The 111091-nt window shown below is 65.5% G+C and carries 111 protein-coding genes and 1 tRNA gene (1 of these 112 cut by a window edge); 47 read left to right on the forward strand and 65 right to left on the reverse strand.

Annotated elements, in window-relative coordinates; all coding sequences use genetic code 11:
• Positions 1-193: 193 nt before the first annotated feature.
• From deoA to ACT6QU_RS06910, 6 genes are all read right to left on the reverse strand, one after another.
• On the reverse strand, positions 194-1513 hold the full coding sequence (gene deoA, locus ACT6QU_RS06885; RefSeq protein ID WP_444565919.1) for a thymidine phosphorylase: 1320 nt from the start codon (positions 1511-1513) through the stop codon (positions 194-196).
• A gap of 169 nt (positions 1514-1682) precedes the next feature.
• Complete coding sequence (locus ACT6QU_RS06890) at positions 1683-2489, reverse strand: purine-nucleoside phosphorylase (protein ID WP_444565920.1); 807 nt, start codon at positions 2487-2489, stop codon at positions 1683-1685.
• Positions 2486-2878, reverse strand: coding sequence for a cytidine deaminase (gene cdd / locus ACT6QU_RS06895; protein ID WP_444565921.1), 393 nt, complete (start codon positions 2876-2878; stop codon positions 2486-2488). The genes ACT6QU_RS06890 and cdd overlap by 4 nt, the downstream gene beginning before the upstream one ends.
• Complete coding sequence (locus ACT6QU_RS06900) at positions 2878-3852, reverse strand: ABC transporter permease (protein WP_444565922.1); 975 nt, start codon at positions 3850-3852, stop codon at positions 2878-2880. The genes cdd and ACT6QU_RS06900 overlap by 1 nt, the downstream gene beginning before the upstream one ends.
• A 1-nt stretch (position 3853) precedes the next feature.
• Complete coding sequence (locus ACT6QU_RS06905; protein ID WP_444565923.1) at positions 3854-4993, reverse strand: ABC transporter permease; 1140 nt, start codon at positions 4991-4993, stop codon at positions 3854-3856.
• Positions 4990-6522, reverse strand: a complete 1533-nt coding sequence (locus ACT6QU_RS06910; RefSeq protein ID WP_444565924.1) for an ABC transporter ATP-binding protein — start codon at positions 6520-6522, stop codon at positions 4990-4992. The genes ACT6QU_RS06905 and ACT6QU_RS06910 overlap by 4 nt, the downstream gene beginning before the upstream one ends.
• A 126-nt stretch (positions 6523-6648) precedes the next feature.
• On the opposite strand from ACT6QU_RS06910, the gene ACT6QU_RS06915 reads away from it, so the two are divergent.
• From ACT6QU_RS06915 to ACT6QU_RS06955, 9 genes are all read left to right on the forward strand, one after another.
• Positions 6649-7818 carry an iron-containing alcohol dehydrogenase gene (locus tag ACT6QU_RS06915; RefSeq protein WP_444565925.1) on the forward strand — a complete coding sequence of 390 codons (1170 nt, stop codon included), beginning with the start codon at positions 6649-6651 and terminating at the stop codon, positions 7816-7818.
• Positions 7819-8008: 190 nt separating this feature from the next.
• Complete coding sequence (locus tag ACT6QU_RS06920; RefSeq protein ID WP_444563454.1) at positions 8009-8494, forward strand: TRAP transporter small permease; 486 nt, start codon at positions 8009-8011, stop codon at positions 8492-8494.
• A complete protein-coding gene (locus ACT6QU_RS06925; protein WP_444563455.1) occupies positions 8487-9824 on the forward strand; it encodes a TRAP transporter large permease in 1338 nt (445 codons plus the stop codon). Before ACT6QU_RS06920 ends, ACT6QU_RS06925 begins: the two co-directional genes overlap by 8 nt.
• A 368-nt stretch (positions 9825-10192) precedes the next feature.
• Complete coding sequence (ilvD, locus tag ACT6QU_RS06930) at positions 10193-12037, forward strand: dihydroxy-acid dehydratase (RefSeq protein WP_444836866.1); 1845 nt, start codon at positions 10193-10195, stop codon at positions 12035-12037.
• 150 nt (positions 12038-12187) lie between these two features.
• Complete coding sequence (locus ACT6QU_RS06935) at positions 12188-13177, forward strand: TRAP transporter substrate-binding protein (protein WP_444563457.1); 990 nt, start codon at positions 12188-12190, stop codon at positions 13175-13177.
• Between the two features lie 63 nt (positions 13178-13240).
• Positions 13241-13753: a TRAP transporter small permease gene (locus tag ACT6QU_RS06940; RefSeq protein WP_444563458.1), complete on the forward strand. Its 513-nt coding sequence runs from the start codon at positions 13241-13243 to the stop codon at positions 13751-13753.
• 6 nt (positions 13754-13759) lie between these two features.
• Positions 13760-15043: a TRAP transporter large permease gene (locus ACT6QU_RS06945; protein WP_444563459.1), complete on the forward strand. Its 1284-nt coding sequence runs from the start codon at positions 13760-13762 to the stop codon at positions 15041-15043.
• Positions 15044-15134: 91 nt separating this feature from the next.
• Positions 15135-15377: a DUF982 domain-containing protein gene (locus ACT6QU_RS06950; protein ID WP_444563460.1), complete on the forward strand. Its 243-nt coding sequence runs from the start codon at positions 15135-15137 to the stop codon at positions 15375-15377.
• A 260-nt stretch (positions 15378-15637) separates the two neighbouring features.
• The gene (locus ACT6QU_RS06955) at positions 15638-15955 is read left to right on the forward strand and encodes a hypothetical protein (RefSeq protein WP_444563461.1); all 318 of its coding nucleotides are present in this window, start codon (positions 15638-15640) and stop codon (positions 15953-15955) included.
• 97 nt (positions 15956-16052) lie between these two features.
• On the opposite strand, the gene ACT6QU_RS06960 is transcribed toward ACT6QU_RS06955, so the two are convergent.
• The 5 genes from ACT6QU_RS06960 to ACT6QU_RS06980 form a co-directional block, all read right to left on the reverse strand.
• Positions 16053-16475 carry a metallopeptidase family protein gene (locus ACT6QU_RS06960; RefSeq protein ID WP_444563462.1) on the reverse strand — a complete coding sequence of 141 codons (423 nt, stop codon included), beginning with the start codon at positions 16473-16475 and terminating at the stop codon, positions 16053-16055.
• Positions 16476-16524: 49 nt separating this feature from the next.
• Entirely contained in the window at positions 16525-16737 is a 213-nt protein-coding gene (locus ACT6QU_RS06965) for a Trm112 family protein (RefSeq protein ID WP_444563463.1), read from the reverse strand.
• Complete coding sequence (locus ACT6QU_RS06970) at positions 16734-17405, reverse strand: LON peptidase substrate-binding domain-containing protein (RefSeq protein ID WP_024588257.1); 672 nt, start codon at positions 17403-17405, stop codon at positions 16734-16736. Before ACT6QU_RS06970 ends, ACT6QU_RS06965 begins: the two co-directional genes overlap by 4 nt.
• A gap of 96 nt (positions 17406-17501) precedes the next feature.
• Positions 17502-18458, reverse strand: coding sequence for a thioredoxin (trxA, locus tag ACT6QU_RS06975; RefSeq protein WP_444563464.1), 957 nt, complete (start codon positions 18456-18458; stop codon positions 17502-17504).
• A gap of 44 nt (positions 18459-18502) precedes the next feature.
• Positions 18503-19012, reverse strand: a complete 510-nt coding sequence (locus ACT6QU_RS06980) for a prolyl-tRNA synthetase associated domain-containing protein (protein ID WP_444563465.1) — start codon at positions 19010-19012, stop codon at positions 18503-18505.
• Positions 19013-19153: 141 nt separating this feature from the next.
• On the opposite strand from ACT6QU_RS06980, the gene ACT6QU_RS06985 reads away from it, so the two are divergent.
• A tRNA-Gly gene (locus ACT6QU_RS06985) sits at positions 19154-19228 on the forward strand.
• A 53-nt stretch (positions 19229-19281) separates the two neighbouring features.
• On the opposite strand, the gene ACT6QU_RS06990 is transcribed toward ACT6QU_RS06985, so the two are convergent.
• The 14 genes from ACT6QU_RS06990 to ACT6QU_RS07055 form a co-directional block, all read right to left on the reverse strand.
• Entirely contained in the window at positions 19282-19632 is a 351-nt protein-coding gene (locus ACT6QU_RS06990) for a winged helix-turn-helix domain-containing protein (RefSeq protein WP_444563466.1), read from the reverse strand.
• Between the two features lie 3 nt (positions 19633-19635).
• Entirely contained in the window at positions 19636-20712 is a 1077-nt protein-coding gene (gene modC, locus ACT6QU_RS06995) for a molybdenum ABC transporter ATP-binding protein (RefSeq protein ID WP_444563467.1), read from the reverse strand.
• Positions 20709-21410 carry a molybdate ABC transporter permease subunit gene (gene modB, locus ACT6QU_RS07000; protein ID WP_444563468.1) on the reverse strand — a complete coding sequence of 234 codons (702 nt, stop codon included), beginning with the start codon at positions 21408-21410 and terminating at the stop codon, positions 20709-20711. Before modB ends, modC begins: the two co-directional genes overlap by 4 nt.
• A 6-nt stretch (positions 21411-21416) precedes the next feature.
• Positions 21417-22181, reverse strand: a complete 765-nt coding sequence (gene modA, locus ACT6QU_RS07005; RefSeq protein ID WP_444563469.1) for a molybdate ABC transporter substrate-binding protein — start codon at positions 22179-22181, stop codon at positions 21417-21419.
• Between the two features lie 106 nt (positions 22182-22287).
• On the reverse strand, positions 22288-23727 hold the full coding sequence (locus tag ACT6QU_RS07010) for a sulfate adenylyltransferase subunit 1 (RefSeq protein WP_444563470.1): 1440 nt from the start codon (positions 23725-23727) through the stop codon (positions 22288-22290).
• A 2-nt stretch (positions 23728-23729) separates the two neighbouring features.
• Positions 23730-24683: a sulfate adenylyltransferase subunit CysD gene (gene cysD, locus ACT6QU_RS07015; RefSeq protein WP_444563471.1), complete on the reverse strand. Its 954-nt coding sequence runs from the start codon at positions 24681-24683 to the stop codon at positions 23730-23732.
• A complete protein-coding gene (locus tag ACT6QU_RS07020) occupies positions 24680-25450 on the reverse strand; it encodes a phosphoadenylyl-sulfate reductase (RefSeq protein WP_444563472.1) in 771 nt (256 codons plus the stop codon). Before ACT6QU_RS07020 ends, cysD begins: the two co-directional genes overlap by 4 nt.
• A 111-nt stretch (positions 25451-25561) precedes the next feature.
• Entirely contained in the window at positions 25562-26602 is a 1041-nt protein-coding gene (locus ACT6QU_RS07025) for a sulfate/molybdate ABC transporter ATP-binding protein (RefSeq protein ID WP_444563473.1), read from the reverse strand.
• A 14-nt stretch (positions 26603-26616) separates the two neighbouring features.
• Positions 26617-27507 (reverse strand): sulfate ABC transporter permease subunit CysW, encoded by an 891-nt coding sequence (cysW, locus tag ACT6QU_RS07030; protein WP_051375922.1) that lies wholly within the window; start codon positions 27505-27507, stop codon positions 26617-26619.
• Positions 27497-28360, reverse strand: a complete 864-nt coding sequence (gene cysT, locus ACT6QU_RS07035) for a sulfate ABC transporter permease subunit CysT (protein WP_444836574.1) — start codon at positions 28358-28360, stop codon at positions 27497-27499. Before cysT ends, cysW begins: the two co-directional genes overlap by 11 nt.
• A 3-nt stretch (positions 28361-28363) precedes the next feature.
• Positions 28364-29383, reverse strand: coding sequence for a sulfate ABC transporter substrate-binding protein (locus ACT6QU_RS07040; protein WP_444563475.1), 1020 nt, complete (start codon positions 29381-29383; stop codon positions 28364-28366).
• A 136-nt stretch (positions 29384-29519) separates the two neighbouring features.
• Positions 29520-30818, reverse strand: a complete 1299-nt coding sequence (locus ACT6QU_RS07045) for an MmgE/PrpD family protein (RefSeq protein ID WP_444563476.1) — start codon at positions 30816-30818, stop codon at positions 29520-29522.
• A 3-nt stretch (positions 30819-30821) separates the two neighbouring features.
• Entirely contained in the window at positions 30822-31655 is an 834-nt protein-coding gene (locus ACT6QU_RS07050) for an FAS1-like dehydratase domain-containing protein (RefSeq protein ID WP_444563477.1), read from the reverse strand.
• A gap of 8 nt (positions 31656-31663) precedes the next feature.
• Positions 31664-32836 (reverse strand): acyl-CoA dehydrogenase family protein, encoded by a 1173-nt coding sequence (locus ACT6QU_RS07055; protein WP_444563478.1) that lies wholly within the window; start codon positions 32834-32836, stop codon positions 31664-31666.
• A gap of 108 nt (positions 32837-32944) precedes the next feature.
• On the opposite strand from ACT6QU_RS07055, the gene ACT6QU_RS07060 reads away from it, so the two are divergent.
• Positions 32945-33910: a LysR substrate-binding domain-containing protein gene (locus ACT6QU_RS07060; protein WP_444563479.1), complete on the forward strand. Its 966-nt coding sequence runs from the start codon at positions 32945-32947 to the stop codon at positions 33908-33910.
• Here the strand turns inward: ACT6QU_RS07060 and ACT6QU_RS07065 are convergent.
• On the reverse strand, positions 33905-35047 hold the full coding sequence (locus ACT6QU_RS07065; RefSeq protein WP_444563480.1) for a CaiB/BaiF CoA transferase family protein: 1143 nt from the start codon (positions 35045-35047) through the stop codon (positions 33905-33907). The two genes, ACT6QU_RS07060 and ACT6QU_RS07065, sit on opposite strands and share 6 nt — an antisense overlap.
• A gap of 142 nt (positions 35048-35189) precedes the next feature.
• Between ACT6QU_RS07065 and ACT6QU_RS07070 the strand changes: the two genes are divergently transcribed.
• The 5 genes from ACT6QU_RS07070 (at position 35190) to ACT6QU_RS07090 (ending at position 40823) form a co-directional block, all read left to right on the forward strand.
• Positions 35190-35978, forward strand: a complete 789-nt coding sequence (locus ACT6QU_RS07070) for an SDR family NAD(P)-dependent oxidoreductase (RefSeq protein ID WP_444563481.1) — start codon at positions 35190-35192, stop codon at positions 35976-35978.
• 64 nt (positions 35979-36042) lie between these two features.
• Positions 36043-37641 carry a class I adenylate-forming enzyme family protein gene (locus ACT6QU_RS07075; RefSeq protein ID WP_444563482.1) on the forward strand — a complete coding sequence of 533 codons (1599 nt, stop codon included), beginning with the start codon at positions 36043-36045 and terminating at the stop codon, positions 37639-37641.
• 181 nt (positions 37642-37822) lie between these two features.
• Positions 37823-38911 (forward strand): hypothetical protein, encoded by a 1089-nt coding sequence (locus ACT6QU_RS07080; RefSeq protein ID WP_444563483.1) that lies wholly within the window; start codon positions 37823-37825, stop codon positions 38909-38911.
• Between the two features lie 58 nt (positions 38912-38969).
• Positions 38970-40274, forward strand: coding sequence for a TRAP transporter large permease subunit (locus ACT6QU_RS07085; protein ID WP_444563484.1), 1305 nt, complete (start codon positions 38970-38972; stop codon positions 40272-40274).
• 9 nt (positions 40275-40283) lie between these two features.
• Entirely contained in the window at positions 40284-40823 is a 540-nt protein-coding gene (locus ACT6QU_RS07090) for a TRAP transporter small permease (protein WP_444563485.1), read from the forward strand.
• Here ACT6QU_RS07090 and ACT6QU_RS07095 read toward each other — a convergent pair.
• From ACT6QU_RS07095 to ACT6QU_RS07135, 9 genes are all read right to left on the reverse strand, one after another.
• A complete protein-coding gene (locus ACT6QU_RS07095) occupies positions 40813-41547 on the reverse strand; it encodes a FadR/GntR family transcriptional regulator (RefSeq protein WP_444563486.1) in 735 nt (244 codons plus the stop codon). The genes ACT6QU_RS07090 and ACT6QU_RS07095 overlap by 11 nt on opposite strands.
• A 128-nt stretch (positions 41548-41675) precedes the next feature.
• Positions 41676-42734: a cyclase family protein gene (locus tag ACT6QU_RS07100; protein WP_444563487.1), complete on the reverse strand. Its 1059-nt coding sequence runs from the start codon at positions 42732-42734 to the stop codon at positions 41676-41678.
• 112 nt (positions 42735-42846) lie between these two features.
• The gene (locus ACT6QU_RS07105) at positions 42847-43593 is read right to left on the reverse strand and encodes a glucose 1-dehydrogenase (RefSeq protein ID WP_024588232.1); all 747 of its coding nucleotides are present in this window, start codon (positions 43591-43593) and stop codon (positions 42847-42849) included.
• A 62-nt stretch (positions 43594-43655) separates the two neighbouring features.
• Positions 43656-45134 carry an aldehyde dehydrogenase family protein gene (locus tag ACT6QU_RS07110; protein WP_444563488.1) on the reverse strand — a complete coding sequence of 493 codons (1479 nt, stop codon included), beginning with the start codon at positions 45132-45134 and terminating at the stop codon, positions 43656-43658.
• The gene (locus ACT6QU_RS07115) at positions 45134-45808 is read right to left on the reverse strand and encodes an ABC transporter ATP-binding protein (protein ID WP_444563489.1); all 675 of its coding nucleotides are present in this window, start codon (positions 45806-45808) and stop codon (positions 45134-45136) included. The genes ACT6QU_RS07110 and ACT6QU_RS07115 overlap by 1 nt, the downstream gene beginning before the upstream one ends.
• A gap of 2 nt (positions 45809-45810) precedes the next feature.
• Entirely contained in the window at positions 45811-46551 is a 741-nt protein-coding gene (locus ACT6QU_RS07120; protein WP_444563490.1) for an ABC transporter ATP-binding protein, read from the reverse strand.
• Positions 46548-47540, reverse strand: coding sequence for a branched-chain amino acid ABC transporter permease (locus ACT6QU_RS07125; RefSeq protein ID WP_444563491.1), 993 nt, complete (start codon positions 47538-47540; stop codon positions 46548-46550). The genes ACT6QU_RS07120 and ACT6QU_RS07125 overlap by 4 nt, the downstream gene beginning before the upstream one ends.
• Positions 47540-48445, reverse strand: coding sequence for a branched-chain amino acid ABC transporter permease (locus ACT6QU_RS07130; RefSeq protein ID WP_024588227.1), 906 nt, complete (start codon positions 48443-48445; stop codon positions 47540-47542). Before ACT6QU_RS07130 ends, ACT6QU_RS07125 begins: the two co-directional genes overlap by 1 nt.
• A gap of 93 nt (positions 48446-48538) precedes the next feature.
• Positions 48539-49843, reverse strand: coding sequence for an ABC transporter substrate-binding protein (locus ACT6QU_RS07135; RefSeq protein WP_444563492.1), 1305 nt, complete (start codon positions 49841-49843; stop codon positions 48539-48541).
• Between the two features lie 234 nt (positions 49844-50077).
• Between ACT6QU_RS07135 and ACT6QU_RS07140 the strand changes: the two genes are divergently transcribed.
• Positions 50078-51229 carry a zinc-dependent alcohol dehydrogenase family protein gene (locus ACT6QU_RS07140; protein ID WP_444563493.1) on the forward strand — a complete coding sequence of 384 codons (1152 nt, stop codon included), beginning with the start codon at positions 50078-50080 and terminating at the stop codon, positions 51227-51229.
• 21 nt (positions 51230-51250) lie between these two features.
• Here the strand turns inward: ACT6QU_RS07140 and ACT6QU_RS07145 are convergent, their stop codons facing one another.
• Both ACT6QU_RS07145 and ACT6QU_RS07150 read right to left on the reverse strand, forming a co-directional pair.
• Positions 51251-52384 (reverse strand): acyl-CoA dehydrogenase family protein, encoded by a 1134-nt coding sequence (locus ACT6QU_RS07145; protein WP_444563494.1) that lies wholly within the window; start codon positions 52382-52384, stop codon positions 51251-51253.
• A gap of 10 nt (positions 52385-52394) precedes the next feature.
• Complete coding sequence (locus tag ACT6QU_RS07150; RefSeq protein ID WP_444563495.1) at positions 52395-53186, reverse strand: enoyl-CoA hydratase-related protein; 792 nt, start codon at positions 53184-53186, stop codon at positions 52395-52397.
• 153 nt (positions 53187-53339) lie between these two features.
• Between ACT6QU_RS07150 and holA the strand changes: the two genes are divergently transcribed.
• Positions 53340-54374, forward strand: a complete 1035-nt coding sequence (gene holA / locus ACT6QU_RS07155) for a DNA polymerase III subunit delta (RefSeq protein ID WP_444563496.1) — start codon at positions 53340-53342, stop codon at positions 54372-54374.
• 28 nt (positions 54375-54402) lie between these two features.
• Here holA and ACT6QU_RS07160 read toward each other — a convergent pair whose 3' ends face one another.
• The 8 genes from ACT6QU_RS07160 to hemE form a co-directional block, all read right to left on the reverse strand.
• Positions 54403-55281, reverse strand: coding sequence for a ParB/RepB/Spo0J family partition protein (locus ACT6QU_RS07160; RefSeq protein ID WP_444563497.1), 879 nt, complete (start codon positions 55279-55281; stop codon positions 54403-54405).
• Between the two features lie 12 nt (positions 55282-55293).
• Positions 55294-56094 (reverse strand): ParA family protein, encoded by an 801-nt coding sequence (locus ACT6QU_RS07165; RefSeq protein ID WP_444563498.1) that lies wholly within the window; start codon positions 56092-56094, stop codon positions 55294-55296.
• A gap of 2 nt (positions 56095-56096) precedes the next feature.
• Positions 56097-56726, reverse strand: a complete 630-nt coding sequence (gene rsmG, locus ACT6QU_RS07170) for a 16S rRNA (guanine(527)-N(7))-methyltransferase RsmG (protein ID WP_444563499.1) — start codon at positions 56724-56726, stop codon at positions 56097-56099.
• Entirely contained in the window at positions 56723-58597 is a 1875-nt protein-coding gene (mnmG, locus tag ACT6QU_RS07175) for a tRNA uridine-5-carboxymethylaminomethyl(34) synthesis enzyme MnmG (protein WP_444563500.1), read from the reverse strand. Before mnmG ends, rsmG begins: the two co-directional genes overlap by 4 nt.
• 5 nt (positions 58598-58602) lie before the next feature.
• Positions 58603-59898 (reverse strand): tRNA uridine-5-carboxymethylaminomethyl(34) synthesis GTPase MnmE, encoded by a 1296-nt coding sequence (gene mnmE, locus ACT6QU_RS07180; protein WP_444563501.1) that lies wholly within the window; start codon positions 59896-59898, stop codon positions 58603-58605.
• 77 nt (positions 59899-59975) lie between these two features.
• On the reverse strand, positions 59976-61241 hold the full coding sequence (gene rho / locus ACT6QU_RS07185; protein ID WP_024588216.1) for a transcription termination factor Rho: 1266 nt from the start codon (positions 61239-61241) through the stop codon (positions 59976-59978).
• Between the two features lie 154 nt (positions 61242-61395).
• A complete protein-coding gene (gene hemJ, locus ACT6QU_RS07190; protein WP_444563502.1) occupies positions 61396-61923 on the reverse strand; it encodes a protoporphyrinogen oxidase HemJ in 528 nt (175 codons plus the stop codon).
• Positions 61920-62951 (reverse strand): uroporphyrinogen decarboxylase, encoded by a 1032-nt coding sequence (hemE, locus tag ACT6QU_RS07195; RefSeq protein ID WP_444563503.1) that lies wholly within the window; start codon positions 62949-62951, stop codon positions 61920-61922. The genes hemJ and hemE overlap by 4 nt, the downstream gene beginning before the upstream one ends.
• 370 nt (positions 62952-63321) lie before the next feature.
• Between hemE and ACT6QU_RS07200 the strand changes: the two genes are divergently transcribed.
• Genes ACT6QU_RS07200 through dnaQ form a run of 5 tightly spaced genes read left to right on the forward strand, consistent with a single transcriptional unit; the run spans position 63322 to position 66927 of the window.
• A complete protein-coding gene (locus ACT6QU_RS07200) occupies positions 63322-64188 on the forward strand; it encodes a pyruvate, water dikinase regulatory protein (RefSeq protein ID WP_444563504.1) in 867 nt (288 codons plus the stop codon).
• Complete coding sequence (locus ACT6QU_RS07205) at positions 64185-64784, forward strand: Maf-like protein (RefSeq protein WP_444563505.1); 600 nt, start codon at positions 64185-64187, stop codon at positions 64782-64784. The genes ACT6QU_RS07200 and ACT6QU_RS07205 overlap by 4 nt, the downstream gene beginning before the upstream one ends.
• Entirely contained in the window at positions 64777-65613 is an 837-nt protein-coding gene (locus tag ACT6QU_RS07210) for a shikimate dehydrogenase (RefSeq protein WP_444563506.1), read from the forward strand. Before ACT6QU_RS07205 ends, ACT6QU_RS07210 begins: the two co-directional genes overlap by 8 nt.
• Positions 65610-66209 (forward strand): dephospho-CoA kinase, encoded by a 600-nt coding sequence (gene coaE, locus ACT6QU_RS07215; protein WP_444563507.1) that lies wholly within the window; start codon positions 65610-65612, stop codon positions 66207-66209. Before ACT6QU_RS07210 ends, coaE begins: the two co-directional genes overlap by 4 nt.
• Positions 66202-66927, forward strand: coding sequence for a DNA polymerase III subunit epsilon (gene dnaQ / locus ACT6QU_RS07220; protein ID WP_444563508.1), 726 nt, complete (start codon positions 66202-66204; stop codon positions 66925-66927). The genes coaE and dnaQ overlap by 8 nt, the downstream gene beginning before the upstream one ends.
• 55 nt (positions 66928-66982) lie before the next feature.
• Here the strand turns inward: dnaQ and secB are convergent, their stop codons facing one another.
• On the reverse strand, positions 66983-67513 hold the full coding sequence (gene secB, locus ACT6QU_RS07225; RefSeq protein WP_024588208.1) for a protein-export chaperone SecB: 531 nt from the start codon (positions 67511-67513) through the stop codon (positions 66983-66985).
• 96 nt (positions 67514-67609) lie between these two features.
• Complete coding sequence (locus tag ACT6QU_RS07230; RefSeq protein ID WP_444563509.1) at positions 67610-68116, reverse strand: FxsA family protein; 507 nt, start codon at positions 68114-68116, stop codon at positions 67610-67612.
• Positions 68117-68372: 256 nt separating this feature from the next.
• Between ACT6QU_RS07230 and ACT6QU_RS07235 the strand changes: the two genes are divergently transcribed.
• From ACT6QU_RS07235 to ACT6QU_RS07250, 4 genes are read left to right on the forward strand one after another with little or no spacing between them, the layout of a single operon-like run.
• Complete coding sequence (locus tag ACT6QU_RS07235) at positions 68373-69071, forward strand: Tim44/TimA family putative adaptor protein (protein WP_024588206.1); 699 nt, start codon at positions 68373-68375, stop codon at positions 69069-69071.
• A 16-nt stretch (positions 69072-69087) separates the two neighbouring features.
• Positions 69088-70137 (forward strand): murein transglycosylase A, encoded by a 1050-nt coding sequence (gene mltA, locus ACT6QU_RS07240; protein ID WP_444563510.1) that lies wholly within the window; start codon positions 69088-69090, stop codon positions 70135-70137.
• Positions 70134-70685, forward strand: a complete 552-nt coding sequence (locus ACT6QU_RS07245; protein WP_444563511.1) for a Smr/MutS family protein — start codon at positions 70134-70136, stop codon at positions 70683-70685. The genes mltA and ACT6QU_RS07245 overlap by 4 nt, the downstream gene beginning before the upstream one ends.
• On the forward strand, positions 70682-71086 hold the full coding sequence (locus ACT6QU_RS07250) for a helix-turn-helix domain-containing protein (RefSeq protein ID WP_444563512.1): 405 nt from the start codon (positions 70682-70684) through the stop codon (positions 71084-71086). Before ACT6QU_RS07245 ends, ACT6QU_RS07250 begins: the two co-directional genes overlap by 4 nt.
• Here ACT6QU_RS07250 and ACT6QU_RS07255 read toward each other — a convergent pair.
• The 4 genes from ACT6QU_RS07255 to hslV all read right to left on the reverse strand — a co-directional run bounded on the left by ACT6QU_RS07255 (position 71035) and on the right by hslV (position 74466).
• Positions 71035-71997, reverse strand: a complete 963-nt coding sequence (locus ACT6QU_RS07255) for a DUF1402 family protein (protein WP_444563513.1) — start codon at positions 71995-71997, stop codon at positions 71035-71037. The genes ACT6QU_RS07250 and ACT6QU_RS07255 overlap by 52 nt on opposite strands.
• A gap of 120 nt (positions 71998-72117) precedes the next feature.
• Positions 72118-73416 carry an ATP-dependent protease ATPase subunit HslU gene (hslU, locus tag ACT6QU_RS07260; protein WP_444563514.1) on the reverse strand — a complete coding sequence of 433 codons (1299 nt, stop codon included), beginning with the start codon at positions 73414-73416 and terminating at the stop codon, positions 72118-72120.
• The gene (locus tag ACT6QU_RS07265) at positions 73413-73928 is read right to left on the reverse strand and encodes a GNAT family N-acetyltransferase (protein WP_444563515.1); all 516 of its coding nucleotides are present in this window, start codon (positions 73926-73928) and stop codon (positions 73413-73415) included. The genes hslU and ACT6QU_RS07265 overlap by 4 nt, the downstream gene beginning before the upstream one ends.
• Positions 73918-74466, reverse strand: a complete 549-nt coding sequence (gene hslV / locus ACT6QU_RS07270) for an ATP-dependent protease subunit HslV (RefSeq protein WP_444563516.1) — start codon at positions 74464-74466, stop codon at positions 73918-73920. The genes ACT6QU_RS07265 and hslV overlap by 11 nt, the downstream gene beginning before the upstream one ends.
• Before the next feature lie 141 nt (positions 74467-74607).
• Between hslV and hisB the strand changes: the two genes are divergently transcribed.
• Genes hisB through coaA form a run of 7 tightly spaced genes read left to right on the forward strand, consistent with a single transcriptional unit; the run spans position 74608 to position 79230 of the window.
• Entirely contained in the window at positions 74608-75219 is a 612-nt protein-coding gene (gene hisB, locus ACT6QU_RS07275; protein WP_444563517.1) for an imidazoleglycerol-phosphate dehydratase HisB, read from the forward strand.
• 4 nt (positions 75220-75223) lie between these two features.
• Entirely contained in the window at positions 75224-75700 is a 477-nt protein-coding gene (locus ACT6QU_RS07280) for a DUF2628 domain-containing protein (protein WP_444563518.1), read from the forward strand.
• On the forward strand, positions 75700-76350 hold the full coding sequence (gene hisH / locus ACT6QU_RS07285; RefSeq protein ID WP_444563519.1) for an imidazole glycerol phosphate synthase subunit HisH: 651 nt from the start codon (positions 75700-75702) through the stop codon (positions 76348-76350). The genes ACT6QU_RS07280 and hisH overlap by 1 nt, the downstream gene beginning before the upstream one ends.
• Positions 76347-77114 carry a 1-(5-phosphoribosyl)-5-[(5-phosphoribosylamino)methylideneamino]imidazole-4-carboxamide isomerase gene (gene hisA, locus ACT6QU_RS07290; RefSeq protein ID WP_444563520.1) on the forward strand — a complete coding sequence of 256 codons (768 nt, stop codon included), beginning with the start codon at positions 76347-76349 and terminating at the stop codon, positions 77112-77114. Before hisH ends, hisA begins: the two co-directional genes overlap by 4 nt.
• Positions 77111-77896, forward strand: coding sequence for an imidazole glycerol phosphate synthase subunit HisF (gene hisF, locus ACT6QU_RS07295; RefSeq protein WP_024588193.1), 786 nt, complete (start codon positions 77111-77113; stop codon positions 77894-77896). The genes hisA and hisF overlap by 4 nt, the downstream gene beginning before the upstream one ends.
• A 15-nt stretch (positions 77897-77911) precedes the next feature.
• Positions 77912-78232, forward strand: a complete 321-nt coding sequence (locus ACT6QU_RS07300) for a phosphoribosyl-ATP diphosphatase (RefSeq protein ID WP_444563521.1) — start codon at positions 77912-77914, stop codon at positions 78230-78232.
• Positions 78233-78270: 38 nt separating this feature from the next.
• Positions 78271-79230: a type I pantothenate kinase gene (coaA, locus tag ACT6QU_RS07305; RefSeq protein ID WP_444563567.1), complete on the forward strand. Its 960-nt coding sequence runs from the start codon at positions 78271-78273 to the stop codon at positions 79228-79230.
• Between the two features lie 46 nt (positions 79231-79276).
• Here the strand turns inward: coaA and ACT6QU_RS07310 are convergent, their stop codons facing one another.
• The 4 genes from ACT6QU_RS07310 to ACT6QU_RS07325 form a co-directional block, all read right to left on the reverse strand.
• Positions 79277-79897, reverse strand: coding sequence for an alpha-ketoglutarate-dependent dioxygenase AlkB family protein (locus ACT6QU_RS07310; protein WP_444563522.1), 621 nt, complete (start codon positions 79895-79897; stop codon positions 79277-79279).
• A complete protein-coding gene (gene arfB / locus ACT6QU_RS07315) occupies positions 79897-80334 on the reverse strand; it encodes an alternative ribosome rescue aminoacyl-tRNA hydrolase ArfB (protein WP_444563523.1) in 438 nt (145 codons plus the stop codon). Before arfB ends, ACT6QU_RS07310 begins: the two co-directional genes overlap by 1 nt.
• A complete protein-coding gene (locus tag ACT6QU_RS07320; RefSeq protein WP_444563524.1) occupies positions 80331-80999 on the reverse strand; it encodes a nitroreductase family protein in 669 nt (222 codons plus the stop codon). Before ACT6QU_RS07320 ends, arfB begins: the two co-directional genes overlap by 4 nt.
• Positions 81000-81090: 91 nt before the next feature.
• Positions 81091-82701: a phosphoenolpyruvate carboxykinase gene (locus ACT6QU_RS07325; protein WP_444563525.1), complete on the reverse strand. Its 1611-nt coding sequence runs from the start codon at positions 82699-82701 to the stop codon at positions 81091-81093.
• A gap of 346 nt (positions 82702-83047) precedes the next feature.
• On the opposite strand from ACT6QU_RS07325, the gene ACT6QU_RS07330 reads away from it, so the two are divergent.
• The 11 genes from ACT6QU_RS07330 to addA all read left to right on the forward strand — a co-directional run bounded on the left by ACT6QU_RS07330 (position 83048) and on the right by addA (position 100029).
• Positions 83048-83749: a response regulator transcription factor gene (locus ACT6QU_RS07330; protein WP_152529658.1), complete on the forward strand. Its 702-nt coding sequence runs from the start codon at positions 83048-83050 to the stop codon at positions 83747-83749.
• Positions 83750-83778: 29 nt separating this feature from the next.
• Complete coding sequence (locus ACT6QU_RS07335) at positions 83779-85560, forward strand: sensor histidine kinase (protein ID WP_024588184.1); 1782 nt, start codon at positions 83779-83781, stop codon at positions 85558-85560.
• A 4-nt stretch (positions 85561-85564) separates the two neighbouring features.
• Positions 85565-85993, forward strand: coding sequence for an HPr kinase/phosphorylase (locus tag ACT6QU_RS07340; RefSeq protein WP_444563526.1), 429 nt, complete (start codon positions 85565-85567; stop codon positions 85991-85993).
• A gap of 263 nt (positions 85994-86256) precedes the next feature.
• Complete coding sequence (locus ACT6QU_RS07345) at positions 86257-86658, forward strand: PTS sugar transporter subunit IIA (RefSeq protein ID WP_024588182.1); 402 nt, start codon at positions 86257-86259, stop codon at positions 86656-86658.
• Complete coding sequence (locus tag ACT6QU_RS07350; protein WP_444563527.1) at positions 86655-86948, forward strand: HPr family phosphocarrier protein; 294 nt, start codon at positions 86655-86657, stop codon at positions 86946-86948. The genes ACT6QU_RS07345 and ACT6QU_RS07350 overlap by 4 nt, the downstream gene beginning before the upstream one ends.
• 144 nt (positions 86949-87092) lie before the next feature.
• Complete coding sequence (gene ahcY / locus ACT6QU_RS07355) at positions 87093-88490, forward strand: adenosylhomocysteinase (RefSeq protein ID WP_444563528.1); 1398 nt, start codon at positions 87093-87095, stop codon at positions 88488-88490.
• A gap of 190 nt (positions 88491-88680) precedes the next feature.
• Positions 88681-91179 carry a PAS-domain containing protein gene (locus ACT6QU_RS07360; RefSeq protein ID WP_444563529.1) on the forward strand — a complete coding sequence of 833 codons (2499 nt, stop codon included), beginning with the start codon at positions 88681-88683 and terminating at the stop codon, positions 91177-91179.
• A 6-nt stretch (positions 91180-91185) separates the two neighbouring features.
• Positions 91186-92676, forward strand: a complete 1491-nt coding sequence (gene tsaE, locus ACT6QU_RS07365) for a tRNA (adenosine(37)-N6)-threonylcarbamoyltransferase complex ATPase subunit type 1 TsaE (protein WP_444563530.1) — start codon at positions 91186-91188, stop codon at positions 92674-92676.
• The gene (locus ACT6QU_RS07370) at positions 92673-93401 is read left to right on the forward strand and encodes a nucleotidyltransferase family protein (RefSeq protein WP_444563531.1); all 729 of its coding nucleotides are present in this window, start codon (positions 92673-92675) and stop codon (positions 93399-93401) included. The genes tsaE and ACT6QU_RS07370 overlap by 4 nt, the downstream gene beginning before the upstream one ends.
• Positions 93398-96505 carry a double-strand break repair protein AddB gene (gene addB / locus ACT6QU_RS07375; RefSeq protein WP_444563532.1) on the forward strand — a complete coding sequence of 1036 codons (3108 nt, stop codon included), beginning with the start codon at positions 93398-93400 and terminating at the stop codon, positions 96503-96505. The genes ACT6QU_RS07370 and addB overlap by 4 nt, the downstream gene beginning before the upstream one ends.
• Positions 96502-100029 carry a double-strand break repair helicase AddA gene (gene addA / locus ACT6QU_RS07380; RefSeq protein WP_444563533.1) on the forward strand — a complete coding sequence of 1176 codons (3528 nt, stop codon included), beginning with the start codon at positions 96502-96504 and terminating at the stop codon, positions 100027-100029. Before addB ends, addA begins: the two co-directional genes overlap by 4 nt.
• Here the strand turns inward: addA and ACT6QU_RS07385 are convergent.
• The 4 genes from ACT6QU_RS07385 to ACT6QU_RS07400 are packed head-to-tail and all read right to left on the reverse strand — an operon-like array spanning position 100026 to position 103929.
• Positions 100026-100850 carry a RibD family protein gene (locus ACT6QU_RS07385; protein WP_444563534.1) on the reverse strand — a complete coding sequence of 275 codons (825 nt, stop codon included), beginning with the start codon at positions 100848-100850 and terminating at the stop codon, positions 100026-100028. The genes addA and ACT6QU_RS07385 overlap by 4 nt on opposite strands.
• A complete protein-coding gene (locus tag ACT6QU_RS07390; RefSeq protein ID WP_444563535.1) occupies positions 100837-102465 on the reverse strand; it encodes a sulfatase in 1629 nt (542 codons plus the stop codon). The genes ACT6QU_RS07385 and ACT6QU_RS07390 overlap by 14 nt, the downstream gene beginning before the upstream one ends.
• Positions 102443-103186: an FkbM family methyltransferase gene (locus tag ACT6QU_RS07395; protein ID WP_444563536.1), complete on the reverse strand. Its 744-nt coding sequence runs from the start codon at positions 103184-103186 to the stop codon at positions 102443-102445. The genes ACT6QU_RS07390 and ACT6QU_RS07395 overlap by 23 nt, the downstream gene beginning before the upstream one ends.
• Complete coding sequence (locus tag ACT6QU_RS07400) at positions 103183-103929, reverse strand: CDP-alcohol phosphatidyltransferase family protein (protein ID WP_444563537.1); 747 nt, start codon at positions 103927-103929, stop codon at positions 103183-103185. Before ACT6QU_RS07400 ends, ACT6QU_RS07395 begins: the two co-directional genes overlap by 4 nt.
• A 126-nt stretch (positions 103930-104055) precedes the next feature.
• Here ACT6QU_RS07400 and ACT6QU_RS07405 point away from each other — a divergent pair, with 126 nt between their 5' ends.
• Positions 104056-104601: a cytochrome b gene (locus tag ACT6QU_RS07405; RefSeq protein WP_444563538.1), complete on the forward strand. Its 546-nt coding sequence runs from the start codon at positions 104056-104058 to the stop codon at positions 104599-104601.
• Here ACT6QU_RS07405 and ACT6QU_RS07410 read toward each other — a convergent pair.
• The 5 genes from ACT6QU_RS07410 to ACT6QU_RS07430 all read right to left on the reverse strand — a co-directional run bounded on the left by ACT6QU_RS07410 (position 104573) and on the right by ACT6QU_RS07430 (position 109038).
• Entirely contained in the window at positions 104573-105799 is a 1227-nt protein-coding gene (locus tag ACT6QU_RS07410; RefSeq protein WP_444563539.1) for an NAD(P)/FAD-dependent oxidoreductase, read from the reverse strand. The genes ACT6QU_RS07405 and ACT6QU_RS07410 overlap by 29 nt on opposite strands.
• A gap of 73 nt (positions 105800-105872) precedes the next feature.
• Positions 105873-106634: a class I SAM-dependent methyltransferase gene (locus tag ACT6QU_RS07415; protein ID WP_444563540.1), complete on the reverse strand. Its 762-nt coding sequence runs from the start codon at positions 106632-106634 to the stop codon at positions 105873-105875.
• Entirely contained in the window at positions 106631-107677 is a 1047-nt protein-coding gene (locus ACT6QU_RS07420) for a glycosyltransferase family 4 protein (RefSeq protein ID WP_444563541.1), read from the reverse strand. Before ACT6QU_RS07420 ends, ACT6QU_RS07415 begins: the two co-directional genes overlap by 4 nt.
• A complete protein-coding gene (locus ACT6QU_RS07425; protein ID WP_444563542.1) occupies positions 107674-108069 on the reverse strand; it encodes a 6-pyruvoyl trahydropterin synthase family protein in 396 nt (131 codons plus the stop codon). The genes ACT6QU_RS07420 and ACT6QU_RS07425 overlap by 4 nt, the downstream gene beginning before the upstream one ends.
• The gene (locus ACT6QU_RS07430) at positions 108070-109038 is read right to left on the reverse strand and encodes a zinc-dependent alcohol dehydrogenase (protein ID WP_444563543.1); all 969 of its coding nucleotides are present in this window, start codon (positions 109036-109038) and stop codon (positions 108070-108072) included.
• Between the two features lie 191 nt (positions 109039-109229).
• On the opposite strand from ACT6QU_RS07430, the gene ACT6QU_RS07435 reads away from it, so the two are divergent.
• Positions 109230-110507 (forward strand): polyhydroxyalkanoate depolymerase, encoded by a 1278-nt coding sequence (locus ACT6QU_RS07435; RefSeq protein ID WP_444563544.1) that lies wholly within the window; start codon positions 109230-109232, stop codon positions 110505-110507.
• On the opposite strand, the gene ACT6QU_RS07440 is transcribed toward ACT6QU_RS07435, so the two are convergent.
• Positions 110508-111091 carry the 3' portion of an undecaprenyl-diphosphate phosphatase gene (locus ACT6QU_RS07440; protein WP_444563545.1) on the reverse strand. 223 nt of this gene lie beyond the right edge of the window, so 584 of the gene's 807 nt are visible here — the last part of the coding sequence; its start codon lies beyond the right edge, outside the window; the stop codon is at positions 110508-110510.

The raw sequence follows: 111091 nt of genomic DNA on the forward strand, positions 1-111091 counted from the left end.
AAACGCGCCCTCAAGCTCGCCTGAGGCAGCCGGACAACGCTCCCCCCATCGCCAAACCGCGGCCAAATCAATCGCCAATCCACGCCGCCGCACACCTGCGACCGCATCAAAGCAAGCGCGTCGGGAATTTCGCAACGATCCCCACAAGGGGAGGGATAAAGGGTGGGGGTAGCCTCGCGCTGACGGGACCGCTTTACGTCCGTATCGCGATGCGTTGCAGGACCGTATCCCGCATGGCGGAACGTTCAGCCGATATCCGGATCGACCGGCGCAGCGTCTCGGCTGCCTGTTCCGCCTCGAATTCGCTGCGGCCATGGACGAGGCCGAGCATCGCGCCCTTTTCCACTCGCTCGCCCGGCGTGACGATCCGCGTAATGCCGACGGTCGGGTCGACCTTGTCTTCCGCGCGTCGGCGCCCGCCGCCCAGTTCCACGACGGCAAGGCCGATATCGCGCGTGGCGATGTCCGCGATGAAGCCCGCCTCCCCGGCCAGGACCGGGCGTTCGACGGCAGCTTTCGGCAAATAGCCGTCCATCTTTTCGACGAAATCGGCCGGCCCGCCGAGTTCGTTCACCATGCGGCCGAAGCGCTCGGCCGCCGCACCCGATGCCAGCGCGTCCTGCGCCCGCGCCGTCGCTTCCTGCGGCGTCGATGCGATGCCGGACGACATCAACATTTCCGCCGCAAGCGCCAGCGTGACATCCTCAAGACGCCGGTCGCGATGCGCGCCGGTAAGGAATTCGACGGCGTTGCGCACCTCGACAGCATTGCCGGCCGCCGAGGCCAGCGGGGCGTTCATGTCGGTGATGAGCGCGGTCGTCGGCAGGCCGGCGCCGTTCGCCACCTCGACGAGGCTGGTCGCGAGTTCCGAGGCCCTGTCCAGCGAGGCCATGAAGGCGCCGTTGCCGCATTTGACGTCGAGCACCAGCGATTTCAGCCCGGCGGCGAGCTTCTTCGACAGGATCGAGGCGGTGATGAGCGGGACGGACTCGACCGTCGCGGTAATGTCGCGGATCGCGTAGAAGCGCTTGTCGGCGGGCGCGAGGTCCGCGGTCTGGCCGATGATCGCGCAGCCGGCCGCCTTGACGGTCCGGCGAAACAGCGCCTCATCCGGCTGCGAGCGGTAGCCGGGGATCGCATCCATCTTGTCGAGCGTGCCGCCGGTGTGGCCGAGACCGCGTCCGGAAATCATCGGGACATAGGCGCCGCACGCCGCCACAATGGGGGCCAGCATTAGCGAGACATTGTCGCCGACACCGCCGGTCGAATGTTTGTCGGTGACCGGGCCGGGCAGGTCCGACCAGTCGAGCACGTGGCCGGAATCGCGCATGGCGAGCGTCAACGAAACGGCCTCGTCGCGTGACATGCCGTTAAGATAGGTCGCCATGGCGAATGCGGCGACCTGGCCTTCGGTGAAGGTGTCTTTGGAGAGACCGTCGACGAAGGCGGAGATTTCGGCCGCGGAGAGTGCGATGCCGTCGCGTTTTTTGCGGATGATTTCCTGGGGGAGCATTCGTCAGGGCGCCAATCTCATAGGGATGCGCTCCGTCGCGCCCCCCTCTGTCCTGCCGGACATCTCCCCCGCATGGGGGGAGACTACGCGGTGTCGATGACGAGCATGATCTCCCCCCTCGCGGGGGAGATGGGCGGCAGCCCAGAGGGGGGCGCGAAGGATCGCGAGGCTACCCATCCAACGCCTCATCCGCAAACATCGCCTTGAAGATCGCCGCCAAGCGCTTGCCGCCCAAGGGCGCCATGTCTTTCGTTTCCTGATGCGACAATTCCCCGCCCGTCATGCCGGCGGCGAGGTTCGTCACCACCGAGCACGCCGCGACGCGAAGCCCCAAGAACCGCGCGAGGATGACTTCCGGCACGGTCGACATGCCCACCGCATCGGCGCCGAAGACGCGCGCCATGCGGATTTCGGCCGGTGTCTCGAAAGAGGGGCCGGAGAACCACATGTAGACGCCCTTGTGGAGTTCCGTCCCGGTCGTCTTCGCGGCGCGCTCGATCGCGGCGCGCAGGCCCGGATCGTAGGCTTCCGTCAGGCCGACGAAGCGGCGGTCGGTCTGTTCACCGAAGAGCGGATTGGTGCCGGAGAAGTTGATGTGGTCGGTGATCATCATCACCGAGCCGGGCGGCATCTCCTCGCGCAGCGAACCGGCCGCATTGGTAAGCAGCAGCCGGTCGATGCCGATGGCGGCCAGCGTTTCCAGGACGGGGCGCATGGCGGCGGCGTTGCCGTGCTCGTAATAGTGCGCGCGGCCGGCGAGCATCAACACCGGACGGCCGGAAAGGTCGCCGGCGACGATCTGGCCGGCATGGCCGGTGACGCCGCTCTGCGGAAAGCCGGGCAATTCGCCATAAGGGATGCGCACGGCGTTCTCGACCTCGTCGACGAGGCCGCCAAGGCCGGACCCGAGGACGAGCGCGATCTTCGGCGCGCGGCCGGCGAGACGTTCTTTCAGGCGGGCAGCGGCTTCGGTCATTTCAGCGTGTCTCCCTTGAAGCCGAAAGGCAGGATTTCGGCCATGGTGACCGTCTCGACGATGCCGTTCTGGTCGCAAAGATGCAGCTTGGTGTCCGGATCGGCGAACTCGGCGAGCCGCTGGCGGCAGCCGCCGCAGGGCGTGATGCGATCCATCTTTTCGGCGACAACGGCGATTTCAGCCAGCTTGCCGCCGCCGGCCATGACGTAATGCCCGAGCGCCGTCGTCTCGGCGCACCAGCCTTCTGGATAGGACGCGACCTCGATGTTCGCGCCGGTGAAGACGCGGCCATCGGTCGTCAGAAGCGCCGCGCCAACCGGGAATTTCGAATAGGGCGCATAGGCGTGCGCCATCGCCTCGCGGGCGGCGACGAAGAGGTCCTTCGACATCACCGCTCCTTCACATAAGGCACACCGCCGGCGCGCGGTGGGATGGCCTTGCCGATGAAGCCGGCGAGGAGGATGACGGTGAGCACATAGGGCAGCGCCTGCATGAACTGCGTCGGCACCGGCCCGATGATCGGCAGGGGCGAGCCCTGGAGGCGGATCGAGACGGCGTCGAGGAAGCCGAAGAGCAGGCAGGCGAACATCGCAGGCACCGGCTTCCATTTGGCGAAGATGAGCGCGGCGAGCGCGATATAGCCGCGGCCGGCCGTCATGTCCTTCACGAACCCCGCGCCAAGGCCCATCGAAAGATAGGCGCCGGCAAAGCCGCACAGGATGCCGGTGCAGATGACCGCGCGATAGCGCAGCCACGTGACCGAGATGCCGGCGGTGTCCACGGCGGCCGGGTTTTCGCCGACCGCACGCAGGCGAAGGCCGAAGCGCGTGCGGAACAGGACCCACCAGGTAAAGGCGACGGTGGCGAAGGCCAGGTAGACGAGCATCGAATGGCCCGAGATCAGCTCGTAATAGATATAGCCGACCACCGGGACTTCTCTCAGTTCCTGCGCAAAGGGCAGATGAACGCCGGTGAAGCGCGTTTCGGCGGAGAGCGACGGCGTGCGCCCGCCCTGCGCGAACCAGGCTTGGCCGAGAATGACGGTGGTGCCGGCGGCGATGAAGTTTATGGCGACGCCCGAGACGATCTGGTTGCCGCGATTGGTGATCGAGGCGAAGCCGTGGACGAGCGCCAGCGCGACCGAGACCATGACCGCGAAGCAAAGGCCGATCCAGGCCGACCCATAGACGGCGGCAGCGGCCGCACCGGCGAAGGCCGCCGCCAGCATCTTTCCCTCGAGGCCGATGTCGAACACGCCGGCGCGCTCGGAATAGAGCCCTGCAAGGCAGGCGAACATCAGCGGGATCGACAGGCGGACGGTGGAATCCAGGATCTGGATCAGGACGACGAAGGCTTGATCCATCTCAGGCTCCCTTCTGGCCGGCGGCTTCGCCGGCGCCCGAGCGCGGCGAGATCGAGGCGAACAGCGCCTGCAGGGACGGGCGGAACATGTGCTCCAGCGCCCCGGCGAAGAGGATCACCAGGCCTTGGATGATGATGATCATGTCGCGGCTGATCGAGGGCATCATGAAAGCGATTTCCGCGCCGCCCTGATAGAGCACGCCGAAGAGGATCGCGGCCGGGATGATGCCCGCAGGGTGCGAGCGGCCCATAAGCGCCACCGCGATGCCGACGAAGCCGGCGCCGGTGACGAAATCGAGCTGCAGCCGGTTGGCGTCGCCCATCACGGGATTCAGCGCCATCATGCCGGCGAGCGCGCCGGAAATCAGCATGGTGACGAGCACGATCCGCGTCTCGCCGATGCCGGCATAACGCGCCGCCTTGGGGCTGAAGCCTTGCGTGCGGATCTCGTAGCCGAGCTTGGTGCGCCAGATCAGGAGCCAGACGAGGAAGGCGGCGAGCAACGCCAGAAGGAAGGAGATGTTGAGCGGCGAGGAACGCACCGAGGCACCGAACCAGTCGAAGACGAAGTTCAGCTTCGGCAGTTGCCCGCCATCGAGGAAGGTGCGGGTCTGCGGCGACATCGAGCCGGCCGGTTTCAGGACGGTCGTCAGGAGATAGACCATCAGGCTGGCGGCGATGAAATTGAACATGATCGTCGTGATGACGATGTGCGAGCCGCGCTTGGCCTGCAGATAGGCGGGGATGAACGCCCAGAGCGCGCCGAGGCACGCCGCGCCGAGGATCGCCAGCGGGAAGTTGATCCACCAGGGCAGGATGCCGTCGAGCGACAGGCAGACGAGCGCGACGCCCAGCCCGCCGACATAGGCCTGCCCCTCGCCGCCGATGTTGAACAGCCCGCCATGGAAGGCGACCGCGACTGCGAGGCCGGTGAAGATGAAGCTGGTCGCATAATAGAGCGTGTAGGCGATGTTCTGCCCGCGCCCGAACGCGCCCTCGATCAGATAGGTGAACGCCTCGACCGGGCTTTCGCCGACCAGAAGCACCACGAGGCCCGCCACCGCAAAGGCGACGACGACGTTGATCAGTGGGATCAGCCCGTAATCGGCCCAGGCGGGCAATTTCGCATAAGGTACGCTCATTCGGCGGCCTCCTTGCCGTCGATGCCGGCCATCAGGAGGCCGAGTTCGCCTTCGGTCGCTTCGCCGGAGCGTTCGCCGACCACGCGGCCGTCGAACATCACCAGTATGCGGTCGGAGAGCGAGCGGATTTCGTCGAGCTCGACCGAGACGAGCAGGACCGCCCTGCCCTGGTCGCGCATGTCGATCAGCCGCCTGTGGATGAATTCGATCGCGCCGACGTCGACGCCGCGCGTCGGCTGGCCGATGATCAGAACGCCGGGGTCTTTTTCCATCTCGCGCGCCAGCACGATCTTCTGCTGGTTGCCGCCGGAGAAATTCGCCGTCTTCAGCCGCTCGTTGCCGGGGCGGATGTCATATTGCCCGATCTTTTTCTTCGCATCGGCGCGGATCGCCTCGATGTTGAGGAATGGGCCGTTCAGATATTCGGGCCGGTCGTGATAGCCGAGGATCGAATTCTCGTATTCCTCGAAGGGCAGGACGAGGCCGACATAGTGTCGATCCTCGGGCACATGGGCGAGGCCGCGGTCGCGCAGTTCGCCCGGATCGGCCACGCCGGTGACGTCGATCGGCTTGCCGTCGAGCATGACGGTGCCGGAGACGGCCGGGCGGATGCCGGAAATCGTCTCCAGAAGCTGCGACTGGCCGTTGCCGGCGACGCCTGCAATGCCGACGATCTCGCCGCCACGCACGTCGAAGGAGACGTTGTCGACGACCTTGACCCCGCGCGAATCCACGACGGTCAAATTGCGGACCGAAAGCTTGACGTCGCTGGGCCGGGCGTCGCCCTTTTCGACGCGCAGGAGGACGCGGCGGCCGACCATCAGTTCGGCCAGTTCCTCGACCGTCGTCTCGGCGGTCTTGCGCGTCGCGACGATCTGGCCCTGGCGCATGACCGAGACATTGTCGGTGATCGCCTTGATCTCGCGCAGCTTGTGCGTGATCAGCACCACCGTCTTACCCTCGGCGCGGAGCTGGGCGAGGATGCGGAAAAGGTGGTCGGCCTCGGCCGGCGTCAGCACGCCGGTCGGCTCGTCGAGAATGAGGATATCGGCGCCGCGGTAGAGCGCCTTCAGGATTTCGACACGCTGCTGCAGGCCGACGGGCAGGTCCTCGATGATCGCATCGGGATCGACGTCGAGGCCGTATTCCTTCTCCAGCCGCTTCAGTTCCGAGCGGGCCTTGGAAATGGAGGAATTGAGCAGCGCCTCGCCTTCGGCGCCGAGGATGATGTTTTCGAGCACCGTGAAATTCTGAACCAGCATGAAATGCTGGTGCACCATGCCGATGCCGAGCGCGATGGCGTGGTTGGAACTGGTGATCGCCACCGGCTTGCCGCCGACGCGGATTTCGCCGGAATCGGCCTGGTAGAAGCCGTAGAGGATCGACATCAGCGTCGATTTCCCGGCTCCGTTCTCGCCGACGATACCGTGAATGGTGCCGGCCTTGATGTTGAGGTCGATATCCTTGTTGGCATGAACAGGGCCGAAGCTCTTGTTGATGCCGACAAGTTCGATCGCAGCTTCGGACATGCAGGATTTCCGTCTGGACGCCTTGGTCAAACCTCGGAATTAGCATGAGCGCATCCGGCCTGCAAATGCGGGCAGTTGACGCTTTGTCACTCGACAAGCGCCGGACCGCTTGGCACTTTCGCGCCCATGACAGCAACACCCCTCTCCCCCTTCACGTTCAACACCACCGCATCGATCGTGTTCGAGCCCGGCAGTGCCGCGCGGCTCGGCGAGATCGCCGGCAAGCGCGTCGGCAGCCGCGTGCTGTTCGTCACCGATCCGGGTCTCCTCAAGATCGGTCTCGCTGACGCCGCCATCGCCTCGCTGAAAGCGGCCGCTGTGGAGGTCACGGTGTTTGGCGAGGTCGAGGCAGACCCGTCGCGCGCGACCTTGATGAAGGCTGTGGAGGCCGGCCGGGGCGCGAGCGGGGTGGTCGGCTTCGGCGGCGGCTCGTCGCTCGACGTCGCGAAGCTGGCCGCGCTGCTGCTCGGCTCGGGCGAAGACCTCAATGATGCCTGGGGCGTGGCGCAGGCCAAGGGGCCGCGGCTGCCGCTGGTCCTGATCCCGACAACTGCAGGGACGGGATCGGAGGTGACGCCGGTCTCCATCATCACGGTCGGCGAAGAGGAAAAGCGCGGCGTTTCAAGTGCGCTCATCCTGCCCGACATCGCGATCCTCGACGCGGACCTGACGCTCGGCCTGCCGCCGGCAATCACCGCCGCGACCGGCATCGACGCCATGGTCCATGCGATCGAGGCTTATGCCTCGAAGAGCGCCAACAACAATCCGCTGTCGAAGATGCTTGCGCGTGAAGCCCTGCGCCTCCTCGGCGCCAATATCGAAAAGGTGATCGCCAACGGGCAGGACCGCGACGCGCGCGGAGCGATGCTGCTCGGCTCGATGCTCGCCGGCCAGGCCTTCGCCAATTCGCCCGTCGCCGCCGTCCACGCGCTTGCCTATCCGATCGGCGGCACGTTCCACATTCCGCACGGCCTGTCGAACGCGCTCGTCCTGCCGCACGTCCTGCGCTTCAACGCGCCGGATGCGGCGCATCTTTACGCCGAGATCGCAGGCGACTGCTTTCCTGCGCTGAACGGCGAAGAAGGCGTCCAGGGGCGCTGCGCGGCCTTCATCGAGGAACTGGCGGAACTGTCGAAGCGCGTCGGGCTGCAGACTCGCTTGCGCGATGTGGGGATCGGCGAGGATGCGCTCGCTAAAATGGCGGCGGATGCGATGAAGCAGCAGCGCCTGCTGGTGAACAATCCGCGCAGCGTTTCGGAAGCTGATGCTCTGGCTATCTACCGGGCAGCGTGGTGAGGGGAATGGCGGAAATGACTGCGGGACAGCGCCCCCCTCTGCCCTGCCGGGCATCTCCCCCGCATGGGGGGAGATCACGCGGTGCCGTCGACGAGACTAATCTCCCCCCTCGCGGGGGAGATGCCCGGCAGGGCAGAGGGGGGCGCCATGGAGCGCCTCCATTTCCGACCCGCGAAACGAAAGCGAGCGCATGAATTTCATCCTGCGTGACTTGGAGAAGATCGTCTGCGTGGCGATCTTCGCGGCCATGACGGCCCTCGGCTTCGTCAACGTCGTCGTGCGTTACCTGACGAGCTATTCGCTGGCCTCGTCCGAGGAACTCCTGACCAATGGCTTCCTGCTCCTGACCGTCTTCGGCGCAGCGATCGCCGCGCGCACCGGCGATCACCTGGCCGTCACGCTTCTCTACGATCTTGTTCCCGCGCCGGTCCGCAAGGCCATCCTGCTGCTTGCCACGGTTCTTTCGGCGCTGCTTCTGGCGCTTTCGGCCTGGTTCTGCTGGCAGCTCGTCACCAACCAGATGTCGAGTGGCATCCGCTCCTACGCGTTGCAGATTCCGGCATGGTACTACAGCGTCGCCCTGCCCTTCGGCTTCGCCCTGATCCTGATCCGCTACCTGCAATATGCGCGCGACGCCTTTGCCGGGCGTGCGGAACCGGAGGCAGCCAATGGCTGAGATGATAGGTATCGACATGGGCCCGGGCACGCAGATGCTGCTCGTCTTCGTCGTGCTTCTGTTTCTGAAGGTTCCGGTCGCCTTCGCGCTCGGCCTGTCCTCGATCTATGCGATGTGGGTGCTGGGCTTCGGGCTCGACCTCGTCGGCGACCTGATCGCCACCGGCATCGCCAAGTTCTCGCTTCTCGCCATCCCCTTCTTCATCCTCGCCGGCACGCTGATGGGCGCGCTCGGCATCGCCGAGCGGATGATCCGCTTCTTCCGGGTGCTGATCGGCGGCCTGCCGGGCGGCATGGGCGTGGTGGGAACCGTCGTCTGCCTGTTCTGGGGCGCGGTCTCGGGTTCGGGCCCAGCATCCGTCGCGGCGATCGGCCCGCTGATCATCAAGGGCATGCACGAGGACGGCTATTCGCGCTCCTTCGCCGCCGGTCTCGTCTGCACCGGCGCAGCGCTGTCGATCGTCATCCCGCCCTCGATCGGCCTCGTCATCTACGGCGTCATCGCCGAGACCTCGATCTCGCAGCTTTTCATCGCCGCGATCATCCCCGGCCTCTTCCTCGGCGTGCTGATGCTGGCGACGCTGCCCTTCGCGAAGAAATCGTCGCCCGCGGGGGGCAGCCCGAGCGTCGAGGCGCTCATGCCGATGCCCGACGCCGGCCTGCCCTATGGAAAGCGCCTGTGGCGGTCCTTCATCGATTCCTTCTGGGGTCTGGTGACGCCGGTCGTCATCCTCGGCGGCATCTATTCGGGCGCCTTCACGCCGACCGAAGCGGCGATCGTCGCGACGGTCTATGCGATCCTCGTCGGCGGCCTTGCCTATCGCACGCTCTCGGTCGCCAAGCTCTACGAGGCGACCGTCGCGGCAAGTGCGTCGTCGGCCGTCGTCATGCTCGTCGTCGCCTACGCCAGCCTCTTCGGTTGGGTCGTCACGGTGGACGATTTGGTCGGCCAGTATTCGAGCGCGCTGCTGGGCCTTTCCGACAATCAATGGGTGATCCTCGCCGTCATCATGCTGATCCTGCTGATCGCCGGCATGTTCATGGACGCGATCACCATCATGTTCATCGCGCTGCCGATCTTCCTGCCGGTGTCGCGCGAACTCGGCTGGGACCCGGTCTGGTTCGGCGTGCTGGTGATGGTGAACCTCGCCATCGGCCTCTTCACCCCGCCGGTCGGCATCAATCTCTATGTCGCGGCCAACATCACCAAGCTGCCGCTGGAGCGGATCGCCTATGGTGCACTGCCGTTCCTTGTGACCTGCTCGATCGGCCTTGCGATCATCGCGGCCTTTCCGCAGATGTCGCAGTTCCTCGTCAATGTCCTAAGGTAATGAGCGTTTCCAATGGGTTGTAGGGCAGGCCAGAATGACGCAGGCACAATTGCATGGCTGCCATGCAATTTGTTGCATTGCACCATCCTGGCGGTGCTCCTATCTTCGGATTGTCAACGGCCAACCTCCTCCCTGGCCCGAGACAATGACTGCGGTGCACCTCCTCCCGCACCGCACGAAATCAGGCCCGTCGGATCTCCTCCCCCGACGGGCCTTCTTTTTTGCCGAAATTCCAGTCATGGCCGGCCGCTCTTCGGGGTGGCTCTCGCGCGCGTTCGCCTTTATGAACGGCGCCGACGCAAGATTGTGACCGTGCGCAGCCCTCGCAGCGATATTTCGTTGCCCGGTCGCGCGATGAGGAGATTCTGATGCCCCCCTACCGTTCCAGAACCACCACCCATGGCCGCAACATGGCCGGCGCGCGCGGCCTGTGGCGCGCGACGGGCATGAAGGATTCCGATTTCGGTAAGCCGATCATCGCGGTGGTAAACTCTTTCACGCCGTTCGTGCCGGGCCACGTCCACCTGAAGGATCTCGGCCAGCTCGTCGCGCGCGAGATCGAGGCGGCCGGCGGCGTCGCCAAGGAGTTCAACACCATCGCCGTCGACGACGGCATCGCGATGGGCCATGACGGCATGCTCTATTCGCTGCCGAGCCGCGAGATCATCGCCGATTCGGTCGAGTACATGGTCAACGCGCATTGCGCCGACGCCATGGTCTGCATCTCCAATTGCGACAAGATCACCCCCGGTATGCTGATGGCCTCGCTGCGCCTCAACATCCCGACCATCTTCGTTTCCGGCGGGCCGATGGAGGCCGGCAAGGTGAAGCTGTCGGACGGCAAGATCCACGCGCTCGACCTCGTCGATGCGATGGTCGCTGCCGCCGACGCCACGATGTCGGACGAGGACGTGGCCGTCATCGAGCGCTCCGCCTGCCCGACCTGCGGCTCGTGCTCGGGCATGTTCACCGCCAATTCGATGAACTGCCTGACCGAGGCGCTCGGCCTGTCGCTGCCCGGCAACGGCTCGACGCTCGCCACCCATGCCGACCGCAAGCGGCTGTTCCTCGAGGCCGGCCAGCGCATCGTCGGCCTCGCCAAGCGCTATTACGAGAGCGACGACGCGACCGCGGTGCCGCGCAACATCGCCTCGAAAGGCGCGTTCGAGAACGCGATGGCGCTCGACATCGCCATGGGCGGATCGACCAATACGGTGCTGCACATCCTCGCCGCCGCGCATGAGGGCGAGATCGACTTCACCATGGACGACATCGACCGGCTGTCGCGCAAGGTGCCGTGCCTGTCGAAGGTCGCGCCGGCGAAGTCGGACGTCCATATGGAAGACGTTCATCGCGCCGGCGGCATCATGGCGATCCTCGGCGAACTCGACCGCGCGGGGCTGATCCACCGCGACCTGCCGACCGTTCACGAGCCCACGCTCGGCGATGCGATCGACCGCTGGGACATCGCAGTGACCGACAATCCGGCCGCGCTCGAGCTTTTCTCGGCCGCGCCCGGCGGGGTGCCGACGCAGGTTGCGTTCAGCCAGAGCGCCCGTTGGAACGAACTCGACCTCGACCGTGAAAAGGGCGTCATCCGCGACGCGCAGCACCCGTTCTCCAAGGATGGTGGCCTCGCGGTGCTGAAGGGCAACGTCGCGCTCGACGGCTGCATCGTGAAGACCGCCGGCGTCGACGAATCGATCCTGAAATTCTCCGGGCCGGCGCGCGTCTTCGAAAGCCAGGACGACACCGTCAACGCGATCCTGACGAACAAGATCAATCCCGGTGACGTGGTGGTGATCCGCTATGAGGGACCGCGCGGCGGGCCGGGCATGCAGGAAATGCTCTACCCGACCAGCTATCTGAAGTCGAAGGGCCTCGGAAAGGCCTGTGCGCTCCTCACCGACGGCCGCTTTTCGGGCGGAACGTCGGGTCTGTCGATCGGCCACGTCTCGCCGGAAGCGGCCGAGGGCGGCACGATCGGGCTGGTGCGCGAGGGCGATCGGATCGAGATCGACATCCCGAACCGCACCATCCACCTTGTCGTCGACGATGCCGAACTGGAAGCGCGCCGCAAGGCGCAGGCCGCGGCCGGGTGGAAGCCGGCTGAGAAGCGCAAGCGCAACGTGACCCCGGCGCTGAAGGCTTACGCCGCCTTTGCGACGAGCGCCGCGAAAGGCGCGGTGCGGCAGGTGCCGGAGATCGACTGAACCAGCGCCGTGGCGGGCGACTTTCCTTTTGAAAGCCCGCCCGCCAGACGCTAGACGAAAAGCCCATGCCGGCGGGAGGATTTCGCACGGCACCGATTTCAAGGAACGACGCAGCCCGGAAGGCTGCGCCATCAACAGGGAGGACTACGCATGAACCTGACCAGGACCCGCCTCGCCGGGCTGACCGCGCTTCTGGCCGGCTCGCTTCTCGCCGGCTCGGCGCTGGCGCAGACCGAAGTGAAGCTCGGCTACGCGCTCGCCGTCGATTCGCATTACGGCGTCGCCGCCAACAAGTGGCAGGAAGTCGTCGAGGCCGGCACGGACGGCCGCTACACCTTCACCCATTTCCCCTCATCCGGCCTTGGCGGCGAGCGTGAAGTGCTCGAAGGCCTGCAGATCGGCACCGTCGAGGCGACGATCGTCTCCTCGGGCACGCTGTCGAACTTCGTGCCGGAAGCCGGCGTCTTCGACATTCCCTTCCTGTTCCGCAACCTCGAACATGCCCGCGCCGTGATGGATGGCGAGGTCGGCGACGAGCTTTTGACCAAGTTCGCCGATGCCGGCATGATCGCAATCGCCTGGGGCGAACAGGGCTTCCGCCACATCACCAACAATCGCGGCGCGATCGACGGCCCGGACGACATGGCCGGCCTGAAGCTGCGCACGATGGAAAACCCGGTCCACATCACCGCCTTCGAGACGCTGGGCGCGGCGCCGACCCCGATGGCCTGGCCCGAAGTGATCGGCGCGCTGCAGCAGGGCACGATCGACGGACAGGAAAACCCGCTCTCGGTCATCACCTCCGCCAAGCTTTCGGAAGTGCAAAAGCACCTGACGCTGTCCGGCCACGTCTATTCGCCGGCCATGCTGCTCGTCTCGCCGGATCTGTGGAACGCCATGTCGGACGAGGACAAGGCCGTCTTCACCGATGGCGCGACCCAGGCCGTCGCTGCGATGCGCGGCTTCGTCGACGAGGTCGAGGCGAGCGGCGTCGAGGAACTGCGTGCCGCGGGAATGGAAGTCGGCGAACTCTCCGACGAGCAGAAGGCGCAGTTCCAGGAAGCGCTGGCGACCGCCTATGAGCAGTATTACGGCCAGTACGACCGCGCCCTGATCGAAAAGATCACCGCGGTCGAATAAAGCCCGTGCATCGACCGGGCCGGCTCCGGCCGGCCCGGCTTTCACCCTTGTAGGGATGCGCCCATGCGGACCGCCGAAAAGATCTTCGTCGAAGCGAACAAATGGGCGCTCGTCCTGATCCTCGCCGCCATGTCGGCCATCGTCTTCGCCAACGTCACGCTGCGCTACACGACCAATTTCTCGATCGTCTGGGCCGAGGAGGTCGCGCGCTATCTGATGGTGTGTATGACGTTTCTCGGCGCGGGCCTGGCGCTGCGCACCGGCGGCCTCGTCGCAATCACCAATCTGCATGACGCCATGCCCGACAAGCCGCAGCGTGCGCTGCGTGCCATCATCGTCGCCGGCCTCCTGGTCTTTTTCGCGGTGATGATCTGGGTCGGCTATTCCTATGCGCTGCGCATGCGCTTTCAGATGACGCCTGCGACCCGCATCCCCTTCTCGGCCATCTATGCGGCAATGCCGATCGGCTTCGCGCTGATGACGATTCATCTCCTGCTCATCGCCCGCCGCTTCGTCGGCGACAACGCCTTCGACCGCATCGCCGGCGTCGACGAAAACTCGGCTGCCGGTGGCTGACGCATCATGACCACGATCCTCTTCTCCTCTTTCCTGATCCTCCTCGTCATCGGCTTTCCGATCGCCTTCGTGCTGGCGATCTCCGCCTTCCTGGCCGTCGCCTTCGGCTCGAACTATCCGATGCTCGTCATCGTCAAGGAGATGTTCTCGGGGCTCGATTCCTTCCCGCTGATGGCGGTGCCGTTCTTCGTGCTGGCGGCAGAGCTGATGACAGGCGGCGCGATGACGATGGTGCTGCTGCGCTTCGCGGCACAGTTCGTCGGCCATCTGCGCGGCGGGCTCGGCTACGCCAACGTCATGTCGTCGGCGATGTTCTCGGGCATTTCGGGCTCGGCGCTCGCCGACGCCGCCGGACCCGGCGCGATGATGACGCGGATGATGGAACGGAGCGGCTACGACAAGGCATATGCCGGCGCGCTGACCGCATCCTCCGCCGTCATGGGGCCGATCATCCCGCCATCGATCATCATGATCATCTACGCGCTGCAGGTGCAGGAAGTGTCGGTGGGCGGGCTCTTCGTTGCTGGCATCGTGCCCGGCCTCATCATCGCACTGGCACTGTGCGGGACCAATTTCCTCGTCAGCCGCAGGCGCGGCTACAAGAGCGACGAGCCGCGCCCGCCGGTGCGCGACATGATCCGCACGACCATCCACGCCATCCCCGCCCTGCTCCTGATCGTGATCATCATCGGCGGTATCCGCTTCGGCGTCTTCACGCCGACGGAGGCGTCCGTCGTCGCGGTGTTCTATGCGCTTTTGTGCGGCATGTTCGTCTACCGCACGCTGAAGATCCGCGCCTTGCCTGAGATCATCCTGCGCGCCGCGCTGGTCAGCGTGTCGGTCCTGCTGATCCTCGCGGCCGCGCGCGCATTTGCCTGGGTACTGATCATCCAGAGCGTGCCTCAGACGCTCGCCGCCGCCATCATCGCGATGGAACTGTCGCCGATCGTCTTCCTGCTCGCCGTCAACGTGCTGCTGCTCGCCTTCGGCCTGTTCATGGACCCGCTGCCGGGCGTCATGGTGCTGGTGCCGATCCTGGCGCCGATCGCGACGACGCTCGGCATCGACCCGACCCATTTCGCCATCGTCGTGATTCTCAACCTGACGATCGGCCTGATCACGCCGCCCGTGGGGAGCCTCCTTTTCGTCGTCTCATCGGCGGTCGACCTGAAGGTCAGCCGGCTGGTACGGGAGATGCCGCCCTTTCTCGCGACGCATCTGATCGTGCTCCTGCTGATCACATTCATCCCGGCTCTCTCGACCTGGGCGCCGCGCGTGAGCGGATTTTGATCGCCGTCACCATTTCGCCATCTTGACGGGAACTTAATTTCACGGAAAGCATTACAACGACATAAAGCGTGAAATGGCGCGAGGAGGCTTCATGACCGCGACGAACGTCCAGTTTCCCGAACCCGTCGTGCTGCGAACCGGCGACCGCGTGCTCGAAATCCGCGATGCCATGCAGGCGGCACAGACGCTCGCCGAGGCGTGGCCGGCGACGCGGGGCAAATGGTATCATGCCGCCAATCGCGCCTGCCGCAGCGCGGTCAGGGGCGAGACATCGCCGCAGCTTGCGCGCAACATGTTCGCCCAGGCAGTCGACGAATCGCGCCTCGGCGCCTGATTGAAGCGGATGACAGATTGCCGCGGATGATTTTGCATGGCTTCCATGCAATTTTTTCGATTGCCGAAATAAATGACCGATCCTAGATAAGGGAGGTCGACGGATCGACCTCCTCCCCGATCCCGAGACGTCGGCGACGCACCTCCTCCCGCGTCGCCTGGAAATCGGCCCGCCGGACCTCCTCCCCCGGCGGGCCTTTTTTGTGCGCGGCCCGCGGCGCGGCTTACGCCCTCTTAAGGGTCTGCCGACATAATCGCGGCATGGCACGACGCAGAAAATCGAAGTCCGGGAAATGGATCGTCACCGGCGCGCTCACGGCAGCGCTGGCGGGCGGGGCCTATCTCTGGCTCGGCGACGACGCGGCGCGACGGTTGCACGATGCGGCGCAAAAGCCACCGGCGAAGATCGAGCGGCCGGTGGAGAAGAAGGCGGTGCGACCGCCGGCGAAGGTTCAGCGTGCGGCGCTGCCGAAAGCTTCCGTCAGACAAGGGCCGAAGCCGGTGGCGCCGGTCTCTATGCCCGTCGACCGGCCACGCAAGACTGCCGTCCCGAGGCCATCCCTGGCCGTCGGGAACTAGCGCGGCGGGCATTCTGGCGAATGCCGCGATGCCGCCCTAGTATTCTTTTCCAGCCGCATTTGTGCGACGCCGGACGATACCGTCCGGCTGCAAAATGCTAGTCCGCGTTTTCCTCGATCTTTTCCATATCGTCGTCCGACAGGCCGAAATGATGGCCGATCTCATGGATCAGGACATGGCTGACGATGTCGCCCAGCGTTTCCTCATTCTCCGACCAGTAATCGAGAATGGCGCGGCGGTAGAGGGTGATGCGGTTCGGGCCTTCGCCCGATTGCGGGTTCCAGCGCTCGGCGATGCCCTTGCCCTCGAACAGGCCGAGCAGGTCGAACGGCGTTTCGAGCGCCAGATCGTCCATGGTCTCGTCGGTCGGAAATTCCGCGATGAGAATGACGATCTCGCCCGTCAGTTGCCTGAAGGTTTCCGGAAGGTGTGCGTAGGTTTCCAGCGCCAGCAGTTCGAACTCTTCCAGCGAGGGGGAGAGCTGATCGTGCCAGGCGCGCGTTTTGTAGATGCGGCCCATGCAGCGCCATATAGACCTTTTGCAGGCCGATTTCGACCCCCGCCGGAAATCAGCGCCGTTCGTCGTCCTCGAGCGTCCGCGCCTCCGACGGCAGCATGACCGCGATGCCGTCGCGGATCGGATAGGCAAGCCGCGCATGGCGCGAGACGAGCTCCTGTCGCGCCTCGTCATATTCGAGGCCGCCCTTGGTCAACGGGCAGACCAGAAGCTCCAGCAGCTTCGGATCGGTGAGGCGGCTGCGGACGGGGGGATGGGTCGTCACTGGAGGCTCCCGCCGCCCAGATCCCCGTCGCGCGCGAGCGCCATCTCGGTGATCGCGATCAGCGTCTCGGCGCGGGTCTTGAGGTCCGGCGCTTCGAGCAGCGCCTGCTTTTCCGCCGCGCCATAAGGCGCCATCATCGACAGCGCGTTGACCAGCGAACGGTTTTCGGCCCGCCGGATCGAATCCCAATCCGCCTCGAGGTCGTTCGCCTGCAGATAGGCCTGGAATGCGCGCAGCAGCGCGGGACGGTCGAGTTCGCTCGTGTCCGACGCCTCGTCGAGATCGGCGACGAAGGGCAGGATGCGGCACTGGCGGTAGGCGGTCTTGACATGCGCCTCGTGGTCGAGCCGAAAGCGGCAGACGCCCTGGAGCGAGATCAGGTAGCGGCCGTCCCCCGTCTCGGCGAAGGATGTCAGCCGGCCAAGGCAGCCGACTTCGCAAAGCTGCGGTTCGCCATCCTCGCGCAGGCTTCCGTCGAGCGCGGGCTGGATCATGCCGACGAGGCGGCTCTTCGACAGGATCGCGTCGATCATCGCCAGATAGCGCGGCTCGAAGATGTTGAGCGGCATGCGCCCGCCCGGCAGGAGCAGTGCGCCGGCGAGCGGAAACACCGGCACCATCTCCGGTATGTCCCTCGCGCTGCGATAACGTGCGTTTCCCGCCTGCACGGCTGCTCCCTCATTGGCCCGGGCCGGTTCCACTCGGCCGGTTCCGCTTCCACGATTTATGTGGTGCAGCGGCGGTGAACCTCAAGGGCCGGTGGATCAGGAGAAGAGCACGGAGGAGAGCTTGCGCCGCGCGGCAAGCGTCGCCGGGTCGGTCATGCCCCAGGCCTCGAAGAACTTGAGGAGCTGCGCCCGCGCGCCGTCCTCACGCCATTCGCGGTCCGCCTTGACGATGGCGAGCAGCGAATCGGTCGCCGCCGCCCGGTCACCGCGCGCGTTCTGGATCAAAGCGAGGTCGAAACGCGCCTCGTGATCGGCGGGATCGGCGGCGAGCCGGCGTTCGAGCGCTTCAGGGTCGCCGAGCCCGGCGACCTGCTCGTCGAGGTCGAGCCGGGCCTTGATGGCGAGCATGTCGGCATGGCCGGCCTTGTCGGCGGGAACCTGTTCGAGCACCGACAGCGCATCGTCCTTCTGGCCGGCGTCGAGGAGAAGCGTCGCGAGCGCGGCGCTGGCCTGCGGATGGCCGGGCTCCTCGGCGAGAACGGCCGAATAGATGCCGACCGCGCCCTGCAGATCGCCCGCCGCGCGTGCCTCGCCGGCCGCCGCCAGCGCGTCCTCGATCGCCGCGCCGGCATTGCCCGGGCCGGCCACCTTGTCGATGAACTCGACGATCTTGCTTTCCGGCACCGCGCCCATGAAGCCGTCGACCGGCTGGCCGTCCTTGAAGGCGATGACGGCGGGGATCGACTGGATGCCGAGCTGGCCGGCGATCGACGGGTGATCGTCGATGTTCATCTTGACGAGCTTGACCCGTCCTTTGGCTGCCGCAACGACCTTTTCGAGCGCCGGCTGGAGCTGCTTGCAAGGCCCGCACCATGGCGCCCAGAAATCGACGAGAACGGGCTGCTTGCGCGATTCCTGCACGACGTCGGTACCGAAGCTTGCGGTCGTCGTGTCCTTGATCAACCCGTCGGCCGGCGCGGCTTGGGAGCCGACGAGGCCGGCGCCCCCTTCCATGGAGGCGGCGAAGGCGGGCTGGGCGGGATCGCGGTGCATGGGAACTGTCCTTTCAAGATAAGCGGGCGCGGCGCGGCGTGTCGTCAATGTGGCGAAACGGCCGAAACATTCAAGATCAACGGCTCATGTCCGGTGGCGCGCAGGAATTTGACGAGGTCGTCGGCGCGGATCGAGGTGGTGGCGGTATTGACCAGCGGATGGGCGTTGATCGTCTCATGCGCCATCAGCGCGGCATCGAGAACGAAGGTGACGTTCCCGCCCGCATCGTTGATCGCGCCGAAGGCCGTCACCGCGCCGGGAATGACGCCGAGATACTCCATCAGCTTCTCCGGCTTGCCGAACGAGACGCGCGACGACGCGCCGATGACGTGGTGGACCTGCTTCAGGTCGACCTCGGCGGTCTCTTCGACCGTCAGGAGAAAGAACCGGTCCTTCTTGTCCTTGAGGAAGAGGTTCTTGGTGTGCCCGCCCGCGATCTGCCCGCGCAGCGACTGCGATTCATCGACGGTGAAGAGCGGGGGATGCTCGACGGTCTCGACCGAAATGCCGAGTTCGGCAAGCATGTTGAAGAGATCGTCCTGTGTCTTCGGCATGGGAGCTCGCAAGGGGAGTTCGAGATGCGTCCTCATAGTCGGCGAGGCTCCGTTGCGAAAGCTGGTTCGGCGATATTTCCCTGTTGCAATCACAATCGAGTTCGGCCATATAAGCCCCGTTCCCGGCGATGCTGGGTGCGAGCGGGTGTAGCTCAGGGGTAGAGCACAACCTTGCCAAGGTTGGGGTCGAGCGTTCGAATCGCTTCACCCGCTCCAATTATCTCCACCGAAAAGCCGCGGCTCGTCCGCGGCTTTCGTGTTTTTCGGCCTCAGTTTTCATCGATTTCCCGCGCGAGTGCGTCGAGATGCGCCTGCGCGGCGCTCGATGCTGCGCGCTCGACGGCGCGGTAGCGGGTGACGAGGGCGAAGCCGAGCGGCGTGAGTTCGGCGCCGCCGCCGCCGGAGCCGCCCTTTTGCGCGAGGATGACCGGCCGTCCGAAGAGCTGCGTCAGTTCCTCGACCAGCGACCACGCCTGGCGATAGGACATTTTCATCTCGCGCGCGCCGGCCGAGATCGAGCCCGTGGCCGCGATGTGCTCCAGAAGCGCGATCTTCCCCGGCCCGATCCGGCCTTTCGGCGGCAGGTCGATGCGCAGGCTGAGGCGCGGCGGTTCCAGCATGGCTCAGCTCTCCTTCAGGCGAACGGTCTTGACGATGGCGTGGACGGCCATGCCCTCGGCCAGATCGAGCCGGACTGCCGAATGACGGGTGATGCGGGCGGTGAGACGGTCGCCATTGCAATCGAGATCGACCAGAAGGTCATGCGCATGCGCCGGCCGCAATCCGGTGACGCGGCCCGCAAAGACGTTGAGTGCGCTGATGCCTTCAGGCGGCTGAGTGGCGAGGAGGATGTCGGACGCACGCACGAAGATCGGCACCTTGTCGCCGGGCATGTGGGTGGAGGGCGGCAGGTGCCACAGGCCCGCTGGCGAGCGGAAGAGCGACAGGCCGATGGCGGCGTCGAAACGGTCGAAATCAAGCACCAGGCGCGAGCCGCCTTCGTCTCCGACCGATCCCGGGAGAAGGTCGAGCCCGGCGAGGATATCGCGCGCCGGGCCTGTCGCACTGACACGGCCCCGATCGAGCACGACGATGTCGGTGGCGAGCCGGGCCACCTCGGCGACGGAATGGCTGACATAGACGATCGGCACGCGCGCCTCATCGCGCAGGCGCTCGATGAAAGGCAAGATTTCCGCCTTGCGGGCGTCGTCGAGCGAGGCGAGCGGCTCGTCCATCAGGATCAGGCGCGGACTGGCGATGAGCGCGCGTCCGATGGCGACGCGCTGCTTCTCCCCGCCGGAAAGCCTGGCCGGCTTGCGGTCGAGGAGGTGCGCGATGCCGAGAAGGTCGACCGTTTCTGAAAAGTCTCCGTAGCGCTCGGCCTGCGGCACGAAGCGACGGCCATAGATGAGGTTCTGGCATACGGTGAGGTGCGGGAAGAGGCGGGCGTCCTGGAAGACGTAGCCGATGCGGCGCTTGTGCGGCGGCAGGAACGTGCCCCTTGCGGTGTCGACCAGGACGCGGTCATCCGTCGATATCCGGCCCGAATCGGGCCGCACCAGCCCGCCGATCATGTTGACGACGGACGTCTTGCCCGACCCGGACGGGCCGAAGAGCGCGGTCAAGCCGCCGGCCGAGCGGAACGCGATGTCGAGCGCGAAATCGCTCATCTTGTGGCGCAGGGCGACGTCGAGGCTCATGCGCCCTGCATCCGGCACGACACGCGGCGCGCCAGGATTTCGCTGGCGACGAGCGCGGACATGGCGACGGCGATGGCGATGAGCGTCAGGCGCATTGCGCCCGTGCCGCCGCCGGGCACCTGCGTGAAGGTGTAGATGGCGGACGGCAAAGTCTGCGTCTGGCCGGGAATGTTGGAGACGAAGGTGATGGTCGCGCCGAACTCGCCCATCGCCTTGGCGAAGGCGAGGATGGTGCCGGCGATGATGCCGGGCAGCGCGAGCGGCAGGGTGATCGTGGCGAAGACGAAGGCCGGATGGGCGCCGAGCGTGCCGGCCGCCTGTTCGAGCTTCGGGTCCACCGCCTCGATGGAGAGCCGGATCGCCCGCACCATCAGCGGGAACGCCATGATGGCGCCGGCGAGCGCGGCGCCGGTCCAGCGAAACGAGAAGACGAGGCCGAACACCGTTTCGAAGAACTGGCCGAGCGGCCCGCGACGGCCGAATGCGAGCAGCAGGAGATAGCCGGTGACGACGGGCGGCAGGATCAGCGGCAGGTGGACGAGACCGTTAAGCAGCGCCTTGCCTGGAAAGGACCAGCGCGCGAGCGCATAGGCGACGAGGATGCCGAAGGGCAGGCTGGCGACCGTCGCCCAACTGGCGACCCAGATCGAAAGCCGCACAGCGGTCCATTCGGCAGGTGAAAGCTGCAGCCACTCCATTCCCGTTCAGTCGCCGGCAAGGACGGTGAAGCCCTGTTCCTCGAAGATCGCGCGGGCTGCGTCCCCTTGCAGATAGTCGAGGAAGGCGGCGGCGTCGGGATTGGCGCTGTCGGCCGTCAGCGCGGCGGGATAGATGATCGGTCCGTGGCTGTCTTCGGGAAAGGTGCCGACGACACGCACGCCGGGCTCGGCGGTCGCATCGGTCTGGTAGACGATGCCGAGCGGCGCCTCGCCGAGCGCGACGAACTGGAGCGCGGCCCGAACGTTCTCGGCCTGCGCGACCTTGTCGGCCACAGCGTCCCAGACGCCGAGCGCTTCAAGTGCCGCCTTGCCGTAGCGACCGGCGGGCACGGCGTCGATATTGGCCATGGCAAGTCGTCCATCGCCGAGCGCGCCGGAAAGGTCGAAGCCGGGCTCGATGGAAAGCTCGACCGAGGAGTCTGCCGGTGCGACGAGGACGATGCGGTTGCCGAGAAGGCGGCGCTCGCTTGCCGTGTCGATCAGGTCGCGATCGGTAAGATAGGCCATCCAGTCGAGATCGGCGGAGATGAACAGATCGGCTGGCGCACCTTCTTCGATCTGCCTGGCGAGCGCGGAACTGCCGGCATAGGAAACCGTGGCTTGCCTGCCCTCTTCCTGCGACCAGGACTCATTGATCGCGTCGAGTGCGGTCTTGAGACTGGCGGCGGCAAAGACCGTGACCGGCTCCTGCGCGCGCGCCGGCAGGGCGACACACAGGGAAATCGCAATGGTCGCAAGAAATCTGCGCATCTGAAACCTCCCACCGCAATAGCGATGGTTTCAGATGAACATAACGTATCGCTTCGTGCAAGGCGTGGAAGAAGCCGAGGGCGACAGTCGATATGTCCGGACTGCCTCAGCGGTCCGGAATGATCTCGATTTCCGAGCGCCGCGCCTTGACGGCCGGCAAGCCGAGGATGAATTCCGCGAGATCGTGCGGCAGTGACAGCGTGACGTGTTCCTTGCCGTCGCTTTCAGTCTCGGCGAGATCGGCGATCATGCCACCGGCGACCGTGTTGTTGGTCTTCGGGCTGATCAGGATGAAGGCGCCGGTGTCGCGGCAATCGGAAAAGCGGTCGAAGATCGCATCTTCCGCAAAGTGCAGGCGGACCCGGCCAATGGCATTGACGGGCAGCGTGGTCGATTTCGTCCAGCGCCCGGCGCCGAGATCGTAAGCCTCATCGATGGACACGCGGACGCGCTTCATCCGGCCGGCAGCCTTGAGCCAGAGGCGCGCGCCATCCTTCAGGCCGTCCGTTTGCAGCGTGACCAATGTCGCCGTGAAATCGCGTCCGGTGAGCGGCGTGGCATCGGCTGCCGTGAGCACGTCGCCGCGCGCGGCGTCGACCTTCCGGTCGAAGACGAGGGTGACGGCAGCGCCGGCTTCGGCGCGCTCCACGTCTCCGTCGAAGGTGACGATGCGGGCAACCGAGACCGTCTGACCCGACGGCGCGACCACGACGCTGTCGCCGACGGCGACGGAGCCGGCCGCGACCGTGCCCTGATAGCCGCGAAAGGTTTCGCCGGGGCGCGAGACACGCTGGATCGGCATGCGGAAGGACAGGCCCGAAAGCTGCGCCGTCGGGGCCGTCTCCAGAGCTTCGATCAATGTCGGGCCGGAATACCAGCCGAGATTTTCACGCGCCGGCGTGACGATGTTCTCGCCCTTGAGCGCGGAAAGGGGGATTGCGGTGATCGCCATCTCGCCGAGCCGGGCGGCATAGGCGCGGAATTCGAGTTCGATATCGTTGAAGACCGCCCGGTCGTAGCCGACGAGGTCGATCTTGTTGACCGCGAGCACGACCTGCCGGATGCCCATGAGATGGACGATGGCGGCATGGCGGCGCGTCTGTTCGAGAAGGCCGGCGCGCGCGTCGACAAGAAGCACGGCGAGGTCTGCCGTCGAGGCACCGGTCGCCATGTTGCGCGTATACTGCTCATGGCCGGGCGTGTCCGCGACGATGAAGGCGCGGCGCGGTGTCTGGAAATAGCGGTAGGCGACGTCGATCGTGATGCCCTGTTCCTGCTCGGCCTTGAGCCCGTCAAGGAGCAGGCCGAAATCGGGCAGTGACAGATCGTTCTGCTTCGACCCCTTGGCGATCAGCGCCGCGCGGTGATCCTCCGCGACGGATTTCGTGTCCCACAGCAGGCGGCCGATCAGCGTCGACTTGCCGTCGTCGACGCTGCCGCAAACGAGAAAGCGCAGACGGCGGCCGTCTTCATGATCGGCTGCGACGGGCTCGCCGTCACGCTCGAATTCGGGTTCGAGCGGCAGGATTTCAGCGTCGAGGCTCATGGTCAGAAATATCCTTCGAGCTTCTTCTTTTCCATCGATCCCGCCTCGTCGCGGTCGATTGCGCGGCCCTGGCGCTCGGAAACGGTTGCGGTGGTGATCTCGTCGATGATGTCGTCGATGGTCTCGGCTTCGGAGAAGATGCCGCCGGAAAGCGCGAAGCAGCCAAGGGTGCGGAAGCGGATCGAGCCTTCCTGGCGCACCTCGCCAGGCCAGAGCTCCAGCCGCTCGTCCTTGGCGAGAATGATCATGCCGTCGCGCAGCACGAAGGGCCGGCGCTTGGCGAAATAGAGATCGACGATCGGGATTTCCTCGGCCTTGATGTACTGCCAGACGTCGAGCTCGGTCCAGTTGGAGAGCGGGAAGACGCGCACGCTCTCACCGCGCGCGATGCGGCCATTGTAGAGGTTCCACAATTCGGGTCGCTGGTTGCGCGCGTCCCAGCGATGATCGGGCGAGCGGAAGGAGAAGATGCGCTCCTTGGAGCGCGAGGCGTCCTCGTCGCGCCGCGCACCGCCGAAGGCTGCGTCGTAACGGCCGGCATCCAGCGCCTGGCGCAGCGCCTCGGTCTTCATGACGTCGGTGAAGTAGGATGAGCCGTGCTTGAACGGGCTCAACCCCTCGGCCGCACCGCGCGGATTGGTATGGACGTTGAGGTCGAGACCGAGGTCGCGCGCGGTCTGGTCGCGAAAGGCGATCATCTGCGAGAACTTCCAGCCGGTATCGACATGGAGCAGCGGAAAGGGGGTCGGTTCGGGCCAGAAGGCCTTGCGCGCGACATGCAGCAGGACGGACGAATCCTTGCCGACCGAATAGAGCATCACCGGCCGCTCGAACTCCGCCGCGACCTCACGGAAGATGTGGATCGCTTCGTTCTCAAGGGCCTGGAGATGCGGCGAAAGGCGGCTGGAGTGGCTGTTGTCGTCGGTGGTCTGGAGGCGGGCTGCTGCTGCGGTCATGTTGCGGGCACTTGCACTTTCCGGGAGGAGATCGGGGTGATCGGCGAGGCGGCGTCCTTGACGTGGAGCCCGCATTCGCGGGTCTGGTCCTGTTCCCACCACCATCGCCCGGCGCGTTCGGGCTCGCCGGGCTTGATCGCGCGGGTGCACGGCTCGCAGCCGATCGAAGGATAGCCGCGCGCGTGGAGCGGGTTGAGGGGGACGTCGTGGCGCGCCGCATAGGCATTGATCGCGTCAAATGTCAGGTCGGCGAGCGGATTGACCTTGAGAAGGCCGCGCTGCGCGTCCCATTCGGCGAGCGGCGTTTCGGCGCGCGCGCCGGACTGCCCGCGCCGCACGCCGGTGATCCAGATTTCAGCCCTGTCGAGTGCCAGCGAAAGCGGGCGCAGCTTGCGAATGTCACAGCAGGCGTGCCGCGCCTCGACGCTGTCGTAGAAGCCGTTGAGGCCGTAGCGCGCGGTGTAGGTCTCGATGTCGATGGGCGCCGGGCGATAGCGCTCGATAGCAAGGGCGAAGCGGCGCTCGGTCTCATCGATCAGCGTACGCGTTTCGTCGAACAGGCGGCCGGTGTCGAGCGTGACGATCTCGATAGAGCCCGCCGTGCCGGAACGCGCGATGGCCGCCGTGATGATTTGGTCCTCGATACCGAGCGAGGTCGTGAAGACCTTGCGGCCGGCAAAGCGCGCCACGCGTTGAAGCCTCGCTTCCAGATCGAGGGAGCTGAGTTCGTCGGCGAGGGCGGCAATGGCGGCAGGTGCGTGCGTCATGCCTGCAAAGATGCGGGATCGGGCCGCGCCGCGACAGGAAACGGGCTCTCATTTTGCCGCGGATGCGAGCAAATTCGAACCCGTTTCGCCGCCAGCGCGCAATTGCCGGCCTCAATGGGCGGGGAAGAGCTTCCACGCGCGCGGCCGGAACGCGATGCGCGTGCCCTCCGCGACCGGGCTGTCGGCCGGCAGTTCGATCTCGACCCGGTGGCCGGGGCCGCCGACGGCAAGCTCGATGCGCCGGCGCGCCTCGACCCGGCGCGTGGCGGTGACGGTGCCGGCGATGCAGCCGCCGCAGCCTTCCAGCACGTCGATGTCATGCGGGCGGAAATAGAGCTCAGCCGGACCGGCGGGCGCGTTGTGCGCCTCAAGGCCGATGGTCCGGTCCTCCAGCCACACCTGCCCGTCCTCGACGCGAACCGGAAGTCGGCTCGATTCGCCGATAAAGCCGTAGACGAAGGGCGAGTTCGGCGTGTCGTAGATGTCGTCGGCCGAGCCGACCTGCTCGATCCGGCCGCGGCTCATGACGACGACGCGGTCGGCAAGTTCCAGCGCCTCCTCCTGGTCGTGCGTGACGAAGACGGTGGTGTGGCCGGTGCGGTCGTGGATCTCGCGCAGCCAGCGGCGCAGATCGCGGCGCACCTGCGCGTCGAGGGCGCCGAAGGGCTCGTCGAGGAGCAGCACCTTCGGCTCGATGGCGAGCGCGCGGGCGAGCGCGACGCGCTGGCGCTGGCCGCCGGAAAGCTGGTTGGGGAAGCGCTTTTCGAGGCCCGAAAGCTGGACGAGGTCGAGCAGTTCGAGCGCGCGGCGGTGGATTTCCGATTTCGGCGGACGGGTGGCAGCGGGCCGCACCTTCAGCCCGAAACCGATATTGTCGAGGACGTTCATGTGCCGGAAGAGCGCGTAATGCTGGAAGACGAAGCCGACATTGCGCTCCTGCACGCTCTTGCGCGACGCGTCCTCGTCGCCGAAATGGATCGCCCCGCCGGTCGGAAAGTCGAGCCCGGCGATGAGGCGCAGGAGCGTCGTCTTGCCGGACCCCGAAGGTCCCAGAAGCGCGATCAGTTCGCCGGAGCGGATGTCGAGCGAGACGTTGTCGAGCGCGTGAAAGCCCGAGAAGGTCTTGTCGATGGAGTTGACGCGAAGTTCCATTGAGGGATTCCCGATTAATGTCCGCGCAGGCCGTCGCCGCGACCGTAGACGCGTTCGAGAACGGCCTTGAGGACGAGCGTGACGAGGGCGAGGACGGCAAGGAGCGAGGCGACCGCGAAGGCGGCGACGAAATTGTACTCGTTGTAGAGGATCTCGACCTGCAGCGGCATGGTGACGGTCTCGCCGCGCAGCCGGCCGGAGACGACCGACACGGCGCCGAACTCGCCCATGGCGCGGGCGTTGCAGAGGAGAACGCCGTAGAGCAGGCCCCATTTGATGTTGGGCAGCGTGACCAGCCGGAACGCCTGCCAGCCCGACGCGCCGAGCGAGATCGCCGCCTCCTCGTCGCCGGTGCCCTGGTCCTGCATCAGCGGGATCAGTTCGCGGGCGATGAACGGGAAGGTGACGAAGATCGTCGCCAGCACCACGCCGGGAACGGCGAAGAGGATCTGCAGCCCGTAGGAGTTGAGGAGCGGGCCGAAATAGCTCTGCGCATTGAAGAGCAGCACGTAGACGAGGCCGGCGATCACCGGCGAGACCGAGAAGGGCAGGTCGATAAGCGTGATCAGGAACGCCTTGCCCTTGAACTCGAACTTGGCGATCGCCCATGCGGCCGCGACGCCGAAGACCAGGTTGGCCGGCACGGCGATGGCCGCGACGAGCAGCGTCAGCCTGATCGCGGCGAGCGCATCCGGCTCGACGATGGAGGCGAGCGCCACCTGCCAGCCGCGCCGCAGCGCCTCGGCGAAGACGGCGACGAGCGGCATGAAGAGAACCAGCGCCAGAAAGGCGACGGCGATCGAGATCAGCACCCATTTCGCCGCCGGGCTCTCGCCGGTCGGATCGCGAAAGGGCGTCTCGGGTGTAGCTGCGAACGAGCCCTGCAAGGCCAGACTATCCGCCATAACCGAACCTCCTGCGGCTCCAGGCCTGAATGAGATTGATGGTGAGGAGCACCACGAAGGCGAGCACCAGCATGATCGCGCCGATGGCGGTCGCGGCCGGATAGTTGAACTCTTCCAGCCGGATGACGATCAGAAGCGGTGCGATCTCCGAGACGAACGGGATGTTGCCCGCGATGAACAGCACCGAGCCGTATTCGCCGACGGCGCGGCCGAAGGCGAGGGCGAAGCCGGTGAGGATCGCCGGCAGGAGGCCGGGAAGGATGACCCGCCACACGGTCTGGAAGCGGTTGGCGCCGAGGGTCGCTGCGGCTTCCTCGACCTCGCGGCTGATCTCCTCCATCACCGGCTGGACGGTGTGCACGACGAAGGGCAGGCCGATGAAGATCAGCGCGATCACGATGCCGGTGGGCGTGTAGGCGATGCGGATGTCGTATGGCTGAAGCCACTGCCCGACCCAGCCATTCGGCGCGTAGATGGCGGTGAGCGCGATGCCCGCCACCGCCGTCGGCAGCGCAAAGGGCAGGTCGACCGCCGCATCGATCAGCCGCCGGCCGGGGAAACGGTAGCGCACCAGCACCCAGGCGACGATGACGCCGAAGACGACATTGACGCTTGCCGCAAAGCCCGACGTCCAGAACGAGGTTCGCAGCGCGGCGACGACGCGCGGGTCGGTCGCCAGTCGCCAGAACTCGGTCCAGCCGAGCGACGCCGATTTCCAGCCCAGCCCCGCGAGCGGGATCAGGATCAGGAGCGAGAGATAGAAGATGGTGAAACCGAATGTGAGCCCGAATCCCGGGATCACGCTCGGCTCCTTCCAGCGCCAGCGCGCCGGCGCTGAAAGCACCGCACTCATCGATCAGCGACCCGGCAGGTAGATCTGGTCGAAGACGCCGCCGTCGCCGAAGAAGCGCGGCTGCGCCTCCCGCCATCCGCCGAGATCGTCGATGGTGACGAGTTCGAGATCGGGGAAGCGTTCCAGTTCGGCCGGTTCCACCACGTCCGGTTTTGCCGGGCGGTAGAAGTTGCGGGCGGCGATGTTCTGGCCGACATCCGAATAGAGATATTCGAGATAGGCGGTCGCGACCTCGCGCGTGCCCTTGGCGTCGACATTGGCGTCGACCACCGCTACCGGCGGCTCGGCGAGGATCGAGAGCGACGGGACGACGATGTCGAACTGGTCGGGCCCGAGCTCCTCGATGGCGAGGAAAGCCTCGTTCTCCCAAGCGAGCAGCACGTCGCCGATGCCGCGCTGGACGAAGGTCGTGGTGGAGCCCCGCGCGGCGCCGTCGAGGACAGGTACGTGCTTGAAGAGTTCGGTGACGTATTCGGTCGCCTTCGCTTCGTCGCCGCCATGTTCCTTGAGCGCCCAGGCCCAGGCGGCGAGGAAGTTCCAGCGCGCGCCGCCCGAGGATTTCGGGTTGGGCGTGATGACCTCGACACCCTCGCCGACGAGATCGCCCCAATCGGTCAGGTTCTTCGGATTGCCCTTGCGCACCAGGAAAACGATGGTCGAGGTGTAGGGCGCGTTGTTGTTGTCGAGCGTGCCGCGCCAGTCTTCGCGGATCTTGCCGGTATTCGACACGATGGCGTCGATATCGGCTTCGAGCGCCAGTGTGACGACATCCGCCTCGAGCCCGTCGATGACGGTGCGTGCCTGGCTGCCGGACCCGCCATGCGTGGTCTGGATGTTGACCGTTTCCCCTTTTTCCCCCTGCCAGTGCTCGGCAAAGGCCGCATTGAACTCACGATAGAGTTCGCGCGTCGGATCGTAGGAGACGTTGATGATGGTCTGTTGCGCATAGGCGAAACCCGATCCGCCAAATTGCACCGATGCGGCCAGAGCCGCCGTGAAGAGAAGATGTCTTCGCGTGAACATGTCGACTGCCTCCGTTGACAGCCCCGATCCTACGCTTGTCGCCGCCCGGCGGAACGCTGCCCGCGACCAAACTTGGCGGGCTTTCGGAATGGTCGTTCCAAATTGCGGCGGAATGACGCAAAAAGCGCGCCGGTGTTCAGGCGCGTACGAAGACGGTCTGGAAAGTCGAGACAGGCTCGTTGCGGTCAGCGAAGCCGTAGATCTCGTCGATCAGGCCGCGTGCGGCGCCGGCATCGAAATCGGCGAGGCCCAGAAGCTCCACGGCCTTGACCGTCAGTTCTTCGCGCTCGAGCGGATTTTCCGGATCGCCCTTGCAGGCCTCGCGGCGCTCCTCGAGCCAGATGTCGCCGACGCGCGCCTTGACGCTTGCTCCCCAGGCCGCCGGATAGGCGGCCTCGATCGCCGGGTCGACGTCGAGCGACGTGATCGCGCGCAAATGGCGCGCAGCGGCGCGGTGATTGCCGTCGAAGGACGATGTCGTGACGGCGCCGGCCCGGATCGCCTCGGCGACGCAGTGCTGGAGCGAGAATTTCGCGCCATAGGGCTCGGTCGGGTCCGGCCGGTCGCACACGTCGAGCGCGGCGCGATAGGTTTCGACACGAATCTCGTCGGGCATCGCGCCGTCGAGACGCGAATTGAGCGCCAGCGCGGCGTCGATGGCCGGATGCGTATGGCGGCAGCAGGGCCAGGGCTTGATCGAGGTCTGGACGAGTTCCCACGGGCCGTCCGCATCGGCCAGCACGGCATCAGGGACAGGGTCCGGGCAAAGCGCCGCGAAGAAGCCCTTCTCGCCTTCCAGGATCGTGTCCGCGCCGGTGAAGCCTTCGCGCGCCAGAAGCGCGGCGATGACGCCGGATTCGGCCGCGCGGGCGGTGTGAAGATGCTTGCTCATCGCCCCGGCCGACAGGAATTCCCAGACGCCACCCGATTGCGTGCCGGCATTGCCGAGCGCCCAGACGGCCTGATCTTCGTCGAGGTCGAGAAGATACGCGGCCGCTATCGCCGCGCCGAACGTGCCGCAGGTCGCGGTGTTGTGCCAGACGCGATAATGCGCCTTGCCGACTGCGTTGCCGACCCGGCAGCAGGCCTCATAGCCGTGAAGCACGGAAATCAGGAAGTCCCTGCCGCTCGCCCGCAGCGTCTCCGCCAGTGCGGCGGCGGCGGGCACGACGACGGTGCCCGGATGCGTGACGGAGGTGCGGTGAAGGTCATCGAGTTCGAGAATGTGCGCCAGACCGCCGAAATAGAAGGCGCGCCGGCCGGCATCGGGCGTCGACCACGAGGAGAGTGTCGCGATCGCCTTGGCAGGCGCGGTGTCGCGCGCGGCAAGGGCGCAGGCGAGCGTGTCCACGACGAAGCCGGCGGCGCGTTTGAGGTCGGCGTCGGTGACGGGCTTGCTGCGGATCAACCGGACGAGTTCGCGGGTCAGCGTCATGGGTCAGAATTCCGTGGTCGAGATCATGATGAGGCGATCGTCCGTGTCGCGAGCTTCCAGCGCAAGACCCGTCTCGGCGGCCACTTCCGCAAGACGGATTTCGGTGCCGCAGAAGACTGGTGACATCGCCCGGAACGAGAAGGCGGACGGCCGCTTGCCTGCGATCCTGCGGGCGCGCTCGAAGAGCAGCATGGCGACCAGCGGGCCGTGGACGATCAAGCCGGGATAATGCTCGACGCCGGTCACGTAAGGCTGGTCGTAGTGGATGCGGTGGCCGTTATAGGTGAGCGCGGAAAACCGGAAGAGCGTCACCTCGTCGGGCGTCACGCTCTCCTCGGACAGAACCGGCTTGTCGGCGCGCGGGGCGGGCGGCTTGGCTGCCGCCGGGTCCTCCGCCTCGCGATAGACGATGTCATGCTCCTCGGTGGCGACGACAGTGCCGCCCTGCACGATCTCGTGCCGGACCGTGACGAAGGCGAGTGGCCCGGAGCGACCCTGCTTTTCGGTCATCGACAGGATGGTCGAGCGCTTTTCGGCCTCGGCTCCGAAGGCAAGGTCGCCCCGAAAGGTGAAGCGCCCGCCGGCATACATGCGCCGCGGCAGCGCGATCGGCGGCAGGAACCCGCCTTTCGCCGCGTGACCGTCGAGGCCGGTCTCATCGCGCGGCGTCGCTTCGAGAAAATAGAACCAGTGCCAGAGCGGCGGCAGGATCGCATCCCCTTCGGCGAACGCGGTGGACCAGTCGCCGAGCATGGCGCGGGCGCGCGTCGCGGGCGAGCGCACGATGTCGTCGTTGACGCTACGGGTCCGGCCGACCCAGTCGCTGGTATCCGTCATGATCGCCTTCAGAACGAGCGGGGCAGGCCGAGCACTTTCTCGGCCACGTTGGAGAGGATCAGATTGGTCGAGATCGGCGCGATCTGGTAGAGGCGCGTCTCGCGGAACTTGCGCTCCACATCATATTCCTCGGCGAAGCCGAAGCCGCCATGCGTCTGCAGGCAGGTGTCCGCAGCGCGCCACGAGGCCTCGGAAGCCAGCATCTTGGCCATGTTGGCCTCCGGCCCGCACGGCTCGCCGCGGTCGAACATTTCGGCGGCGTGGCGCACGGCTAGGCGCGCGGCGTGCAGCTCGACATGATTACGCGCGATCGGGAACTGGATGCCCTGGTTCTGGCCGATCGGACGACCGAACACTTTGCGTTCCTTGGCGTAATTCGTCGCCCGCTCGATGAACCAGCGGCAATCGCCGATACATTCGGCGGCGATCAGGATGCGCTCGGCATTCATGCCGTCGAGAATGTAGCGAAATCCCTTATGCTCCTCGCCGATCAGCGCGTCGGCGGGAATTTCGAGATTGTCGAAGAAGATTTCCGTCGTCGCGTGGTTGATCATCGTCGCGATCGGCGTGATCCGCATCTGGTCCTTCGGCGCCGCCTTCATGTCGACGATGAAGACCGACAACCCGTCCGTGCGCGAGGGCAGGGAGCCCTTGGGCGCCGTGCGGGCGAGGAGGATCATCAGGTCGGAATGCTCGGCACGGCTGGTCCAGACCTTCTGGCCGTTGACGACATAAGTGTCGCCGCGCTTCTCGGCCATCGTCGCGATCGACAGCGTGTCGGTGCCCGCGCCCGGTTCGGTGACGCCGAACGCCTGCAGGCGCAATTCGCCGCTCGCGATCTTCGGCAGGTATTTCTGCTTCTGCGCCTCGCTGCCATGCCGCAGGAGCGTTCCCATCGTGTACATCTGGGCGTGGCACGCGGCCCCGTTGGCGCCGGAGGCATGGACTTCGGCGAGGATGGCCGCCGCGGCACGCAAGGGCAGGCCGCTACCGCCATATTCCGCCGGGATCAGCGCGGCGAGCAGCCCGGCTTCCGCCATCGCGGTGACGAACTCGGTCGGGTATTCGCGGGCGCGGTCGACCTTGCGCCAATAGGCGTCGGGAAAGCGCCGGCACAGCGCGCGCGTCGTCTCGCGAATGGGCTCGAGGTCGTCGTCGGAAATGGGCTGAACGGAATCCATCGGTCTCACTGAAGTGGGGCTCGGAGCCTGCAAATTGTGCCCGATCGGGCTCTAAGGCAAAGATAATTTCCTTTTAGCGACGATAGGTTTTCATTATATCGTGCCGGCATGGACATGCGGCACCTGCGCTATTTCATCGCCATCGCCGAGGAAGGTTCGCTGTCGAAGGCGGCCGAGCGGCTGAACGTCGCGCAGCCGGCCCTGAGCCAGCACATGCGCAATATCGAGGAGGACCTGAAGGTCACGCTCCTCTTCCGCTCTTCGCGCGGCGTTCAGTTGACCGAGGCCGGCAAGCGGCTTCTCGAACATGGCCGGCTGGTGGTCGAATCCTTCGAGCAGCTCTTCGACATCGTCGGCGGCACCGAGGTCGAGCTGTCCGGCGAGGTCCGCTTCGGCCTGCCGGGAACGGTGAGCCAGGTGCTCTCGGCGCGACTGATCGACGAGGCTTCGCGGCGCTACCCGAAGATCAGGCTGAGGATCGCCGAGGCGATGAGCGGCTTCATCTTCGACTGGCTGCGCGAGGGCAAGGTCGACATCGCCGTCCTCTACCGCGCCCGCGAGACGCGCGGACTTGCATTGACGCCGGTGCTTTCGGAAGAACTGCGCCTGTTCGCGGCCCCGGGCATGGCCGTCGGCGATCGGCGCCCGGGCGCGGACGCCGTGCGCTACGCCGATGCCATCGCCCTGCCTTTGATCGTCCCGAGCCCCGGCCACGGCCTGCGCGACCTGCTCGACGAAATGGCGCTCAGCCATTGCGAGACGCCGCTCAACGCCCGCACGGAAATCGATTCCTACGCACCGATCAAGACGCTGGTCGAGCAGGGTCTGGGCTATTCGATCCTGCCGGCCATGGCGATCAAGGCCGAGACGGAGGCCGGACGACTGGTGTCGTGGCGGATCGGCGAACCCGATCTGCGCCGCCAGCTTCTGGTCGCGACGCCGGCGGATCGGCCGATGAGCAGTGCGACGAAGGCGATCGAGAACCTGACGATGGAGATGCTGTCGCGGCTCGTCGGCGAAGGCGTCTGGGATGCAAGACTCCTCGGCGCCGTCAAGGCGCCCGCCGGCTCATGACGCCTTGCGGCCGCGCTTCGGGCTGAATTCGTCGCGCAGCTTCTCGGTATGGCTGCCGAGCGGCGGCACGGGGCCGGGCGCGCGCACCTCGCCATCGAAACTCGCCGCGCGCGAGAACATGCGGATCGCGCCGCCAGGCACGGCCAGGTCGACGAAACGCGCCTGCGGATGATCCTCGATATCGGCCACTTCCGACACCTTTCCATAGGCGATCGACGCCGCCTGCAAGCGCTCGACGACCTCGTGGCCGGCCAGCCGACCGAGCGCGTCCTGAACGGCGGCGTCGGTGTCAGCCCTGCGCGCCACGCGGTCGTTGTTGGTGGCGAAGCAGGGGTCGGCTGCCAGATCCGGGCGGGCGAGGACGGCAATGCAGAGCTTGTGCCATTCGACATCGTTCTGGATCGAGATCAGGAAGGATTCGCCATCGGCCGCGTCGAAGATGCCGTAGGGCGCGATGGACGGATGTGCGAGGCCGAGCCGCTTCGGGGCCGAATTGCCGTAGCGATGCGCGATCCACGGCACGTTCATCCAGTCCATCAGCGAATGGAAGAGCGACACCTCGATATGGGTGCCCTCGCCCGTCCGTCCACGCAGGATCAGTGCCTCGAGAATGGCCTCGTAGGCGTGCATCCCGGTGGCGATGTCGCAGACCGAAACGCCGACCCGGGCCGGACCGTGTTCGGTTCCGGTGATCGATGACAGGCCGCTTTCGGCCTGGACGAGTAGATCATAGGCCTTGCGCGTCGCCATCGGTCCCTCTGCGCCGTAGCCGGAGATCGAGCAGGTGACGAGGCGCGGATTGGCCGCGCGCAGCACGTCGTGGCCGAGCCCCAGCCGGGCCGCCGCGCCGGGCGCGAGATTCTGGATGAAGATGTCGGCACCCGCGAGCATCTCGCGCACCATGGCGAGATCGTCTTCCGCGCGCAGATCGACGACGCAACTTTCCTTGCCGCCGTTCAGCCAGACGAAATAGGATGACGAGCCTTCGGCGAAGCGGTCGTATTTGCGCGCGAAATCGCCTTCGGCGCGCTCCAGCTTGATGACGCGTGCCCCTGCCTCCGCCAGCCGTTCGGAGGCATAAGGGGCTGCGACCGCCTGTTCGAGCGCGACGACGAGAAGACCGTCGAGTGGCCTCATACGATTGTACCTCCGATTTTTCCGGCTTCGATGGTGGTCGCCAAAGCCCGCCGGCGCCAATACTTATGCGCTATCTGGCCTATAACATTCTGTTTTGACGGGAACGGCGAAACTGCTGGAATGCCGATATGGGGAGCGTGACATGACGGACGGACGACGCAAGGTCGCCCTGATCACCGGCGGCGGAACCGGCGTCGGCGCGGCATCCGCCCGCGCGCTGGCGGCACGCGGCTTCGACGTCGCGATCAATTACAGTCGCAGCGCGAGCGAGGCGGAAACGACGGTCGGCACCCTGCACGATTCCGGCGCGGAAGCGATCGCGCTGCAGGGTTCGGTCGCGGACGACGCCGACTGCCGGCGACTGGTCGCCGACACGCTGTCGCGGTTCGGACGGCTCGACGCCCTCGTCAACAGCGCCGGCGCGACGCAGTTCGCCGCGCTCGACGACCTCGAGGTGCAGAATGCGGAGGATTTCCAGCGCGTCTATGCCGTCAACCTGATCGGCCCCTACCAGATGATGCGCGCGGCGGCAGATCCGCTGCGCGCGAGCGGAGCGGGGGCGGTCGTCAACGTCTCGTCCATCGCCGGCGTCAACGGCAATGGCAGTTCGATCGCCTACATCGCCTCGAAGGGCGCGCTCAACACGCTGACGCTGACCATGGCGCGACTTCTGGCGCCGAAGGTACGGGTGAATACGGTCCTGCCGGGCCTTCTCGACACGCGGTGGCTCGAGGCGGGGCTGGGCAGCGAAGCCTTCGCGAAGGTGAGGGAAAACTTCGCCGCACAATCGGCGCTGGACGACATCTGCACGGCCGACGACGTCGCGGACGTCGTCGCCTTCCTCGTCTGCGACGCTCGCAAGATGACGGGCCAACTGATGCCGGTGGATGCCGGTTTCCTGCTCGGCCGTGGCGCGAAGGTCTCGAAATGAACCCGTTGTCGGACATTCCGACTTAGCCTAGCTTCGGCACGGACGCGCCGGAACGGAGGAACAGATGGCCTATCCGCAGACCCGCCACGAGGTGCATTACGGCAGCCGGATGGTGCGCGCCTTCGTCGACAGGCCCCCTTATATCGACGCGATGTTCCGCGCCGCGGTCGCCGCCGCGCCGGAGCGTGACGCGATCGTGATGGATGCGGAGCGCATGAGCTATGCGGCGCTCGATGCGCGGGTCGAGGCCGTCGCGGCAAATCTGGTCGCGCGGGGACTGGGCAAGGGCGACCGGATCGCGCTCCTTCTCGAGAACGGCTTCGCCTTCCTCGAATGCGTGCTGGCTGCGGCGCGCGCGGGCCTGATCGTGGTGCCGATGAACACGCGGCAGCGGCGGCCGGAAATCGAGTTCGTTCTCAACCAGTGTCGCGCCGCGGCGCTGGTCTATGATGCCGATCACGCCGCCAACCTGCCGGCGGAGGATGAGGTGCCGGATCTGCGGATGCGCTGCGTCGTCGGGCAGGGACCGGACGTGCCTTACGAGGATCTGGCGCGGCCGGCCGCTGCCGCGTCGTTCCCGCAAGTGGCCGAGGACGACGTCTTTTGCCTTCTCTACACGTCGGGGACGACCGGACGGCCGAAGGGCGCGAAGCTGACCCACTTCTCGACTATCCACTCGACGATCAACTACGCCTCCGCGCTGGCGCTGACCCCGGCCGATGTCGGGCTGCTCGCCGTCCCGGCCTCGCACGTCACCGGTCTCGTCGCCGTTCTTCTCACCATGATCCGCGCCGGCGGCACGACGGTGATGCTGCCGGCCTTCAAGGCGCGGCATTTCCTCGAAGTCGTGGCGCGGGAGAAGGCGACCTTCACCATCATGGTCCCGGCAATGTACAATCTGTGCCTGCTCGACCCCGACTTCGCCGGCTTCGACCTGTCGCACTGGCGCATTGCCGGCTTCGGCGGGGCACCGATGCCGCAGGCGACGATCGATCGCCTCGCCGGGGCGGCGCCTTCGCTCAACCTCGTCAACTGCTACGGCTCGACCGAGACCACGTCTCCTGCGACGATCCTGCCGATCGGCGACATCGCCGCCCATCCGAAAGCCGTCGGCCGGCCGGTCGCGGGCTGCGACATCCTCATCGTCGACGAGCACGGCCGCGAAGTGGCGCCGGGCGAAAGCGGCGAGCTGATGATCGCGGGCGCGATGGTGGTGCCCGGCTACTGGGAAAATCCGGAGGCCGACGCTGCCGGCTTCATCGATGGCTACTGGGTGTCCGGCGATGTTGGTTCGGTGGATGCCGAAGGCTATGTCCACGTCTTCGACCGCAAGAAGGACATGATCAACCGGGCCGGCTTCAAGGTCTATTGCATCGAGGTCGAGAGCGTCCTGTCGCGCCATCCGGCGGTGATCGAGAGCGCGGTCGTCGGCCGCCCCGATCCGGTTCTCGGCGAAAAGGTCCACGCCTTCATCGTCGCCCGCCCCGGGGCTGCGGATATGCAAGCCATCCGCGCCTACTGCGCGGAGCGCCTGTCCGATTACAAGGTGCCGGATGCGATCACGTTCCTCGAAGGCCCCCTGCCGCGCAACCCGAACGGCAAGATTCTGAAGACGTCGCTGCGCCAGATGCTGCCGGCGGACGATGTCGCTGCCGCGCGTTGACAAGTCGCGAGGCCGGGTGTCAATGTTGGAATGTCGGACATTCCGATAAGTGCCTCTGGGAGGAGGCGGCGACGCTTGCAGGCCGGGAGAAGCGCACTTCTAAGACGGAAATGACGCGCGATCGGGCCTTGATCACGTGAAGGCGGGAAACGACCCGCAATCTATCACTCAGGGAGGAAACATGACGAAACTCGCGAAATGGGCGGTGCTTGCCTCCGCCACCTTGTGGTCCGGCGCCGCACTCGCGCAGACCAATCTGATGATCTCGGCCTCGCTGCCGCAGGTTCATTTCTGGGTCGGCCAGCACATGGACCCCTTCGCCGACGCCATCGAGGCCGAGACCAATGGCGAGATCGCCTTCACGCGCTTCTATGCCGGCGAGCTGACCTCGGTCGGCCGCGAGCTCGACGCGCTGCAGGGCGGGACGGTCGCCGTCGCGGCGCCGCTGCTGGCGCCCTATCACGAGGGGACCTTTCCGCTTTCCGACGTGACCCAGCTTCCCACCATCGGCACCAATTCCGAGCTGATGACCCGCGCCTTCCTGAAGCTGATGGACGACGACACCGAGCTGGCGGACGGCAAGACCTTCTATCAGTACGAGATCGAACCGAAGGAAATTCGCGCCTGGCCGGTGGCGACGACTGCGGCCTATGCGATTTCCTTTGCCGGCGAAAATCCGGATTCGGTCTCCGGGTTGAGCGGCAAGCCGATGCGTGCGGGGTCGGCACTGCACACCATCTTCCTCAACGAACTGGGCGTCACGCCGGTGACGATGCCGTCTTCCGCATCCTATGAGGCGCTGTCGCGCGGAACGGTCGAAGGCACGATCCTGTCGATCGGCGACTGGCGCTCCTATTCGCTCCAGGACGTGCTGACCCACACGATCACCGGTGTCGCCGTTGGCCACTGGGGCAGCTATCTGGCGATCAACAACGCGACCTGGGAGACGCTGACGCCCGAGCAGCAGGAAACCTGGGACCGGGTCGCGCGCGACATCGCGATGCAGAACGCCGCCGGCATCGACGCGCAGGACATCGAGGTGCAGGAAGAGGCCGCGGGCGCAGGCTCGGTCTTCACGCCGATCACCGACATGTCGCAGGAAATGCAGGACCACATCGCCATGGCTTCGACAAACACCTGGCAGACCTGGGTGGAGCAGACGGAGGCCGCCGGTCACCCCGGCCGTGCCACCGCCAAGCGCTGGGCCGAACTGGTCGTCGAGGAGGGCGGCGAACTGCCCGCCGGCGTCGCCGAATTCCTCGAGCTTTGACGTCTTGAAGACGGCGCTCCGGCGCCGTCTCCTTCCCTCGACCAACGGATGTTGCCAAGTGTCGCACAGCCTCGCCTTGTGGTTCGTCGCCTTCTGGTTCGCAGCCTTCCTCCTCCTCGGGCAGAACGTCGCCACGGTGCTGTTCGGCGCCGGCCTTCTGGGCATGTATCTGTGGGTCGGACCGCAGCTCTTCCAGGGCATTCTGGGCCAGGACATCTTCTTCACCGCCTCGTCCTATTCGCTGTCGATCATCCCGCTCTACCTCCTGATGGCGCAGCTTTTGATGCGCGGCGGGCTGATCGTCGATCTCTTCCGCGTCGGCCATCGCCTGTCCGGCTACCGCCGCTTTCCGCTCGGGGTGGCGACGCTGGTGACCGGTGGCATGCTGGGCGCGGTGTCGGGATCGGGTTCGGCTAGCGCGGCGGCGCTGGCGACCCTCGCCGGCCCCGAACTCGAACGCGTCGGCTATACGCGCCGCTTCGCGATCGGACTTGCGGCCGTCGCCGGCTCGCTGTCGGCGGTCATACCGCCGAGCCTGATCGTCATCATCTACGGATCGATCACCACAGTGCCGATCGGCCAGCTCTTCATCGGCCTTCTCGGACCGGGCCTCCTGTGCCTGCTGGTCTATGTCGTCTGCATCCGCCTGTTCGGCGAAGTGACGCCGGGAGCCACCGAAGGGATCGCGCCGGCGGGGGCCGATCACGTCGGCGGATCGAGCTTTGCGGCCAGCGCCTTTCTGGTTTTCCTGATGGTGGTCGTCTTCGGCGGCATATATGGCGGCGTCATCACGGTCGGCGAGGCCGGCGCCATCGGCGCCTTCACGGCGCTTATCGGCCTGACATTCATGCGCCGTATCGGCATCGGCGACCTGGCCCATGCGCTCGCCGATTCGGTCAAGATCACCGCGATGCTGATGATGCTGGTGATCGGCGCACAGATCTTCGCCCGCTTCCTGTCGATCTCGCGCGTGCCGCGCGAACTTCTCGCCCTTGCCGAACCGCTTCTGGCAAGCCCCGGCATCATCGCGGCGCTGCTCCTGTTCCTGCTCTTTATCGCCGGGATGATCCTCGAATCGGCGGCGGTCATCCTCTTGATCGTTCCGATCGTCCTGCCGATCCTGCAGGCGGCAGGCATCGATCTCCTCTGGTTCGGCGTGATGGCAAGCTTCATGATCGCACTCGGCCTTTTGACCCCGCCGGTCGGCCTGTCCGCCTATGCCGCATCGGCCGCCGCGCGCTATCCGGTGGCGCAGGTGTTTCGCCCGGCGACCCAGTTCGCGGTCGTCGCGGCGATCGTCGTCGGCGGCGCGATGATCTTCGTGCCGGGTCTCGTCACCTGGCTGCCAAGCCATATCCGCTAGGAGCCTTCGATGAACCTCTATCGCGGCCTTGGAAAGTTCGAATGGGGCATGGCCTCGATCGGAGCGGGCCTGTGCCTGTTCGTGATGATGATGATCACCGTGATCAGCGTCTTCGGCCGCTACGTGCTCCAGACCGACCTCGTGCCGGGCGCCTACAACATCATCGAGCGGGTGGTCTTCCCGCTATTGATCTTCTGGGCCCTGCCGCTGGCCCATCGCGAGGGCGTGTTCCCGAAGCTCGAAATCCTCGCCGACGCCCTTCCCTTCGCGGCCCGCAAGCTTCTCGCGCTCTTCGTCATCGCGATCGAACTCGCGATCTTCCTTCTTTTGACCTGGTATGTCGGCAAGTTTGCCTGGGCGGGTTTCGCGAGCGCCCGCACGATGCAGATCGGCTCGGACTACTATCCGCTCTGGCCGCTGTTGATGATGGTGCCGCTGGCCTTCGGGCTGATGATCATCGAGATGATTGCGACGCTCATTCGCGACGGCCGGGCCCTGGCGCGCGGGCGCGAGGACGATGCGGCGAACGGGCACGCCCCTACGGGGTGACGCCCGGCTCGATGCGCTGGTCGATGCTGAGGCCGGCGAGTTCCCATCCGCGCTTCAAATCCGCAACATGCTTGCGCATCCACAATTCGGCATGCGCCCCGTCGCGCCGTTCGATGCCCGCCACCACCTCGCGATGGGCATCCACGAGGCGGCGTGCCGCCTGCGGCAACTGCATCTGGAAGGTTTCGAAAGCAGGATAGAGCAGGAGGCCGACCGGCTCCCGCGACAGGAGCAGAACCTTATTCGCGGCCGCCGCCGAAACGAGCGAATGAAATTCGAGGTCGAGCTTGCCGGGCGAGATGCCGCGTTCGACGATGGCGGCAGTGGCGTCGAGATTGGCCTTGAGAGCGGCGATCTGCGCGTCGGTCGCCACGTCCGCCGCAAGCTGTGCGGCCAGCGGCTCGAGCACCATCGCGACCTCCCACAATTCATGGAACGTCACCTCGTGCATGACGAGAGCGCGTGTCGTGCGCGGGGCGAGATCGGCCGAATGCGGCACGGTGACGAGAAGGCGCTTGCGCCCCTCGCGCCGCACCAGCCCCTCGCTTTCGAGCTGGCGGATGCCCTCGCGCACCGTCGAGCGGTTGACGCCGAACTTCGCCGCGAGCTCGATTTCGCTCGGCAGGGGCTCGCCGGGCTTCAGCGCGCCCGAAAGAATGTGCTTCTGCAGTTCCGTCGATACGGCCTGATAGGCCGGCGGCACTTTCAGTTTCTCGATTTCCAACGCGTCCCGCTCCGCACTCGATCCGGATTCGATCTAGCACGAATCCGGGTGCAGCAGGCAAGTTTTTGTCCGACAATCGGTCAGCTTGGAGTGAGGAGGGCGGCCGTGTCGGGCCGCCCTGCCGCGATCTAGCGAATAGCCGTCGGGTTGATGATGGCCTGGACGCCGCCCGTCATCTTCGAATGGCCGAGAACGAACATGAATTCGGACACGCCGTCAGCGACGAGTTCCTCCGTGTTCATGTTCTCCAGGATGTAGATGCCGTTCTTCGCGATCAACTCCTGATGGACCTCGAAGACGCCGGTGCCTTCCTCGAAGGGAATGACCTCCAGCCCCCAGGTGTCGGCGCCGACCGCGATCACGTTCTGCTCGGCGAGCCAGCGCGCGCCGTCGAGGCCGAGACCGGGTTCGGAGGTAATGTAGCGCTCATCGTCGTTGCCGACGAGCGACAGCCAGCCCGTATAGAACAGCACCACGTCGCCCTCGCGGATCTCGACGCCCTGCTTCTCCGCCTGCGCCTGGATTTCGGCGCTGTTGAAGGCGGTGCCTTCGGCCAGCACCTCCTCGCCGAAATGGTCGGTCATGTCGAGGACGACGCCGCGCGTGACGATGTTCGGCACCTTCTCGATGCCGAGCTTCGTCAGCCCGTCGGCCTGCACGAAGAGGCTGTTCTTGTGGCAGTTGTAGTAGACGTTGTTGACGCCGATATGCCCCAGCCCGTCGATCTGCGAGCCGGTGCCGACATAGCCCATATAGATGTCGTCATTGTAGTTGGTGTTGGTCGGCCCAAGCCCGACGCCGCCGGTCTGGCCCGGCTGGTTGATGACCAGCGCCCAGGAGCGCGGACCGAAGGCGGGCGTGTCCTTGTTGACCTCGACGCCGAGCGAATAGGTCTTGCCTTCAGTGACGAGTTCGGCGGCCGCAAGCGCGAGTTCCGGCGACAGCAGATTGGCCGCGCCGATCTGGTCCTCCGGGCCCCATTTCGACTTGCACCATTCTGGCGCGTCGGGCGCGTTGGCGGGCCATTCCTCGGCTGCAGAGGCATCTGCCGGCGCCGCGCTTTCTTCCTGCGCGGCCTGCGGCGCCGCATCGTCTTCGGTGTCGGTGTCCTGCGCAAGCGCGCCGGTCGAGATCAGCGCCGCGGATGCGAGCGCCAGAAGGGGCAGGCGGTATGAATGCGAAAACATGTTCGTCCTCCCTGACGAAATCATGGCGGGGAGGCGGTCGCCGGCCCCGCAAGGCTAGTCAATTGGCATTTTCGTCTTCGTTCCTGTCTGTGCCTGCCCTCCTCGCTTCTCGTCAGATCGTGCGGCCGCCATCCACTTCGAGGATGACGCCGGTGATGAACTCGGCCTCGTCGGATGCCAAATAGAGGCACGCATTGGCGATGTCCTTCGGCGTCGACATGCGGCCGAGCGGAATCGTCGAGACGAATTTCGCGCGGTTTTCCGGCGTGTCCTCGACGCCCATGAAGGCGGACAGGAGACCGGTCGCGCCCATGACCGGAGCGACGCAGTTGACGCGGATCTTGTCGGGCGCAAGCTCGACGGCCATCGAACGCGAAAGCAGGTTCACCGCGCCCTTGGTCGAATTGTACCAGGTGAGGCCCGGACGCGGCCGGATGCCGGCGGTCGAGCCGACATTGATGATCGCCCCGCCGCCCTGCGCGCGCATGACCGGAATGGTCGCCGCCGTCATGTGGAAGATCGACTTGACGTTGATCGCGTAGACCTTGTCGAACTCGTCTTCCGTCACCTCCATGATCGGCTTGTTGCGGTGGGTCCAGCCAGCATTGTTGACGACGATGTCGAGCCGGCCGCCCTGCGTGGCGGCTTCCACGGCACGCTTGATGTCGGCGGCCTTCGTCACGTCGCCGCCGACGGCAACGGCGCCATTGCCGCAGGCTTCGGCCTGAGCCTTCGCACCGGCTTCGTTCAGATCCATGATGGTGACGCGGGCGCCCTCACGCGCGAATGTCGCCGCGATCTCCGCCCCGAAGCCGGAGGCTCCGCCCGTCACCAGTGCCGTCTTTCCCTGCAAACGCATAATCAGTTCTTTCCTTCAAAATCGATGGTGGAGCGGCACGTCGCCGCCCGAAACGATGGCATCTAGTCGTGCTTGACGACGATGGTCTTGACCACGGAGAGGTCCTTCAGCGCCTCGAAGCCTTTCTCGCGGCCATGGCCGGACTTCTTCATGCCGCCGAAGGGAAGCTCGATGCCGCCGCCTGCGCCATAGGCGTTGACGTAGACCTGGCCGGCGCGGACCTTGCGGGCGACGCGGGTCGCGCGATTGGCGTTCTGGGTCCACACGCCTGCGACGAGGCCGTAATCGGTGCCGTTGGCAAGCGCCACGCCGTCCGCCTCGTCCTCGAACGGGATGACGGAGAGGACTGGCCCGAATACTTCGTCGAGCGCCAGCGCATTGTCGCGCGGCACGCGGCCGAACATTTTAGGCGCGACATAGTAGCCGCCTTCGGGAACGCCATCGGCGATGCTGCCCTCGGCGATCACCTCGATGCCGTCATTGCCGGCATTGCCGCAGAAACGCTCGACGCGGCGCTTCTGACCGGGATTGATGACCGGGCCGAGGTCGAGGTCCATGTCCGGCGTGCCGGCGGTGAGTTTGGCGAACCGTTCGGCGACGGCGCCGACGATGCGGTCATAGCCGGATTTTTCGACCAAGAGACGCGAGCCGGCCGAGCAGGTCTGGCCGGCATTCTGGACGATGGCGTTGACGAGCGAGGGCAGCGCCGCATCGAGATCGACATCGGCGAAGACCACCTGAGGCGACTTGCCGCCCAGCTCCAACGTGCAGCCGATATGGTTCTTCGCCGCCGCGATCTGCACCATCGTGCCGACTTCCGGGCTGCCGGTGAAGGACAGGAAGTCGAAGCCGCGATGGGCGGTGAGCGCCGCGCCGGCCTCTTCGCCGGTGCCCGGCACGATGTTGATCGCGCCTTCCGGGAAACCGACTTCAGCGGCCAGTTCTGCCAGCCGCAGCGGCGTCAGGCAGGCATCTTCCGCCGGCTTCATCACGATGGCGTTGCCGACCGCGAGCGCCGGGCCGAGCGTGCGGCCGAACATCTGCGCGGGATAGTTCCAGGGAATGATCTGTCCGGTGACGCCGTGCGGCACGCGCTCGGTCAGCGCCAGATAGCCGTTGAGGAATGGGATCGTGTCGCCATGCACCTTGTCGGCGGCGCCACCATAGAACTCGAAATAGCGCGCGCAGGCGACGATGTCGGCGCGGGCCTGCTTCAGCGGCTTGCCGCAGTCGAGCGCTTCGAGCGCGGTGAGTTCGTCGGCATGATCCTCGATCGCGCGCGACAGCTTCAGGAGAAGCCGCCCCCGCTCGACGGCGGTGAGCCGGCCCCATGCGCCTTCCTCGAAAGCGCGGCGGGCGGCCTTGTAGGCACGGTCGACATCGCCCGCGCTGCCGGCCGCGATGCGCGCGACGACGGCGCCGGTCGCCGGTGCGTAGACGTCGACCGTCCCGCCCGTTTCGTTCGCGTGCCATTTGTTGTCGACGAAGATGCCCTTGGCTTCCATGATCTGGCCGGCGGCGGGTTTGGACTGGATGTTCATCAGTGAACGGCCTCCACGAGTTCGGACTGCTGGATCTCACCGCGCTCGATCGTGACGATCCGCTCGGCGAAACTCTTGAGCAGGCCCGGATTGGATTCGGTGATGATCAGGGACAAGGACCTGTCCTGATCGCGCAAGGCCCGCAGGGCCTCCGCATAGCGATTGGCGAGAACCGGGGCTAGGCCCTGAAAGGGCTCGTCGAGTAGCACAAGCTTGGTGCCGAGCATCAGCGCGCGGCCGAGCGCCACCATCTTGCCCTGTCCGCCCGAAACCGAGCCGGCGGGGCGAGGGCCCATCTCCTTCAACTCCGGCAGGATCGAATAGACGCGGTCGAGCCGGCGCTTGGTCTCGTCGCCCGACAGATTGGCAACGCGCGCGGGCAGGCGGATGTTCTCTTCCACCGTGAAGGCGGAGAAGAGGCGCCGATCCTCCGGCGCGTAGCCGATGCCGAGGCCGGGACGCTCATGCGCGGGGACCTTGTCGATCGCCCTGCCGTCGAGCACGATGTCGCCTGTCGAGGCGACGAGACCCATCGTCGCGCGCAGCGTCGTCGTCTTGCCGGCGCCGTTGCGGCCGACGAACGCGACCGTCTCGCCATGGCCGACCGACAGGTTGACGCCGCGCAGGATCGGCGTCGAGGCGATCGAGACGTGAAGGTTCTGCAGGTCTAGCATGATCAGCTCCCGATCACGGTGCGGATAACTTCGGGGTCGGTCAGAACTTCGTCCGGCGGGCCTTCCTTCTGGATGCGGCCCGAACTCCACACCGCGACGCGATTGGCGTAGCGCGAGACCATTTCCATGTCGTGCTCGACGAAGACGGAGGTGACCTTCTGCGCCCGCAAGGCGCCGATCAGCGTGTCCATGATGGCGAATTTCTCCGACGAGGCGACGCCGGAAGTCGGCTCGTCCATCAGGAGAACGGCAGGTTTCAGCGCCAGCGCCAGCGCGATGTCGACAAGCTTGCGCTTGCCTTCGGGAAGTTCGGAAGCGACGCGGTCCTTGACGTCGGAACAACCGACCTGCTCCAGGATCGCCTCGGCTTCGGCGCGCTGGGGAATGTCGGCAAGGCGCGTGAACATGCCGAGCCGGCCCGCCCGGGACGCCGACGCCAGAAGCATGTTCTCCAGCACGGTCTGCTCGGCGAAGAGCTGCGGAATCTGGAAGGCGCGGGCAATGCCGAGCCGCGTGATGGCGCGGGGCGAGGAACCGAGCAGCTCCCTGCCCTTGAAGCTGACGCGGCCGGCCTGCGGCTTCAGATAGCCGGTGCAGATGTTGAGGAAGGTGGTCTTGCCGGCGCCGTTCGGGCCGATGATGGCGAGATTGTCGCCCTCGAAGACGTCGAGCGCGACGCCGTCGGCCGCCACCACGCCGCCGAAGCGGATCTCGATGTCGCGTGCGGACAAGAGCGCGTTCATCGCACCGCCTCCTTGGCTTCGCCGAGCGGGCTCGGCTTCTCCCTGGTCCGCCGGCCGCGCCAGCGATTGCCGACATTGACCAGCGAACCGACGATGCCCGCCGGCGCGAACAGGATGATGCCGAGCAGCATGAGGCCGAGCGTGAGCTGCCACGTGTCGCCGAGATAGGCGGCGGCGGTGACGCGGATGAACTCGAACGAGAACGACCCGGCAAGCGCGCCCAGCACCTGCCCCGCACCGCCGAGGATGGCGACGAAGACGAATTCGCCGGAGCGCGTCCAATAGGCGTAGTCGGGCGTGGCGATGCCCTGGAAGACGCCCACCAGCGCCCCGCCGACACCAGCAAGCGCGGCCGAGGCGACATAGACGACGAGCAGCGTGCGGCGCGGCGAGATGCCGAGATATTCGACCCGCGTCTCGTTGCTCTTGATCGCCTTCATCGCATGCCCGACCGGGCTGTCCATCAGTCGCCAGGCGCCGAAGATGGCGAGCGCGAGAAGGGCGAGGGAGACGTAGTAGATGCCGAACTCGTAATTGGCGCGCGACATCTCCCGACCCAGCAGTGTGGGACGCGAGATGCGCAGCCCGTCCGACCCGCCGGTGATGTGGATGAACTTCTCCAATAGGGAAAACAGCACCATCGAAAAGGCGAGGTTGAGCATGGCGAAGAAGATGTAGCGGTAGCGCACGACGAAGATGCCGACGAAGAGGCCGGCGACCACCGATGTGGCGAGCGCGGCGAGAAGCAGCAGGAAAAGCTCGCCCCCGCCCCCCATCCAGCGGCCGACGAAGCCGGCCGTATAGGCGCCGATGGCGAAGAACATCGCATGGCCGAACGAAACCTGTCCCGCCTGAAGCAGAAGGATGATGCCGATTACCGGCAGCGCCTTGGCGAAGACGATCGTCAGGAACGCGTCCCATTGCGGGAAGACCAGCGGATTGAGCGCGGCGAGGAGAACAATCGCAGGAAAGATCACGCGCATAAGCATCAGATCTTCCTCGCCGTCGTCTTGCCGAAGAGACCTTCGGGCCGGATTAGGAGAACGAGGACCATGATGAGGTAGGGCATGACGACCTCGAATTCGGGCGCGAAGAACACCGCCATCGACCGGCCGAGCCCGATGAGCAGCGCCGCGATGGCCGCACCCTCGATCTGGCCGAGACCGGCGGTCGCCGCAACGGCGAAGGACAGCACGATCATCTCCGCCCCCATGCCCGGCAGGACGGAAGTGGTGGGTGAGGCGAGCGCGCCGCCGAGCGAGGCCAACGTCACGCCGATGACGAAGGTGAGGAAGAACACGCGCCGCGCATTGATGCCGATCGCCGTCGCCGCCTCGCGGTCCTCCGTCACGGCGACGATGACCGAGCCGGCGAGCGTGTAGCGCAGGAAGAAGCGCAGGCCGAACAGTACGGCGAGCGCGACCAGCGGCAGGAACAGCGTCTGGTAGGCGGTGTAGGTGATGCCGGCGACATTGACATTGCCGAGCTGGCGCAGCGGGTCGGAATAGAAATAGGGCTGCACGCCCCAGACGAGGCGCTGGACGTTTTCCAGCATCATGAAGACGGCGAAGGTGACGAGAAGCTGCAGCGTCTCCTCGTAGCCGTAGATGCGCTGGAGCAGAAACCGCTCCATCAACCCGCCGACCGTGATGCCGACGACGGCAGCGGCGACGATGAACATCGGAAAGGCGAGCCAGGGCGACAGGCCCATGCCCGCCATGGCGATGCCGAGGCTGGCGGCCGCGTAGGCGCCGAGCGCGTAGAACGAGCCATGCGCCACGTTGAGGATGCGCATGACGCCGAAGACGAGCGTCATGCCGACGGCGACGAGGAAGACGAGCGCCCCGTAGGCGATGCCGTCAAGCGCGGCGAGAACGAGAATCTGCAGGGACATGGGCCGTTCGGGGCCTTTGCACAAGTGAGCGGGAACGATGCGGCCGCCGCGCCTTCGCATGCGGGGATGCGATGGCGCGGCGGTTGGGGAGGACTATTCCTCGTGCTTGTATTCGCTCGCCTCGGTCTCGATGAAGGACGCGTCGAGCGTGCCGATCCATTCGAGCGAGTTTTCGCCGGGCGGCGCCATGATGCCTTCCGCATCGAAGATCATCATGTCATCGATGATCGGGAAGTCGTAGCCCTCGACGGTGCGCGACACGCCCATCAACTGCGCTTCGAGCGCCTGGTTGTCCTCGCGGATCGTGAGCGGACGTCCATAGCCCTTGAATTCGAGCCCTTCCATCGCCGCAATGACCTGGGCGCGATCCGGGAAGGCGCCGCCATTGCCCTCGGCCGCCTTGTCGTAGGCCGCCTGCAATGCGGCGAAGGCCTGCGCCATGTGGAACACGGAGTAGATCGGGTAGGCGCCCGTCTTCTCCCTGAACTTGTCGACGAAGACCTTCATGTCCTCGTCGTCCTTGGTTTCAGGATGCAGGAAATAGTGGTCGCCGCGTGCGCCGACGATGACGCCGTCCGGCAGAACGCCGCCCAGGCGCTGGATCGACGATTCGGCCAAAGGCAGGACAAAGGTCGAGTTGTTGAAGAGACCGCGCTGGTTGGCCTGCTGCACGAAGGTGTCGAGATCGCCGCCCCACGAGGTCGACAGGATGACGTCCGGCTGGGTGGCGAGAAGGCGAGAAATCTCGGCCGAGAAATCCGGTGCGCCGAGGCGGGGGAAGAGCTCGGCCACGATCTCGACTTCGGGCTTCAGCTTCTTCAGCGCCGCCGAGAACAGCTCCCAGCTATCGCGGCCCCAGGCATAGTCCTGGTTGACGACGGCGATCGTCTCGAAGTCTGGCTTGGTCTTCAGGAGATAGAGCAGCGCCGCCATCATCTCGGGCGTCGCATTGGCCTGCGTGCGGAAATTGTAGGTCGATTCCTCTTCCTCGAAGATGCGCTGCGTGCCGCAATCCCAGAGGATGTTGAGGACTTCGAGATCTTCCATCAGCGGCGTCAGGTTGATGCAGTTGCCCGACGAGATCGAGGCCATCATCACGTCGACGTCCTCGTCCTGGACGAGGCGGCGCACTTCGGTCGTCAGCGCCTCGGCGCCCGCGCCTTCGTCGACGAAGAAGAGCTGCACCTGCGCGCCCAGGATACCGCCGGCGGCGTTGATATCCTCGACAATCATCTGCGCCGCGGCCTGGGCCGGCACGCCGAACACCGACGCTGCGCCCGAGGTGAACGTCGTGATGCCGATCTTGATGTTTTCCGGCGCGTCCTGCGCCATTGCGGGTTGTGCCACGGCAAGCGCGAACGCGGCTGCCAGCGACGATAGGACGAGTTTGCCTTTCACGAATTCCTCCCAGAATTTGCGACGGCGCATCTGCTGCGCACGTTCCTCCACTTCAGGATCGTTCCCGGTTTGAAATTGGAACGCAAAGACAGATTTGCTTGAATCGCTATAACGGCTTCTTATGGCGGACGCGACGTCGCCCCCATGCCTGGCTTATGGCTTCCATATCGCTTTCCTATTGGCGCCGGGCGCCGTGAACGGCAATCCTGCGCGTCGGCACTAGGGAGGGACATCATGGCCGCCGTCACATCAGGATCGACGACACGCACACGCGCGACCGTGCTGCGCAACGCCCCCGCAACGCGCCCCTATGCACAGTCCCGCCCGCTGTCGGTCGAGGAGATCGAACTCGACGCGCCGGGCCCCGGCGAGGTTCTCGTCGCAATCAAGGCGGCGGGGCTTTGCCATTCGGACCTGTCCGTCATCAATGGCGACCGGCCAAGACCGCTGCCGATGGCGCTCGGCCATGAAGCGGCCGGAATCGTCGAAGAGCTCGGCGAAGGCGTGCGCGACCTCGAAGTCGGCGACCATGTGGTGATGGTGTTCATGCCGTCATGCGGCCATTGCGTCCCCTGCGCGGAAGGCCGGCCCGCGCTGTGCGAACCGGGGGCGGCGGCAAACGGTGCCGGTACCTTGCTGGGCGGAGCGATTCGGCTCAGGAGCCACGGCCAACCGATGTTCCACCATGTCGGCGTTTCGGCATTCGCCGGACACGCCGTCGTCTCGCGCGCCTCGCTGGTCCGCATCGATAAGGACATCGCCTTCGAGCATGCCGCGCTTTTCGGCTGCGCGGTGCTGACAGGCGTCGGTGCGGTCGTCAACACGTCAGGCCTCAAGGCCGGTCAGTCCGTCGCGATCGTCGGCCTCGGCGGCGTGGGGCTCGCCGCCCTGCTGGGTGCACGAGCCGCCGGTGCCTCCATCATCGTCGCAGCCGACCTGATGCCGGAAAAGCTGGCGCTGGCCCGCGAACTCGGCGCCACCCACACGGTCGATCCGCGCGACGAGGCAGCAATGGAGCACATCAGGACCACCACGCGCGGCGGTGTCGACGTGGCAGTCGAACTCGCCGGCTCCGTGCCTGCCCTCGAATTTGCCTACCGCATCACCCGGCGGGGCGGAACGACGGTGACCGGCGGGCTCGCCAATCCGGCGAGCCGGGTGTCGATCCAGCAGGTCTCTCTCGTCGCCGAAGAGCGGACGCTCAAGGGCAGCTATATCGGCAGTTGCATCCCCTCGCGCGACATTCCCCGCTACATCGAGATGTTCCGGCGCGGCATCCTGCCGGTGGACAGGCTCATGTCCGGCACCGGGCCGCTCGAAGCCATCAACGAGGCTCTGGACGAGCTCGAAGCTGGCCGGGTCATCCGCTACGTCTTCGTGCCTTGATGCCGGTGATCCGGCACATATCTAGCCGGCGAACGATCTCGCGATGATGATCTTCTGGATATCGGAAGTGCCTTCGTAGATCTGGCACACCCGCGCGTCGCGATAGATGCGCTCGAGCGGGAAATCGGCCATGTAGCCATACCCGCCAAAGGTTTGCAGCGCCCCCGAAATGACGCGCTCGGCGGCTTCGGACGCAAACAGCTTCGCGATCGCCGCTTCGGTGAGGCACGGCTCGCCGGCATCCTTCATCCGCGCCGCATTCAGAACGAGCTGGCGTCCGGCTTCGATCTGCGTCCGCATGTCGGCGAGACGGAAGCCGACCGCCTGATGCTCCATCAGCGTCTTGCCGAAAGAGCGACGCTCCGCGGCATAGGCGACCGCGAGATCGAAGGCGGCCTGCGCCATGCCGACCGATTGGGCGGCGATGCCGATGCGACCCGTCTCGAGGCTCGACAAGGCGATGCGGTAGCCCTCGCCCTCGGCACCGATCCGGTTTTCCTCCGGTATCTCCAGGCCCTCGAACCGAAGGGAGCAGGTGTCGGAACAGCGCTGGCCAAGCTTTTCTTCGACTTTCGCAACGATATAGCCAGGCGCGTCGGTCGGTGTCAGGAATGCAGTGATGCCGCCCTTCGGCCCGGCATCTTCCATGCGGGCGAAGAGGATCGTCCAGCCGCCGATCTTTCCCGACGTGATGAATTCCTTCGTGCCGTCGATGACGTAGCGGTCGCCCGTCCTTCTGGCGCGGGACTTGAGCGAGCCGGCATCCGAGCCTGCCTCGGCCTCGGTGAGCGCAAAGGCGCCGATGAACGCACCCGCCGCTGCGGGGCGCAGCACGCGCTCCTTCTGGTCGGCATTGCCGTATCGCTGCAGGATCGCGTTGAACGGTGCATTGTGGACGCTCATGACCGTCGAGATGGCGCCGTCACCGGCCGCGATCTCCATCAGCGCGAGCGCATACGACACATAGTCGGCGCCCACGCCGCCATCGGCCTCGGGAACGGTCATGCCCATGAAACCGAGCTCGGCAAGGCCCGCAACGATTTCGGACTCGATCGTCTTGTCGCGATCGCGCTGTGCCGCGCCGGGCGCCAAGACCTCGCGCGCAAAGGCTCGCGCGGTATCGCGGATCATCGTCTGTTCGTCGGTCAGGATCATCAGACATCTCTCATTCGCCGGTAAAATCCGGCTTGCGCTTGGACAGAAAGGCAGTGACGCCTTCGCGGAAATCCGCCGTTCGCGTGCCCGCCAGAAAGGCCGCGCGTTCGGCTTCGAGATGTTCTGGGAGCGGCCGCTCGAGGGCCTGGTCGGTCAATCGCTTGAACTGGCCGAATGCCCGTGTCGGTCCACTGGCGACCCGTCCCGCTATCTCGTCGGTCGCAGAATTCAGCTCGCCGGCCGCAACGACGCGGTTGACGATGCCCGCGGCAAGCGCCTCGCCGGCATCGAGCGCCTCGCCCAGAAACATCAGTTCCGCCGCCCTCGCCCGCCCGACCTTGCGCGGCAGGAACCACGTCCCGCCGCAATCCGGCGACGATCCGACCTTGTCGTAGGCGACGACGAAACGCGTACCTTCTTCGGCGATCACCAGATCCGCATTCAGCACCAGCGAAAGCCCGGCGCCGGCCGCGACGCCCTTCACCGCTGCGATGACCGGCGCATCGATCGCCCTCAGGCGCAGGAGCGCGGGGTGAAGCGCATCGAGAAGGGCGTTGACCACTTCGGCCGAGCGGGTGAAATCCGCGCCGAACGCGGCGACGTCGCCGCCCGCAACGAATGCCCTCCCCTCGGCGGCAAGGATGACGACGCGCACGCCGCCCGCCCGCGCCACATCTTCGACGGCGTCGCGAAACGCCTTGGCAAGCGGCACGTCCAGCGCATTGAGGACGTCGGGTCGGTTGAGGACGAGACGGACGATACCCGCGGCGTCGTTTCGTTCGACCCTTACAAGCTCGCTCATCTGTTCCTCGCTCGATATCCAGGCCGCACAGGCACCGACGAACCTATTCTAGGGAATGGCGGCCGGGTCAAGCCGCGCGGCCCCGGCAACCGCCGCCCACTCTTGACAGAGGCCGCGATTCTTGGCCCCTAGCGTCAGCAGGAAGCGGGAATTATGGCACAGAAAAAGGCCCATGAAGTCGACGGTTGGCTGGCGCGGCCGCAGGGCGCGTTTCCGGTCGTGCTGATCTATGGTCCCGACCGGGGGCTCGTTTCCGAACGCGCCACGCTTTACGCGCGCCAGGCCGGGTTTCGGCTCGACGATCCGTTTTCCGTCACACGCCTCGACGCCGGCGAGATCGAATCCGACCCCGGGCGTCTCATGGACGAGGCCAATACGGTGGCGATGTTCGCCGACCGGCGGCTGATCTGGATCAAGGGCGCCGGCACGCACAAGGCGCTGGGCGCATCGCTGAAGGATTTGTGCGCAAGCCCGCCGGAGGCGACGACCATCCTCGTCGAAGGCGGCGACCTGAAGAAGGGCGCACCCGTGCGCGCAGCAGTGGAGCAGGGTTCGGCCGGAATGGCGCTGCCCTGCTATGTCGACCAGGCGCGGGCGATCGAGGGCGTGATCGACGAGGTCCTGGGAAGGGACGGCATCACCATTGCGCCCGACGCGCGTCAGGCCCTCAAGGCTTCGCTTGGCGGCGACCGGCTCGCCACCCGATCGGAGATCGAGAAGCTGGCGCTCCATGCCGGTCGCGACGGCCGGATCGAGCTCGCTCACGTCGCTGAGATCGTCGGCGACGTTTCGGCAAAGTCCCTCGACGACGCGACCGATGCCATTCTGGCAGGCGATGTCGCCGGCTTCGACCGCGCTTATTCGGGCTGGGTGAATGCGGGGAACGCGCCGTTCCAGCTCGTCTCAGCGGTGATGCGGCAGTTTCAGCAACTCGAGATGCTGCGTGCAGCGGTGGATGGTGGCGCAAGCGCATCGTCGGCAGTCGCAGCGGTGCGGCCACCAGTATTCTTTAGCCGACGAGACAACGTCGAGAGGGCAGTTCAGAAGTGGACGTCGTCGTCGATCGCGCGCGGGCTCGAAAGGCTGCAAGCAACGGTTCTTGCCATGCGAACTCGATCGCAGCTCGATGAGCCGACCGCCCGCCAAGCAATGCTGGCACTCGCCATCGAGGCCCGGCGCCTGCGATAGGCGAGCCGGGTGTTTCACGTGAGTCCGGTCAGTGACGTTGCAGACGGTGGCAGATCGTGTCGAGTTGCTCGAGGCTCGAATAGCGTATCTTGATGTCGCCGCCACGCTGGCCGTGCGTGATGGAAACCTTCAGACCCAGCGCATCGGACAACGTCTTTTCGAGCGCGATCGTGTCGGCATCTTTCTCGGCCGCTGCATGCCGCTCGGCCTTGGCCGATTCCTGTCTGGCAGGCTGCTGCGCCAAGGCCTCCGCTTGTCGCACCGACAAGCCCTCATCGACAATCCGCCGCGCAAGACCGGCCGGGTCGAGCGCCGTCACCAGCGTGCGCGCATGGCCCGCCGACAGCGAGCCGTCGGTCACCAGCGATCGGACGTGATCGGGGAGTTTGAGGAGGCGCAACGTGTTTGCAACATGGCTCCGGCTTTTGCCGATGACTTGGCCGAGATCGGCCTGTGTGTACTGGTGCTCATCGATAAGCTGCTGATATCCTTGCGCTTCCTCGACCGCATTAAGATCTGCGCGCTGGACGTTTTCAATGATGGCAAGCTCGAGGGCAACCCGATCCGTCACGTCCCGAATGACGATCGGTACGGCCGCCAGCCCCGCGCGTTGCGCCGCCCGCCACCGGCGCTCGCCGGCGATGATCTCGTAGTGTCCGTCCGGCATCGTCCGCACGACGACGGGCTGAACGATCCCATGCTCGCGGATCGACTGGGTCAGATCTTCAAGATCGCTTTCCGCAAAGCTGCGCCGCGGATTGCGCGGGTTGGGCGACACGTGCTCGATCGGCGCCGAGCGATCCGCACGAACCGACATTTGCTCGGAAGGCGCCGCCGGCCTGTCGAGATCGCCGATGAGCGCGGCCAGGCCGCGGCCAAGCCGCTTTCGGGACAGATCTTCGTTCATCTCGCTCTCCCTTTAAGCGGCGCGCAATACGCGTTCGCGCCGGATTACTTCCGACGCCAATTGCAGATAGGCCTGACTGCCGGAACATTTGAGATCGTAGAGGATCGCCGGCTTTCCATAGGACGGCGCCTCGGAGACGCGCACATTGCGAGGGATCACCGTCTCATAGACCTTGTCACCCATATGGCTTCGCACGTCCTGAACGACCTGATTTGCGAGATTGTTGCGACCGTCGAACATCGTCATCACGATGCCCTGGATCGTCAGCCGAGGATTGAGGTTAGCCCGAACCTGGTCGACCGTATGCAGCAACTGGCTGAGACCTTCGAGCGCGAAGAATTCACATTGGAGCGGGACCAGCACCGAATCGGCTGCGGCCATGGAGTTGAGCGTCAGAAGGTTAAGAGACGGCGGGCAATCGATAAGAATATAGTCGAAGGACCCCGAGCCGCCTTCCGCCGATTGGATCGCTTTGCGCAGGCGCAGGGCACGGTCCGGCGCGGACGAGATTTCCATCTCGACTCCGAGAAGGTCGAGCGTTGATGGCACGACCGACAGTCCTGGAACGGCAGTCTTGACTGCGGATTGCGCGATCGTCGCCTCACCGATCAACAAATCATAGGACGAAATCTCGCGCTCGGCGCGTTCAATACCGAGGCCGGTGCTCGCATTTCCTTGCGGGTCAAGGTCCACGATCAGTACGCGCTCACCGATTGCAGCGAGAGCGGTCGCGAGATTGATCGCGGTTGTCGTCTTGCCGACACCGCCCTTCTGATTTGCCACCGTGATGATCCGTGGCTGCGATCCCACCATGATCAGTGCTCCAGACGCTGAACGTTGGACAATTCCAGAACGCGACTCATTGCGTCAACCATGCTCGGATGTTCTATCAGATCGAAGCGCCAATGGTCACGCGCTTCGCGAATTTCCTGTTGGAAATCGCGCCCCTTGGGATAGAGGGCACGTGACCTACCGGGTTCGAGCCATGTTTCCGTAAGCTCCAGAAGCTTGACAAGCGGCGCTAGCGCCCGGGCCGACACCAGCGACGGCTGCAGCGCACCAACGGCGGCCTCGATCCGTTCGGGTCGAACAGCCAGATCGAGGCCGAGCTCCACGCCTGCGGATCGCAGGAAAGCTGCCTTCTTGCGGTTGCTTTCGACCAACGTCGTGACAAGACCGTGCGGCGCCCCGAGGATTGCGATCACAAGACCGGGCAGGCCTCCGCCACTCCCAATGTCAGTCCAGTCCCTCTCGTCGCGTCGAAAGCGCCACAACTGGGCTGAGTCGACAATATGCCGATCCCAAAAGTCGGTCTGAGACCCCGATGCCGCCAAGTTGATCGAGCGGTTCCAGCGACGGAACAGCCTCTCGAACTCGACAAGCTGTGCAAAAGTTTCACGTGAAACCTCACCGGCAACCCGGCTCAGTTGATCATACTGCTTCATGCCGCGACCGTTTTGGGTGTTCGCTGCAAGTGCGCCAAGAGCAGGGAAAGCCCTGCTGGCGTCATTCCCTCGATGCGGCCCGCTTGCGCGAGGGTAGTGGGCCGGACGGAGCCAAGCTTGGCCTTCATCTCGTTGGAGAGCCCGAGGATCGCGACGAAATTCATGTCCGGCGGTATAAGAATGTTCTCGTTCTTGCGCAGGTTATCGATGTCGGCGGTTTGCCGCTGGAGATAGACCGAATAGCCGGCCTCGATTTCGAGGAGGTCACACGTCGTACGGTCGAAGCTCGCCAGATCCGGCCAGACGCGTGTCAGATCTTCAAACGCGATCGTCGAATGCGCAAGAAGGTCATAGGCGCTCCGAACTTTGCCATCGGCATTGACCGGCAGATCTTTCCTGATTGCCTCAGAGGATGAAAGCTTTAGTTCGTCAAGTCGAGACTTCAATACCGCCAGTCGCTTGCTGCGCAGGGCGAACATATTCGCCCGCTCGGTGCCCACGACACCGATCTTCAAGCCAAGCGGCGTAAGTCGCTCATCTGCGTTATCCGCCCGGATCGACAGCCGATATTCAGCGCGGGACGTGAACATGCGATAGGGTTCCGTCACCCCGCGGGTCGTCAGATCGTCGATCATCACGCCGATATAAGCCTCCGACCGTGACAGCGAGATGAGCGCGGCCCCGCCAGCGCGGTTTGCTGCATTCATACCGGCAAGTATGCCCTGCGCCCCGGCTTCCTCGTAACCCGTCGTTCCGTTGATCTGGCCTGCCAGAAACAGGCCTGAGCAGGCTCGCATTTCGAGACTGGACGATAAGTCCCTGGGGTCGATGTGATCGTACTCGATCGCGTAGCCTGGCTGCACGATCTCGGCGGCGTGCAAGCCCTCCATGGACCGGATGAATTCGACCTGCACGTCCAGCGGCATCGAGGTCGACACGCCGTTCGGATAGACCAGATCGGACTCCAGCCCTTCCGGCTCCAAAAAGATCTGGTGGCCATCGCGGTCGCCAAACCGAACGATCTTGTCCTCGATGGAAGGACAATATCGCGGCCCGACGCCCTCGATCGCCCCGCCATACATTGCGGAGCGGTGAAGATTCTCGCGAATGACCTTATGTGAGACGTCGTTTGTCCGCGTTATCGCGCACTCGATCTGCGGCGTGGAGATTGATGCGGTCAGCGTGGAGAACGGCGTGGGTTCGGCGTCTGCCGCCTGCTTATCCAACGCGTCCCAGTCGATGGAAGATCGCTTTAGCCGCGGAGGCGTGCCGGTCTTCAAGCGACCAAGGCGCGCACCAAGGCGGGCAAGCGTCGTTGCGAGGCCGGTCGTTGCCTGCTCTCCCATGCGGCCGGCTACGGTCTGGTCCGTCCCGATATGAATGAGACCTCGCAGGAACGTGCCGGTCGTCAAAACCACCGCTCCACAAGCCACATAGCCTGCCTGTTTTAGATGAGCGCCGGCAAGCTTGTTGTCGCGAACCTCAAGATCGAGCACTTCATCGGCGATGACTGTCAGGTTCTCCTGCTCCTGAACCAGCTCGGCGATAGCGCGCGCATAGAGCTTGCGATCCGCCTGGGTCCTCGGTCCGCGTACTGCCGGGCCCTTGCTACGGTTCAGCAAGCGAAACTGAATGCCCGCCCTATCGGCAGCACGACCCATGATCCCATCGAGGGCGTCGATCTCGCGAACGAGCTGGCCCTTTCCCAGGCCCCCGATCGCGGGATTGCAAGACATCACTCCCAGATTCTCCGGGCTCAACGTGACCAGTGCCGTTTGCGCACCCATGCGCGCGGCAGCCGCGGCGGCCTCGACACCCGCATGGCCGCCACCCACCACAATGACATCAAAACGTTGATGCTGCTGTTTCACGTGAGTCATTTCCCTATGCAGAAACGTGAAAATATGTCGCCAAGCAAATCCTCGACGTCAATTGCGCCGGTCAACCGGCCAAGCGAATCGGCCGCGATGCGTAATTCTTCGGCGACGAGCTCGAATTCGAAGGTGCAGTTCGCCCGGTCGAGAGCGGCAATGCAGCTTTCAAGATGAGCAACATGTCGCTGCTTCGAAGGGACCGTATCGAGGATTTTGGTTCGCGAATCAAGAATTGTCGTCAGCTCGGCGATCAGGCAGTCGATACCGGCACCAGTCTTGGTGGATATTGCGACGACGTCCGCCGGACATGACCGCTGGTCGGATTTGCTATGAACAGGCAGGACCAGCTCTGCGTCCATTTCGGGTACTTGCTCCAAGCCGTCGTCGAGGAGCAGAACGAGATCGGCAGTTCGGGACGCGGTCCTCGCCCGTTCGACGCCAATCTGTTCGACCGGATCGAGGGTCGTACGAAGCCCGGCCGTATCCGTTACGCGTACGAGCCTGCCCGCAATATCGAGACGAACCTCGATGAGATCGCGTGTCGTGCCAGGGATATCCGTCACAATGGCAACATCGCGTTTCGCTAAATAATTGATAAGGCTTGACTTTCCGGCGTTGGGAGCGCCTGCTACGACTATATGGAATCCTTCGGTGATGACTTCAGCAATTCTATAGCCGTCTAAATGATGACGGATACGAAGCGCCAGACCATTGATCTCCAGACGTACGGCATCGCCAAACTCCGGCGGCACGTCTTCCTGGTCGGAAAAGTCGAGGTCGGCCTCGATGCGCGCCCAGATCGATAGAAGGTCCGCGCGCCATCCCTCATAGAGCCGGCGCTGAGCCCCGTCGGCATTGGACAAGGCGAGGCGCCGCTGCGCGTCCGTCTCGGCAACGATCAGGTCGGACAGCGCCTCGGCGGCCGTCAAGTCGATCCGACCATTGAGAAATGCGCGCATGGTGAATGCGCCGGCCTCGGCCGGTTCGAGGCCTTTCAGTTGCCCCAAACGGCGGAAAAGCGCGGCCGCAACGGCGCGGCTGCCGTGAAGCTGAATCTCAAGTACGTCCTCTCCGGTAAAGCTGGCCGGCGCCGGGAAATAAATGCAGAGCGCATCGTCGATCGGTGAGTCCGTCTCGTCGCGGATCGTCGACAGCACCGCGCGACGGGGTTCGAGCGTAGGCCGACCGGTGAGGAGCGGAATGATGGCCGGCACATGCGGCCCGGAGATGCGAACCACGGCGACGCCGGCGGGCAGGGCGCCACTCGAAAGCGCATAGATCGTCGTCAGCGAGCTCATTGATCACTCCAATGCGAAACGGCGGACATGAGCTGCCCGCCGGATCGATAAGCCTTCACTGGCAACCCCCGAAGAGGTCAGGTGTTCATGGAATCGAAGAAGTCGCCATTGGTCTTGGTCTGCTTCAGCTTGTCCATGAGGAATTCGATCGCGTCGGTCGTGCCCATCGGAGCAAGGATGCGGCGCAGAACGAAGATCTTCTGCAAATCCTGGCGCTGGACAAGGAGGTCTTCCTTGCGGGTGCCGGATTTGAGAATGTCCATGGCCGGGAAGATGCGCTTGTCGGCGACCTTGCGGTCGAGCACGATTTCCGAATTGCCGGTGCCCTTGAACTCTTCGAAGATGACTTCGTCCATGCGGCTGCCAGTGTCGATCAGCGCGGTCGCGATGATGGTCAGCGAGCCGCCTTCCTCAATGTTGCGCGCGGCGCCGAAGAAGCGCTTGGGGCGCTGCAGCGCATTGGCGTCGACGCCGCCGGTCAGGACCTTGCCGGAGGACGGAACGACCGTGTTGTAGGCGCGGCCGAGACGGGTGATCGAATCGAGCAGGATGACGACGTCGCGGCCGTGCTCAACGAGGCGCTTGGCCTTTTCGATGACCATTTCGGCGACCTGCACGTGGCGCACTGCCGGCTCGTCGAAGGTGGAGGAGACGACCTCGCCCTTCACCGAACGCTGCATATCGGTGACTTCTTCCGGACGCTCGTCGATCAGGAGAACGATCAGATAGGCTTCCGGGTGATTGTGCGCGATGGAGTGTGCAATGTTCTGCAGGAGAACGGTCTTGCCGGTGCGCGGCGGCGCGACGATCAGACCACGCTGGCCCTTGCCGAGCGGCGCGACGAGATCGATGACGCGGGCCGACATGTCTTTCGAGGTCGGAACCTCGAGCTCCATCTTGAAGCGCTCGTTCGGATAAAGCGGCGTCAGATTGTCGAAATGGATCTTGTGGCGGATCTTCTCGGGGTCTTCGAAATTGATCGTGTTGACCTTGAGAAGCGCGAAATAGCGCTCGCCTTCCTTAGGGCTTCGGATCGGGCCTTCGACCGTATCGCCGGTCTTCAGGGAAAAGCGGCGGATCTGCGAGGGCGAGATGTAGATGTCGTCCGGGCCGGGCAGGTAGTTCGCGTTCGCAGAACGCAGGAAACCGAAGCCGTCCTGCAGGATTTCGACCACGCCTTCGCCGATGATCTCGACATCCTGCGCCGCGAGCTTCTTCAGGATCGCGAACATGAGCTCCTGCTTGCGCATGACGCTCGCATTCTCGACCTCGAGCGATTCGGCAAACGCAATGAGGTCGGTCGGACCCTTGCTCTTGAGCTCTTGTAGTTTCATTTCCTGCATAGACGCACTCGGCTGGCGATGGGGGGAAGTCGATTAAGACGTAGGAAGGCTGCGGCGCGGATATGCCGTCATGAAAGAAGCGGACCGCGCGGCGAAAGGAAGGACTGTTCTCTTAGCGCTGCGCTTTTGAAAGCGCAAGCCGGGCATCCGAGCCTCAGAACGGCTTTACCACGACCAGGACGACGATGACAATCATCAATAGGGTCGGGCCTTCGTTCATCAGGCGCCAGTGCCGGGCCGACTTTTCGTTCCGGTCCTCGGCGAAGAGACGGACGGCCTTGGAGAAATAGCCGTGCAGCCCCGACATGGCGATGACAGCCAAGATCTTCAAGTGCAGCCAACCGCCCGAAAATCCGAAACCCTGCCAAGCGAGCCAGAGGCCGAGGACCCAGGCGACCGTCATCGCCGGATTGATGATGACGCGCAAAAGGCGCTGTTCCATCACCTTGAAGGTTTCGGATTGCGGCGTGCCGGGACCGATTTCGGCATGGTAGACGAAGAGGCGCGGCAGATAGAGCATGCCCGCCATCCATGAGATGACCGCGATCACATGCACGGCCTTCGCCCAAAGATAGGCCTCCGCCGGAAACAGGAGCAGGACAGCCGCGATCAGGACGAGGAAGACGCCAAGCGCGATGCCCGCCCGCGTGCCCGGCCCGGCCCTGTTCGTCGTATCGCTCACCGCGTCGCTCCCCGAACCTGCGCGATCATCGCCTCGACATGATCGATTGGCGTCGGCGGCGTGATGCCGTGGCCCAGATTGAAGATCAGCGGGCCGCCGGCGAGATTGTCGAGAATGGCCGCCACGCCCTCACGCAGCGCCTCGCCGCCGACGACAAGCCGCAGCGGGTCGAGATTGCCCTGGACGGGCCCCTTGGCCTGCAGGCGTCGTGCCTGGCTCCAGGGAACGCTCCAGTCGAGCCCGAGCGCCGTCACGCCCGTCTTCCCCCGGTAGCCCTCATAGAGCGCCCCTGCCCCCTTCGGAAAGCCGATGATCGGCACGTTGGGGTGAACCATGCGAACCTTGTCGACGATCCGCTTCATCGGCTGAACGCAGAACGCCTCGAACGAAGTTTCGTCGAGAACGCCCGACCAGGAATCGAAAATCTGGACGCAGTCGGCTCCGGCTTTGATCTGGCGGATCAGATAATCGGCCGAGCAGTCGGCCAGAAGCGCGAGCAGCTTTCGCATCTCGGCCGGGTGCCGGTAGCCGAACAGACGCGCCGGCGCCTGGTCCGGCGTGCCATGCCCGGCGATCATGTAGGTCGCCACCGTCCAAGGCGCCCCGCAAAAGCCGATCAGCGTCGTCTCCGGCGGGAGTTCTGCGCGCAGGCGCCGCACCGTCTCGTAGACCGGCGCGAGATGATCGTGCAGCGGGGACGCATCGAGCCGCTCGACCTCATGCGCCTCGATCGGCGTCATCAGCGGTCCGCGTCCCTCCTCGAAGCGCAGATCGCGGCCGAGCGCATGCGGGATGACGAGAATGTCGGAGAAAAGGATCGACGCGTCGAAGCCGAAGCGGCGGATCGGCTGCATCGTCACTTCGACGGCAAGATCGGGGTTGTAGCAAAGGTCGAGGAAACTCCCCGCCTGTTTGCGCGTTTCCCGATACTCCGGCAGGTAGCGTCCGGCCTGTCGCATCATCCAGATCGGAGGCGGAAAGACGCTTTCTCCCTGCAAGACCTTCAGCATCTTCCGTTCGATCGTCATTCGCGGCCTTTCCGTCGAGCGTCTTAAAAAATTAAAGAAATTTTTAAGAACTCTTATGGTTCTTAGAGTCTGTTGGAATCGGGGTTTCCCGCTTCTCCCCGAACGCGTGCGCGTCGGCCAGTGGTTATATCGCCGCAAGGGCAATTGCGAAACCTGTTGATGGTCAACGGGGATCGTCGAAATTTGACGTGCGAAATCAGTAGGTTGCCCTCGGCAATCCGGCACGCACCGATGCAACGCCCTGTGCAATTCGTCGGCATTGCCCACGCAATTTCCCACAAGCGCGATCTCGCCCCACAGTTTCGCGAATTGTGGAGAAACGGCCATCTGATACATTGGCCCGCGAACGGCCCTGCCGCTCTCCCGCTTTATGCACACTCGCCCACAGGGCAGGCAGAATCCCGTGAACAAACCCCAGAATTTCTTCCATCTCCACCTGATTTCGGATGCGACCGGCGAAACGCTGCTCGCGGCAGGCCGCGCCGCCGCCGCCCAATACAAGAACGCGCGCGCGATCGAGCACATCTACCCGTTGATCCGGACCGACAAGCAGCTCGAAAACGTCTTCGTCGACATCGAGGAAGCGCCCGGCATCGTGCTCTATACGGTGGTCGACCAGGAACTGGCGGCGCGGATCGACGCGCACTGCCAATTGCTCGGCCTGCCCTGCGTCTCCGTGCTCGAGCCGGTGCTGATGGTCTTCCAGTCCTATCTCGGCACGCCGGCCGGCCGCCGCGTCGGCGCGCAGCATGTCCTCGACGCGGATTATTTCCGCCGCATCGACGCGCTCAATTTCACCATGGAGCATGATGACGGCCAGTTGCCGCCGGACATCGAGGAAGCCGACATCGTCTTGATCGGCATTTCGCGCACCTCGAAGACGCCGACCTCGATTTACTTGGCCAATCGCGGCATCAAGACCGCCAACGTGCCGATCGTCATAGGCGTGCCGATCCCGCCGCAGATCGTCGGCGCGAAAAAGCCGTTGATCGTCGGGCTGATCGCGACCGCGGAGCGGATTTCGCAGGTGCGCCAGAACCGCGTGCTCGGCGGAGCGGGGTTCGACCATGGCGACTATGTCGACCGGCTTTCGATTTCCGAGGAACTGGCTTATGCCCGTCAGATCTGCCACCGGCATGGCTGGCCGATGATCGACGTCACGCGGCGCTCGATCGAGGAAACCGCAGCCGCCATTGTCGCGTTGCGCAACAAGACCCAGCGCGAGGAGGCGTTGTGACGACGAACATCATACTGGCTTCGGCCAGCCCGTTCCGCGCCAGGATGCTTGAGGATGCCGGCATCGAGGTGACCATCGAGCGGCCGTCGATCGACGAGCGCGCGGTCGAGCAGGCCGTTGCTGGCGCGGGGCTTCGGCCGGACGATCTGGCGCAGATCCTCGCCGAGGCGAAGGCCGTCGACGTCAGCCAGAATCATCCGGGCGCGTTTGTCATCGGCTGCGACCAGACCCTGTCGCTGGGTGAAGAACTCATGCACAAGCCTGCCGACATGGAGGACGCGCGCCGCCGACTCCTGAAGCTTTCCGGCAGGACGCACCAGTTGAACAGCGCGGTGGTCATCGCGCAGGACGGCGAGGCGATCTGGCGGCACGTCTCCGTCGCGTCGCTGACCATGCGCGATCTCGATCCCGGCTTCGTCGGCCGTCATCTGTCGGCCGTCGGCGATGCGGCGCTGTCATCTGTGGGCGCGTACCAGATCGAGGGGAGGGGCATCCAGCTCTTCGACAAGATCGAGGGCGATCACTTCACGATCGTCGGCCTGCCGCTTCTGCCGCTGCTGGCGAAACTGCGCGAGCTGGGCGCGATCGATGGCTGACATGACCCGGGCTTTCGTGATCGGCCATCCGATCGCCCATTCCCGTTCGCCGATGATCCACGGCCATTGGCTCGCCGCGCATGGAATATCCGGCGACTACCGCGCCATCGACGTCGCGCCGGCCGACCTCTCGGCATTTCTGGAGCGCGTCCGGCGCGGGGAGTTTGCCGGCGGCAACGTCACCATTCCGCACAAGGAAGCGGTCTTCGAGGCCGTCGCCCGCCGCGACGCGGCCGCAGGCGCCATCGGCGCGGTCAACACGCTCTGGCTCGAAAAGGGCGAACTCGTCGGCGGCAATACGGATGCCTATGGTTTTGCCGCGAACCTCGACGCCGGCGCGGCTGAATGGCGTCAGGCTGAGACGGCTCTGGTGCTCGGCGCGGGCGGCGCGGCGCGTGCCGTGCTTCATGCGCTGCGCGAGGCCGGTATAGCCAAGGTGACGGTTGCCAACCGCTCCGCCGCTCGGGCCGGCGAACTTGCGCTTGCGTTTCCGGGCGTCAAGCCAGCGGGTCTCGATCAGGCGCCGGCGTTGCTTGCGAGGACCGATCTTCTCGTCAACACCACGTCGCTCGGCATGAAAGGCCAGCCGTCGCTCGATCTCGACCTCGAGGCGCTCCCGGACCATGCGATCGTCACCGACATCGTCTATGCACCGCTGATCACGCCACTTCTGGCGCGCGCCGCAGCCCGCAATTTGAAGACCGTCGACGGGCTCGGCATGCTCCTGCACCAGGCCGTGCCGGGATTCGAGCGCTGGTTCGGCGTCAGGCCGGCGGTCACGCCTGATCTCCACGCCTTGATCGTCGCCAATCTCGAGGCGAAGCGATGATCGTCATCGGATTGACCGGATCGATCGGCATGGGCAAGTCGACGACCGCGCGCTTCTTCCGCGAGGCGGGCGTGCCGGTGCATGATTCGGACGAGGCCGTGCACCGGCTCTATGCCGGCAAGGCGGCACCGCTGATAGAAGCAGCCTTTCCGGGAACGGTGAAGGACGGCGTCGTCGACCGCGCGCTGCTCGGCAGTCGCATTCTGGGTGACGCGGCGGCGCTGAAAACGGTCGAGCGCATCGTCCATCCGCTGGTGCGTGCCGACGCCGACGCCTTTCTGGCGGAACATCGGGCGGCAGGCCAGAAACTCGTGGTGCTGGACATCCCGCTCCTGTTCGAAACCGGCGGGGAAGGGCGCGTCGACCGCATTGTCGTCGTTTCCGCGCCGGCCGATATCCAGCGCGAGCGGGTCCTGGCGCGGCCGGGGATGTCGGTGGAGAAGTTCGAGGCGATCCTTGCCAAGCAGATGGCGGACGCCGAAAAACGAAAGCGCGCCGATTTCGTCGTCGAGAGCGGCGGAGGGCTGGAGGCAGCGCGCGCGGCGGTCGAGGCGATCGTGGCGGAACTCAAAGGCGAAGCGGCATCCGATGCGTGAGATCATCTTCGACACCGAAACGACCGGGCTCGACCCGAACGAGGACCGGATCATCGAATTCGGCGGCATCGAACTCGTCAACCGCTTCCCGACCGGGCGCAACTTTCACGTCTACATCAACCCGCAGGGCCGGCAGGTTCATCCCGAGGCGCTGGCCGTTCACGGCATCACCGATGCCTCGCTTGCAGACAAGCCTGTCTTCGCCGGCATTCTCGACGATTTGCTTGCCTTTCTCGAAGGCGCGCATCTGATCGCGCACAACGCGAATTTCGACATCGGCTTCCTCAATGCCGAGTTCGGGCGGCTTGGTATAGATATGGTCGAGCCGGCGCGCGTGGTCGACACGCTGGCGATCGCGCGGCGCAAGCACCCGATGGGCCCCAATTCGCTGGACGCGCTCTGCCGGCGCTACGGCATCGACAATTCGCACCGGACCAAGCACGGCGCGCTGCTCGATTCCGAATTGCTCGCGGAAGTCTATATCGAACTGATCGGCGGACGGCAGGCGGCACTCGTTCTCGACGTCCAGACAAACGCGGCCGGAGAACGGTCCGACGGAAGTGCGGCGATCGAAATCCGGCCGCGCCCCAGACCGCTTGCCCCACGCCTCGGCGCTGACGAGATCGCCGCGCATGAGGACCTCGTGCGAACGCTGGGCGACAACGCGATCTGGCGTGTGGTCGACCCATCCTACGCGGCCGCCGCGAACGGGTCCTGAAACGAAAAAACCCGGCTCAAAGGCCGGGTTTTCCATGTCGTGATCAGCGTTTTGATCAGGCGGTGCCGGTCGGCTGCGCAACCTTGGCGCGGGCCTGTTCCTCGGCCATGCGGCGCTGGAACATCTGCGCGAAATCGATCGGGTCGATCATCAGCGGCGGGAAACCGCCCTGGCGGGTGATGTCGGCGATGATCTGGCGCGCGAACGGGAACAAGAGGCGCGGGCACTCGATGAAGAGAAGCGGCAGCATGTGCTCCTGCGGGAAGCCGTCGATGCGGAAGACGCCGCCATAGACGAGCTCGGCATTGAACACGACATTCTTGTCGACCTCGGCCTTGGCGTTGATCGTCAGGACGACGTCGAATTCCTTGTCGGCGATCGGGTTCGCATTGACGTTGACGTTGATGTTGATGCCGGGCGGCTGGGTGCGTGTGCGCAGCGATGCCGGTGCGCCGGGGTTTTCGAAGGAGAGATCCTTCACATATTGCGAGACGACGTTGAAGGTCGCTCCCTGCTGCGCCTGGGCGCCGGGCTGCGCCGCGCCGCCGCCGTTCTGACCATTGGTGTTTTCGGGCGTTTCGGCCATGTCGTCGTTCCTCTCCTCGTCCGGATGGATGAACCGGACGGCTGTTGCTCCAAGAAATCGGGCGTTCGCTAACATGCACGCCCGATCGTGACAAGTTTAGCGAGGCGGCAGGCGCGGATCGGATGGCGATCGCGTCGGCTGGTCTTCCTGTGCCGAAAGGTCGCTGTAATCATCGGCGTCGAGATCGACCACCCCGTCGCGGGCGCGGCGCCGTGCCTGCCAGGCAGCGCCGCTCTGGACCGTCGTGACGCGGATGCGCTCGCGCAGGAAGCGCCAGCCGAAATCGCGCACCGGAGGCAGGAAAAGGAGAAGGCCGATAGCGTCGGTCACGAATCCGGGGATGATCAGGAGGATGCCGGCGACGACGATCATCATGCCGTGCACGAGGTCGCGGCCGGGCGAGCCGCCGCGGTCGAGCTCGGCGCGGATGCGCTGAATGGTATGGAAACCCTGGACGCGCACGAGAATAATGCCCAGAAAGGCCGAGGCGAAGATCAGCCCGAGGGTCGCGAGGACGCCGATCTGGCTACCGACGGCGATGAATGTGGCGATCTCGACCAGTGGCAGGGCGAGGATGATCAGGGGAATCAGCGGCAATCGCACGATGGGGCCTCAAAAGCGGTTCGCCGGTATATAGGGAACACCTGTGCGCATTTGAATGCAGGCGACTTGCGATCTATATGCAAAAGATGGACGGCACGCTTGATTTCGTGCTGGAGGACTTAACCTAGAGCGCTGAGGGGCGTGCGATGCGCGCCGGGCGATCTGAAATGTTGATCAGGCATGGAAACGGCCGGCCGACCGGCCAGCATCGTTTCCGGGCTTCAGTGTAACGACGAACAGGGTCTTGGCGGACGATATGGAATTTTTCGATTTCGGAACCATCTTCTTCCTCGTCGCCGCCGCGGTGATCTTTTACCAGTTGCGCAGCGTGCTCGGCCGACGGACAGGCAACGAGCGTCCGCCGCAAGATCCCTATACGCGCCCCGACGCCGACAAGCAGGCGGCGCCCGAAAACGTCGTCTCGCTGCCGCGCCGGCGCATGGGCGACGCGCCGCCCGCGCCTGATTTCGCGGCGATCGACGCCATCGCGCCGGAAGGCACGCCCGTCAACAACGGCCTGCGCGCCATTCGCCAGGCCGATCCGAGCTTCGATCCCAAGCAGTTCGTCGACGGTGCCAAGATGGCCTACGAAATGATCGTCATGGCCTATGCGGACGGCGACCGCAGGACATTGAAGAATCTTCTGTCGCGCGAGGTCCATGACGGCTTCGTGCAGGCGATCTCCGACCGCGAGACGCGCAACGAGAAGGTGCAGTCGTCCTTTGTCGGCATCGACAAGGCCGATATCGTCGCCGCCGAGCAGAAGGGCTCCGAGGCGCACATCACGCTGCGCATCGTCAGCGAACTCATTTCGGCCACGCGCAACGCCTCGGGCGAGGTGATCGACGGCGATCCGGAGACGGTGGTCGAGGTCAAGGACGTCTGGACCTTCGCCCGCGACACGCGCTCGCGAGATCCGAACTGGAAGCTGGTCGCGACCGAAGCGGAAGAATAGGACCGGGTCTGCTGGCATGGACACGCCGGCTGCCCTCGATTTCCTGAAATTCGACGACATTGCCGATTGGCGGCGCGACGACCATCGCGCCGCCTTCGACGCATTTCGCCGCTCGGCGTTCCGCCATCTCGAAAAGCCCTACAAGACCGGCGCGTTCGGCATTTCCGCCGATGATCTTGGGACCGCCTTCGCGGCCGCGCGCGACGGTGTCGACGACGCCCGAGGGTTCTTCGAACGGCATTTCCGCCCGGCGCGCATCGTCGCCGAGGGTTTCGTGACCGGGTTCTACGAGCCGGTGGTCGAGGCGAGCCCGGCGCGGACGGAACGATTTCGCTATCCGATCCTGTCGCGGCCGGCGGAACTCGTCGATATCGATGATGAAAATCGCCCGGTGGGCTGGGACGCCGGCATCGCCTTCGGCAGGCAGACGGCCGGTGGCATCGTGCCGTTCTTCGATCGCGGCGAGATCGAGCGCGGTGCGCTTGACGGGCGCGGGCTGGAGATCGCGTGGCTCGCGGACAAGGTCGACCTGTTCTTCATCCACGTCCAGGGCGCGGCGCGGTTGGTGATGACGGACGGCAGCGAAAGGCGGGTCACTTACGCCGCGAAATCCGGCCATTCCTTCTCCGGACCAGGCAAAATCCTCGCAGATCTCGGCGAAATTCCGCTGAAAGACGTCACGATGCAGTCGATTCGAGCCTGGTTTGCTGCCAATCCGGGCCGAATTGACGAGATTTTGTGGCAAAATCGCTCGTACATTTTCTTCAAGGATGCCCCCGTCCCCGACCCGGCGCTCGGCCCGATCGCGGCCGCGAAGGTGCCGCTGACGGCGGGGCGGTCGCTCGCCGTTGATCGCAGGCTGCATACATTCGCGACGCCCTTCTTCGTCGAGGCGCCCGAGATGGATTTCGCGCGGCTGATGATCGCGCAGGATACCGGTTCGGCGATCGTCGGTCCGGCGCGGGGCGATATTTTCTGCGGTTCGGGCGACGCGGCGGGGGAGGTCGCCGGCGTCATCAAGCACGCAGCGAACTTCATCATGCTGGTGCCGGAGCCGCGGGAATGACGCGCCGTGCCAAGGGGTTGAGTCGGGAGGACCGTCAGCTCTGGTCGAAGGTCGCGCGCTCCGTCGCGCCGATGCCCGGCAAGAGCTTTCCGGACGAAATGGAGGATGCGCTCGCCGCTTCCGAGGAGAAGGCATCGCCGGCCCTGCCGCCGGTGATCGCCGAGGCGAAGCACCAAGCGGAAATCCTGCGCCGCGAACCGTCGCAGCGGCCGGTGATCGACCGGCCGACGAAGAAGAAGCTCGCCAAGGGGCGGCTCGCGATCGAGGGCAAGGTCGACCTCCACGGCATGACTTTGGGCGAGGCCCATGGCGTCCTGCTCGCCTTCCTGCACAATGCCTATGCGCAGGGGCGGCGGCATGTTCTGGTGGTGACGGGAAAGGGCTCGTCCATGGGCAGCGACGGCGTGCTGCGCCGGCAGGTGCCGCAATGGTTCGCGACGCCGGCCTTTCGCGGCCTCGTTTCCGCGCATGAGGATGCGGCGCGCCACCATGGCGGGCAGGGTGCGATGTATGTGCGCCTGCGCCGGCGGCCCGGGGACGCGACATGACGCCCTTCGGCAAGAAGGTGCGTGCGATGCGCACCGAGCGCGGCATCGCGCAAAAGGAGATGGCGGCGGCGATCGGCGTCAGCCCGGCCTATCTCTCGGCGCTGGAGCATGGAAGGCGCGGCGTGCCGAACTGGGCGATGGTGCAGAAGATCATCGGCTTCTTCAACGTGATCTGGGACGAGGCGGAAGCGCTCGAGGACCTCGCCCGGCGCTCCGACCCGCGCGTCACGGTCGCTACCGCCGGGCTGTCGCCCGAGGCGACCTTGCTTGCCAACAGGCTGGCGGCACAGATTTCGATGCTGTCGCCCGACGATATCGAGCAGATCGTCGCACTGCTCGACGAAATCGATCAGAAGAGCGCTTCGAGATCTTCCAGCCGGTCGTTGACCAGCCAGCCATAATAGTTTTCTTCGGGCAGGCGCGGAGCTTCGCCGCGGGCGGCACGTTGGGCATTGTCGCGCTTGAGCCGATAGGCGCGCTGCTCGGGGTTCCCGACATTGTAGAGCGTCGCCGTAATCCCCGGATTGCCCGATATGTCGAAGCCGGCGAGCCGCCTGTAGGCGTCGATCGACGTCTTCAGTGTCGCCGCGACATAGGCGAGCGTCAGGTCCGGGTCCATGATGGTGCGGTAGACCGCCTGCGGGTCCGAGGCGTCGAGCTTCGGCAGGCCCGAGACCTGATGGACGAGATCGCTCATCTGCAGGGCCGTGAGCGGATTGAGCTGGCCGATGCCGAAGGTCTGGCCGGCATAGAAGGGCTGGAAGAAGACCGCGCCGAAGCGATTGTCCGGGTAGGAGTTGCCCTCGACGGACCGGCCGCGGAAGTCGCGCTCCCAGACCATCTCGCGGCAGGACCAAAGATCGTAGCTGTCGGCGGCGACGGCATTGCATTCGGCAAATTCGGGCCGCCCGACGAATGTGGCGATGTTTTCTCCGCCATGGGCGAACTGGAAGCTGGTCGACAGGTAGGAGACCGCCTTGACGTAATAGGTCTGCAGCCGGTCGTAGGCGTCGACATTGTAGGTGTGCTCGCCGATGATGGCGCCCGCCATGTGAACGGGATCGATGCCGTAGCGCGCGGACACCTGGCGAATCTTCGCCCGCAGCGATTCGTCCTGCTGGAAGAGCCGCAGCACGCGCTGGTATTTCGCTTCATAGGTGGTCGACAGCGCCCGGGTGCGACTGGCGGAGCCGCCCGGAACGGCAGGCTGCTCGGCATTGCGATTGCCGGGCGGGACCTTCGTCACGGCATGCGCTTCGCCAACGCCAAGCGCGAGCGACAGCGAAACGAGAAGTCCGGCAAATGCTTTCATGAGATTCGGGGCCTCGGCCAAAGCGCCGCGAACATAGTGAGCGGCTATCGGCCCGTCGAGCGCAGATTGCGCCCGCCGGACCTTGCCGTTTCACTTCATCGCGAGGTGTTGCCGAAGCGCCTACAAGATGAAACGGGACAAATCTGTGTTCTTGGCGAGATCGCCGACATATTTGCGCACATATTCGGCGTCGATCGTCACCGCCGTGCCTGACTGGTCGGGCGCATTGTAAGAAATCTCGTCCAGAACCCGCTCCATCACCGTCTGCAGGCGGCGTGCACCGATATTCTCGACCGTCGAATTCAGGTCGACCGCGATGCCGGCGAGTTCGTCGATCGCATCATCCGTGAAGTCGAGGGTGACGCCCTCCGTGTCCATCAGGGCTATGTACTGCTTGATGAGGCTCGCCTCGGTTTCCGTCAGGATGCGGCGGAAATCGTCCTTTTCGAGCGCGCGCAGTTCGACGCGGATCGGCAGGCGGCCCTGAAGCTCCGGCAGGAGGTCTGACGGCTTGGCGACATGGAACGCGCCGGATGCGATAAAGAGGATGTGGTCCGTCTTCACCGGCCCGTATTTGGTCGCGACGGTGGTGCCTTCGACGAGCGGCAGGAGGTCGCGCTGGACGCCCTCGCGGGACGGCCCGGTGCGGCTGTCGCTGCCAGCGACCTTGTCGATCTCGTCGAGGAAGACGATGCCGTCGTTCTGGGTGACGTCGAGCGCGCGGGCGATGACCTCGTCATTGTCGAGGAGCTTGTCGGATTCGTCGTTGATCAGGTGGCCGTAGGATTCCTTGACGGTCGTCTTGCGCGTCTTGGTCTTCTGCCCGCCCATCGCCTTTTGCAGCATGTCGTTGATGTTGAGCATCTGCGCGCCCGGCATTCCGGGGATTTCGAAACCGCCCATCGGCGTTCCGGCATCGGCGACCTCGACCTCGATTTCCTTGTCGTCGAGTTCGCCCGAACGCAGCTTCTTGCGGAAGGAATCGCGCGTCGCGGGGCTCGCCGTCTTGCCGACGAGGGCTTCAAGGACGCGTTCCTCGGCGTTGAGATGCGCGCGCGCCTTGACGTCCTCGCGCATCTTTTCGCGCGTCAGGCCGATGGCGGTCTCGACGAGATCGCGGATGATCTGCTCGACGTCACGGCCGACATAGCCGACCTCGGTAAACTTGGTCGCCTCGACCTTGATGAAGGGCGCGCCGGCGAGCTTGGCGAGGCGGCGCGAGATTTCGGTCTTGCCGACGCCGGTGGGCCCGATCATCAGGATGTTCTTCGGCATCACCTCTTCGCGCATCTGGCCTTCGAGCTGCTGGCGGCGCCAGCGGTTGCGCAGTGCGATGGCGACGGCGCGCTTGGCGTCCTTCTGGCCGATGATGTAGCGGTCGAGTTCGGAAACGATCTCGCGGGGGGAGAATGTGCTCATGAGTTTTCGGTGTCCTGCGGTGCGTCCAGCGCCATCAGATGGGCCGGACCATAAAGTGAGTTTCGCGTGTCGATGTGGCGAAAGCCCGCCTTCTCGTAGGCGCGGATCGCGCGGGCATTGTCTGGGTGCGGGTCGATGACGAGGCGCGGCGCGCCTTCTGCGAAGAGTTCCTCGGCGAATTGCGCAATGATCGTGCTGCCATGGCCCTTGCCGACGAGATCGGCCGCGCCGATCGAGATGTCGAGGCCGAGCGTGCCCATCGGCTGATCGGCATAGGGATGGTCGTCCTCCAGATGCGGATCGTAGGACTGGAGATAGGCGACCGGCTTGCCGTTGAGTTCGACGATCAGCGGTTCGGTCGAGATGTCGTCCATCGCCGCCTCGATCTCCGCGATGCCCTTTTCCGGATCGCCCCACCATTCGCGCACATGCGGCTGGTCGAGCCAGGCGCGCAGCGTCGGCAGGTCGTCCGGCTCGACCGAGCGGAAAGCGTAGCGCGGCCTATTCGGCATCCAGCACTTCCATGACGACGTTGGAATTCGTGTAGACGCAGATCTCGCCGGCGATCTTCATGGCGCGGCGGGCAATTTCTTCGGCATCGAGGTCGGTGTCGGCCAGGGCGCGGGCCGCGGCGAGGGCATAATTGCCGCCGGAGCCGATCGCCATGATGCCCTGCTCGGGCTCCAGCACGTCGCCATTGCCGGTGAGTGCCAGCGTGACCGACTTGTCGGCAACGAGCATCATAGCCTCGAGGCGGCGCAGGTAACGGTCGGTGCGCCAGTCCTTGGCAAGCTCGACGCAGGCGCGGGTCAACTGGTCGGGATATTGCTCGAGCTTGGCCTCCAGCCGTTCGAGAAGGGTGAACGCGTCGGCGGTGGCGCCGGCGAAGCCGGAAATGACGTTGCCCTTGCCGATGCGGCGCACCTTGCGGGCATTGCCCTTCATGATGGTCTGGCCAAGGCTGACCTGCCCGTCGCCGGCGATCACCACCTTGTTGCCCTTGCGCACGGTGACGATGGTCGTGGCGTGCATGGAAGTCTCGTTGGACATATCTGCTCCGATACTGTCTCCGGCGGACCCGATGGCGCCCGCCACTCGGCTCGTTATGTATGCTGCCGGTAAGCGTTTGCAATCGGCGCACCGAGGCTGGTATGAGGCAAGCGCTTATCTGATGAGGGCAGGGACGCCACCATGGCCGACGGCAAGAGCGCGCGCAGCGCGACGATCGAGCGCAAGACGAAGGAAACCGAGATCACCGTCACGGTCGATCTCGACGGCACGGGCCGGTCGCAGATTTCGACCGGCGTGGGCTTCTTCGACCATATGCTCGACCAGTTGTCGCGCCATTCGCTGATGGACATGACGATCGAGGCCAAGGGCGACCTCCACATCGACGACCACCACACGGTCGAGGACACCGGCATCGCGATCGGGCAGGCGATTGCCAAAGCGCTCGGCGAGCGGCGCGGCATCGCGCGCTACGGCTCGATCGATCTCGCGATGGACGAGACGCTGACCAAGGCGGCGATCGACGTTTCCGGTCGGCCGTTCCTCGTCTGGAACGTCGCGTTCTCGGCGCCGAAGATCGGCACGTTCGACACCGAACTGGTGCGCGAATTCTTCCAGGCACTGGCGCAGAATGCCGGGATCACGCTGCACGTCCTCAACCATTACGGCGCCAACAACCACCATATCGCCGAGACCTGCTTCAAGACGGTGGCGCGCGCGCTGCGCATGGCGGTGGAGCCGGATGCACGGCAGGCGGGCATGATCCCGTCGACCAAGGGCACGCTGAAAGGCTGACACTATGGCAAGCTTCGTCGTGATGGAGCCGCCGGTGCGTGACCCGGCCGAAAAGGCCGTCCTGGTCCGCGACGGGTTTCACGTCTTCGGCCTCCTGATCCCGTTCGTCTGGTTCGCGTTTCATCGCATGTGGCGCGAGGCGGCGCTTGCGCTCGCTGCTGCGATCGCGCTGTCGGTCGCCGGAGCCTATGCGGGTCTTGGCGGGGCGACGGGCTGGCTGTCGCTGCTCGTCGGCGTCTATGTCGGGCTGGAAGGTGCGGCGCTGCGCATCGCCTCGCTGAAGCGATCCGACTGGAACGAATGGGGCGTTGTCGAGGCGCGAAGCGCAGCGGATGCGGAAATCCGCTATCTGGCCGACCGTGAGGTAATCGTGGCAACCGAGACGCCGCCGCGCGTGATGGCGCCGTGGTCGCGCACCGCGCCTGCCGCGCGCCACAGCGGCCCGGCGCTCGGCCTGTTCGGCTATCCCGGAGCCAAATGATGCGGGTCGCTATCATCGATTACGGGTCGGGCAATCTGCGCTCGGCGACCAAGGCCTTCGAGCGCGCCGGGCGCGAGGGCGGCACGAATGCGCAGATCGAGCTGACGGACGATGCCGCGCGGGTGGCGAGCGCGGACCGCATCGTGCTGCCGGGTGTCGGCGCCTATGCCGATTGCCGGCGTGGGCTCGACGCCGTGCCGGGCATGGTCGAGGCGCTGACGGAGGCGGTCATCGCCAGGGGGCGGCCGTTTCTCGGCATCTGCGTCGGCATGCAGCTTCTTTCGACGCGCGGTTTGGAGAAGACGATCACGCAAGGCCTTGGCTGGATTCCCGGCGACGTGAAGGAAATGGAGCCGGTCGACCCCGCGCTGAAAATCCCGCAGATCGGCTGGAACACGATTCACGTGAAACAGGAACATCCGCTCTTTGCCGGCATCCCGACCGGCGAGCGCGGCCTGCACGCCTATTTCGTTCACTCCTACCAGCTTGCCGCAACCGACCCGGCGCAGGTGCTGGCGACGACCGACTATGGCGGCCCGGTGACCGCCGTCGTCGGCCGCGACAACATCGCCGGCACGCAGTTCCATCCCGAAAAAAGCCAGGCGCTGGGCCTCGCTTTGATCGCAAATTTCCTGAGGTGGAAGCCATGATCCTCTTTCCCGCAATCGACCTGAAGGACGGCCAGTGCGTGCGGCTGAAGCTGGGCGAAATGGATTCGGCGACGGTGTACAATGCCGATCCGGCCGCGCAGGCGAAGGCGTTCGAGGATCAGGGGTTCGAATGGCTGCATGTCGTCGATTTGAACGGCGCGTTCGAGGGGCACTCGGTCAATGGTGCGTCGGTCGAATCGATTTTGAAGGCGACCAACAATCCGGTGCAGCTTGGCGGCGGCATCCGTACGCTGGCGCAGGTCGAGAGCTGGCTGGAGAAGGGGCTTGCTCGCGTCATTCTCGGGACCATCGCGGTGCGTGACCCCGAACTAGTGAAGGAAGCCTGCCGGCTCTTTCCCGGAAAGATCGCCGTCGGCATCGATGCCAAGGGCGGCAAGGTCGCGGTCGAGGGCTGGGCGGAAGCCTCGACCCTAGGCGTCGTGGAGCTGGCGCAAAAATTCGAGGGCGCCGGCGTTTCGGCGATCATCTACACCGATATCGACCGCGACGGCGTGCTGACCGGTATCAACTGGGAATCGACCATCGCGCTTGCCGATGCCGTCTCGATCCCGGTGATCGCCTCGGGCGGGCTCGCCTCGCTGGCCGACATCGTGCGGATGACGATGCCAGATGCGCAGAAGCTGGAAGGCGCGATTTCGGGCCGTGCGCTGTATGATGGTCGGATCGATCCCGCGGAGGCGCTGGCCATCCTGAAGGGCGAGAAGGCCGTTCCTCCCGCCTACTTCGAGGAGCCACGCTCGTGACCCTCAAGGCCCGCGTCATTCCATGCCTCGACGTCAAGGACGGCCGTGTCGTCAAGGGCGTCAACTTCGTCGATTTGATCGACGCCGGGGACCCGGTCGAAGCGGCAAAGGCGTATGATGCGGCAGGCGCCGATGAGCTCTGCTTCCTCGACATCACGGCTTCGTCCGACAATCGCGAGACGATCTTCGACATCGTGGCGCGCACGGCCGAGCAGTGCTTCATGCCGCTGACGGTGGGCGGCGGGGTTCGACAGGTGGCTGACATCCGCAAGCTGCTGCTTGCCGGCGCCGACAAGGTTTCGATCAACACCGCCGCCGTGAAGAACCCGGACTTCGTCGCCGAAGCCGCCGACAAGTTCGGCAATCAGTGCATCGTCGTCGCGATCGACGCCAAGAAGGTTTCGGGCGCAGGCGAGGCGGATCGCTGGGAGATTTTCACCCATGGCGGGCGTGAGAAGACCGGCATCGACGCGGTCGAATTTGCGCGGAAGATGGTCGATCTCGGCGCGGGCGAACTGCTTTTGACCTCGATGGACCGCGACGGCACCAAGATCGGCTACGACTTGGCGCTCACCCGCACCATCGCGGACGCGGTGCGCGCGCCGGTGATCGCATCCGGCGGCGTGGGCAATCTCGACCATCTGGTCGAGGGCGTGCGCGACGGGCATGCGACGGCGGTGCTCGCCGCCTCCATCTTCCACTTTGGTACCTATACGATTGCGCAGGCCAAGGCGCATATGGCACAAGCTGGATTGCCCATGCGGCTCGATCCTGCTGCGTGAGCTTCGGAGGGTAGCATGGCGGATTTCACGCTCGCCGATCTCGAGCGCATCGTTTCCGAGCGTGGACGTTCGGGCGCTGACGATTCCTGGACGGCGAAGCTGTTCGCCAAGGGGCCGGAGCGGGCCGCCAAGAAGATGGGCGAGGAAGCAGTCGAGGCCGTGATCGCCGCCGTCAAGGGCGACCGCGGCGAACTCGTTTCCGAAACCGCCGACCTGCTCTATCATCTGACCGTGGTGCTGGCGCTCGCCGACATCCCGCTTGCCGATGTGATGGCCGAGCTGGAGCGGCGCACCGGCCAGTCGGGCCTTGCCGAGAAGGCGTCGCGACCGCAATGAGCGCGCGCAAGCGACCACGCAAGGAAAAGGCGGGCGGCATGGACCAGCTCACGCCGGACCAGTTCTATTCGCCCTATCGCCGCTTCTCTGCCGAGGAATGGGCCGGATTTCGCGCCGACACGCCGCTGACGCTTTCGGAGGACGAAATCCGTCGCCTGCGCTCGATGGGCGATCCGATCGACCTCGAGGAAACGCGGCGCATCTATCTGTCGATGTCGCGGCTCCTGTCGGCCCATGTCGAGGCGAGCCAGCTTCTCTTTCGCCAGCGGCAGATATTCTTCCGGTCCGAAGCGGCGACAAAGACGCCTTTCATCATCGGCATCGCGGGTTCGGTCGCGGTCGGCAAGTCGACGACGGCGCGCGTCCTGAAGGAGCTCTTGCAGCGCTGGCCGTCGAGCCCGAAGGTCGACCTGGTGACGACCGACGGCTTCCTGCAGCCCAATGCCGAGCTGCGTCGCCAGAACCTGATGGAGCGCAAAGGCTTTCCCGAAAGCTACGACGTCGGCGCGCTGTTGCGCTTTCTCTCTGGCATCAAGTCCGGCGCCCGCAACATGCGCGCGCCGCTCTATTCGCACTTCACCTATGACGTGCTGCCCGGCGAGTTCGTCACCATCGACCAGCCGGACATCCTGATTTTCGAGGGCATCAACGTCCTCCAGACGCGCGACCTGCCGAAGGACGGCAAGGTGGTGCCGTTCGTCTCGGACTTCTTCGATTTCTCGATCTATGTCGATGCCGAGGAAAGCCAGATCCGGCAATGGTACGTCGAACGCTTCATGCGCCTGCGCGAGACGGCCTTCCGCAACCCCGACGCGTTCTTCCATAAGTATTCGCAGCTTTCCGAAACCGCCGCGCTGGCGATCGCGGAAGGTCTCTGGACCAACATCAATTTGAAGAACCTGACCGAGAACATCTTGCCGACGCGCCCGCGGGCGGATCTGATCCTGCGCAAGGGCGGCGACCATCTGGTCGAGGAAGTGGCGCTGCGCCGGTTGTGACGGCCGCGCCGTGCGCCCTTCTCCCCTTGTGGGAGAAGGGAAGGCGTCAGCGTCCCGTCACCCGCCGTAGCGTCAGATTGATCCGCCCGCCATTCTTCAGGAGCGTCGAGGTGCCGGGATAGATGCGGTCGACGCCGTGGAAAGCGAGACGACTCTCGCCGCCAAGGATCACGACGTCGCCGGAGGATAGGCGCAGCGAACGGGTCGGATCGGAGCGCTGCGTGCCGCCGATGCGAAACAGGCACTCGTCGCCGAGCGAGACGGAAACGACCGGCGCGCCAAATTCCTCCTCATCCTTGTCCTGGTGTAGGCCCATTTTCGCCGATGCGTCGTAGAAGTTGACGAGGCATGCCTGGGGCGCCTTGTCGACGCGGGCCTCGTTTGTCCAGAGTTCCAGAAGCAAGGACGGGATCGGCGGCCACGTCGTGCCGGTCTCGGGGTGCGTCGGTTGGTAGCGGTAGCCGCGTTCCTTGTCGGTGACCCAGCCGAGATCGCCGCAATTCGTCATCCGAACGCTCATCTCCTTGCCAGTGCGGGGCATGCGCGGGACGTAGAGTGGCGCGGCCGCGACGACGGCACGGATTTCGGCGACGAGCGCTTCCTGTGCGTTGCGATCGAAATAGCCCGGGAGGTGCCGGAAGCCGGTCGGAAGGACGAAACCTGCCATCAGTCGAAGCCGACCTTGCCGCGGTTCTTTTTGATGGTCGAGCGGCCTGACTTGGCCTTCAGGCGGCGCTCAACCGAGCCTTTCGTCGGCTTCGTTTTCCTGCGCGGCTTGGGTGGCGGTTCGGCGGCCTTTGCGATCAGTTCGGCCAGGCGCTCGCGGGCGTCGTCGCGGTTCTGCTCCTGCGTGCGGAAGCGGCCAGCCTCGATGACGATGACGCCGTCCTTGGTGGCGCGCTGGCCGGCGAGCTTGATGGTGCGCTCGCGCACGCGTTCGGAAAGGGCGGGCGAATTGGCGGCATCGAAGCGAAGCTGGACGGCGGTCGCGACCTTGTTGACGTTCTGGCCGCCGGGCCCGGAGGATCGGATGAACTGCTCGTCGAGCTCGCTTTCGGCGATCTCGATGTTCGGCGCAATGGAAAGGCCGTCGCGTGCGGTCATGTCTTCCAGACGATGATGTCGTTGGCCGGCTTCTTGGTGATGTCGGGCACGAGCGCGCCGTCTGCCGGATAGCCGGCGACGAGCAGGATCAGCGCCTTTTCGTGCTCGGGCCGGCCGCAGATCTCGTTGAGGAAGCCCATCGGCGAGGGCGTGTGGGTGAGCGTCGCCAGTCCGGCATTGTGGAGTGCGGCGATGAGGAAGCCAGTGGCGATGCCGACCGATTCGGGCACGTAATAGTGCTTCACGCGCTTGCCCTCGGCGGTGACGCCGTAGCGCTGCGCGAAGATCGCGATCAGCCATGGCGCGGTTTCGAGGAAGGGCTTGTTTGCGTCGGTGCCGATCGGGGCGAGCGCATCCAGCCATTCCTCGGAGGCGCGGCCGGAATAGAACTCGCGTTCTTCCTTTTCCGCCGCCGCGCGGATCGCCGTCTTCGCGGCCGGATCGCCGATGCACACGAAGGTCCAGGGCTGCTGGTTGGCGCCGGACGGCGCGCCGCCGGCGGTCATGATGCAGGTCTCGATCAATTCGCGCGGAACCGGTCGCGCGGAGAAGTCGCGCACGGTGCGGCGCGCTTTCATCAGTGCCCTGAAATCCTGCGCACGGGCCATCATCTCGGCTTCGTCGCGCTGGGTGAACTCGAGCGGTCTGTGCGGCGTGTGCTTCATGAAACTCCTCCCTGGCATAGGAGATTTGCACCGGCACCGGCCAAAAGAAAAGGCCCGGTCGATGCCGGGCCTTCTGCTGGATGCCGAATGGCTATTCGGCCGCTTCCTGGTAGCGCGGCGCGGCGTCCCTGACGGTCGCGTCGACATGCTCCTCGAACTTGGTGAAGTTGTCGGTGAACATGCTCGCGAGCTTTTCGGCCTGGCGGTCATAGGCCGCCTTGTCGGCCCAGGTGGACCGCGGGTCGAGGATCGAGGAATCGACGCCGTCGACCGCAACGGGAACCGAAAAGCCGAAATTCGCATCGGTGCGGAATTCGCCGTCGCGCAGCGAACCGTCGAGCGCGGCGGCGAGCAGCGCGCGGGTCGCCTTGATCGGCATGCGCCGGCCGACGCCATGGGCGCCGCCGGTCCAGCCGGTGTTGACCAGCCAGCAATCGACGTCGTGGCGGGCGATCAGGTCTTTCAAGAGGTTGCCGTATTCCGACGGATGGCGCGGCATGAACGGGGCGCCGAAGCAGGTCGAGAAGGTCGCTTCCGGCTCGGTGACGCCCTTTTCCGTGCCGGCGACCTTGGCGGTGTAGCCGGAGAGGAAGTGGTACATGGCCTGCGCCGGCGTCAGCCTGGCGATGGGCGGCATGACGCCGAACGCGTCGGCCGTCAGCATGATGATGTTCTTCGGATGTGGTGCGACGCCGGTTTCGCTCGCATTCGGGATGAAATCGAGCGGGTAGGCGCAGCGCGTGTTCTCGGTCAGCGAGCCGTCGTCGAAATCGGGCACGCGCTCCTCGTCGAGGATGACGTTTTCGAGAACGGTGCCGAAGCGGCGCGTCGTCGCGAAGATTTCCGGCTCGGCCTCGGCCGACAGCTTGATCGTCTTGGCGTAGCAGCCGCCTTCGAAGTTGAAGATGCCGTCCTCGCCCCAGCCATGCTCGTCGTCGCCGATGAGCGTGCGGGTCGGGTCGGCCGAAAGCGTGGTCTTGCCGGTGCCCGAGAGACCGAAGAAGACGGCCGAATCGCCGTCGCGCCCGACATTGGCAGAGCAGTGCATCGGCATGACGGACTTTTCCGGCAGGAGATAGTTGAGCGCGGTGAAGACCGACTTCTTCATCTCGCCCGCATAGGAGGTGCCGCCGATGAGAACGATCATGCGCGAGAAATCGACCGCGATCACGGTCTCGGTGCGCGATCCGTGGCGCTCGGGATCGGCGCGGAAGGAGGGCAGGTCGATGATCGTCAGTTTCGGCACGAAGCCGGCAAGGTCGGCTGCCTCCGGGCGGATCAGAAGGTTGCGGATGAAGAGCGAGTGCCAGGCATATTCGGTGACGACGCGCGTCGGCAGGCTGTGCGACGCGTCCGCGCCGCCGATCAGGTCCTGAACGAAAAGGTCCTTGCCTTTGGCGTGCTCGAGGAAGTCGGCATGGAGGCGGTCGAACGCCTCGCGTGACATCTTCTTGTTGTTGTCCCACCAGATGCGCGAATTCGTCATCTCGTCGGCGACGATGAACTTGTCCTTGGGCGAACGGCCGGTGTGCTGGCCAGTGCGGGCGACGAGCGCGCCGTGGGCGGTCAGTTCCGCCTCGCCGCGCCGCAGCGATTCCTCGTAAAGCTCGGCGGCGCCGAGATTGTAATGGACCTTGCCGAGGTCTTTCAGACCGCTGGCATCGATCCCGCAGGCGGGATTGCGCTTACCGATTTCCGTCATCTGCTCCACCAAGAAAACCGCACCGACATAAAGCGAGGCCCTGCATGGTCGCCGCCGAAAACGGCAACTTCAAGCAGGGCTGAATGGTCCAGAAACAGAAAAACCTAGCGATATCAAATCATTAATCGATTTAAAACTTCAGCTCTAACGTTTAATCGGTTATATCTTCTTTAATCGAAGCGCGGCGTCGCCATATGCCGTGCAGCTGGCCGCGGGCACAGTCCGATCTGCGGCTGTGACACGGCATGAAATCTGTGCCACATTTTGTACCAGATTTGTCCCGCAAGAGACGGCCCGCGTTTCTTTTGAGAGCAAGGGACAGCCGCCTATGAAGGAGCCGCTTGAGATGGCAACGATCGCGCTTGTCGATGACGACCGCAACATTCTCACGTCGGTCTCGATCGCGCTCGAATCCGAGGGCTATCGTGTCGAGACCTACACCGATGGTGCGTCCGCGCTCGAGGGCCTCGGCGCCCGTCCGCCGAATCTCGCGATCCTCGATATCAAGATGCCGCGCATGGACGGAATGGAGCTCCTGCGCCGGCTGCGCCAGAAGACCGATCTCCCGGTGATCTTCCTGACGTCGAAGGACGACGAGATCGACGAACTCTTCGGCCTGAAGATGGGCGCCGACGACTTCATCCGGAAGCCGTTCTCGCAGCGTCTTCTGGTCGAGCGTGTCCGCGCCGTCCTGCGCCGGGCGAGTGCCCGCGAGCCGGGCGCCAAGCCGACCACCCAGCAGGCCCGCTCGCTGGAGCGCGGCCAGCTCGTCATGGACCAGGAGCGCCACACCTGCACCTGGAAGGGCGAGCCGGTGACGCTGACGGTGACCGAATTCCTGATCCTGCATTCGCTGGCGCAGCGGCCCGGCGTGGTCAAAAGCCGTGACGCGCTGATGGATTCGGCCTATGACGAGCAGGTCTATGTCGACGACCGCACCATCGACAGCCACATCAAGCGGCTGCGCAAGAAGTTCAAGTCGGTGGACGACAGTTTCGACATGATCGAAACGCTCTATGGCGTCGGCTACCGCTTCCGCGAGGCCTGAGCCGCAGGGACCGGAGTACCGGATGTTGAATGGCGGCTGATACGGATCGACCCGTCAGGACGCTGCCGAGGGCAGCCAGGCCGAGCGTGGTGCGCTGGACGCGATCCTGGCGTGCCGTGCGGCGCCTGCTTGGTCAGTACATGTTCTCGAGCCTGACCAAGCGCATCCTGTTCCTGAACCTCGCCGCGCTCGGCGTGCTGGTTGTCGGCATCCTCTACATGAACCAGTTTCGCGACGGGCTGATCGACGCACGCGTCGAAAGCCTGATGACGCAAAGCGAGATCATCGCCGGAGCGATCGCTGCATCCGCGACCGTCGAGACCGATACGATCACCATCGACCCCGAACGGCTGCTGGAGCTTCAGGCCGGCGAAAGCCTGCCGCCGGACCAGCGCGCGCTCGACAGCCTCGAGTTTCCGATCAATCCGGAAAAGGTCGCGCCCGTCCTGCGGCGGCTGATCTCGCCGACTCACACCCGCGCGCGCATCTTCGACCGCGACATGAACCTTCTGCTGGATTCGCGTCATCTTTATTCGCGCGGCCAGATCCTGCGCTACGACCTGCCCCCGGTGGTGCCCGCCGAGCCGGGCTTCTTCGACCGCGTGCGGGTGATCTTCGCCGAGTTCTTCCGCCGAACGGACCTGCCGATCTATCGCGAACAGCCCGGCGGAACGGGGACGGCCTTCCCCGAAGTGGTCGCCGCGGCCAACGGCACTTCGGGCTACCTCGTCCGTCTGTCCGAGCAGGGCGAGCAGATCGTTTCAGTCGCGGTGCCGATCCAGCGGTTTCGTGCAGTTCATGGCGTGCTGATGCTGTCGACCCAGGGCGGCGACATCGACCGCATCGTCGCGGCCGAACGGCGAGCGATCCTGCGCCTCTTCGGTGTCGCGGCGCTCGTCACCGCGATTCTCTCGATGCTGCTCGCCTCGACTATCGCCAACCCGCTGCGCCGGCTTTCGGCGGCAGCGGTCCGCGTGCGCCGCGGCGGCAAGAACCGCGAGGAAATTCCCGACTTCTCCGACCGCCAGGACGAGATCGGCAATTTGTCGGTCGCCCTGCGCGACATGACCAACGCGCTTTATGCGCGCATCGAGGCGATCGAAAGCTTCGCCGCCGATGTGAGCCACGAACTCAAGAACCCGCTCACCTCGCTGCGCAGCGCGGTCGAGACGCTGCCGCTTGCCAGGAACGACCAGTCGCGGGCGCGGCTGATGGAGGTCATCCAGCACGACGTCCGCCGCCTCGACCGGCTGATCACCGACATTTCCGACGCCTCGCGGCTCGATGCGGAGCTTGCGCGCGAGGACGCCGAACGTGTCGATGTGGAAAAGCTCGCCCGCGACCTGACGCGGCTTCTCTCGGAGCAGAGCCGCGCCCATGCCAAGGTGATCGCGGTCGACTTCAAGGTCGAAAAGGCGCCGCATCAGGGCAAGGGCTTCCTCGTCAACGGGCACGATTTGCGGCTCGGCCAGGTCATCACCAACCTGGTCGAAAATGCCCGCTCCTTCGTGCCCGAGGATGGCGGACGCGTCTCGGTCACGCTGGCGCGCACGCAGCGCTGGGTGCTGATCACGGTCGAGGACAACGGGCCAGGCATCCGCATCGAGAACATCGACCGCATTTTCGAACGCTTCTATACGGACCGGCCCTCCAGCGAGGCCTTCGGCCAGAATTCCGGCCTCGGCCTGTCGATCAGCCGCCAGATCATCGAGGCGCATGGCGGGACGATCACGGCCGAGAACATCCCCGGCGGCAAGCCGGGCGACCTTCGCGGCGCGCGTTTCACCGTCAGGCTGCCGGCGGAGGACTGACCGCGTGAACGGGAATGCGCACGGCACGCTCGTCCTTCTGGGCGACAGGGGGGTGTTGATCATCGGCCCCTCGGGAAGCGGAAAATCGAGCCTGGCACTCGACCTGATCGCCCATGCCGACGGGTTCGCGAGGCTGGTCAGCGACGACCGGGTGCTCATCGAAAGCAGCCCGCAAGGGCAATTGATCGGGCGGGCTCCATCGGTCATTGCCGGCCAGATCGAAATCCGCGGCATCGGCATTGTCGCACGGCCATTCGAGCCGCGTGCCGTGATCGACCTCGTCGTCGAACTCGTCGATCCCGACAGCATCACCCGCATGCCCGAGCCTACGGAATGCGATGGGGTGCCTCATCTGCGGGTTCCGTGGCGCTCCTGCGCGATGGCGCGGCAACATGTCGCCGCTGCGCTCGACCGGGCGAAATCGGGACTTTAGGCCACAGTCAGGTCTCAAATGACAAGAAATCCGCGTCGCTGCGGCGGATTCGGCCTTGTCAACCGCCCAAGTCGTGACAAGGATACCGACCCTGTCGAAGGGGAGAGACCGGCACAAGACTGAAACCAATCAGATCCGGTCGGCCGATACGGCATTCAGCACGACGCAAAGCTTACGGAGCACCAATTGACCGAAACACGCACCGCGCGCTGGGGCCGGCGGAAACGTGCAGACAGAACCATCGACACCCGGGCATGCGCGGCATGATCGGCATCGTGCTCGTTACCCATGGTCGTCTGGCCGACGAGTTCCGCTCGGCGGTCCAGCACGTCGTCGGCCATCAGGAGCAACTGGAAACGGTCTCGATCGAGGCCGAGGACGACATGGAGCAGCGCCGGCTCGATATCGTCGAGGCCGTGCGCCGCGCCGATAGCGGAACCGGCGTCGTGGTCCTGACCGACATGTTCGGAGGGACGCCGTCCAATCTGGCGATTTCGGTCATGGAGCCGGGCAGGGTCGAGGTCATCGCGGGCGTCAACCTGCCGATGCTGATCAAGCTGACCAGCGTGCGCAAGGCGGACGACATGGTGACGGCGCTCGAAGAAGCGCAGAATGCCGGCCGCAAATACATCAATGTCGCAAGCCAGGTCCTGAACGCCAAATGAGCGAGACCACCGACCGCCCTTCCATCGTGCGCGACCTGACGATCGTCAACCAGCGGGGCTTGCACGCCCGCGCCTCTGCCAAGTTCGTTCAGACCGCCGGCGCCTTCGACGCGATCATCGAGGTCGAGAAGGACGGGACGACCGTGGGCGGCACGTCGATCATGGGGTTGATGATGCTTGCCGCGAGCCCCGGCTGTTGCATTCGCGTCTCGGCCAGCGGCCCCCAGGCCGAGGACGCCATGCGCGCGATCGAGGAACTCGTCGCCAACCGCTTCGGCGAGGAAATCTGAAATCTGCGCGGGCAGAGCGGTTCATGACATAACGATGTCTTTATATCCCATTGCCGATCTGGCAGGGGTCTGCTAGTTAGCGCGCCATGTATGGCCGCGCGCGGCCGATGACCCTTCATCCAAATTTCAGATCGGGAGCCTTCCATGGCCGCCAATGATTACGTAGTCGCCGATATTTCGCTGGCCGATTGGGGCCGCAAGGAAATCGAGATCGCCGAGACCGAAATGCCGGGCCTGATGGCCTGCCGTGAGGAATTCGGCACCGACAAGCCGCTCAAGGGCGCGCGGATCACTGGCTCGCTGCACATGACGATCCAGACGGCGGTGCTGATCGAGACGCTGAAGGCGCTCGGCGCGGACGTCCGCTGGGCGTCGTGCAACATCTTCTCGACCCAGGATCATGCAGCGGCAGCCATCGCGGCAGGCGGTACGCCGGTCTTCGCGATCAAGGGCGAGACGCTCGAGGATTACTGGACCTATACGGACCGCATTTTCCAGTGGGCGGACGGCCAGCCCTCCAACATGATCCTCGACGATGGCGGCGATGCGACCATGTACATCCTGCTCGGCGCGCGTGCCGAGGCGGGCGAGGACGTGCTGTCGAAGCCGGGCTCGGAAGAGGAAGAAATCCTCTTCGCGCAGATCAAGAAGCGCCTTGCCGAGACGCCGGGCTTCTTTGCCCGCCAGCGCGACGCGATCAAGGGCGTGACGGAAGAGACGACGACCGGCGTCAACCGGCTCTACCAACTCCAGAAGGCCGGCCTGCTGCCGTTCCCGGCGATCAACGTCAATGACAGCGTGACCAAGTCGAAATTCGACAACAAGTATGGCTGCAAGGAATCGCTGGTCGACGGCATCCGCCGCGGCACGGACGTCATGATGGCCGGCAAGGTCGCGGTCGTCTGCGGCTATGGCGACGTCGGCAAGGGCTCGGCCGCCTCGCTCAAGGGCGCCGGCGCGCGCGTCAAGGTGACCGAGGTCGATCCGATCTGCGCCCTGCAGGCGGCGATGGATGGGTTCGAGGTCGTGACGCTGGAAGATGCGGCGCCCACGGCCGACATCGTCATCACCACGACCGGCAACAAGGACGTCGTCACGCTCGACCACATGCGCCTTTTGAAGGACATGGCGATCGTCGGTAACATCGGCCATTTCGACAACGAGATTCAGGTCGCTGCCCTGCGCAACCTGAAATGGACCAATGTGAAGCCGCAGGTCGACATGATCACCTTCCCGGACGGGAAGCGGATGATCCTGCTGTCCGAGGGCCGTCTCCTCAACTTGGGCAATGCGACCGGCCATCCCAGCTTCGTCATGTCCGCCTCCTTCACCAACCAGGTGCTGGCGCAGATCGAACTCTGGTCGAAGGGCGAGCGCTACCAGAACGAGGTCTACGTTCTGCCCAAGCACCTCGACGAAAAGGTCGCACGCCTTCACCTCGACAAGCTCGGCGCGAATCTCTCGGTCCTGTCGGATGAGCAGGCGGCCTATATCGGCGTGACGCCGAAGGGCCCGTTCAAGCCGGAACATTATCGCTACTGACCTGCGCGACGCGACACGCGGGCAACACCTTCGATTTTCTTCGGCGACCTGACGGCCGCCGAAGTCGTTTCAAGGTGGGGCAAGCTTCACGCAGTCCGGGCGAGACGATACATTGTCCTGATTCGTGGGGACGAGCCGGACGCTGAGGGGTGGCCGGCGAAAAGGTGTAACTCCCACTGGCGGCTGAGAGGTGGGAACTTTGGGACGAGGCGAAGCGAAAGCAGGGCGGTTCGACGCGCGCCGGCGTGCGCGTGGTTTCGGCGTCCGGGCCGCTGCCGCCGCACTTGCCGCGACGACGGCCATCGTGCCCGGAACCGCGTTCGCGCAGACCGGGCTGAGAGTGAACGACGTCGCACAGTTCTCGCTTCTGGCAGGCGTCGTCTCGGCGGCCTTCATCTCGGCCTTCCTCCTGATTCGCGAGCGGGGCCGCATCGACCGCGAAAACCAGCAGCTCAAGGCCCGCCTCGCCGATCTCGGCACGGCGCTGCGGCGATCCGATGCGCTCCTCAATCTGCGCGACCAGCGGGTCGTCGTCTGGGACGACCGCAATTCGCGTCCCGAACTTGTCGGCACACTGCCGCCCGACGCCGGTGCGCCCGAGGACCGCGCGACCTTTCTCGCCTTCGGCCGCTGGCTGGCGCCGCAATCGGCCTCGGCGCTGGAACGCGCGCTCGGCCAGTTGCGCGACAAGGGGACGAATTTCGAACTCGTCATCGAGACCATTTCCGGGTCGGTGATGGAGGCGCAGGGCCGATCGAGCCTGTCGCATTGCGTGGTGCGGTTCAGCGCCCTTTCGCGACGCCAGCGCGAACTGGCCGAACTGCAGCTCGACCATCAGCGCGTGCTGCGCGACCATGAGACGATCCTGGCTCTGATCGACGCCCTTCCGGCGCCGTTCTGGCTGCGTGACGGACGCGGCAAACTCGAATGGGTCAATAAGGCCTATGCGCGACTTGTCGACGGCGGCACGGTCGAGGCCGTTCTGCGCGACGAGCGCGAACTTCTCTCCGAGAACGCTCGCGACGCGATGGCGCGCAATCGGGCGGCGCGCCCGATCTTCGAACAGACCCTGTCGGTCGTGGTCGGGGGCGAGCGGCAAATGTATGCCGTGACCGATTTTGCCGCGCCGGACGCGTCGGCCGGCCTGGCGCTCGACAAGACCGAGGTCGAGACGATCCGCGAGGAATATCAGCGCACGATCATCAGCCACGCCGATACGCTCGACCAGCTCCAGACAGCGGTGGCGATCTTCGACGCCGACCAGAAGCTGCTCTTCTTCAACCAGGCCTTTCAGAAATTGTGGGCGCTCGACCCTGCCTTCCTCGAAAGCGCGCCCGACCAGACGCTTCTGCTCGACCGGTTGCGCAGCGATGGCAAGCTGGCGGAGCAGCCCGAATGGCGGCGCTGGAAGGAAACGATCCTCGCGGCCTACCGCGCCATCGATCCGCAGGAGCATGTCTGGCACCTGCCTGATGGACGCACCTTGCGCGTCGTCGGCAATCCGCAGCCCAAGGGCGGTGTGACCTGGGTGTTCGAGAACCTCACCGAACAGCTCAATCTGGAAAGTCGGTACCACACGGCGGTGCGGGTCCAGGGCGAGACGCTGGACAATCTGGCGGAGGGAGTCGCCGTGTTCGGGCCTGACGGCAAGATCCGCCTTGCCAATCCCGCCTTCTCGCATTTGTGGAACCTCGCCGAAGGCCTCGTGAAGACCGGCACCCACATCGCCGTGATCCGGGCGGCCTGCGAGGGCAACGCGATCGAGAGCCCCTGGAGCGATCTCGTCTCCGTGGTGACCGGCTTCGACGAGGAGCGTCGCGACCGGCACGGCCAGGCCGAGATGCGCGACGGGACCGTGCTGCGCTATGCCGTCATCCATCTGCCGAACGGGCAAGTGATGACGACCTTCGTCGACGTGACCGACAGCGTGAATGTCGAGCGCGCCCTGAAGGATCGCAACGAGGCGCTGGAGCGCGCGGACCGTCTGAAGAACGATTTCGTCCAGCACGTCTCGTATGAATTGCGCTCGCCGCTGACCAACATCATCGGTTTCACCGAATTGCTGTCGCTGGGCGGGACGGGGCCGCTCAACGAACGGCAGCGCGAATATGTCGGCCATATCGGCTCGTCCTCGGCCGTTCTCCTGACCATCGTCAACGACATCCTCGACCTCGCGACCGTCGATGCGGGCATCATGCAGCTCGATATCGGGGAGATCGTCATCGACGAGGCGGTCCAGTCGGCCTCCGACCTGGTGGTGGAGCGTCTGCGCGAGCACAACATCAAGCTCGCCGTCGACCTCTCGCAGGCGCCCGCGACGCTCCATGCGGACGGCCATCGGCTGCGCCAGATCCTCTACAATCTTCTCAACAACGCCGCCAATTACGCGCCGGAAGGCTCGACCGTCCGCCTCGACGTCAGGGCATTGCCCGGCGATCTGGTGGAGTTCCGCGTCGGCGACGATGGACCGGGCATGTCAGAAGAGGTTCTGGAGACGATCTTCCAGCGCTTCGAATCGCACGCGAATGGCGGGCGCAAGCGCGGCGCCGGGCTGGGTCTGTCGATCGTCAAGAGCTTCGTCGAACTGCATTCGGGAACGGTCGAGATTCGCACGGGACGGGACCAGGGCACGACGGTCATTTGCCGGCTGCCCGCGATCGCCACGCAGAGCCGCGCGGCGGCGGAGTAAACCTACATGGTAGATCGCCTGCTCGCCGACGAAGCCGCCACACGCGAGGCCGGCAACGACATTGCCGCTGCCCTGAAGCCGGGCGATGTCCTGGCGCTCCATGGCGATCTCGGCGCCGGCAAGACGACGCTGGCGCGAGCGATCATCCGTTCGCTTGCCGGCGATCCCGAACTGGAAGTGCCGAGCCCGACCTTCACGCTCGTCCAGGCATATCCGGGCCGTCTGCCGGTTGCGCATTTCGATCTCTACCGCATCGGCGACCCCGACGAGATGCGCGAGCTCGGGCTTGAGGAGGCGCTGGTGGAGGGCGCGGCGCTCGTGGAATGGCCTGACAAGGCGGGCGTTTACCTTCCCGAAACCACGATTCACGTGAAACTTTCGGAAGAAGGATCGGGCAGGCGGCTGGCCATCGACGGCCCCGACGCGGCCATGGCGCGATTCGACCGGACGTTCGCCATACGCCGGTTTCTGGACGATTCGGGGCGTCGACACGCCCGGCGCGGCTATCTCGCGGGCGATGCCTCGGCGCGTTCCTACGAGACCATCGGCGGCGACGGCGCGATCGAATTGCTGATGAACGCGCCGCGCCAGCCCGACGGCCCTCCGATCCGTGACGGCAAGCCCTACAGTCAGATCGCGCATCTGGCGGAATCCGTACTGCCCTTCGTGGCGATCGACGAGACGCTGCGCGCCAGGGGCTTGTGCGCGCCGCAGATCCGCGCGGCCGATCTCGATGCCGGCCTGCTCCTGATCGAGGATCTGGGCCGCGGCACGATCCTCGCCCAAGATGGCACGCCGATCGGCGAGCGCTACCGCGCGTCGGCGCAGATGCTGGCTGACATGCATCGTCACGACTGGCCGCACGACATCGCGCTCGCGAGCGGTAGCACCTATCATGTGCCGGCTTACGACCGCGCCGCGATGGCGATCGAGACCGAGCTCTTGATCGACTGGTATCTGCCCTTTGCGGCCGGTCGGCCGGCCACCGATGACGAACGGGGTGCGTTCCGCGCGGCCTGGCAGGCTCTTTTCGCTAGGCTTGACGAAGCGGAAAAGGGCCTCGTTCTTCGCGACTTCCATTCGCCGAACATCATCTGGCGCGAAGGCGAGACGGGCACGGACCGGATCGGCATCATCGATTTCCAGGACGCGCTGATCGGGCCGACCGCCTATGATGTGGCATCTCTGGCGATGGATGCGCGCGTGTCGATTTCCGAGGAACTGGAAGCGGGCATCCGCAACGCCTATGTCGATGCGCGGGGCGCGGATTTCGACCGCGCCGGGTTCGAGGAGGCCTATGCAATCATGTCGGCGCAGCGCAATTCCAAGATCGTCGGCATTTTTGTGCGGCTCGACGTGCGCGATGGCAAGCCGCAATATCTGAAGCACCTGCCGCGCATCCGCGATTATCTGGAAAGGGCGACCCGGCACGCGTCGATGGCCGAGCTGCGGGCGCTCTATCGCTCGATGCAGGTCCTGCCGGAAGGAGCGGCATGAACATCTCTGGCATGAAAGCGATGATCCTGGCTGCGGGCCTCGGGACGCGAATGCGCCCGATCACCGACACGATCCCGAAGCCGCTGGTCAAGGTCGCCGGACGAACATTGCTCGATCGCGCGCTCGATGCGCTGGAAGAGGCTGGGGTGGAATCCGCGGTGGTCAACGTCCACCATCTGGGCGATCAGGTCATCGCCCACTGCGCTGCTCGCGCGCATCCGCGGATTCTCGTTTCGGACGAAAGGGAACGGCTGCTGGATTCGGCCGGCGGGATCGTCAAGGCGTTGCCGCTCTTGGGTTCGGCACCGATCCTGCTCCTGAACGCAGACACGTTCTGGATCGACAGCGGCCGTTCGAGCCTTGCTTCGCTCGCCGGCGGGTGGGACGCTTCGCGCATGGACATGCTGTTGATGCTCGTCCCGGTCGGGGACACGACCGGTCATGGAAGCAAGACGGACTTCACGATCGATGCTGACGGACGCCTCGCGCGTGCGAAGGGCGATCCCAAGGGGCTCGTCTATGCCGGTGCCGCGATCATCGATCCGGCAATTTTTTCCGGCGCCGCACCTGAACCGCATTCGCTCAACCTCTATTTCGACCGGGCCATCGAAAAGGGACGGCTCTTTGGTCAGATGATGGACGGTCACTGGATCACGGTCGGAACGCCCGGCGCGATCGCCGAAGCCGAGGCTGCGATCAGGATGCGGCAACCGGCGCCGGCATGACGGGCACGCCGAACGTCCTGAACATTCCGGCCGCAGCGCCATTTCTGGCGACCCTGATTGACGCACTGCTGGATGGAACTCTGGTGAGCGGCTTCCGTCATGACGGATCGCCCCTCGCTCTGGCCGATGTGACGATCTACGTGCCGACGCGGCGTGCCGCGCGCGAATTGCGGTCGAGCTTCGTCGACCGGCTGGGCGGCCAGTCGGCGATCCTGCCGGTGATCCGGCCGCTCGGCGAATTCGACGACGATGGCTGGCTGTCGGGCGAGGGGGCACTCTTCGACCTGCCGCCGCCGATCGAACCGCTGGAACGCATCGTCCGGCTGGCACCGCTGGTGCAGGCCTGGAAACGCCGGCTGCCGGCGCATCTGGCCGCGCTCTACGGCGAGGACCTTGCCATCCCGGCATCGCTCGCCGATGCGCTCTGGCTTGCACGCGACCTGTCGGCGCTGATCGACGAGATCGAGACGGAGAGTGGCGACTGGTCGCGCCTCTCCGAACTCGTGCCGGCCGATCTTGCCGGCTGGTGGCAGATCACGCTCGAATTCCTCCAGATCGTGACCACGGCCTGGCCCGACTATCTCGACGCCGTCGACCGCTCGAATCCGGCTAAATACCGAGATGCGCAGATCCGCGCCGAAGCACGACGTCTTGCCGCGCGTGCGAACCGGGGACCCGTAATTGCCGCCGGCTCGACGGGTTCGATTCCGGCGACGGCCGAACTCTTGCATGCCATCAGCCGCCTGCCGCAGGGCGCGGTTGTGCTGCCGGGGCTCGACCGGTCGATCGACGCCGCGAGCTGGGCGGCGATCGGCCGCGAGAACGCGCCGCCCTCGATCTACGGTCACCCGCAGACGGGACTGAAGAAGCTTCTTCAGCGCCTTGGCGTCGATCGACGCGAAGTCGTTGACATAGGCAGGGCGTCGCCTGGCCGGCAAGCCCGAATCGAACTGATCGGACAGGCGCTTCGCCCGGCCGAAACGACGGAGGCTTGGGCGCACGAGCGCGACATTCTCGATGCGGCGCTGGCAGCAGGCGCGCTTGACGGCGTGACGCTGATCGAGGCGGCGAACGAGCGCGAGGAGGCGCTGGCGATCGCGATTGCGCTGCGCCTCGCGATCGATGTGCCCGACCGCACGGCCGCCCTGGTGACGACCGACCGCGAACTTGCCCGCCGCGTCGCCAACGAGCTGCGCCGGTTCGGCATCGTCGCCGACGATTCCGCCGGAACCCTTCTGTCGACTTCGCCTCCGTCGGTCCTGATGCGGATCGCGGTCGAAGTTGCATTGCGACCCGGAGACCCGGTCGGGCTTTTGTCCCTGCTCAAGCATCCGCTGCTTCATCTCGGGTGCCCGCGCGCCGTCGTGCGGCGTGCAGCCGAAACCATCGATCTCGTCGCGCTGCGCGGGGGCACCGGGAGACCGGACGTCGCGGCGATGGGCGACGATTTCGCGAGCCGGCTCGCTGCCCACGATACCGCTTCGCGCCGGCCTTTCTGGCTCGGACGGCTGGGGGCCGATCGGCGCAGCGAAGCGTCGGACATCGCACACAAGATCGCCGAAGCGGTCAGGCCTCTCTCCGCGCTGCGCGACAGCGCCGAGATCGACCTCGCGCAGGCTCTGCGCGCGACAGTCGAGACGCTGGAAGCACTTGCGCGCGACGAAACGGGCCGGCTCGACCCCGTCTATGGCGGCGAGGCGGGCGGGCGCCTGGCCGAATTCCTGCGTAGTCTTGCCGGTCTCGACGCCGCGCTGACCTTTGCCCCCGACGAATGGCCCGACATTCTCGCGGCGCTGATCGCCGGCGAGACGGTCAAGCCGACGCCCGCCGGCGATCCGCGCGTATCGATCTGGGGCCCGCTCGAGGCGCGCCTGCAAAGCGTCGACACGATGATCATCGGCGGACTGAACGAGGGAAGCTGGCCCCGCAAGGCGGAGCCCGACCGCTTCATGTCGCGCATGATGAAATCGGGCCTCGACCTCGAACCGCCGGAGCGGCGGATCGGCCAGTCCGCGCATGATTTCACCATGGCGATGGCCAATGGCGAGGTCGTCCTGACCCGCTCGGCCCGCGCCGGAGAGGCGCCTGCCGTCGCCTCGCGCTGGCTGCAAAGGCTGATGACCTGCGCCGGGCCGGATGGCGCTACGGTGATGCGCTCGCGTGGCGCCGAAATCCTCCGGTGGGCGCGGCTTCTCGACGAGCGGCCAGGGGTTGCCTTTGCCAGGCGGCCCGAACCGAAGCCGCCCGTCGACTGGCGCCCGACACGGTTTTCGGTCACGCAGATCGAGACGCTCCGGCGCGACCCTTACGCGATCTATGCAGCCGAGATCCTTCGGCTGCAGCCCGTCGAACCCCTGTTGCGCGATCCGGGCGCCGCGGAGCGCGGAACGCTTTTCCACGACATCCTGCACGGATTTGCCGTCGCTGCGATCGATCCTTTTGCGGCGGATGCGACGGCGGAACTGCTGCGGATCGGCCGGGAACAGTTCGACAAGGCGGCGCTGCCGACCGACGTCGACGCCGTCTGGTGGCCGCGATTTGCGAAGATGGCAGGAAATTTCGTCGCTTGGGAACAGGAACGGCTCGGCGTGACGCGCCGGTTCGCCGAAGCACGGGCGAGCGAAACGCCGATCGGCTCGACGGGCGCGACGCTGCGCGGCTTTGCCGACCGCATCGACCAACGACCGACCGGAATGGCCGACATCGTCGACTTCAAGACGGGCTCGAACCCGTCGAAGGGACAGGCGCACACGCTGTTGGCGCCGCAGCTTGCGCTCGAGGCCGCGCTTCTGGCGCGTGGCGCCTTCGGCGACATCGGGCCCGCGACGCCGGCCGAGCTCGCCTACGTCCGATTGAAGCCGAACGGCGAGGTCGATCACGACCCGATCCACGAATTCAAGAAAGAGATCAAGTCGGGGCCGGAACTTGCCGAGGATGCGTGGCGCCGGCTCGAAGAGCTTGTGGCGCACTACCAGCGAGCCGAAGCCGGCTATCTGTCGCGCGCCCTCCCGTTCAAGGAAGGCGATGTCAGCGGCCGCTACGACCATCTCGCGCGCGTTCTCGAATGGTCCGCCGGCGGCGACGAGGGAGGGGGCGAGGAATGAAATCGGACTTCATCGTTCCCGAGACGACGATCCGCGACCAGGCGCGCGCATCGGACCCGAAGAATTCGGCCTGGGTGTCCGCCAATGCCGGCTCTGGCAAGACGCACGTCCTGTCGCAACGTGTGATCCGGTTGCTGCTGGACGGCACCGACCCGTCGCGCATCCTGTGCCTCACCTATACGCGAGCGGCGGCGGCGAACATGTCGAACCGCGTCTTCGAGACGCTGAGTTCGTGGACCGCGCTGGACGATGCGACGCTCGCGGCGAAGATCGGCGACCTCGACCGGCGCCCGCCGACGCGGGAGCGGCTGGTTCGCGCGCGGCGGCTTTTCGCGGAGGCGCTGGAGACGCCCGGCGGCCTGAAGATTCAGACCATCCACGCCTTCTGCGAAGCGATCTTGCACCAGTTTCCACTCGAAGCGAACGTGGCCGGGCATTTCGAGCTTCTCGACAACCAGATGGAAGCCGCACTGATCGCCGAGGCGCGCCGCTTGATGATCGCCGGCGCGTCGGGCGGCAACGAGCCGGAACTGGCCGAAGCCTTCGCCGATATTCTGGACATCGGCGGTGAAGCCGGCCTCGAGGCGCTGCTGGGCGCCATCGTCCGCCGCCGTGACGATCTGCGCAGCTTCATCGCGCAGGTCGGCCCGGCGCCCGAGAACCACGCGCCGCTTTTCGCCGCCTTCGGCTTCGACGGACGCGAGACGGCTGACGACATTCTGGCGACCATCTGGCCGGACGGTCATTTCGGCCGGCCACTGGCCGAGCGCTTCGCCGACCGGGCGCTTGCGGCCGGCAAGGTCAAGGCCCAGCAATTCGCCGATGAACTTCTGGCCGCCTGCGATGCGGGTGACGCGGAAGCGTGCCTGCGTGCCTTGCGCAAGACCTTCCTCACCAAGAAGGGACCGGTCTACGATCCGCGCGCGACCAAGCAGATTCTTGCCAAGGGCGTGGCCGAGCATTTCGTCGGTTTCGACGAGGAATTCGCGCGCATGGCGGCGGCGGTGCAGGAGGCGCTCGACCGCGCGGCGCTGCTCGCCATGCTGAAGGCATCGCGCTCCGCGCTGATCGTCGCCGACTGGCTGATCGCGCGCTATGAACGGCTAAAGAGCGCGCGCGGATTTCTCGACTTCAACGACCTGATCCGTCGCACCGCCTCGCTGCTGGCGCGGCAGGATGCTGGCGCGTGGGTGCACTACAAGCTCGACAAGGGTATCGACCACATCCTTCTCGACGAAGCGCAGGACACGAGCCCCGACCAATGGCGGGTGGTGAAGCGGCTTGCCGACGAGTTCTTCGCCGGCCAAGGAGCGCGCGATACCGAACGCACCGTGTTCGCGGTCGGTGACGAGAAGCAGTCCATCTACTCGTTCCAGGGCGCCGAGCCCGAGGCCTTCGCCGTATCGGGCCATGAATTCGCGCGGGATGTGGAGGCGGCCGAGCGCAGTTTCGAGCGCGTGCGGCTCAGCCACTCCTTCCGCTCCACGCAGGACGTGCTTTCGGCGGTCGATCTGGTCTTCGCGCGACCCGAAACGCGCAAGGGCCTGACCCGCGATATCGAGGACATCGAGCACAGCGCGATCCGGACCGATGCGCCGGGACAGGTCGAGGTCTGGCCGTCGCTGGCGCCGCAGGACGTCGAGGCGCCCAACGACTGGACGCAGGCGATCGACCATACGTCGGCACCTGCGGCAAGGCTTGCCGAACTGATCGCGAGGACCGTGGCCGGCTGGCTGGCGCGGGGGGAGGCGATCCCCGGCCGCAATCGCCGCATGACGGCAGGCGACGTGATGGTGCTGGTGCGCAAGCGCGGCAATTTCGTCCACGCGCTGTCGCGCGAACTGAAGAACCGGCACATACCGGTCGCCGGCGCGGACCGGCTCGTCCTGGCCGATCACATCGCGGTGCAGGATTTGATGGCGATCGGACGCTTCGCGCTCCAGCCGGAAGACGACCTTTCGCTCGCCGCACTCTTGAAGAGCCCGATCTTCGGAATCTCCGAAGAAAAGCTGATGGCTCTCGCCTATCCTCGCAAGGGTTCGCTTTATGCGGCCGTTCGCGCGGAGGCCGAAACCGACGTGGAACTGCGGCTCGTGCGCGACCAGTTGCAGATCTGGCGCGACGAAGTCGGCTTCATGCCGGCTTTCGAGTTCTACGGCCGGGTGCTGGGTCGCGACGCGGCGCGCGCGCGGATCGTCGCCCGGCTTGGGCCGGAAGCCGGCGACGTCGTCGACGAGTTCCTGAGCTTCTGCCTCGCCGCCGAGCGCAGCGGCGCCGCCGGGCTCGAGGCCGTGCTTGCCCTCCTCGACGGGGGCGGGCCGGAGATCAAGCGCGAGATGGACCAGGCCCGCGGCGAGGTGCGGATCATGACCGCTCATGCCTCGAAGGGGCTCGAGGCGCCGGTGGTTTTCCTCGTCGACAGCGGCTCAGCGCCGTTTTCCGACAGCCATTTGCCGATTCTGATGCCCTTCGATCCGCCGCGCCCCTCGTGGCAGGGCCAGGGTTTTCTCTGGCGCGTCGGTGGCGAGACCGGCAACGGCTTGTCCCGGCAGATCGCAGCGGTGGCGCGCGAGAAGGCTGAGGAGGAATATCGGCGGCTGCTTTATGTCGGCATGACGCGGGCGGAGGACCGGCTGATCGTCTGCGGCTATCAGGGCAAGCGCGCGCCGGCGGATTTGACCTGGCATGGCATGGTGAGCTCTGCACTGGACGCATCCACGCATTCCGTTCGGGAGCCACATCCGGTTTCCGGCGAGGACATCATCGTCTTCCGTCGGACCCCGCGCCGGCCGCTGGTGGTCGAAGCCGCCGACACTGCGAGCGAGCGGGCGGCACCGGTGCTGCCCGCCGCCCTGCATGACAGATTGCCGCCCGCGCCGATCCTTCCGCGTCCTCTGGCCCCGTCAGGCGTCGGCGCCGTGATCGAGGCGGTCGGCGAAGCGGTCGCGACGCGGGAATCGCCGATCTTTCAGGCCGGGACCGAACCGTCACGGGCGCTTGAACGTGGCTCTGCAATCCACCGCCTGCTGCAGTCCCTGCCGGACGTGCCCGAAGACGACCGCGCGCCTTCGGCACGACGCTATCTGGACCGGATGGGGCAGGACTGGAGCGAAGCGGAGCGCGAGCAGATGTGGTCCGGGATCGAGGCGATCCTCTCCGACCCGGCCTTTGCCGGCGTGTTTGCCCCAGGCTCGCGGGCCGAGGTGTCGATCATGGGCCGCGTCACCGTCGGCGGTGTCGAGCGCGCCGTTTCCGGCAAGATCGACCGGCTGGTCGTCACTGCGAACGAGGTGCTGATCGTCGACTACAAGACCAACCGGCCTGCGCCGCGCACGCTCGCGGAGGTTCCGCCCGGCTATCTGGCGCAGCTTGCGCTTTATCGGGCCTTGTTGCGCCCGCTCTATCCGCACCACGTCGTTCGAGCGGCATTGCTCTTCGCCGAGGCGCCGGTGCTCATCGACGTGCCCGAAGCCGTGATGGATGCCAGCCTTGCCGGCATTTCAGCCGACACCCGATCGGGCTAGGCCCTCAGGTCGCAGTCGATGACGATGTCGCTTGCGAGCCCGTAGACGAAGGTTTGCGGGCGCCTGGCCTGCGCGAGCAGAGAGACCGGGCTGGTCGTCAGGCCCGACGGTCCGGCGCCGATGATCAGCGGCGCGATGCCGATGTGAAGCCGGTCGATCAGATCGGCATCCATGAAGTGGCCGATCGTGATGCCGCCGCCTTCGATCATGATCCGCCGGAAGCCGCGATCGATCAGGCCGGCGATGATCGATACCGCATCGAGCCCCTCGGCGGACATCGCGACCTTCAGCGTTTCGACGCCGGCGGGCCGTTCGCGCTCGCAGGCCTGGACGACGAGGCAGCGCTCGCCTGCCATCACCGCGGCGTCGTCCGCCAGTCGCCCGCGCGGGTCGATGACGACGCGTGCCGGGTTGTCGCCTTTGACGAGGCGGACGGTAAGCCGCGGATTGTCCTGGATGGCGGTGTTGGCGCCGACGATCACGCAATCGGCCAGTGCCCGGCAACGGTGCAGGTGCTTGAGCCCCTCGGGCCCGGATACATCGGCTGCATCGCCGTCGACAGTGGCGACGCGGCCATCGAGCGACTGGCCGATCTGGGCAAAGACGAGCGGCCGGTCGCCTTGGCCGAGAAGTGGCGCGTAGAGGTCCCACCCGGCGCGCTCGGCCGGCGTCCAGGAATCGGATCGTTTCGGCTGGCCGCTTCTTCGAGCAGCAAGAAGCGCATCCCAGACGCGGTCCGTAACCGTCGCGGCAGCGACGGGCATCGGCGTCTCGGCGCGGCGGCCCGTCACCGGCTTTTCGATGCGTTCATGCTGGTTCATCGCTCTCCGTTTCCTCCTGCGCCGGCGCGTCGAATGCGTCGATGAAGCGCTTGCGGAACCTGTCCATACGCCAGACCGGAGCGCCGGGCCCCGGAACCGCTCCTTCGTCGAATGACCAACTTTCGATTGAATCCAATGTGGCGCGGTCGCCGATGAAGTGAACGGGGACGTCGCGATTTTCTTCGTCGCCGGAAACGAAGGTTGCGGGCTGGTGGTCGCCGAGGACGACGATCAGCGGCGCAGGTCGTTCCTGGCTCCTCCGTTCGATGAAGGAGGCGATCGTGCGAAGGGCATAGTCGATCGACAGGCCGAACTGGGCGCGTACGCGGTCGCGGTCGCGCCAGACCGTCTCCGGAGTGTCGCCGGCGCGTGCCTGGTCGTTGAAGATCGTGCCGTCGCCGATCGCATCCCAATCGACGAGTTGCGGGATCGGGGTCCACGGCGCGTGCGAGGATATCAGCGCGATTTCGGCGAAGACCGGGAGGCGTTCGGGTTCGTCGAGGACGAGCCGTTCGAAGGCCGAGAGCGTGTACTGGTCGGGCATCGTGACCCAGTTGAAGGGCAGGCCGCGATAGCCGAGATCGTCTTTTGCAAGGATGCGGTCATAGCCGAAATAGCTGCCCTCCGGCCATGCCATAGTGATGGCCGGCATTATTGCGACGCTCTGCCAGCCCGAGTCGGATGCGAGCGCCATCAGCGACCTGCGAGAACTGGCGAGCATGGCGCGATAGCGGCCCTGGCTGTCGATCCACAGGCCCGAAAGGACGCTGCCATGGGCAAGCCAGCTCTGGCCGCCGACCATGGGAGCCGTCATATACGCCGACCGGATGTCCATCCCGGCGCGTTCGGCGCCCTGTTCGAGTTCGGCGAGCGCCGACTTCGTCGGCGCGGCGTAGAGGGGATTTTCGAGCGTCGAGCGGCCGTAGGACTCGACGAAGACGAGGAACACGTCGCGCCCCGCGAGTCCCCGCAAGAGCGGTCGGTCGTCAGCGACGTCGTCCGAGCGCGCCTCGACTTCGAGCGCGGCGATCTGCTCCTGCGCGGAACGTGCGGCGCTGACATGGGTGGCAAGAAGGTTGCTCGTCGCCGTCGAGGCGCGACCCGTCAGGGCAAGGGCGGCCGCGAAGATGAGGAGGATGGCGAGCATCGGAACGGTGCGCCGCGCCGAAAGGCGGGCGAAAACGCCGGTTGCCCACCAGATCTTGGCGAGGACGGCCGCAAGGGCAAGCGTACCACCAAGAAGATAGAGCACCGCCGCGAAGGTTCCGCTGGTGCCCGAGGCCAGCATCCACCCTGCATGGAGCAGCGGCAGGTCATAGGCGAAGTTGAACGGCCGGCTAAGCGAGGCGTAGAGGCCGAGATCGGCACATTTGACGAGGATGGCGATGCCGAGCAGTCCGGTGAAGATCACCCGCAGGACAGGCATGACGCTGCTGTTGCGGGGCACGGCGGCAAGAAGGCCCGCAATCAGGGCGAGTTCGACCGGAAACCGGGCCATGCCGGCCAGGACGGCATCCTGCGGCCGTGCCGGCATCGCCAGTATCGCGAAGACGAGCGCGCAGGCGGCAGCAACCGCCAGAAGGCGCGGCCGCTCAGCCTGCCGCGCGGCGCGCATAGACGTCTCCTGAACGACCTTCGTGAACTGCCGCTGCAACCCGGAGGCGGATGGCCGCCGCATCGACCCAGGAGGGCGACAGGAACCGCAGCTTCTCGCCGGTCATCAGGTTGAATTCGTACGTGCCGAGGCTCTCGAGTCTGGCAATGCAGGCCTCAGCGACGTCGGCCATCGATGGCAGGAATTCGAAGGCGAGTGCCGGCACCGGCCGCGACAGTCCGGCAAGGACCTGATCCTCGAAACCCTCGACATCGATCTTGATGAAGGCAGGTTCGCCATGCTCCGCGATCAGCGCATCGAGGGTGATCATCTCGATCGGCGCCGTCTCGTCCCAGACCACCGCATCGAAGCCCGGATCGCCCTTGACGGCGCGGTCGATATCCCCGCGCAGCGAGGATACGGTGGGATGCAGGCTGGAAACGGACATCGACGAGCGGCCGACATGGGGGCCGACGGCGAGCGGCAGGACGGTGATGTCCGCAGGAAGGGTGCGCTTGAGGAAGCGGTAGAAGAGCGGTTGCGGCTCGAGCGTGACGACTTTGGCGCCGGTCCGGCGAAGCGCCCGCGAGCGGTTGCCGACATGGCCGCCAATGTCGAAGGTGACGTCTCCGGGACCGGCGAACTGGCGGTAGAATTGCCCGGTGCGACCGATCCGGTGCGGCCGCGAGTAATAGATGATCAGCGACCGCGCCAGCCCGGCGGCGCTGCGAAGGCCGCTCATGAATCCACCGGCCGGCGCAGGAGATGGAGAGTGTCGACGGCGAACGACCAGGCGAGGAGAACGAGCGCCCCGGCCGCGATCCAGATCGAATGGGGAGGCTGGACCTGCGGCAGGAGGAGCAGGCCGAGTGCTGCGATCTGGATCACGCAGACGGCCTTTCGCCGCATGGAGTCGGGCAGCGGAGCCTCAAGCTTCGGCGTCAGCCGGCCGGCGAAGAAGAAGGCGTATCGCATCGCGCCGATCAGCAGCACCCACACTCCGGCCTTGTCGTTGGTGAAGGCGAGCGCGGACAGAACGAGGACAAACAGCGCGTCGATCTCGAGATCGAACCGGGCGCCGAAGGTCGAGGCCAGTCCGGTGCGTCGCGCCAGCCACCCATCGACCCCGTCGAGTGCGAGAATGAGAAAGGCAAGGCCTCCGATAAGCAACGCCGCGTCGCCGCGTGGCGCCGGCGCGAACAAGGTCGCGGCGACGAGCGCGACGAGTCCGGCGCGAAACAGCGTCACCGCGTTGGCGGGCCCGAATGCCTCGTGTGGATGGCTGGCGGTGATGCGGGTGATGATGCAGGCGGCCACAACGAGGTAGAGCACGATGCTCGCCGCGCCCCAGCCGAGACCGAGCGCATCGAGCCCCATGGCGGCCAGCGCCGTCGCCGCGCCGATGGCCTGAACCCAAAGCCCGGCTCGTGCCGCCAGACCGTGCGGCAGGCCCACTCCGGCAATTCGGGTCGAACTGGTCGTCATCGCTTGCTCCTGGCCTGCAAGTATGGCGCGTGCTTTGCCGGCTGCAAGCCCACCCTTCGCTCTAGACCTTTGACTTTGCTCAACTCTGCGTCATTCTCTTGGCGTCCAACTGGATGAGATACGACGATGGGCTACGATCGGATGTCCCGCATCCTGCATTGGCTGACCGCGCTGATCGTTCTGGCGATGATCCCCGTCGGCCTGGTGATGACCAATGTCGATGATCGGGCCGTTCAGGACCCGCTCTTCATCTTCCACAAGAATGCTGGGGCGATGCTGCTCGTGCTTCTCGCAGTGCGGCTGGTCTGGCGCGCAACTCACCGCGCGCCTCCCTTGCCCGACAGCCTGCCGTCGATCCAGAAGTTCGCAGCCCGCGCGACGCATGCCGCGCTCTACCTGCTGCTGATCGTCATGGCGGTGAGCGGCTATGTGCGGGTTCGGGCCGGGGGCTTCCCGGTCGAACTGTTTGACGCGATCGGCGTGCCGAGTTTCGTGCCGCGCGACGATGCGCTGGCGCAAACGGCCAAGTCGATCCACGCCCGCGCCAAGTTCGGCATCGGCCTTTTCATCGCGCTTCATGTCGGCGCGGCGGCCTATCATGGCCTCGTGCGCCGCGACGGCGTCTTTTCGCGAATGTGGCCGCCTACGGCTTCGGCTGCGCGAGTTCCTTGAGGCGCGGTGCGCCGGCCGCGATATCGGCATCCGTGGGGTCGACGCCGGCGGCCAGCAACCGCCGCGCGATCATGTGATCGGCCGCGCGGTTGATCGAATCGACCGCCAGCAGCCGCGGCCCGGCAAAATGCCAGACGGAGAAGGCGTTTTCGTCCGGATTGCCCGAGAGGACGAACCGGTCCGCATCGAAGGAGAGGCCGGCCGTCTGCAGCTTGATGTCGCCCTGGTCCGACCAGAACCACGGCACGTCGCGATAGGGTGCGGGCTTGCCGGCGACGGTGCGCGCGGCATGCTTGGCCTGGTCGCTGGCATTCTGCACGGATTCGAGGCGCACCGGCCGCGCGGCGTGCCAATGATGGAAGCTCGCGGCGTCGCCGACCGCCAGGATGCGCGGATCGGCGGTGCGCAGCGCCTCGTCGACGACGATGCCGTTGGCGATTTCGAGCCCGGCCTCCGCTGCAAGCTCGACATTCGGCACGACGCCAGTGCCGAGGATCACCAGATCTGCCGCAACATGCGAGCCGTCGGCAAGACGCACGGCCGTCACATGGCCGTTCGATCCCTCGATGCCGGCGACGCCTGTCGCGATTCGCAAGTCGATGCCGGCGGTGCGCGCGCGTGCGTCGGCATAGGCTGAGATCTCCGGCGCGACCGAACGGCCGAGAACGCGCGGCGCCATTTCGAGGAGTGTCACCTTCTTGCCGAGGCCGGCGAGCGTGTGGGCAATCTCCATGCCGATGAAGCCGCCGCCGACCACCGCGGCCGACTGCGCAGTCTCGATCGCCTGACGGATGCGGCCGGCATCCGCGAAGTTGCGCAATGCGAAGACGCCGTCGAGCGCGAGGCCATCGAGAGGCGGCAGGCGCGGACGGGCGCCGGTGGCCAGGATGATGTGCGAGAAAGGCAGCGACGTGGCGTCGTCGAGCGACACCGTGCCGGCGTGACGATCGATCGAAGCGACGCGGCGGCCGAAGACGAGATCGACCTCGTTGTCGCGGTAGAAGCTTTCCGGCCGCAGCATCTGCGACCCGCCTTCGGGCGTCTTCAGGAAGGTCTTCGACAGCGGCGGTTTGTGGTAGGGCAGTTCCGTCTCGTCATTGACGAGCGCGATGCGACCGGAATACCCCTCCTGCCGAAGGCTTGCCGCGGCCTGCGACCCGCCATGCCCAGCGCCGACGATGATGACCCGATCTTCCACGCGCGCTCCACTCCGCTTTCTGTCCGCCTGCTATGTGCGACGGGACGGCAGCATGTGCAAGGCGGCAGCCGTGTCAGGCGGGCAGGGCCAGGACGTCGAGATGGCCGACCGTGCAAGGGGCGCTCGATGCTGCCGCAAGCCGGCGTCGGAGCCAGGCATCGGCCGAACCGACGTCGAGTTCGCGCGCAGCATCCGCGATCCCGGTGACGAGCGCGCGTTGTAGTTCGGTCTCCGCCGGCCCGAGTTTCCAAGGGCTGTCGGCGATCGTGACGCGATAGCCGCGTCTGCGCATCGCCTCGGCGAGGTGGGATGCACCCGAAGGGCCGAGCGCGGGGCCAAAGCCTTTCTCGCCGCGCTGATGCGCGTTGAAGGCATCTCGGATCGTCGCATCGTCCGGGTGTGCCGGGCTCCATTCGAGGACGCCGTCATAGCTGAGCGCGGCGTAAAGGCCCGTTCGGGACGCGGCGAGCCGGTCTGCAAGAACGTCGATCCAGCGGGCGCTGGCGAGGTCGAACAAGGCCGACGCGGTGACAAGCGCAGCGCCGTCGAGAGGAATGTCGTCGGTGCGGGTGAGGTCGAGTTCGACCGTTTCGACCATCGGGCCGGAGCGTCGCGCGGCCTCGGCGAGAAGAGCCGGATCGTGGTCGACCAGACGCCAGCGTGCCGGGATTTCGCCGATAGCGCGCAGGGTAGAGCCGGTGCCCGAACCGAGATCGACGATGACGGGGTCGGGTTGCTGCGCGAGGAACGCGCGAACGTCTGCCAGCATCGACGCATCGCGCGCGGCGTTGTCGGCGCTTTCGCGCAGATCGAGCCATGCCGTGGAAAAGCTCATCGGCCGATCTCCAGCAACGCGCGGGCGATGATGGTGGTCGTGTCCGACCAACGCGGTAGACGCTCGGCCGCCCGGCGGGCGCCTTCGCCAGCGCTGGCATAGGATGCGTCGTCGGTGAGGAGTCGCCGCAAGGCATCCGCGAAAGCGGCCGGATCGTCGGCAGGCACGAGTGCGCCGGCGTCGGGCGGCACGACTTCGGGCACGGCACCGACCGCACAGCCGACCACCGGCAGGCCCGCGGCGAGAGCTTCGGCATAGGCCATGCCGTAGCCTTCGTGGCGGGTGGCGAGGACGAAAATGCCGACCTGCGCGTATTCAGGATCGAGATCGTTCAGCGGGCCGGTGAATTCGATGCGATCGGCGAGACCGGCATCCGAGATCATCCGATCGAGCCGCGCACGCCAAGGTTCGTCGCGCGAGGGCCCGACGAACCGGGCGTTCCAATCCAGATCGGCGATCCTTGTGAGCGCCTCGACGAGGATGTCGTGACCCTTGCGCGGGACGATGGACGCGACGCAGAGGAGACGCGTTCGATCTCTCTGATAGGTAAGCATAGACTTACGTTCCGTCCCGGGTGGCGCGACCTGCAGGACCGACGCAGGCACGCCGAAATGGTCCATCAGCCGGCGTCCGGTCGTCTCGCTCGTACAGATGATCGTCGCCGCATGACACAGCGCCGCGCGCTCGTCCGCCTCGAACCGCGCTGCCTTTTCGGCTGGCAGCCCGCCTTCATCAGCAAGCGGATGATGGACCAGCGCGGCAAGCCGCAATCGGCCGGCTTGGCCGGCCATGAGGTCGGGAAGCCGGGCGAAGGCGAGGCCGTCGACCAAAACCAAGGCATCACCCGGCAGGTTCGCAAAGGCCTCTTCGGCCGCGCGGTGGGTTGCCGCGTCGATGTCGGGATAGCTGCCGGGCAGCGAGACGATCTCGACCGTCCAGCCGAGCTCGCGGAACCCTTCAGCGACTTTCCGGTCGTAGCCATATCCGCCGGTGGGCGTGTCGATATCCCCCGGAACGACGAAATGGAGATGCGACCTCGTCACAACTCGCCTTCATACCAGGCGCGCGCGACGTGGCTCTCGTGAAGCTGGACACGGATCTTCACGATGCGGCCGTTGTCGCCAAGCCCCTTGGTGCGGACGGTTGCGGCGAGTTGGTCGAAGATGTGCTTGCACAGGAATTCGGTTGTCGTGATCTTGCCCTTGAAGGCATCGATTTCGTCGAGATTGCCGTAGCGCAGCGGGTCGAGCGCGGCCTTCAGCGCGTCGGTCGCAAGCCCGATATCGACGGTCAGCCCGTTTTCGTCGATGTCGCGGGTGTAGAAGGCGGCGTCGACGACGAAGGTCGCGCCGTGCATGTTCTGCGCCGGGCCGAAAACGGGTGAGGACAGGCTGTGGGCGATCATGATGTGGTCGCGAACTTCGACGGCAAACATTCAGGGTCCTTCGACTGTTGGGGCGTAGCTGATACGGTGGCAGAGCGTCGCCGGATCGGCGAGGATCTTCGCATAGTCGCGGTCGAGCTTGGCGAACGGGCTCGTACCGGAGATCAGCGCATCGAGCGCATCGTCGCTGGCGAGGAGATCTAGCGCCTTGGCAAGCCGCCGCCGGAAATTCCAGCGCGGCGCACGCTCGGTCGGGATCGAGCCGACCTGCGAGGAAACCAGCTTCAGCCGCCCGGCGTGGAAACTGGCGCCCAGCGCAAGATCGACGCGCTTATCGCCGTACCAGCTCGCCTCGACGATCCGGCCTTCGCGGCCTGCGCAATCGAGTGCGGTCTGGAGGCCGGCGGCGCTGGCGCTGGCGTGGATGGCCACGTCGCAATTTCCCGCCGGCTGCGAGGCGAATGCGACGCATAATCGCCCGGCGATTACCTTTCGCGCCGGATTGACGTCGACCAGCGTGACTTCGGTTCCGGGAATGCGGCTGCAAAGCCATGCGCAGAGCGCGCCGACGACACCCGCGCCGATCACCGCGACGCGGTCGCCCGGCGCCGCGCGCGCGTCCCAAACAATGTTGAGCGCCGTTTCCATATTGGCGGCGAGCACGGCACGGGCAGGCGGAAGATCGACGGGAAGCGTCGTCAGGTCTGCATCCGGCACCGCGAAACGGTCCTGATGCGGAAACAGGGAGAATGCGATTTCTCCCGTACGTGGGCCGGACGCGATGCGCCCGACATTGGCGTAGCCATACTTGACCGGATGGGGAAAATCGCCGGACTGGTGCGGGCCGCGCATTCGCTCGTGCTCGGTTTCCGGCACTGCGCCTTGAAAGACGAGCGATTCGGTGCCGCGGCTGATCCCGGAGAAAAGCGTTTCGACTTCGACCAGATTGTTGCCGACGGGCAACTCTTCCTGCCGCAGCGCACACATACTCGTTCCGGTGATCCACAACGCTGTCGGCATTTTTCCTCGCTTCGGCCAAAAAGCTAGATGCTTTCCGGCACTTGGCAAGGCGCAACCCCCACGAAAGGCGAATCGGCTGAAAGTCATGCTCTATTGCAATGCAACAGGTGACTGCTAGATTCGTTACGACATGATGACAACAGCCCCGACCGGTCAGGCAAATCGCCGGCCGAGGCTCTGGGGGCCAATCCATGTATTATCAGTTCTACGAATTGAACCATGCCGCGCTGCAACCGGCACGCGCCTTCGCCGACGCGGTGAAGCTTCTCTATTCCAATCCGCTCAATCCGATGTCGCATACGCCGATGGGGCGCACGATCGCGGCCGGCGCGGAGATGTTCGAGCGCACGACGCGGCGCTACGGCAAGCCGTCCTTCGGCATCACGCAAACCAAGGTCGGCTTCGACCAGGTGGCGGTGAGCGAGCGCGTGGTCTGGAAGAAGCCGTTCTGCGACCTGATCCATTTCGAGCGCGATCTGCCGAGGAACCGCAAGGCCGACCCCAAGCTGCTGATCGTCGCGCCGATGTCCGGCCACTACGCGACGCTCCTGCGCGGCACGGTCGAGTCGATGATCCAGCATGCCGAAGTCTACATCACGGACTGGACGGACGCTCGCATGGTGCCGGTCGCTGACGGCCGGTTCGACCTCGACGACTATGTCGACTACGTGATCGACATGCTCCACCATCTCGGCCCGGACACGCATGTGATGGCGGTCTGCCAGCCATCGGTGCCGGTGCTGTCCGCCGTATCGATCATGGAGGCGCGTGGCGACCGCTTCGCGCCCGCCTCGATGACGCTGATGGGCGGGCCGATCGACACGCGCCGCAATCCGACCGCCGTCAACAAGCTGGCGGAGGAAAAGGGCATCGACTGGTTCCGCGACAACGTCATAATGCAGGTGCCGTGGCCGGAGCCCGGCTTCACGCGCAACGTCTATCCCGGCTTCCTGCAACTGTCGGGCTTCATGAGCATGAACCTCGACCGTCACATCATCGCGCACAAGGATTTCTACATGCACCTCGTCAAGGATGACGGGGACTCGGCCGAGAAGCATCGCGACTTCTATGACGAGTATCTGGCGGTGATGGACCTGACGGCGGAGTTCTACCTGCAGACGGTGGATACGGTGTTCGTGCAGCACGCTTTGCCGAACGGCACGATGCGCCATCGCGGCGAACTGGTCGATCCGAAAGCTGTCAAGAATGTCGCGCTTCTGACCATCGAGGGCGAGAACGACGACATTTCGGGCCTCGGTCAGACGCAGGCGGCCCACGACCTGTGCGTCAACATTCCGGATGACATGCGCGCCCACTACATGCAGCCGAAGGTCGGCCATTACGGCGTCTTCAACGGCTCGCGCTTCCGCTCCGAAATCGTGCCGCGCATCGCCGACTTCATGGCGAGCAACCCAGGCACTGCCAAGCGTGAGCGGCCGAAGCCGCGGATCGTCGCCAACAAGGGCTGATCAGCCGAAGGCAAGCAGGGCCGCGAGCCCGATCGTGCCGACGAGGATGCGCCAGATGGCGAAGGGCGTGTAGCCGCGCTTCGCCACGAAATCGAGCAGATAGCGGACGACGAAGACGCCCGCGATGAAGGCCGTGACGAAGCCCGCGCCGATGAGCCAGAAATCGTCGACGGTGAGGATGTCGCGGTTCTTGTAGAGGTCGTAGGCAAACGCACCGACCATGGTCGGCATCGCAAGAAAGAACGAGAACTCGGCCGCCGAGCGCTTGTCGGCGCCCATCAGGAGCGCGCCGACGATGGTCGCGCCCGAACGTGACGTGCCGGGGATCATCGCGAGGCACTGGATGAAGCCGATCTTGAGGCAGACCGTCAGCGGAAACTCGGCGACATGGGTGTATTCCGGCTCGACATGGCGCCGGTCGATCCAGAGCAGCACGACGCCGCCGAGGATCAGCATGACGCAGATCACCATCGGCGTCTCGAACAGCACCGTCTTGATGAAGTCGTGCGCCAGCGCGCCGATCACGGCCGCTGGCAGGAAGGCGAGCAGGATGCCGCCGACGAAACGTTGCGTCTCGCGATGTT

It is taken from the genome of Aliihoeflea sp. (assembly GCF_052435475.1).
Classification (GTDB): Bacteria; Pseudomonadota; Alphaproteobacteria; order Rhizobiales; family Rhizobiaceae; genus Aliihoeflea.

Excerpts from the sequence above, each read along its gene's own strand:
- deoA (WP_444565919.1), bottom strand. The coding sequence starts at position 1,513 with ATGCTCCCCCAGGAAATCATCCGCAAAAAACGCGACGGCATCGCACTC.
- ACT6QU_RS06890 (WP_444565920.1), bottom strand. The coding sequence starts at position 2,489 with ATGACCGAAGCCGCTGCCCGCCTGAAAGAACGTCTCGCCGGCCGCGCG.
- cdd (WP_444565921.1), bottom strand. The coding sequence starts at position 2,878 with ATGTCGAAGGACCTCTTCGTCGCCGCCCGCGAGGCGATGGCGCACGCC.
- ACT6QU_RS06900 (WP_444565922.1), bottom strand. The coding sequence starts at position 3,852 with ATGGATCAAGCCTTCGTCGTCCTGATCCAGATCCTGGATTCCACCGTC.
- ACT6QU_RS06905 (WP_444565923.1), bottom strand. The coding sequence starts at position 4,993 with ATGAGCGTACCTTATGCGAAATTGCCCGCCTGGGCCGATTACGGGCTG.
- ACT6QU_RS06910 (WP_444565924.1), bottom strand. The coding sequence starts at position 6,522 with ATGTCCGAAGCTGCGATCGAACTTGTCGGCATCAACAAGAGCTTCGGC.
- ACT6QU_RS06915 (WP_444565925.1), top strand. The coding sequence starts at position 6,649 with ATGACAGCAACACCCCTCTCCCCCTTCACGTTCAACACCACCGCATCG.
- ACT6QU_RS06920 (WP_444563454.1), top strand. The coding sequence starts at position 8,009 with ATGAATTTCATCCTGCGTGACTTGGAGAAGATCGTCTGCGTGGCGATC.
- ACT6QU_RS06925 (WP_444563455.1), top strand. The coding sequence starts at position 8,487 with ATGGCTGAGATGATAGGTATCGACATGGGCCCGGGCACGCAGATGCTG.
- ilvD (WP_444836866.1), top strand. The coding sequence starts at position 10,193 with ATGCCCCCCTACCGTTCCAGAACCACCACCCATGGCCGCAACATGGCC.
- ACT6QU_RS06935 (WP_444563457.1), top strand. The coding sequence starts at position 12,188 with ATGAACCTGACCAGGACCCGCCTCGCCGGGCTGACCGCGCTTCTGGCC.
- ACT6QU_RS06940 (WP_444563458.1), top strand. The coding sequence starts at position 13,241 with ATGCGGACCGCCGAAAAGATCTTCGTCGAAGCGAACAAATGGGCGCTC.
- ACT6QU_RS06945 (WP_444563459.1), top strand. The coding sequence starts at position 13,760 with ATGACCACGATCCTCTTCTCCTCTTTCCTGATCCTCCTCGTCATCGGC.
- ACT6QU_RS06950 (WP_444563460.1), top strand. The coding sequence starts at position 15,135 with ATGACCGCGACGAACGTCCAGTTTCCCGAACCCGTCGTGCTGCGAACC.
- ACT6QU_RS06955 (WP_444563461.1), top strand. The coding sequence starts at position 15,638 with ATGGCACGACGCAGAAAATCGAAGTCCGGGAAATGGATCGTCACCGGC.
- ACT6QU_RS06960 (WP_444563462.1), bottom strand. The coding sequence starts at position 16,475 with ATGGGCCGCATCTACAAAACGCGCGCCTGGCACGATCAGCTCTCCCCC.
- trxA (WP_444563464.1), bottom strand. The coding sequence starts at position 18,458 with ATGCACCGCGATCCCGCCCAGCCCGCCTTCGCCGCCTCCATGGAAGGG.
- ACT6QU_RS06980 (WP_444563465.1), bottom strand. The coding sequence starts at position 19,012 with ATGCCGAAGACACAGGACGATCTCTTCAACATGCTTGCCGAACTCGGC.
- ACT6QU_RS06990 (WP_444563466.1), bottom strand. The coding sequence starts at position 19,632 with ATGCTGGAACCGCCGCGCCTCAGCCTGCGCATCGACCTGCCGCCGAAA.
- modC (WP_444563467.1), bottom strand. The coding sequence starts at position 20,712 with ATGAGCCTCGACGTCGCCCTGCGCCACAAGATGAGCGATTTCGCGCTC.
- modB (WP_444563468.1), bottom strand. The coding sequence starts at position 21,410 with ATGGAGTGGCTGCAGCTTTCACCTGCCGAATGGACCGCTGTGCGGCTT.
- modA (WP_444563469.1), bottom strand. The coding sequence starts at position 22,181 with ATGCGCAGATTTCTTGCGACCATTGCGATTTCCCTGTGTGTCGCCCTG.
- ACT6QU_RS07010 (WP_444563470.1), bottom strand. The coding sequence starts at position 23,727 with ATGAGCCTCGACGCTGAAATCCTGCCGCTCGAACCCGAATTCGAGCGT.
- cysD (WP_444563471.1), bottom strand. The coding sequence starts at position 24,683 with ATGACCGCAGCAGCAGCCCGCCTCCAGACCACCGACGACAACAGCCAC.
- ACT6QU_RS07020 (WP_444563472.1), bottom strand. The coding sequence starts at position 25,450 with ATGACGCACGCACCTGCCGCCATTGCCGCCCTCGCCGACGAACTCAGC.
- ACT6QU_RS07025 (WP_444563473.1), bottom strand. The coding sequence starts at position 26,602 with ATGGAACTTCGCGTCAACTCCATCGACAAGACCTTCTCGGGCTTTCAC.
- cysW (WP_051375922.1), bottom strand. The coding sequence starts at position 27,507 with ATGGCGGATAGTCTGGCCTTGCAGGGCTCGTTCGCAGCTACACCCGAG.
- cysT (WP_444836574.1), bottom strand. The coding sequence starts at position 28,360 with ATGAGTGCGGTGCTTTCAGCGCCGGCGCGCTGGCGCTGGAAGGAGCCG.
- ACT6QU_RS07040 (WP_444563475.1), bottom strand. The coding sequence starts at position 29,383 with ATGTTCACGCGAAGACATCTTCTCTTCACGGCGGCTCTGGCCGCATCG.
- ACT6QU_RS07045 (WP_444563476.1), bottom strand. The coding sequence starts at position 30,818 with ATGACGCTGACCCGCGAACTCGTCCGGTTGATCCGCAGCAAGCCCGTC.
- ACT6QU_RS07050 (WP_444563477.1), bottom strand. The coding sequence starts at position 31,655 with ATGACGGATACCAGCGACTGGGTCGGCCGGACCCGTAGCGTCAACGAC.
- ACT6QU_RS07055 (WP_444563478.1), bottom strand. The coding sequence starts at position 32,836 with ATGGATTCCGTTCAGCCCATTTCCGACGACGACCTCGAGCCCATTCGC.
- ACT6QU_RS07060 (WP_444563479.1), top strand. The coding sequence starts at position 32,945 with ATGGACATGCGGCACCTGCGCTATTTCATCGCCATCGCCGAGGAAGGT.
- ACT6QU_RS07065 (WP_444563480.1), bottom strand. The coding sequence starts at position 35,047 with ATGAGGCCACTCGACGGTCTTCTCGTCGTCGCGCTCGAACAGGCGGTC.
- ACT6QU_RS07070 (WP_444563481.1), top strand. The coding sequence starts at position 35,190 with ATGACGGACGGACGACGCAAGGTCGCCCTGATCACCGGCGGCGGAACC.
- ACT6QU_RS07075 (WP_444563482.1), top strand. The coding sequence starts at position 36,043 with ATGGCCTATCCGCAGACCCGCCACGAGGTGCATTACGGCAGCCGGATG.
- ACT6QU_RS07080 (WP_444563483.1), top strand. The coding sequence starts at position 37,823 with ATGACGAAACTCGCGAAATGGGCGGTGCTTGCCTCCGCCACCTTGTGG.
- ACT6QU_RS07090 (WP_444563485.1), top strand. The coding sequence starts at position 40,284 with ATGAACCTCTATCGCGGCCTTGGAAAGTTCGAATGGGGCATGGCCTCG.
- ACT6QU_RS07100 (WP_444563487.1), bottom strand. The coding sequence starts at position 42,734 with ATGTTTTCGCATTCATACCGCCTGCCCCTTCTGGCGCTCGCATCCGCG.
- ACT6QU_RS07105 (WP_024588232.1), bottom strand. The coding sequence starts at position 43,593 with ATGCGTTTGCAGGGAAAGACGGCACTGGTGACGGGCGGAGCCTCCGGC.
- ACT6QU_RS07110 (WP_444563488.1), bottom strand. The coding sequence starts at position 45,134 with ATGAACATCCAGTCCAAACCCGCCGCCGGCCAGATCATGGAAGCCAAG.
- ACT6QU_RS07115 (WP_444563489.1), bottom strand. The coding sequence starts at position 45,808 with ATGCTAGACCTGCAGAACCTTCACGTCTCGATCGCCTCGACGCCGATC.
- ACT6QU_RS07120 (WP_444563490.1), bottom strand. The coding sequence starts at position 46,551 with ATGAACGCGCTCTTGTCCGCACGCGACATCGAGATCCGCTTCGGCGGC.
- ACT6QU_RS07125 (WP_444563491.1), bottom strand. The coding sequence starts at position 47,540 with ATGCTTATGCGCGTGATCTTTCCTGCGATTGTTCTCCTCGCCGCGCTC.
- ACT6QU_RS07130 (WP_024588227.1), bottom strand. The coding sequence starts at position 48,445 with ATGTCCCTGCAGATTCTCGTTCTCGCCGCGCTTGACGGCATCGCCTAC.
- ACT6QU_RS07140 (WP_444563493.1), top strand. The coding sequence starts at position 50,078 with ATGGCCGCCGTCACATCAGGATCGACGACACGCACACGCGCGACCGTG.
- ACT6QU_RS07145 (WP_444563494.1), bottom strand. The coding sequence starts at position 52,384 with ATGATCCTGACCGACGAACAGACGATGATCCGCGATACCGCGCGAGCC.
- ACT6QU_RS07150 (WP_444563495.1), bottom strand. The coding sequence starts at position 53,186 with ATGAGCGAGCTTGTAAGGGTCGAACGAAACGACGCCGCGGGTATCGTC.
- holA (WP_444563496.1), top strand. The coding sequence starts at position 53,340 with ATGGCACAGAAAAAGGCCCATGAAGTCGACGGTTGGCTGGCGCGGCCG.
- ACT6QU_RS07160 (WP_444563497.1), bottom strand. The coding sequence starts at position 55,281 with ATGAACGAAGATCTGTCCCGAAAGCGGCTTGGCCGCGGCCTGGCCGCG.
- ACT6QU_RS07165 (WP_444563498.1), bottom strand. The coding sequence starts at position 56,094 with ATGGTGGGATCGCAGCCACGGATCATCACGGTGGCAAATCAGAAGGGC.
- rsmG (WP_444563499.1), bottom strand. The coding sequence starts at position 56,726 with ATGAAGCAGTATGATCAACTGAGCCGGGTTGCCGGTGAGGTTTCACGT.
- mnmE (WP_444563501.1), bottom strand. The coding sequence starts at position 59,898 with ATGAGCTCGCTGACGACGATCTATGCGCTTTCGAGTGGCGCCCTGCCC.
- rho (WP_024588216.1), bottom strand. The coding sequence starts at position 61,241 with ATGCAGGAAATGAAACTACAAGAGCTCAAGAGCAAGGGTCCGACCGAC.
- hemE (WP_444563503.1), bottom strand. The coding sequence starts at position 62,951 with ATGACGATCGAACGGAAGATGCTGAAGGTCTTGCAGGGAGAAAGCGTC.
- ACT6QU_RS07200 (WP_444563504.1), top strand. The coding sequence starts at position 63,322 with ATGCACACTCGCCCACAGGGCAGGCAGAATCCCGTGAACAAACCCCAG.
- ACT6QU_RS07210 (WP_444563506.1), top strand. The coding sequence starts at position 64,777 with ATGGCTGACATGACCCGGGCTTTCGTGATCGGCCATCCGATCGCCCAT.
- coaE (WP_444563507.1), top strand. The coding sequence starts at position 65,610 with ATGATCGTCATCGGATTGACCGGATCGATCGGCATGGGCAAGTCGACG.
- dnaQ (WP_444563508.1), top strand. The coding sequence starts at position 66,202 with ATGCGTGAGATCATCTTCGACACCGAAACGACCGGGCTCGACCCGAAC.
- secB (WP_024588208.1), bottom strand. The coding sequence starts at position 67,513 with ATGGCCGAAACGCCCGAAAACACCAATGGTCAGAACGGCGGCGGCGCG.
- ACT6QU_RS07235 (WP_024588206.1), top strand. The coding sequence starts at position 68,373 with ATGGAATTTTTCGATTTCGGAACCATCTTCTTCCTCGTCGCCGCCGCG.
- mltA (WP_444563510.1), top strand. The coding sequence starts at position 69,088 with ATGGACACGCCGGCTGCCCTCGATTTCCTGAAATTCGACGACATTGCC.
- ACT6QU_RS07245 (WP_444563511.1), top strand. The coding sequence starts at position 70,134 with ATGACGCGCCGTGCCAAGGGGTTGAGTCGGGAGGACCGTCAGCTCTGG.
- ACT6QU_RS07250 (WP_444563512.1), top strand. The coding sequence starts at position 70,682 with ATGACGCCCTTCGGCAAGAAGGTGCGTGCGATGCGCACCGAGCGCGGC.
- ACT6QU_RS07255 (WP_444563513.1), bottom strand. The coding sequence starts at position 71,997 with ATGAAAGCATTTGCCGGACTTCTCGTTTCGCTGTCGCTCGCGCTTGGC.
- hslU (WP_444563514.1), bottom strand. The coding sequence starts at position 73,416 with ATGAGCACATTCTCCCCCCGCGAGATCGTTTCCGAACTCGACCGCTAC.
- ACT6QU_RS07265 (WP_444563515.1), bottom strand. The coding sequence starts at position 73,928 with ATGCCGAATAGGCCGCGCTACGCTTTCCGCTCGGTCGAGCCGGACGAC.
- hslV (WP_444563516.1), bottom strand. The coding sequence starts at position 74,466 with ATGTCCAACGAGACTTCCATGCACGCCACGACCATCGTCACCGTGCGC.
- hisB (WP_444563517.1), top strand. The coding sequence starts at position 74,608 with ATGGCCGACGGCAAGAGCGCGCGCAGCGCGACGATCGAGCGCAAGACG.
- ACT6QU_RS07280 (WP_444563518.1), top strand. The coding sequence starts at position 75,224 with ATGGCAAGCTTCGTCGTGATGGAGCCGCCGGTGCGTGACCCGGCCGAA.
- hisH (WP_444563519.1), top strand. The coding sequence starts at position 75,700 with ATGCGGGTCGCTATCATCGATTACGGGTCGGGCAATCTGCGCTCGGCG.
- hisA (WP_444563520.1), top strand. The coding sequence starts at position 76,347 with ATGATCCTCTTTCCCGCAATCGACCTGAAGGACGGCCAGTGCGTGCGG.
- ACT6QU_RS07300 (WP_444563521.1), top strand. The coding sequence starts at position 77,912 with ATGGCGGATTTCACGCTCGCCGATCTCGAGCGCATCGTTTCCGAGCGT.
- coaA (WP_444563567.1), top strand. The coding sequence starts at position 78,271 with ATGGACCAGCTCACGCCGGACCAGTTCTATTCGCCCTATCGCCGCTTC.
- ACT6QU_RS07310 (WP_444563522.1), bottom strand. The coding sequence starts at position 79,897 with ATGGCAGGTTTCGTCCTTCCGACCGGCTTCCGGCACCTCCCGGGCTAT.
- arfB (WP_444563523.1), bottom strand. The coding sequence starts at position 80,334 with ATGACCGCACGCGACGGCCTTTCCATTGCGCCGAACATCGAGATCGCC.
- ACT6QU_RS07320 (WP_444563524.1), bottom strand. The coding sequence starts at position 80,999 with ATGAAGCACACGCCGCACAGACCGCTCGAGTTCACCCAGCGCGACGAA.
- ACT6QU_RS07325 (WP_444563525.1), bottom strand. The coding sequence starts at position 82,701 with ATGACGGAAATCGGTAAGCGCAATCCCGCCTGCGGGATCGATGCCAGC.
- ACT6QU_RS07330 (WP_152529658.1), top strand. The coding sequence starts at position 83,048 with ATGGCAACGATCGCGCTTGTCGATGACGACCGCAACATTCTCACGTCG.
- ACT6QU_RS07335 (WP_024588184.1), top strand. The coding sequence starts at position 83,779 with ATGGCGGCTGATACGGATCGACCCGTCAGGACGCTGCCGAGGGCAGCC.
- ACT6QU_RS07345 (WP_024588182.1), top strand. The coding sequence starts at position 86,257 with ATGATCGGCATCGTGCTCGTTACCCATGGTCGTCTGGCCGACGAGTTC.
- ACT6QU_RS07350 (WP_444563527.1), top strand. The coding sequence starts at position 86,655 with ATGAGCGAGACCACCGACCGCCCTTCCATCGTGCGCGACCTGACGATC.
- ahcY (WP_444563528.1), top strand. The coding sequence starts at position 87,093 with ATGGCCGCCAATGATTACGTAGTCGCCGATATTTCGCTGGCCGATTGG.
- tsaE (WP_444563530.1), top strand. The coding sequence starts at position 91,186 with ATGGTAGATCGCCTGCTCGCCGACGAAGCCGCCACACGCGAGGCCGGC.
- ACT6QU_RS07370 (WP_444563531.1), top strand. The coding sequence starts at position 92,673 with ATGAACATCTCTGGCATGAAAGCGATGATCCTGGCTGCGGGCCTCGGG.
- addB (WP_444563532.1), top strand. The coding sequence starts at position 93,398 with ATGACGGGCACGCCGAACGTCCTGAACATTCCGGCCGCAGCGCCATTT.
- addA (WP_444563533.1), top strand. The coding sequence starts at position 96,502 with ATGAAATCGGACTTCATCGTTCCCGAGACGACGATCCGCGACCAGGCG.
- ACT6QU_RS07385 (WP_444563534.1), bottom strand. The coding sequence starts at position 100,850 with ATGAACCAGCATGAACGCATCGAAAAGCCGGTGACGGGCCGCCGCGCC.
- ACT6QU_RS07390 (WP_444563535.1), bottom strand. The coding sequence starts at position 102,465 with ATGCGCGCCGCGCGGCAGGCTGAGCGGCCGCGCCTTCTGGCGGTTGCT.
- ACT6QU_RS07395 (WP_444563536.1), bottom strand. The coding sequence starts at position 103,186 with ATGAGCGGCCTTCGCAGCGCCGCCGGGCTGGCGCGGTCGCTGATCATC.
- ACT6QU_RS07400 (WP_444563537.1), bottom strand. The coding sequence starts at position 103,929 with ATGACGACCAGTTCGACCCGAATTGCCGGAGTGGGCCTGCCGCACGGT.
- ACT6QU_RS07405 (WP_444563538.1), top strand. The coding sequence starts at position 104,056 with ATGGGCTACGATCGGATGTCCCGCATCCTGCATTGGCTGACCGCGCTG.
- ACT6QU_RS07415 (WP_444563540.1), bottom strand. The coding sequence starts at position 106,634 with ATGAGCTTTTCCACGGCATGGCTCGATCTGCGCGAAAGCGCCGACAAC.
- ACT6QU_RS07425 (WP_444563542.1), bottom strand. The coding sequence starts at position 108,069 with ATGTTTGCCGTCGAAGTTCGCGACCACATCATGATCGCCCACAGCCTG.
- ACT6QU_RS07430 (WP_444563543.1), bottom strand. The coding sequence starts at position 109,038 with ATGCCGACAGCGTTGTGGATCACCGGAACGAGTATGTGTGCGCTGCGG.
- ACT6QU_RS07435 (WP_444563544.1), top strand. The coding sequence starts at position 109,230 with ATGTATTATCAGTTCTACGAATTGAACCATGCCGCGCTGCAACCGGCA.